This window comes from Lachnospira sp. CLA-JM-H23 (assembly GCF_040096425.1).
In the GTDB taxonomy this organism is placed as follows: domain Bacteria; phylum Bacillota; class Clostridia; order Lachnospirales; family Lachnospiraceae; genus Lachnospira; species Lachnospira rogosae.
Genome location: NZ_JBBMET010000005.1, coordinates 115,343 through 230,685 on the forward strand (window position 1 = coordinate 115,343; position 115,343 = coordinate 230,685).

General features: G+C 36.2%; 99 protein-coding genes, 3 tRNA genes and 1 other RNA gene (2 of these 103 running past the window's edge). 81 read left to right on the forward strand and 22 right to left on the reverse strand.

Translation table 11 applies throughout. The features are described from left to right. The 10 genes from gltB to WMO42_RS08000 form a co-directional block, all read left to right on the forward strand. Positions 1-2,917, forward strand: the 3' portion of a protein-coding gene (gltB, locus tag WMO42_RS07955; RefSeq protein WP_055174100.1) for a glutamate synthase large subunit. Its footprint begins 1,625 nt before the window's first position; only the last 2,917 of its 4,542 coding nucleotides appear in the window; its start codon lies beyond the left edge, outside the window; the stop codon is at positions 2,915-2,917. Positions 2,918-3,007: 90 nt separating this feature from the next. Beyond that, entirely contained in the window at positions 3,008-4,492 is a 1,485-nt protein-coding gene (locus tag WMO42_RS07960) for a glutamate synthase subunit beta (RefSeq protein WP_349191988.1), read from the forward strand. A 284-nt stretch (positions 4,493-4,776) separates the two neighbouring features. After that, positions 4,777-5,202: a hypothetical protein gene (locus WMO42_RS07965; protein WP_055306165.1), complete on the forward strand. Its 426-nt coding sequence runs from the start codon at positions 4,777-4,779 to the stop codon at positions 5,200-5,202. A 130-nt stretch (positions 5,203-5,332) separates the two neighbouring features. Then, positions 5,333-6,622, forward strand: a complete 1,290-nt coding sequence (tig, locus tag WMO42_RS07970; RefSeq protein WP_055306164.1) for a trigger factor — start codon at positions 5,333-5,335, stop codon at positions 6,620-6,622. 174 nt (positions 6,623-6,796) lie between these two features. Beyond that, complete coding sequence (gene clpP / locus WMO42_RS07975) at positions 6,797-7,378, forward strand: ATP-dependent Clp endopeptidase proteolytic subunit ClpP (RefSeq protein WP_022207568.1); 582 nt, start codon at positions 6,797-6,799, stop codon at positions 7,376-7,378. A 112-nt stretch (positions 7,379-7,490) separates the two neighbouring features. Then, the gene (clpX, locus tag WMO42_RS07980) at positions 7,491-8,762 is read left to right on the forward strand and encodes an ATP-dependent Clp protease ATP-binding subunit ClpX (RefSeq protein WP_055174102.1); all 1,272 of its coding nucleotides are present in this window, start codon (positions 7,491-7,493) and stop codon (positions 8,760-8,762) included. A 3-nt stretch (positions 8,763-8,765) separates the two neighbouring features. Next, complete coding sequence (gene lon / locus WMO42_RS07985) at positions 8,766-11,114, forward strand: endopeptidase La (RefSeq protein WP_318295577.1); 2,349 nt, start codon at positions 8,766-8,768, stop codon at positions 11,112-11,114. 21 nt (positions 11,115-11,135) lie between these two features. Continuing rightward, complete coding sequence (yihA, locus tag WMO42_RS07990; protein WP_022502629.1) at positions 11,136-11,723, forward strand: ribosome biogenesis GTP-binding protein YihA/YsxC; 588 nt, start codon at positions 11,136-11,138, stop codon at positions 11,721-11,723. Between the two features lie 205 nt (positions 11,724-11,928). After that, positions 11,929-12,165, forward strand: a complete 237-nt coding sequence (locus WMO42_RS07995; protein ID WP_022502630.1) for an HPr family phosphocarrier protein — start codon at positions 11,929-11,931, stop codon at positions 12,163-12,165. Between the two features lie 36 nt (positions 12,166-12,201). Next, positions 12,202-12,810, forward strand: a complete 609-nt coding sequence (locus tag WMO42_RS08000; protein ID WP_349172568.1) for a peptidylprolyl isomerase — start codon at positions 12,202-12,204, stop codon at positions 12,808-12,810. Positions 12,811-12,980: 170 nt separating this feature from the next. Here WMO42_RS08000 and WMO42_RS08005 read toward each other — a convergent pair. Beyond that, positions 12,981-13,063: transfer RNA gene (locus WMO42_RS08005), tRNA-Leu, on the reverse strand. A gap of 266 nt (positions 13,064-13,329) precedes the next feature. On the opposite strand from WMO42_RS08005, the gene WMO42_RS08010 reads away from it, so the two are divergent. The 8 genes from WMO42_RS08010 to WMO42_RS08045 all read left to right on the forward strand — a co-directional run bounded on the left by WMO42_RS08010 (position 13,330) and on the right by WMO42_RS08045 (position 22,292). Further along, a tRNA-Leu gene (locus tag WMO42_RS08010) sits at positions 13,330-13,414 on the forward strand. 222 nt (positions 13,415-13,636) lie between these two features. Further along, complete coding sequence (gene thiD, locus WMO42_RS08015; protein ID WP_055306161.1) at positions 13,637-14,437, forward strand: bifunctional hydroxymethylpyrimidine kinase/phosphomethylpyrimidine kinase; 801 nt, start codon at positions 13,637-13,639, stop codon at positions 14,435-14,437. Between the two features lie 24 nt (positions 14,438-14,461). Then, positions 14,462-15,427: an AEC family transporter gene (locus tag WMO42_RS08020; RefSeq protein WP_022502633.1), complete on the forward strand. Its 966-nt coding sequence runs from the start codon at positions 14,462-14,464 to the stop codon at positions 15,425-15,427. A 67-nt stretch (positions 15,428-15,494) separates the two neighbouring features. After that, entirely contained in the window at positions 15,495-15,641 is a 147-nt protein-coding gene (scfA, locus tag WMO42_RS08025) for a six-cysteine ranthipeptide SCIFF (protein WP_012739622.1), read from the forward strand. 172 nt (positions 15,642-15,813) lie between these two features. Continuing rightward, a complete protein-coding gene (scfB, locus tag WMO42_RS08030) occupies positions 15,814-17,172 on the forward strand; it encodes a thioether cross-link-forming SCIFF peptide maturase (RefSeq protein WP_055306159.1) in 1,359 nt (452 codons plus the stop codon). A gap of 31 nt (positions 17,173-17,203) precedes the next feature. Next, positions 17,204-19,444, forward strand: coding sequence for a protein translocase subunit SecD (gene secD / locus WMO42_RS08035; protein WP_349191993.1), 2,241 nt, complete (start codon positions 17,204-17,206; stop codon positions 19,442-19,444). Between the two features lie 119 nt (positions 19,445-19,563). Beyond that, entirely contained in the window at positions 19,564-21,270 is a 1,707-nt protein-coding gene (gene recJ / locus WMO42_RS08040; RefSeq protein WP_349192042.1) for a single-stranded-DNA-specific exonuclease RecJ, read from the forward strand. After that, entirely contained in the window at positions 21,267-22,292 is a 1,026-nt protein-coding gene (locus tag WMO42_RS08045) for an ABC transporter substrate-binding protein (RefSeq protein ID WP_242854089.1), read from the forward strand. The genes recJ and WMO42_RS08045 overlap by 4 nt, the downstream gene beginning before the upstream one ends. A 121-nt stretch (positions 22,293-22,413) precedes the next feature. On the opposite strand, the gene WMO42_RS08050 is transcribed toward WMO42_RS08045, so the two are convergent. From WMO42_RS08050 to abc-f, 4 genes are all read right to left on the reverse strand, one after another. Continuing rightward, the gene (locus tag WMO42_RS08050; RefSeq protein WP_172677767.1) at positions 22,414-23,703 is read right to left on the reverse strand and encodes a chloride channel protein; all 1,290 of its coding nucleotides are present in this window, start codon (positions 23,701-23,703) and stop codon (positions 22,414-22,416) included. A gap of 31 nt (positions 23,704-23,734) precedes the next feature. After that, positions 23,735-24,187: a CYTH domain-containing protein gene (locus WMO42_RS08055; protein ID WP_055174107.1), complete on the reverse strand. Its 453-nt coding sequence runs from the start codon at positions 24,185-24,187 to the stop codon at positions 23,735-23,737. 112 nt (positions 24,188-24,299) lie between these two features. Then, positions 24,300-24,581: an HU family DNA-binding protein gene (locus WMO42_RS08060; protein WP_022502640.1), complete on the reverse strand. Its 282-nt coding sequence runs from the start codon at positions 24,579-24,581 to the stop codon at positions 24,300-24,302. A gap of 137 nt (positions 24,582-24,718) precedes the next feature. Next, positions 24,719-26,623 (reverse strand): ribosomal protection-like ABC-F family protein, encoded by a 1,905-nt coding sequence (abc-f, locus tag WMO42_RS08065; protein WP_349191995.1) that lies wholly within the window; start codon positions 26,621-26,623, stop codon positions 24,719-24,721. A gap of 150 nt (positions 26,624-26,773) precedes the next feature. On the opposite strand from abc-f, the gene WMO42_RS08070 reads away from it, so the two are divergent. The 13 genes from WMO42_RS08070 (at position 26,774) to ilvC (ending at position 40,243) form a co-directional block, all read left to right on the forward strand. Further along, positions 26,774-28,411 (forward strand): DEAD/DEAH box helicase, encoded by a 1,638-nt coding sequence (locus WMO42_RS08070; RefSeq protein ID WP_022502642.1) that lies wholly within the window; start codon positions 26,774-26,776, stop codon positions 28,409-28,411. After that, positions 28,412-29,095 carry a methionine synthase gene (locus WMO42_RS08075; protein WP_116443757.1) on the forward strand — a complete coding sequence of 228 codons (684 nt, stop codon included), beginning with the start codon at positions 28,412-28,414 and terminating at the stop codon, positions 29,093-29,095. Continuing rightward, positions 29,088-31,544, forward strand: coding sequence for a homocysteine S-methyltransferase family protein (locus WMO42_RS08080; protein ID WP_349172576.1), 2,457 nt, complete (start codon positions 29,088-29,090; stop codon positions 31,542-31,544). Before WMO42_RS08075 ends, WMO42_RS08080 begins: the two co-directional genes overlap by 8 nt. 130 nt (positions 31,545-31,674) lie before the next feature. Next, positions 31,675-32,310, forward strand: coding sequence for a redox-sensing transcriptional repressor Rex (locus WMO42_RS08085; RefSeq protein WP_022502645.1), 636 nt, complete (start codon positions 31,675-31,677; stop codon positions 32,308-32,310). 26 nt (positions 32,311-32,336) lie between these two features. Further along, a complete protein-coding gene (locus tag WMO42_RS08090) occupies positions 32,337-32,960 on the forward strand; it encodes a hypothetical protein (RefSeq protein ID WP_022502646.1) in 624 nt (207 codons plus the stop codon). Beyond that, entirely contained in the window at positions 32,957-34,588 is a 1,632-nt protein-coding gene (locus WMO42_RS08095; protein WP_349191998.1) for an NAD(P)H-hydrate dehydratase, read from the forward strand. Before WMO42_RS08090 ends, WMO42_RS08095 begins: the two co-directional genes overlap by 4 nt. Continuing rightward, the gene (gene alr, locus WMO42_RS08100; RefSeq protein WP_022502648.1) at positions 34,588-35,772 is read left to right on the forward strand and encodes an alanine racemase; all 1,185 of its coding nucleotides are present in this window, start codon (positions 34,588-34,590) and stop codon (positions 35,770-35,772) included. The genes WMO42_RS08095 and alr overlap by 1 nt, the downstream gene beginning before the upstream one ends. Positions 35,773-35,906: 134 nt before the next feature. Continuing rightward, entirely contained in the window at positions 35,907-36,263 is a 357-nt protein-coding gene (locus WMO42_RS08105) for a type II toxin-antitoxin system PemK/MazF family toxin (RefSeq protein ID WP_022502649.1), read from the forward strand. 86 nt (positions 36,264-36,349) lie between these two features. After that, positions 36,350-37,237 (forward strand): hemolysin family protein, encoded by an 888-nt coding sequence (locus WMO42_RS08110; protein ID WP_022502650.1) that lies wholly within the window; start codon positions 36,350-36,352, stop codon positions 37,235-37,237. Next, complete coding sequence (locus WMO42_RS08115) at positions 37,224-37,985, forward strand: ABC transporter permease subunit (protein WP_022502651.1); 762 nt, start codon at positions 37,224-37,226, stop codon at positions 37,983-37,985. Before WMO42_RS08110 ends, WMO42_RS08115 begins: the two co-directional genes overlap by 14 nt. A gap of 21 nt (positions 37,986-38,006) precedes the next feature. Further along, positions 38,007-38,651, forward strand: coding sequence for an ATP-binding cassette domain-containing protein (locus WMO42_RS08120; protein WP_349192001.1), 645 nt, complete (start codon positions 38,007-38,009; stop codon positions 38,649-38,651). A 43-nt stretch (positions 38,652-38,694) separates the two neighbouring features. Then, positions 38,695-39,186 carry an acetolactate synthase small subunit gene (ilvN, locus tag WMO42_RS08125; RefSeq protein ID WP_022502653.1) on the forward strand — a complete coding sequence of 164 codons (492 nt, stop codon included), beginning with the start codon at positions 38,695-38,697 and terminating at the stop codon, positions 39,184-39,186. A 31-nt stretch (positions 39,187-39,217) separates the two neighbouring features. Next, positions 39,218-40,243: a ketol-acid reductoisomerase gene (gene ilvC, locus WMO42_RS08130; RefSeq protein ID WP_055174115.1), complete on the forward strand. Its 1,026-nt coding sequence runs from the start codon at positions 39,218-39,220 to the stop codon at positions 40,241-40,243. Positions 40,244-40,322: 79 nt separating this feature from the next. Here ilvC and WMO42_RS08135 read toward each other — a convergent pair whose 3' ends face one another. Next, entirely contained in the window at positions 40,323-41,819 is a 1,497-nt protein-coding gene (locus tag WMO42_RS08135; protein ID WP_349192003.1) for a PIG-L family deacetylase, read from the reverse strand. 179 nt (positions 41,820-41,998) lie between these two features. On the opposite strand from WMO42_RS08135, the gene WMO42_RS08140 reads away from it, so the two are divergent. From WMO42_RS08140 to leuD, 5 genes are all read left to right on the forward strand, one after another. Beyond that, positions 41,999-42,925, forward strand: coding sequence for a hypothetical protein (locus WMO42_RS08140; protein ID WP_349192005.1), 927 nt, complete (start codon positions 41,999-42,001; stop codon positions 42,923-42,925). A gap of 68 nt (positions 42,926-42,993) precedes the next feature. Next, entirely contained in the window at positions 42,994-43,776 is a 783-nt protein-coding gene (locus WMO42_RS08145) for an adaptor protein MecA (RefSeq protein ID WP_116443760.1), read from the forward strand. Positions 43,777-43,791: 15 nt separating this feature from the next. Further along, the gene (locus WMO42_RS08150; RefSeq protein WP_116443761.1) at positions 43,792-44,847 is read left to right on the forward strand and encodes a S66 peptidase family protein; all 1,056 of its coding nucleotides are present in this window, start codon (positions 43,792-43,794) and stop codon (positions 44,845-44,847) included. A 197-nt stretch (positions 44,848-45,044) separates the two neighbouring features. Next, positions 45,045-46,310 (forward strand): 3-isopropylmalate dehydratase large subunit, encoded by a 1,266-nt coding sequence (gene leuC / locus WMO42_RS08155; protein ID WP_022502659.1) that lies wholly within the window; start codon positions 45,045-45,047, stop codon positions 46,308-46,310. 91 nt (positions 46,311-46,401) lie between these two features. Further along, a complete protein-coding gene (leuD, locus tag WMO42_RS08160; RefSeq protein ID WP_022502660.1) occupies positions 46,402-46,887 on the forward strand; it encodes a 3-isopropylmalate dehydratase small subunit in 486 nt (161 codons plus the stop codon). A 973-nt stretch (positions 46,888-47,860) separates the two neighbouring features. On the opposite strand, the gene WMO42_RS08165 is transcribed toward leuD, so the two are convergent. Continuing rightward, positions 47,861-48,688 carry a hypothetical protein gene (locus tag WMO42_RS08165; RefSeq protein ID WP_349192008.1) on the reverse strand — a complete coding sequence of 276 codons (828 nt, stop codon included), beginning with the start codon at positions 48,686-48,688 and terminating at the stop codon, positions 47,861-47,863. 378 nt (positions 48,689-49,066) lie between these two features. Here WMO42_RS08165 and thrC point away from each other — a divergent pair, with 378 nt between their 5' ends. The 6 genes from thrC to WMO42_RS08195 all read left to right on the forward strand — a co-directional run bounded on the left by thrC (position 49,067) and on the right by WMO42_RS08195 (position 56,885). Next, positions 49,067-50,554, forward strand: a complete 1,488-nt coding sequence (gene thrC / locus WMO42_RS08170; protein WP_055174122.1) for a threonine synthase — start codon at positions 49,067-49,069, stop codon at positions 50,552-50,554. A gap of 405 nt (positions 50,555-50,959) precedes the next feature. Further along, on the forward strand, positions 50,960-52,060 hold the full coding sequence (gene hrcA / locus WMO42_RS08175; protein WP_022013297.1) for a heat-inducible transcriptional repressor HrcA: 1,101 nt from the start codon (positions 50,960-50,962) through the stop codon (positions 52,058-52,060). Positions 52,061-52,077: 17 nt separating this feature from the next. Then, positions 52,078-52,719 carry a nucleotide exchange factor GrpE gene (grpE, locus tag WMO42_RS08180; protein ID WP_022013298.1) on the forward strand — a complete coding sequence of 214 codons (642 nt, stop codon included), beginning with the start codon at positions 52,078-52,080 and terminating at the stop codon, positions 52,717-52,719. Between the two features lie 190 nt (positions 52,720-52,909). Then, positions 52,910-54,790: a molecular chaperone DnaK gene (gene dnaK, locus WMO42_RS08185; RefSeq protein WP_055174123.1), complete on the forward strand. Its 1,881-nt coding sequence runs from the start codon at positions 52,910-52,912 to the stop codon at positions 54,788-54,790. Between the two features lie 193 nt (positions 54,791-54,983). Beyond that, positions 54,984-56,114 (forward strand): molecular chaperone DnaJ, encoded by a 1,131-nt coding sequence (dnaJ, locus tag WMO42_RS08190; protein ID WP_022503199.1) that lies wholly within the window; start codon positions 54,984-54,986, stop codon positions 56,112-56,114. 129 nt (positions 56,115-56,243) lie between these two features. Next, a complete protein-coding gene (locus tag WMO42_RS08195; protein ID WP_022503200.1) occupies positions 56,244-56,885 on the forward strand; it encodes a bifunctional 4-hydroxy-2-oxoglutarate aldolase/2-dehydro-3-deoxy-phosphogluconate aldolase in 642 nt (213 codons plus the stop codon). Between the two features lie 134 nt (positions 56,886-57,019). On the opposite strand, the gene WMO42_RS08200 is transcribed toward WMO42_RS08195, so the two are convergent. Together WMO42_RS08200 and rfbD are read right to left on the reverse strand one after the other, a co-directional pair. After that, positions 57,020-58,312, reverse strand: coding sequence for a dicarboxylate/amino acid:cation symporter (locus WMO42_RS08200; RefSeq protein WP_022503201.1), 1,293 nt, complete (start codon positions 58,310-58,312; stop codon positions 57,020-57,022). Between the two features lie 3 nt (positions 58,313-58,315). Then, positions 58,316-59,155: a dTDP-4-dehydrorhamnose reductase gene (rfbD, locus tag WMO42_RS08205; protein ID WP_022503202.1), complete on the reverse strand. Its 840-nt coding sequence runs from the start codon at positions 59,153-59,155 to the stop codon at positions 58,316-58,318. A 308-nt stretch (positions 59,156-59,463) separates the two neighbouring features. On the opposite strand from rfbD, the gene WMO42_RS08210 reads away from it, so the two are divergent. The 18 genes from WMO42_RS08210 (at position 59,464) to WMO42_RS08295 (ending at position 86,326) form a co-directional block, all read left to right on the forward strand. Next, positions 59,464-62,439: an insulinase family protein gene (locus WMO42_RS08210; protein ID WP_082437064.1), complete on the forward strand. Its 2,976-nt coding sequence runs from the start codon at positions 59,464-59,466 to the stop codon at positions 62,437-62,439. A 43-nt stretch (positions 62,440-62,482) separates the two neighbouring features. Continuing rightward, complete coding sequence (era, locus tag WMO42_RS08215; RefSeq protein ID WP_055174326.1) at positions 62,483-63,445, forward strand: GTPase Era; 963 nt, start codon at positions 62,483-62,485, stop codon at positions 63,443-63,445. Positions 63,446-63,460: 15 nt separating this feature from the next. Continuing rightward, on the forward strand, positions 63,461-64,201 hold the full coding sequence (gene recO, locus WMO42_RS08220; RefSeq protein ID WP_022503205.1) for a DNA repair protein RecO: 741 nt from the start codon (positions 63,461-63,463) through the stop codon (positions 64,199-64,201). Positions 64,202-64,294: 93 nt separating this feature from the next. Beyond that, positions 64,295-65,122, forward strand: a complete 828-nt coding sequence (locus WMO42_RS08225; RefSeq protein WP_022503206.1) for a pyridoxamine kinase — start codon at positions 64,295-64,297, stop codon at positions 65,120-65,122. 112 nt (positions 65,123-65,234) lie between these two features. Beyond that, positions 65,235-65,840 carry a TatD family nuclease-associated radical SAM protein gene (locus WMO42_RS08230; protein ID WP_022503207.1) on the forward strand — a complete coding sequence of 202 codons (606 nt, stop codon included), beginning with the start codon at positions 65,235-65,237 and terminating at the stop codon, positions 65,838-65,840. A 150-nt stretch (positions 65,841-65,990) separates the two neighbouring features. After that, the gene (locus WMO42_RS08235; protein ID WP_022503208.1) at positions 65,991-67,379 is read left to right on the forward strand and encodes a glycine--tRNA ligase; all 1,389 of its coding nucleotides are present in this window, start codon (positions 65,991-65,993) and stop codon (positions 67,377-67,379) included. A gap of 15 nt (positions 67,380-67,394) precedes the next feature. Continuing rightward, positions 67,395-69,203 carry a hypothetical protein gene (locus WMO42_RS08240; protein ID WP_055174124.1) on the forward strand — a complete coding sequence of 603 codons (1,809 nt, stop codon included), beginning with the start codon at positions 67,395-67,397 and terminating at the stop codon, positions 69,201-69,203. Positions 69,204-69,313: 110 nt separating this feature from the next. Beyond that, entirely contained in the window at positions 69,314-70,552 is a 1,239-nt protein-coding gene (locus tag WMO42_RS08245; protein ID WP_242854090.1) for a D-alanyl-D-alanine carboxypeptidase family protein, read from the forward strand. Positions 70,553-70,629: 77 nt separating this feature from the next. After that, on the forward strand, positions 70,630-71,952 hold the full coding sequence (locus tag WMO42_RS08250; RefSeq protein ID WP_022503211.1) for a replication-associated recombination protein A: 1,323 nt from the start codon (positions 70,630-70,632) through the stop codon (positions 71,950-71,952). A gap of 5 nt (positions 71,953-71,957) precedes the next feature. Beyond that, positions 71,958-75,515, forward strand: a complete 3,558-nt coding sequence (locus WMO42_RS08255; RefSeq protein WP_349192012.1) for a DUF5717 family protein — start codon at positions 71,958-71,960, stop codon at positions 75,513-75,515. Between the two features lie 31 nt (positions 75,516-75,546). After that, on the forward strand, positions 75,547-76,611 hold the full coding sequence (locus WMO42_RS08260) for a DUF5716 family protein (RefSeq protein WP_090139913.1): 1,065 nt from the start codon (positions 75,547-75,549) through the stop codon (positions 76,609-76,611). After that, positions 76,608-77,429, forward strand: coding sequence for a hypothetical protein (locus tag WMO42_RS08265; RefSeq protein WP_022503214.1), 822 nt, complete (start codon positions 76,608-76,610; stop codon positions 77,427-77,429). The genes WMO42_RS08260 and WMO42_RS08265 overlap by 4 nt, the downstream gene beginning before the upstream one ends. Before the next feature lie 8 nt (positions 77,430-77,437). Beyond that, the gene (locus tag WMO42_RS08270; protein WP_349192014.1) at positions 77,438-78,925 is read left to right on the forward strand and encodes a hypothetical protein; all 1,488 of its coding nucleotides are present in this window, start codon (positions 77,438-77,440) and stop codon (positions 78,923-78,925) included. Between the two features lie 96 nt (positions 78,926-79,021). Beyond that, on the forward strand, positions 79,022-80,041 hold the full coding sequence (gene pheS, locus WMO42_RS08275) for a phenylalanine--tRNA ligase subunit alpha (protein WP_022503216.1): 1,020 nt from the start codon (positions 79,022-79,024) through the stop codon (positions 80,039-80,041). A gap of 23 nt (positions 80,042-80,064) precedes the next feature. Further along, positions 80,065-82,491, forward strand: coding sequence for a phenylalanine--tRNA ligase subunit beta (pheT, locus tag WMO42_RS08280; protein WP_022503217.1), 2,427 nt, complete (start codon positions 80,065-80,067; stop codon positions 82,489-82,491). A 157-nt stretch (positions 82,492-82,648) separates the two neighbouring features. After that, entirely contained in the window at positions 82,649-83,680 is a 1,032-nt protein-coding gene (gene queA, locus WMO42_RS08285) for a tRNA preQ1(34) S-adenosylmethionine ribosyltransferase-isomerase QueA (protein ID WP_055174128.1), read from the forward strand. 49 nt (positions 83,681-83,729) lie between these two features. Then, an RNA gene (gene rnpB / locus WMO42_RS08290) (RNase P RNA component class A) lies at positions 83,730-84,118 on the forward strand. A 165-nt stretch (positions 84,119-84,283) separates the two neighbouring features. Beyond that, positions 84,284-86,326, forward strand: a complete 2,043-nt coding sequence (locus WMO42_RS08295; RefSeq protein ID WP_349192017.1) for a DUF4012 domain-containing protein — start codon at positions 84,284-84,286, stop codon at positions 86,324-86,326. A gap of 121 nt (positions 86,327-86,447) precedes the next feature. Here the strand turns inward: WMO42_RS08295 and WMO42_RS08300 are convergent, their stop codons facing one another. After that, positions 86,448-86,783 (reverse strand): hypothetical protein, encoded by a 336-nt coding sequence (locus WMO42_RS08300; RefSeq protein ID WP_156333722.1) that lies wholly within the window; start codon positions 86,781-86,783, stop codon positions 86,448-86,450. Continuing rightward, positions 86,780-88,168, reverse strand: coding sequence for an alanine/glycine:cation symporter family protein (locus WMO42_RS08305; protein WP_055174131.1), 1,389 nt, complete (start codon positions 88,166-88,168; stop codon positions 86,780-86,782). Before WMO42_RS08305 ends, WMO42_RS08300 begins: the two co-directional genes overlap by 4 nt. A gap of 398 nt (positions 88,169-88,566) precedes the next feature. Here WMO42_RS08305 and WMO42_RS08310 point away from each other — a divergent pair, with 398 nt between their 5' ends. After that, on the forward strand, positions 88,567-88,683 hold the full coding sequence (locus WMO42_RS08310) for a transposase (protein ID WP_242854100.1): 117 nt from the start codon (positions 88,567-88,569) through the stop codon (positions 88,681-88,683). Positions 88,684-88,910: 227 nt separating this feature from the next. Here WMO42_RS08310 and WMO42_RS08315 read toward each other — a convergent pair whose 3' ends face one another. Further along, the gene (locus WMO42_RS08315; RefSeq protein ID WP_022503311.1) at positions 88,911-89,339 is read right to left on the reverse strand and encodes an aspartate carbamoyltransferase regulatory subunit; all 429 of its coding nucleotides are present in this window, start codon (positions 89,337-89,339) and stop codon (positions 88,911-88,913) included. 16 nt (positions 89,340-89,355) lie between these two features. Further along, complete coding sequence (gene pyrB, locus WMO42_RS08320) at positions 89,356-90,276, reverse strand: aspartate carbamoyltransferase (RefSeq protein WP_022503312.1); 921 nt, start codon at positions 90,274-90,276, stop codon at positions 89,356-89,358. A 162-nt stretch (positions 90,277-90,438) separates the two neighbouring features. On the opposite strand from pyrB, the gene trpS reads away from it, so the two are divergent. Continuing rightward, positions 90,439-91,524: a tryptophan--tRNA ligase gene (gene trpS, locus WMO42_RS08325; protein ID WP_055174133.1), complete on the forward strand. Its 1,086-nt coding sequence runs from the start codon at positions 90,439-90,441 to the stop codon at positions 91,522-91,524. A 107-nt stretch (positions 91,525-91,631) separates the two neighbouring features. On the opposite strand, the gene WMO42_RS08330 is transcribed toward trpS, so the two are convergent. Together WMO42_RS08330 and WMO42_RS08335 are read right to left on the reverse strand one after the other, a co-directional pair. Continuing rightward, positions 91,632-92,681, reverse strand: coding sequence for a lactonase family protein (locus tag WMO42_RS08330; protein WP_022503314.1), 1,050 nt, complete (start codon positions 92,679-92,681; stop codon positions 91,632-91,634). 78 nt (positions 92,682-92,759) lie between these two features. Next, positions 92,760-93,014, reverse strand: a complete 255-nt coding sequence (locus WMO42_RS08335) for a YlmC/YmxH family sporulation protein (RefSeq protein WP_022503315.1) — start codon at positions 93,012-93,014, stop codon at positions 92,760-92,762. Between the two features lie 180 nt (positions 93,015-93,194). Here WMO42_RS08335 and WMO42_RS08340 point away from each other — a divergent pair, with 180 nt between their 5' ends. From WMO42_RS08340 to aroQ, 7 genes are all read left to right on the forward strand, one after another. After that, positions 93,195-93,878 (forward strand): zinc metallopeptidase, encoded by a 684-nt coding sequence (locus WMO42_RS08340; RefSeq protein ID WP_349192021.1) that lies wholly within the window; start codon positions 93,195-93,197, stop codon positions 93,876-93,878. Positions 93,879-94,017: 139 nt separating this feature from the next. Beyond that, complete coding sequence (gene sigG, locus WMO42_RS08345; protein ID WP_022503317.1) at positions 94,018-94,794, forward strand: RNA polymerase sporulation sigma factor SigG; 777 nt, start codon at positions 94,018-94,020, stop codon at positions 94,792-94,794. Positions 94,795-95,121: 327 nt separating this feature from the next. Then, positions 95,122-95,571, forward strand: coding sequence for a transcriptional regulator NrdR (nrdR, locus tag WMO42_RS08350; RefSeq protein WP_116443773.1), 450 nt, complete (start codon positions 95,122-95,124; stop codon positions 95,569-95,571). Between the two features lie 67 nt (positions 95,572-95,638). Then, positions 95,639-96,160 carry a YqeG family HAD IIIA-type phosphatase gene (locus WMO42_RS08355; protein WP_055174135.1) on the forward strand — a complete coding sequence of 174 codons (522 nt, stop codon included), beginning with the start codon at positions 95,639-95,641 and terminating at the stop codon, positions 96,158-96,160. Between the two features lie 109 nt (positions 96,161-96,269). Continuing rightward, the gene (gene aroE / locus WMO42_RS08360) at positions 96,270-97,142 is read left to right on the forward strand and encodes a shikimate dehydrogenase (protein WP_349192025.1); all 873 of its coding nucleotides are present in this window, start codon (positions 96,270-96,272) and stop codon (positions 97,140-97,142) included. Next, complete coding sequence (locus WMO42_RS08365; protein WP_055306138.1) at positions 97,135-97,644, forward strand: shikimate kinase; 510 nt, start codon at positions 97,135-97,137, stop codon at positions 97,642-97,644. The genes aroE and WMO42_RS08365 overlap by 8 nt, the downstream gene beginning before the upstream one ends. A gap of 2 nt (positions 97,645-97,646) precedes the next feature. After that, positions 97,647-98,090, forward strand: coding sequence for a type II 3-dehydroquinate dehydratase (gene aroQ / locus WMO42_RS08370; RefSeq protein ID WP_022503322.1), 444 nt, complete (start codon positions 97,647-97,649; stop codon positions 98,088-98,090). A 176-nt stretch (positions 98,091-98,266) separates the two neighbouring features. On the opposite strand, the gene efp is transcribed toward aroQ, so the two are convergent. The 7 genes from efp to WMO42_RS08405 form a co-directional block, all read right to left on the reverse strand. After that, on the reverse strand, positions 98,267-98,824 hold the full coding sequence (efp, locus tag WMO42_RS08375) for an elongation factor P (protein WP_022204406.1): 558 nt from the start codon (positions 98,822-98,824) through the stop codon (positions 98,267-98,269). A gap of 90 nt (positions 98,825-98,914) precedes the next feature. Then, a complete protein-coding gene (locus tag WMO42_RS08380) occupies positions 98,915-99,226 on the reverse strand; it encodes a DUF1540 domain-containing protein (protein ID WP_022503323.1) in 312 nt (103 codons plus the stop codon). A gap of 134 nt (positions 99,227-99,360) precedes the next feature. After that, positions 99,361-100,074: a signal peptidase I gene (lepB, locus tag WMO42_RS08385; RefSeq protein WP_082421520.1), complete on the reverse strand. Its 714-nt coding sequence runs from the start codon at positions 100,072-100,074 to the stop codon at positions 99,361-99,363. A 75-nt stretch (positions 100,075-100,149) separates the two neighbouring features. Beyond that, positions 100,150-102,144 (reverse strand): molecular chaperone HtpG, encoded by a 1,995-nt coding sequence (htpG, locus tag WMO42_RS08390; protein WP_022503325.1) that lies wholly within the window; start codon positions 102,142-102,144, stop codon positions 100,150-100,152. A 205-nt stretch (positions 102,145-102,349) separates the two neighbouring features. Further along, positions 102,350-102,853, reverse strand: coding sequence for a DUF5721 family protein (locus WMO42_RS08395; protein WP_022503326.1), 504 nt, complete (start codon positions 102,851-102,853; stop codon positions 102,350-102,352). Positions 102,854-102,996: 143 nt separating this feature from the next. Further along, positions 102,997-103,815, reverse strand: coding sequence for an ABC transporter permease (locus tag WMO42_RS08400; protein WP_022503327.1), 819 nt, complete (start codon positions 103,813-103,815; stop codon positions 102,997-102,999). Then, complete coding sequence (locus tag WMO42_RS08405; RefSeq protein WP_022503328.1) at positions 103,812-104,600, reverse strand: ABC transporter ATP-binding protein; 789 nt, start codon at positions 104,598-104,600, stop codon at positions 103,812-103,814. The genes WMO42_RS08400 and WMO42_RS08405 overlap by 4 nt, the downstream gene beginning before the upstream one ends. Before the next feature lie 174 nt (positions 104,601-104,774). Here WMO42_RS08405 and WMO42_RS08410 point away from each other — a divergent pair. The 12 genes from WMO42_RS08410 to WMO42_RS08465 all read left to right on the forward strand — a co-directional run. Then, positions 104,775-104,847: transfer RNA gene (locus WMO42_RS08410), tRNA-Thr, on the forward strand. A 403-nt stretch (positions 104,848-105,250) separates the two neighbouring features. Continuing rightward, positions 105,251-105,994 (forward strand): Wzz/FepE/Etk N-terminal domain-containing protein, encoded by a 744-nt coding sequence (locus WMO42_RS08415; RefSeq protein WP_022503329.1) that lies wholly within the window; start codon positions 105,251-105,253, stop codon positions 105,992-105,994. Positions 105,995-106,025: 31 nt separating this feature from the next. Then, positions 106,026-106,955 carry a CpsD/CapB family tyrosine-protein kinase gene (locus WMO42_RS08420; RefSeq protein ID WP_022503330.1) on the forward strand — a complete coding sequence of 310 codons (930 nt, stop codon included), beginning with the start codon at positions 106,026-106,028 and terminating at the stop codon, positions 106,953-106,955. 58 nt (positions 106,956-107,013) lie between these two features. Then, positions 107,014-108,453, forward strand: a complete 1,440-nt coding sequence (locus tag WMO42_RS08425) for an exopolysaccharide biosynthesis polyprenyl glycosylphosphotransferase (RefSeq protein ID WP_022503331.1) — start codon at positions 107,014-107,016, stop codon at positions 108,451-108,453. A 43-nt stretch (positions 108,454-108,496) separates the two neighbouring features. Then, positions 108,497-109,312: a glycosyltransferase gene (locus WMO42_RS08430; protein WP_022503332.1), complete on the forward strand. Its 816-nt coding sequence runs from the start codon at positions 108,497-108,499 to the stop codon at positions 109,310-109,312. A 10-nt stretch (positions 109,313-109,322) separates the two neighbouring features. After that, positions 109,323-110,603, forward strand: a complete 1,281-nt coding sequence (locus WMO42_RS08435) for an O-antigen ligase family protein (RefSeq protein WP_055174138.1) — start codon at positions 109,323-109,325, stop codon at positions 110,601-110,603. 4 nt (positions 110,604-110,607) lie between these two features. Continuing rightward, a complete protein-coding gene (locus tag WMO42_RS08440) occupies positions 110,608-111,624 on the forward strand; it encodes a glycosyltransferase (protein ID WP_055174139.1) in 1,017 nt (338 codons plus the stop codon). Positions 111,625-111,636: 12 nt separating this feature from the next. Then, on the forward strand, positions 111,637-112,674 hold the full coding sequence (locus WMO42_RS08445; RefSeq protein WP_055174140.1) for a glycosyltransferase family 4 protein: 1,038 nt from the start codon (positions 111,637-111,639) through the stop codon (positions 112,672-112,674). A 9-nt stretch (positions 112,675-112,683) separates the two neighbouring features. Next, a complete protein-coding gene (locus WMO42_RS08450; RefSeq protein WP_055174141.1) occupies positions 112,684-113,697 on the forward strand; it encodes a glycosyltransferase in 1,014 nt (337 codons plus the stop codon). Positions 113,698-113,701: 4 nt separating this feature from the next. Then, the gene (locus WMO42_RS08455) at positions 113,702-114,532 is read left to right on the forward strand and encodes an NAD-dependent epimerase/dehydratase family protein (protein ID WP_055174142.1); all 831 of its coding nucleotides are present in this window, start codon (positions 113,702-113,704) and stop codon (positions 114,530-114,532) included. A gap of 1 nt (position 114,533) precedes the next feature. Then, positions 114,534-115,175 carry an acyltransferase gene (locus WMO42_RS08460; RefSeq protein ID WP_082421521.1) on the forward strand — a complete coding sequence of 214 codons (642 nt, stop codon included), beginning with the start codon at positions 114,534-114,536 and terminating at the stop codon, positions 115,173-115,175. A gap of 9 nt (positions 115,176-115,184) precedes the next feature. Then, positions 115,185-115,343, forward strand: partial view of a hypothetical protein gene (locus WMO42_RS08465; protein ID WP_055174143.1) — the beginning only. Its footprint extends 1,092 nt past the window's final position; only the first 159 of its 1,251 coding nucleotides appear in the window; its start codon is at positions 115,185-115,187; its stop codon lies off the right edge, out of view.

Genomic DNA, 115,343 nt, shown 5'->3' on the forward strand with positions numbered 1-115,343 from the left:
TGGAAATGTGCTTGAGGAAAAGCCAGAGAACTGTAAGAACTTAAAGATTAACAATCCTATTCTTACTAATACAGATCTTTTAAAGATTAAGAATATGAAAGTTGAAGGCTTTAAGGTAGAGACAATTCCTATTACATATTATAAGAATACATCAATTGAAAAGGCTATTGACCATATATTCGTAGAGGTTGACAGGGCACACAGAGAAGGTGCTAACATCATTATCCTTTCAGACAGGGGTGTTGATGAGAATCACGTTGCAATTCCATCACTTCTTGCAGTAGGTGCTGTACAGCATTACCTTGTACAGACTAAGAAGAGAACAAGTATGGCAGTTATACTTGAAAGTGGTGAGCCAAGAGATGTACATCATTTTGCAACACTTTTAGGATATGGTGCATCAGCTATCAACCCATATCTTGCACAGGAGAGCATACAGGAGCTTATCGATCTTAATATGCTTGACAAGGATTACTATGCAGCAGTTGATGACTACAACAATGCTATTATAAGTGGTATTGTTAAGATTGCAGCTAAAATGGGTATTTCAACAATCCAGTCATATCAGGGTGCTAAGATATTTGAGGCAATTGGTATTAACTCAGATGTAATTAATAAGTACTTCACTGGTACTGTATCAAGAATTGAAGGAATCGGACTTAAGGATATTCAGGAAGATGTGGAAACACTTCATTCTAAGGCATTTGATCCACTTGGACTTTCAACAGATACAACTCTTGACAGTGAGGGCGCTCATAAGATGAGAAGTGGAAAAGAAGAACATCTTTACAATCCACAGACAATACATCTTTTACAGCTTGCAGCACGTACAGGTGATTATAATACATTTAAGGAATATACAGCTCTTGTTAATAAAGAAGAGGGCGTTAAGAACTTAAGAGGACTTATGGATATCAAGTTCCCTAAGAAGGGAATAAATATAGATCAGGTAGAGAGTGTTGATTCTATCGTTAAGAGATTTAAGACCGGTGCCATGTCATACGGTTCCATCTCTAAGGAAGCACACGAGACTATGGCTATTGCTATGAATATGCTTCACGGCAAGTCTAACTCAGGTGAAGGTGGAGAAGATGAAGACAGACTTACAGTAGGTGCTGACGGACTTAACAGATGTTCAGCTATCAAGCAGGTAGCTTCAGGACGTTTTGGTGTTACAAGCAAGTATCTTGTAAGTGCTAAGGAAATCCAGATTAAGATGGCACAGGGTGCTAAGCCAGGTGAAGGTGGACATCTTCCAGGAAAGAAGGTATATCCTTGGATTGCAAAGACACGTCTTTCAACACCAGGTGTATCACTTATATCACCACCACCTCATCACGACATTTATTCTATCGAAGATTTAGCACAGCTTATATATGATTTAAAGAATGCCAACAAGAATGCAAGAATATCAGTTAAGCTTGTATCAGAAGCAGGTGTTGGTACTATAGCTTCTGGTGTTGCCAAGGCAGGTGCACAGGTTATCCTTATATCAGGTTATGATGGAGGTACTGGTGCAGCTCCAAGAAGTTCTATACATAATGCAGGACTTCCTTGGGAATTAGGACTTGCAGAAGCTCATCAGACACTTACAATGAACGGACTTCGTAATAAGGTTATAATCGAGACAGATGGTAAGCTTATGAGCGGACGTGATGTTGCAATAGCAGCTATGCTTGGTGCAGAAGAATTCGGTTTTGCAACAGCTCCACTTGTAACAATGGGCTGTGTAATGATGAGAGTATGTAACCTTGATACTTGTCCAGTTGGTATTGCTACACAGAATCCTGAGCTTAGAAAGAGATTTGCAGGCAAGCCTGAATATGTTGTCAACTTTATGAGATTTATCGCACAGGAGCTTCGTGAATATATGGCAAAGCTTGGTGTTAAGACTGTTGATGAACTTGTAGGAAGAACAGATTTCCTTGAAGCAAGAGAAGATGTAGAGGGAAGCGGAAGAGCTTCAAAGGTTGACCTTTCTAATATACTTAACAATCCTTATGTTAAGGAAGCTTCTTCAATTAAGTATGATAAGAAGAATGTATATGACTTTGAACTTGAGAAGACAGTAGATGAGAAGATTCTTATTAAGAAGCTTTCGGATGCTATGGATAAGAAGCAGAAGAGAAGTGTTGAGGTTGATGTAACTAATACAGATAGAGCATTAGGAACACTTCTTGGTGCAGAGATAACAAGAAGATTTGGTGAGAGCCTTGCAGAAGATACTTATACAGTTAAATGTACAGGTGCTGGCGGACAGAGCTTCGGTGCATTTATCCCTAAGGGACTTACACTTGAACTTGTCGGTGACAGCAACGATTACTTCGGAAAAGGTCTTTCAGGTGGTAAGCTTATTGTATATCCACCAACAGGTGTATCTTATAAGGAAGATGAGAATATCATCATCGGTAACGTAGCACTCTATGGAGCAACAAGTGGCAAGGCATTTATCAATGGTGTAGCAGGTGAGAGATTCTGTGTACGTAACTCTGGTGCAACAGCAGTTGTTGAAGGTACTGGCGACCATGGTTGTGAATATATGACAGGCGGAAGGGTTGTTGTACTTGGTAGAACTGGTAAGAACTTCGCAGCAGGTATGAGCGGCGGTGTTGCATATGTTCTTGATGATGACACAACACTTTATAAGAGAGTCAACAAGCAGCTTGTATCACTTGAACCTGTAACTAACAAGTATGATGTACTTGAACTTAAGCAGATGATTACAGAACACGTTGCTTATACTAATTCTAAGAAGGGTAAAGAAGTGTTAGACAACTTTGGCGAATATCTTCCTAAGTTTAAGAAGATTATGCCACATGATTATAAGAAGATGCTTAATATGATTGTTCAGATGGAAGAAAAAGGTCTTAGCAGTGAACAGGCTCAGATTGAAGCATTTTATGCAGCAACTAAGTAAGATAGAAATGTACAATAACAGATATGTATTAGCAGATTATAAGTCTGCTGGTACATATTTGTGAAAATGTGTATTTGAAAGGAGATAATCATGGGAAAACCAACTGGATTTTTAGAATATGAACGTGTGGAAGCTAAAGCAGTTTCACCAAAAGAAAGAATAAAGAATTTTAATGAATTTCATACACCACTTTCAGAAGCTGAGCAGAGATGCCAGAGTGCCCGCTGTATGGATTGTGGCGTGCCATTCTGCCAGTCAGGTATGAATATAAAAGGAATGACAAGTGGCTGTCCTCTTAACAACCTTATTCCTGAATGGAATGACCTTGTATACACGGGCAACTGGGAGCAGGCTTATAACAGATTACATAAGACAAGCAATTTTCCTGAATTTACAAGCCGTGTATGTCCTGCACTTTGCGAGAAGGCTTGTACCTGTGGACTTAATGATGATCCAGTATGTACTAAGGAAAATGAGATGGCTATAATTGAGCATGCATATGCCAATGGACTTGCTGGTCCTAAGCCACCTAAGGCAAGAACAGGAAAGAGAATTGCTGTAATAGGTTCAGGCCCTTCAGGACTTGCAGTAGCAGACCAGTTAAACCAGAGAGGTCATCTTGTGACAGTATATGAAAGAGCTGATAGGGTAGGCGGTCTTTTAAGATACGGAATACCTAATATGAAGCTTGAAAAGCATATAATTGACAGAAAGATAGATGTTATGAAGGAAGAAGGAATTGAATTCATAACAGAAGCTAATATTGGACAGAATATTAAAGCTAAGAAGATAATGGAAGATTATGATGCTGTTGTGCTTGCTGTAGGTGCTTCTAATCCTAGAGATATCAATGCACCTGGAAGAGATGCCAATGGAATACATTTTGCAGTAGATTTCCTCACAGCTACAACTAAGAGCCTTCTTGACTCAGATCTTACAGATGGCAAATATATCAATGCCAAAGACAAGAATGTTATTGTAATTGGTGGTGGTGATACAGGTAATGACTGTGTCGGAACTTGTATAAGACACGGCTGTAAGTCGGTAACACAGCTTGAAATGATGCCAAAAGCACCAGATGTAAGAAGAGATACTAATCCTTGGCCACAGTGGCCTTTAGTCTGCAAGACTGATTATGGTCAGGAAGAAGCTATAGCAGTATTTGGACACGACCCAAGAATATATACAACAACAGTTAAGGAATTTAAGAAGGATAAGAAGGGCAATCTTGAAAAGGTTGTAACTGTCCAGCTTGAATCTAGGGTTGATGAGAAGACAGGAAGAAGAATGATGGTTCCGGTTGAGGGAACAGAAAAAGAACTTCCTTGTGAGCTTGTTCTTATAGCTGCTGGTTTCCTTGGAACACAGAAGTATCTTACAGATGCATTTGGTGTTGAGGTTAATGAGAGAACTAACATAAAGACAGATGTAGACAAGTTCGCTACTAATGTAGTAGGAGTATTCGCTGCCGGCGACTGCCACACAGGCCAGTCACTTGTTGTAAAGGCTATCAGACAGGGCAGGGACTGCGCTAGGGAAGTTGATAAGTATCTTATGGGATATACTAATCTGTAATTCTTAGTCTGTAAGTAAAGATTACATTTTATAAAACTATTAAAATAAGTAAGAAGCCCGCAAAGACTAGCGTATGGTCTTTGTGGGCTTTTTGAAGTGAAGTTGTATTGCTATATGTGGGATTTTTTCGTATACTTAATATTGTTTAAATTAAAGCCTGTAATTCGATATATAATTAAATTTATATATTGCAGGGATGAGTGTTGTTCAGGTTATTGGACTAAACTGCGGGTTTGGATACCAGTAATGGAATATGAATAAATAAATAGAAAGGTCAGAGATATATGAAGAACAAAGTAAATGGAATATTCAGAAAAGTATGCAATATACTTGAATGGATAATATCGGCAATTCTTGTGGTTGTCGTTGCAGTTATGTGTGTGAGGTTTGTGTTTGATCTTGGTGGAATGTTTGATAGTGCACCAGTGGAATTCTTTGAAACTTTTGTTGCAGATATAATGACGCTGGCGGTTGGAGTTGAGCTTATTAAGATGTTATCACAGCATACGCCGGCAACAGTTGTTGAAGTGCTTATGTTTGCAATAGCAAGGGAGATGGTTACACATCATGATTCGGCACTTAACACAGCATTAGGTGTATTATCTATATGTGTGTTATTTGCTACAAGAAAGTTCTTCTTCTGCAAGAATGATTATGATGATAATAATGCAAAGGAAGAAGTTGATGCCAAGGACGAAATATTAAAATAAACATAAATAAATATAAATTATAAAAAATATATTGGCAAATTAATACCTGATGTGATACAATTCATTAGTATGTACATTGTACGAATAGAAAAGAGACTTCATATATATATTTAAGGAGGAATTATTAACAATGAGTTTTAAAGTTGAGAATATGGAAGAAAAGAATATGGTCAAGCTTGTAATCGAGGCTACAGCTGAAGAATTCGAAGCAGGTCTTAATACAGCTTTTAATAAGAATAAGAATAAGATTAGTGTTCCTGGTTTCAGAAAAGGCAAGGCTCCAAGAAAGATGGTAGAAAAGCTTTACGGAACAGAAATCTTCTACGAAGATGCAGCTAATGCAATTATTCCTGATGCTTATGCTAAGGCAGCAGATGAAAGCGAATTAGAGATAGTTTCACAGCCTAAGATTAATGTAGTTCAGATTGAAGCTGGAAAGCCTTTCATATTTGAAGCTGTTGTAGCTGTTAAGCCAGAAGTAGAACTTGGACAGTACAAGGGTGTAGAAGTAGAGAAGTGTGATACAGAAGTTACAGATGCTGATGTTGAAGAAGAATTAAAGAAGGTTCAGGATAAGAATTCAAGAGTTGTTACTGTTGAAGACAGAGCTGTTAAAAATGGCGATATGACAACAATTGACTTTGAAGGATTTGTTGATGGTGTAGCATTTGAAGGCGGTAAGGGTGAGAACTATCCACTTACAATCGGTTCACATTCATTCATTGATAATTTCGAAGAGCAGATTATAGGTATGAACATTGGTGATGAGAAAGAAATCAACGTAACATTCCCAGAAGAATACCACGCTGAAGAATTAAAGGGTAAGCCAGCTATGTTCAAGGTAAAGGTTAACGAGATTAAGGAAAAGGTTCTTCCAGAACTTGATGATGATTTCGCTCAGGACGTATCTGACTTTGATACACTTGCAGAATACAAGGATGATTTAAAGAAGACAATAGCAGAACGTAAGGCTAACGAAGCTAAGGCTAAGAAGGAAGACGAAGCAATCGCTAAGATTATCGAATCTTCTAAGATGGATATTCCAGAAGCTATGGTTAACACACAGGTTAACAGAATGTTAGAAGATTTCGCTCAGAGATTACAGATGCAGGGATTATCAGTAGAACAGTACTTCCAGTATACAGGTGTAACTGCTGAGAAGATTATCGAAGATATGAAGCCAGAAGCAGTTAAGAGAATTCAGTCAAGACTTGTTCTTGAAGCAGTTGTTAAGGCAGAAGGTCTTACAGCTTCAGAAGAAGAATTCCAGGATGAGCTTAACAAGATGGCTGAGCAGTACAAGATGGAAATCGAAAAAGTTAAAGAATTTATGGGTGAATACGAAGAAAAGCAGATTAAGGAAGATATCGCAATCCAGAAGGCTGTTGATGTTATCGTTAACTCAGTAGTAGAAAAGTAATTAATACTTAATATACGAAAGCAATATATACGGATTTAAGTGCAGGCTGCCTGTGTGCTACGGCATATAAGCAGCTATTGCCTGTCTGTATGCAGAATTTGTGTCAGTGCGCACTTGACACAGGTTTATATGCGCAATATGTTATATAATCTGTGCGCAGAAATGAGGATTAAGATGAGTTTTGTACCTTATGTCATTGAACAGAACAGCCGTGGAGAAAGATCTTATGATATTTATTCACGTTTGTTAAAAGACAGAATTATTTTTTTAGGTGAAGAGGTTACAGATGTGTCTGCAAATCTTGTGGTTGCGCAGATGTTATTCCTTGAAGCAGAAGATCCAAGCAAGGATATACATTTTTATATTAACAGCCCAGGTGGTTCTGTGTCTGCAGGTTTTGCAATATATGATACTATGCAGTACATTAAGTGCGATGTGTCTACAATCTGCATTGGTATGGCAGCTAGTATGGGAGCATTTCTTCTTTCAGGCGGAACTAAAGGCAAAAGACTTGCTCTTCCTAATGCTGAGATTATGATTCATCAGCCATCAGGTGGTGCAAGAGGACAGGAAACAGAGATCAGAATAGTTGCAGAGAACATTTTAAAGACAAGAAACAAATTGAATGAAATACTTGCAGCTAATACAGGTAAATCAGTAGAAGAAATCTCTCGAGATACAGAACGTGATAATTATATGACTGCACAGGAAGCTGTTGCATATGGTTTGATTGATAGTGTTGTTGAAAAGAGATAGTTGCTTAACGGGACTGTAGCTTTTCGCACAGTCCCGTTTTTTAAGACAATAATACAGTGGGTACATTTGTTAATCAGGTGTATAAAGCTGTTATAGTAATTGTGGAGGAAGTATGGCAGGCAGAAATGTAGATGAAAAGCTAAGATGCTCATTCTGTAATAAAACACAGGATCAGGTTAAGAAGCTTATAGCTGGCCCTAATGGGGCGTATATATGTGATGAGTGTGTAGGAATATGTGCTGACATTCTTGACGAAGAATTTGAAAATGAGGAAGATGTTCAGGAAGATGCTGAGGGTATGAATATCAACCTTTTAAAACCTAAAGAAATCAAAGAATTTCTTGATGATTATGTGATTGGACAGGATGAGGCCAAAAAGGTATTATCAGTTGCTGTATATAATCATTACAAGAGAATATTATCAGCCAAAGATGTCGATGTAGAGCTTCAGAAGAGTAATATTCTTATGTTAGGACCTACAGGTTCAGGTAAGACATTTCTTGCCCAGAATCTTGCAAGGCTTCTTAATGTACCATTTGCAATTGCAGATGCTACAACACTTACAGAAGCAGGTTATGTAGGTGAGGATGTAGAGAACATTTTATTAAAGCTTATTCAGGCGGCTGATTATGATGTTGAAAAGGCACAATATGGAATTATCTATATTGATGAGATAGATAAGATAACTAAGAAGTCGGAAAATGTATCTATAACAAGAGATGTATCCGGCGAGGGCGTACAGCAGGCACTTCTTAAGATATTAGAGGGAACTGTTGCTTCTGTTCCACCACAGGGAGGAAGAAAGCACCCACAGCAGGAGCTTATTCCGATTGACACAACTAACATTCTCTTTATATGTGGTGGTGCTTTTGACGGACTTGAGAAGATTATAGAAGCAAGAATGGATCAGAGTACAATCGGATTTAATTCACAGATTAAAGATAAGACAGCAACTGAAGATGTTGGAGAGATGTTCCATAAGGCACTTCCACAGGATCTTATTAAGTTCGGTCTTATTCCTGAATTTGTAGGAAGAGTACCTGTTGTTGTTGCACTAGATTCGTTAGATGAGGATTCGCTTGTAAGAATTCTTAGAGAACCTAAGAATGCTATACTTAAGCAGTATAAGGCATTATTAAGCCTTGATGAAGTGGATCTGGAATTCGATGATGATGCAGTTAAAGCTATTGCACATAAGAGCTTTGAAAGGAAGACTGGAGCAAGAGGATTACGTTCTATATTAGAAGCTGTTATGAACGAAGTTATGTATGAAGTGCCATCTGATGAAACGATAGCAAGATGTACAATAACTAAGGATGCAGTTATGGGGACAGGAAAGCCTGTTATAGAGTATAGAACTGATGAAGTTAAGAAAGCACAATAAATTATGAATATGATTACAATACCAGTAATTGCGTTAAGAAGTATGACCGTGTTACCCGACATGGTCATACATTTTGATATAAGCAGAAAAATATCAATTAAAGCAGTAGAAGCTGCTATGGAAAATGATGAGAAGGTACTGCTTTTAACACAGACTGATTCAACAGTTAAAAGTCCTACAGCTAAAGATTTATATATGACAGGAACTATAGCTTCTGTTAAGCGGGTTATAAGAATGCCTAATAAGTTAGTAAGAGTGCAGGTTGAGGGACTTAAGAAGGCTGTAGCCGCAGACATTAATACTGAGGGTGATTACATATATGCAGATGTACAGGAGTGCAGTACATTTATAGAAGAAACGGATAAAGTATCAGATAAAGCTATTGTCATTGGAATGAATGAATTATTAAGACAATATGCGGCTGCTAATCCAAGATGTAATAAGGAGATGCTTAATCACTGGCTGGCGATTGACAATGCCAGAGAACTTATGAGCAGTGTAATCTGTGATTTTCCTATGGAATATACTGACCGTCAGAAGTTCCTTGAGATGAATAATATACTTGATATGTATGAATATATTGCAGGGATACTTATAGAGCTGACGCAAGCGTATAGTATTAAAGAAGAAATATCTGGTAAAGTCAGGGCTAAAGTAGATGAGAACCAGAGAGAATATATATTAAAAGAACAGCTTGAAATTCTTAATAAGGAGCTTGGGCAGGATGAGTATTCTGAAACGAATGAATTAGAAGAAAAGATAGATAAGCTTAATGCTTCTGATGAAGTAAAGGATAAGCTTCATAAGGAGGTAAAAAGGCTTAAGAACTTATCTAAGGGTTCATCAGAGGTCAATGTTGAAAGAACATATATTGAGAATTGTCTTGAACTTCCTTGGAATAATATGTCAGAGGATAACAATGATATTATTAATGCAAGAAAAGTGCTTGATAATGACCATTATGGAATGAAAGATATTAAAGACAGAATAATAGAGGCACTTGCTGTAAGAAATATAACTTCTAATACAGATGCTCCGATATTATGTCTTGCAGGACCTCCGGGAACAGGAAAGACTTCAATAGCACGTTCGGTGGCGGCTGCCCTTAATAAAGAATATGTAAGGATATGTCTTGGCGGAGTAAAAGATGAAGCAGAGATAAGAGGACATAGAAAGACATATGTCGGTGCAATGCCGGGAAGAATAATAGAGGGTTTAAAGAAGGCAGGAACAGCCAATCCATTAATGCTTCTTGATGAGATTGATAAGGTGAGCAATGATTATAAATCAGATACAGCCTCGGCTCTTCTGGAAGTGTTAGACAGCGAGCAGAATTCACATTTTACGGATCATTATATAGAAATGCCTGTAGATTTATCTAAGGTATTATTTATAGCAACGGCTAATGATTTATCAACACTCAGCAGACCGCTGCTTGACAGAATGGAGATTATAGAAGTATCTGGCTATAGTGTTAATGAGAAGCTTCATATAGCAAAGGAACACCTTGTTGGCAAGCAGCTTCGTAAGAACGGGCTTGCCACATCACTTTTAAAGATATCAGACTCAGCATTAAAGCATATAATTCTTGGTTACACTAAAGAGTCAGGTGTGAGGGAGCTTGAAAGACAGATTGCCAAAATATGCAGAAAAGCAGTAACCAAGCTGTATGAGGCAGGAGTTTTTAATGCTGATGGCACAAGAAACAAAGAAGTCAAGGTGTGCATAAGAATAACGGACAAGAATTTGACTGATTATCTTGGCAATATTAAATATAAGACTGACAAAGCATACAAGAAGCCACAGGTAGGAATTGTAAGAGGACTTGCATGGACAAGCGTTGGTGGTGAAACTCTTGAAATAGAAGTTAATGCAATGCCGGGAAGTGATGATTTGAGGCTCACAGGCAATATGGGAGATGTTATGAAAGAGTCTGCTATGATTGCGTATTCTTATGTGAGAGCTATTACTGAGAGTGGAAAATATAAAGTTGATATGAAGTATTTTGATGAACATATGCTTCATCTTCATATACCAGAAGGAGCAGTTCCTAAAGATGGTCCATCAGCAGGAGTGACAATGACAACGGCTATGTTGTCGGCAGTTACAGGTATACCGGTAAGACCAGATGTCGCTATGACAGGCGAGGTGACTCTTAGAGGAAGGGTACTTGCAATAGGCGGGCTTAAGGAAAAGCTTCTTGCGGCCAAGCTTGCTGGTATGAAGAAAGTGCTTGTGCCAGAAGAAAATGTATCTGATGTAGAAGAGTTAGATGCAGAGATAACTGACGGCTTAGAACTTGTATATGTAAAGGATATGTCAGAGGTTCTTAATAATGCACTTGTATTATAGAGCATAGAAATGAGGATAAATATGGTAATTAAAAAGGTTAATCTTGATATAGTAATAGGTGTGACAAGTGCTATACCAGATACAGAGTTTCCAGAGGTAGCATTTGCGGGCAAATCAAATGTTGGTAAGTCATCTTTGATTAATGCTCTTATGAATAGAAAATCATATGCAAGAACATCGTCACAGCCTGGTAAGACACAGACTATTAATTTCTACAATATTAATGATGCGATGTATCTTGTTGACCTTCCGGGATATGGCTATGCCAATGCCAGTCCTGCGGTAAAGGCAAAATGGGGTAAGATGATAGAGAAATATTTAAGACAGTCTGCTAATCTAAAGCAGGTGTTCTTATTAGTTGACATAAGACACGACCCATCAGAGAATGATAAGATGATGTATAACTGGATTGTTGATAACGGCTTCAGACCGGTTATAATTGCAACAAAGCTTGATAAATTAAAGAGAAGCCAGATAGCAAAGCACGTTAAAGCTGTAAGAGCAGGTCTTGGTCTTAAAGAAGATGATATACTCATACCATTTTCTTCACAGACAAAGCAGGGGCTTGATGAACTGTGGAATACAATAGAGGGCTACATCGGGCAGTAATTATTAAAGATGCACATTATGCAGTAACAACTGGTATGGCATAAAAAGTAACAGCTGGAATATTATAAAAAGTCAGATAATCGCAGTGACAGATATATTAAACTGGTTGTAATTATTTATGAAAAGTAGTATAGTTGTTGGTGTTGTGGGTTGATTAATTACATTTGAAGAATTGTAGGATAATTTACAGGAGGATTATTAGTATATGTTGACAGTAACAATTTTACTTGATTCAGTTGAGAAAGTTCAAAGATTTGTGAGCAAAATAAGCAGATATTCGTGTGGATTCGATGTCGAATGTGGCAATAGCTGTGTTGATGGTAAGTCTCTTGTTGGATTATTCAGCCTTGATATAAGCAGACCACTCCAGCTGACAGTTAATGGCGGCGAGAGTGAGATTGAAGATGTGTTAAGAGATATTAACGAATTTATGCAGTATTAAGGAAGCAGAATTTCTTGGACTGGAATGGAGAAAGAATTGAAGAAGATACTAAGTATATTAATTGCAATGATGTTATCAGTGTCTTTAATGGCCTGTGGAAAAGCTGCTGACAGCCAGACACAGACTAAAGAAGAGGATAATCTTTTATCAGGAAAACATCACGTTACAATTACAGTGCAGGATTATGGTGATATTAATGTGGAATTAGATGCTGACGTGGCACCTATTACAGTGACTAATTTTATTAATCTTGCTAATGATGGATTTTATGATGGACTTACATTTCATAGAATAATCAAAGGTTTTATGATACAGGGTGGTGATCCACTTGGCAATGGAACAGGTGGCTCGGATAATAAGATAAAGGGCGAGTTCAGCAATAATGGAATTGAGAATAATCTCTCGCATACAAGAGGAGCAATCTCAATGGCACGTTCAAGTAATAATGACAGTGCAAGTTCACAGTTCTTTATAGTTCATAAAGACAGTACATACCTTGATGGTAATTATGCCTGTTTTGGTTATGTAACAGATGGTATGGATATTGTAGATAAGATATGTGCCAATGTTAAGGCAACAGATGACAATGGTACGGTTGCTAAGAATAACCAGCCGATTATAACTAAGATAGCAGTTATTGATTAGGAATAATATCGGATTATAGAAATAACAATGGATTGTAATAACCAGAGTTATAGATTTGGGTAACAATTGTAATAACCTGTGTTACAGGTCTTGATTACAATTGTAAATATGAAATGTAAAAAAGGTGTGATAGGAATTAATCTTATCACACCTTTAAAAATATTAATTAATGCGGAAAATGGGACTTGAACCCACACGTGGTAACCCACACAAGAATCTGAATCTTGCTCGTCTGCCATTCCGACATTTCCGCTAACTATATTATTGTATTCTAAGGCAGGGATTTTGTCAAGGCATAAAGAAGTACTAGTTAGCAGACACACTTAATTTAAAAAAGATTAAAAATCAATAGTAAGAATTTGAAGATAGATTTAATATTATTTTTAAAAAGTGACAGTTATACAACAAAATTAAAGACGAATTAAAAAATAATAGAAAAAATTGTAAAAAGCTGTTGACAAAGTGTTACGCAGATGATAATATAATCAAGTCGTTGGGAAACAGCGATTAACTAAATAAGCAGTCGTGGCGGAATTGGCATACGCGCTAGACTAAGGATCTAGTCCATATTGCTTGGGTGCGGGTTCAAGTCCCGCCGACTGCACTTTATTGAGGGAAGCTGGTCAGGCTTCCCTTTTTCTATATCAATATATAGATATAGAAAGTAAATATGTATGCAGATTGTGATTATGAAAATATCTGTTTATGCAAAGGCATCAGTGTCTTATATAAAAGGTTAAGTGTATTTATAGGAAAATAATAATATATTACACAGAATATTAATTGATAAAATATAAAAAATGATAAATAAGGAAATAAGGATATTATGAAAAAAGTATTGACAATAGCGGGAAGTGATTGTAGCGGAGGTGCTGGAATACAGGCGGATTTAAAGACATTTGCCGCACACGGTGTATATGGAATGAGTGTTATTACATCACTTACAGCACAGAATACAACGGGCGTATATGGAATAATGAATTGTAAGAAAGGCTTTACAGCAAGCCAGATAGATGCGGTATTTGAGGATATAAGACCAGATGCGGTAAAGATTGGAATGGTGTCTGAACCATACATAGTAGAGGAGATAGCAGAAGAATTAAGAAAATACAAAGCGGTTAATATTGTGTTAGATCCGGTTATGGTGTCAACAAGTGGTAAGAAGCTCATCACTAAAGAAGCAGAGGAAGTGCTTATTAAGAAGCTTATGCCGCTTGCAACAGTTATAACACCTAATATTCCAGAAGCTGAAAGTCTGTCAGGCATAACTATTAATGACAGATATGATATGGAAAAAGCGGCAGAAATCATCTATAAAAAGATAAATATTAATGATGAAGGACCGGCAGTTCTTGTAAAAGGCGGACATTCCATTAATTGTGCTAATGATTATCTGTATACAGAGATTGGAACAAGCTGGTTTGAGGCAGAAAGAGTAGATAATCCTAATACACACGGAACAGGCTGTACGCTGTCATCTGCTATTGCATGTAATATAGCAGAGGGGTATAGTGTTAAGGAGTCGGTTGCAAGGGCGAAGGAATACATAACAGGTGCTCTTAAGGCTGGACTTAACATAGGTAAGGGAAGTGGACCTCTTAATCATATGTATGTGCTTGATAAGTAAAATGGTGTGGATAGGAGATTGATAATGGATAGTTTTATATATAGTATTAATGCAACAGTTCCTATATTTCTTGTGATGATTATAGGGTGGTTTATTAAACAGATAGGCCTTATTGATGACCATTTTGCCAATGTTGCTAACAGATATGTGTTTAAGGTGGCATTGCCAGCATTACTGTTCAGGGATTTGTCAAAGTCTGATTTTAAAGGTAAATTTGACCCGCAGTTTGTATTGTATTGCAGTATAGTAACAATACTTATGTTCTCATTAGTGTGGATAGCAACTGAGATATTAATGAAAGACGATACACAAAAGGGAGCGTTTGTGCAGGGTTCGTGCAGAAGCAGTGCAGCAATTCTTGGAATGGCATTTGTGCAGAATATGTATTCAGATACAGGAATGGCACCGCTTATGATTGTTGCAGCAGTTCCGTTATTTAATATATTTGCAGTCGTTGTACTTACATTTAAGGCACATCCGGCAGACAGCAGTGAAGCTGTTAAGGCTGGAAGAGGTAATAATATAAAAAAAGCATTTGTTAATATATTAAAAAATCCAATTATTATAGGTATAGTTCTTGGTTTTATATCATCAATGCTTAATATGAAGTATCCTGCAATTATTAATAAGACTATAGAAAGCCTTGCACAGACAGCAACACCTATAGCTTTAATATGCATTGGTGCAGGTTTTGAGGGGAGAAAAGCATTAAAGAAGATAAAGCCTACTATTATAGCAACATTTATTAAACTTATAGGACTTGCGGCAGTGTTTATTCCGGTTGCAGTATTTCTTGGCTTTAGAAATCAGGAGCTTGTGGCGGCTCTTATAATGCTTGCATCTCCTACTACAGTTACAAGCTATGTTATGGCAAAGAGTATGGATAATGATGAGGTATTATCATCAAGCATAATTGTTTTGACGACAGTATTATCAAGCATAACATTAACAGGCTGGATATTTATTTTAAGAGCATTAGGCTTGATATAAAGTTGTTGAAAATGTAATAGCTATATGTTATACTTCTAATAGTTATGAACAAAAAGGAGGTATTGTTGTGAAGCATATTAAGACAATCAGCAATCGCGTATTAAAGGATACAATGAAGCACGGTGGATGTGGCGAATGCCAGACATCATGTCAGTCAGCTTGTAAGACATCTTGCACAGTTGGTAACCAGAGCTGTGAGAATAAGAATAACTAATAATTAGTTAATTGGTTAGTGAAGGGTAAGAGAGTGCTAAAGCATTTTAGACACTCTCTTATTTCTGTTAAGACAGTTCATAGTTAGTGTATGTCTGATAGCTACAGGTATATTAGTTAACTGTGATTAAGAATAAATGGCTGTATACAGCCAATAGAAATTGAGGATAATTATGATACATCAGTATAAGAATAATGGATATAACATCGTGTTAGACGTAAATAGTGGTTCTGTACACGTTGTTGATGATATAGTATATGATATAATCGCACTTTATGAGAATTCAAGTGTTGATGAGATAGCAGATAAGCTTAAAGATAAATATAAGGAAGAAGATATCAGGGAAGCCTGTCAGGAGATAGAAGAATTAAAAGAAGAAGGACAGCTTTTCACAGAAGATATATATGAGCCATATATAGATTCATTTAAGGACAGACCTACAGTTGTTAAAGCTCTATGCCTTCATATTGCACACGACTGTAACCTTGCCTGCAGATATTGTTTTGCAGAAGAAGGTGAGTATCACGGAAGAAGAGCTCTTATGAGCTTTGAAGTTGGTAAGAAGGCATTGGATTTCCTTGTTGCTAATTCAGGCTCAAGAAGAAATCTTGAGGTTGACTTCTTTGGTGGTGAGCCAACAATGAATTTTGAAGTTGTAAAGCAGCTTGTAGAATATGGAAGAAGCCTTGAAGAAGAGCACAATAAGAAATTCCGTTTTACACTTACAACTAATGGTATACTTCTTAATGATGAGATACTTGATTTTGCCAATAAAGAGATGAGCAATATCGTATTAAGCATAGATGGACGTAAAGAGATTAATGATCTTATGCGACCAACAAGAAATAACCACGGAAGTTCATATGACATTATAATGCCTAAGTTTAAAAAGGTTGCTGAAAGCCGTAACCAGATGAATTATTATGTCAGAGGTACATTTACACATAACAATCTTGATTTTTCAGAAGATGTTCTTCACTTAGCAGACGAAGGTTTTGAGCAGATTTCGGTAGAGCCGGTTGTTGCACAGCCTACAGACTCTTATGCGATAAGAGAAGAAGACCTTCCAATTATATTTGAGCAGTATGATAAGCTTGCCAAGGAAATTATTAAGAGAAAGAAAGCAGGCAATGGGTTTAATTTCTTCCACTTTATGATTGATCTTAACGGTGGTCCTTGCGTGGCTAAGAGATTATCAGGCTGTGGCTCAGGATGTGAGTACCTTGCTGTTACTCCTTGGGGTGATTTCTATCCATGTCATCAGTTCGTAGGTAATGAAGATTTCCTTATGGGTAATGTTGATGAAGGCATAACCCGTAATGATATAAGAGATGAATTCAAGAGTTGTAATGTATATTCAAAAGAAAAGTGTAAGAACTGTTTTGCCAAGTTCTACTGTAGTGGTGGGTGTGCCGCTAATTCTTACAACTTCCATGGTAACATCAATGATGCATATGATGTTGGCTGTGAGATGCAGAAGAAGAGAATTGAATGTGCAATTATGATAAGAGCTGCGATGGCAGAAGATTAAAAGGAATGTTGAAGGGAGTATTAATAGTAAAATGAAGTACAATTTAACTAAGAAGATAAGCTATAGCATTATTATTCTTGTATTGCTTGTAGGACTTTCGCTTACAGCTATATTCGGAATGAACGGCAAAGGCTATGGCAGTGCTAAGGACATCAACTTAGGTCTTGACCTTGCAGGTGGTGTCAGTATTACTTATGAGATTAAAGAAGATAACCCAAGTTCCCAGGATATAGAAGATACTATATATAAGCTTGAGAAACGTATCGAGGGAAGAAGTACAGAATCTCAGGTCTACAAAGAGGGCGAGAACAGAATTACAGTAGAAATTCCAGGTGTTACAGATGCTAATGAAATTCTTACAGAATTAGGAACACCAGGTTCACTTGAATTCCTTGATTACACAGGTTATACAGCGTGGTCACAGGGAGAGGATTACACACCACTTCTTACAGGTTCTGACGTAAAGACAGCACAGGCTTACACAGATACATCATCTAAAGACAGCACACCATATGGTGTATCGCTTACATTTACAGATGAAGGTGGAGATAAGTTCGCTGAGGCAACAGCTAACAATATAGGAAGCAGAATATACATAGTATATGATGGTTCGGTTGTAAGTTATCCAACAGTTAATCAGGCTATAACAGGTGGTAATGCTTCAATTACAGGTATGGAAACATTTGATGCGGCAGATAATCTTGCTACATACATAAGAATTGGATCTATTCCTCTTACACTTAATGAAGTAAGCTCTAATATCGTAGGTGCACAGTTAGGACACGATGCAATTCATACAAGTCTTATAGCAGCAGCTATTGGTTTTGCATTGTTATGTGTATTTATGATTGCTATATACAGAGTACCAGGTGTTGTTGCAACACTTTCGCTTATTATATACACAACATTAGTATTATTCCTTGTAAGTGTATATGATCTTACATTAACACTCCCGGGTATTGCCGGTATCATACTTGGTATTGGTATGGCGGTTGATGCCAATGTTATTATCTATACACGTATCAGGGAAGAGATAGCCGCAGGAAAGGGTGTTGAGAATTCTATTCTTGCAGGTTATAACAAAGCTACATCAGCTATCGTTGATGGTAACGTAACAACACTTATTGCAGCTATTGTACTTTATATATTCGGTACTGGTCCTGTTAAGGGATTTGCAACAACTCTTGCAGTAGGTAACATAGTTTCAATATTTACAGCACTTGTGATTACTAAAGTTATTATGAAGCTTCTTTATAACTTTGGTCTTACTAAGCCATCGATGTATGGAAAGACAACACATAGAAGAACTTATGATATTCTTTCAATTAAGAAATGGACTATTACGGTTTCAATTGTTCTTATTGTTATTGGTTTTATAACAATGGGAGTACAGAGTGCACTTGGTAACAGAGCACTTAATTTCAGCCTTGAATTTGTTGGCGGTTCAACAACAAGCTTTACATTTGACAAAGAATATTCACAGTCAGAGATAGAGAATGATATTATTCCTGTAATCAGGGATGCTGCAGGTATAACAGAAGTACAACAGCAGAAGGTTCAGAACTCAACTAAGGTTTCATTTAAGACAACAGACCTTTCACTTGAGCAAAGAGAAGCTGTTGAGGAAGCTGTAACAGCTAAGTTCCCTATTGAAGATGGTTCGATAGTTGAGACAGACACAATCAGCTCATCTGTCAGCAGTACTATGAAGAAGAATGCTATTCTTTCAGTAATTCTTGCTACAATAGCAATGCTTATATATATCTTTGCAAGATTCAGGGATATCAAATTCGCGCTTGCAGCTGTTATGGCTCTTTTACAGGATGTATTAGTAGTTATTACATTCTATGCAGTATTCAGAGTGCCAGTAGGTAATACATTTATTGCCTGTATGCTTACAATAGTAGGTTACTCAATTAATGGTACAATCATTATATTTGACCGTATCAGGGAAATGTTAAAGAGTGCTAACTCTAAGACTAATATTACAGAGCTTGTTAACTCAGCTATAACAAGTACATTAACAAGAAATATTAATACAACAATAACAACTCTTATTATGCTGGTTATGTTATACATACTCGGTGTAACATCAGTTAAGGAATTCTCACTTCCACTTATTGTTGGTATTATCGTAGGTTTCTACTCATCAGTATTCCTTACAAGTTCATTCTGGTATATGCTTGGTGGAAAGAACAGAGGAGTTATTGATGAAGCAGTTAATAAAAGAAAAAAAGCAGAAAGCATAGGTAAAGACGGAGCTCAGGTATAATAAATAATTAATATAATGGCTTTGTAAAGCAGTAAAATGGTGCATCATCAAACGATGCACCATTTTTAATACAAGCAATATTGCCATAAGAATGGAGAACAAACGTGAACAGCAAATGGATGGTATACGCCAAAAAAGCAGATTTTAAGCAGATAGCCTCTGAATACGGAATAGATCAGGTTCTTGCCCGTATAATAAGAAACAGGGATATATGCGGCAGTAAAGATATAGATATGTATCTTAATGGGAATCTTAACGATATACATAATCCTCATAGTATGAAAGATGCCGATAAATTTGTTGATATTATTACTAAGAAAATAGAGGAACATAAGCCTGTAAGAATAATCGGAGATTATGATATTGATGGAATATGTTCTATTTATATATTATTCTGCGGCTTAAAGGCGGCAGGAGCAGATGTGGATTATGTTGTACCGCATAGGATAAATGATGGTTATGGAATTAATGAGCATTTAATAGACAATGCAATCAATGAAGGGATTGATACAATTGTTACCTGTGATAATGGAATAGCTGCATATAATCAGATCAGGTATGCAAAGGATAATGGAATTACAATAATAGTGACCGACCACCACGATGTTCCATTTGAGATAAAGGACGATAAAAAGGTATACATTGTACCTCCGGCAGATGCAGTTATTAACCCTAAACAGGCAGATTGTGATTATCCATTTAAGCTGTTATGTGGAGCAGGCGTTGCATATAAGCTTATAAGCCTGTTATATGACAGATTAGGGCTTGATAAGAAAGAGCTTGAAGATTATATTGAATTTATGGCAATAGCCACTGTAGGTGATATAGTCGACCTTATTGACGAGAATAGAATAGTAGTTAAATATGGCCTTAAGCATATTGCACATACAAAAAATACAGGGCTTAGGGCACTTATAGAGGAGTGCCAGCTTGATATTAATAATATAAGCTCATATCATATAGGCTTTGTAATAGGACCATGTCTTAACGCCAGTGGACGTCTTGATACAGCAAGACAGGCAATTGAACTTATGCTTTGCAAGGATAATGAAAAGGCACATAATATGGCAAAAGAGCTTATAGCCCTTAATAATGAAAGAAAGTCAATGACAGAGCAGGAGACGCAGAAGGCAATAGAATTAGTAGAGAATACTGGTCTTCTTAAGGATAGAGTGCTTGTTATATATTTAAAGGACTGCCACGAGAGCATAGCTGGAATAATAGCAGGCAGAATTAAAGAAAGATATTACAGGCCTACATTTGTTATTACTAATGCTGAGGACGGGGCAAAAGGCTCAGGACGTTCAATCGAAGGCTATAATATGTACGAAGAGATTAATAAATGTAAAAATGTTCTCACTAAATATGGTGGACATCCTATGGCGGCTGGTTTATCATTAGCAATATCTGATATTGACATATTCAGAAAAATGCTGAATGATAATGCGATACTTACAGATGAGGATTTAATTCCTAAAATGTGGATTGATGTTCCAATGCCTGTATCGTATGCCAATATCCGGCTGGTTAACCAGTTAAAGCTGCTTGAACCATTCGGAAAGGGTAATGAAAAGCCGGTATTTGCAGATAGGAACTTATATGTAAAGACAGCTTCAGTTATTGGAAAGAATAAAAATGTTCTTAGATGCCAGTTAGAAACAGAGGACGGAACTTATGTACCTGCTGTACAGTTTGGAATTAATAATATAGATGATATTCCAAGGGCAGGAATGAGAATTTCTATAATATATTATCCGGATATCAATACATTTAACGGAATAATGTCATTACAGATAATTATAAAGGAATGGAAGGAAACAATATGAGAGAGAGAATGAGGAAACTGACAGCTGCTATTCTTATGCTTGTAATGGTCAGCGTAATGTTTACAGCCTGTGGCAGTAACAGCAGTGATAAGTCAGACAATGCAACACAGGAAAGTACAAGTGAGTATGTAAGCGAAGACATAAAAGTAGCTGCACTTAAAGGACCTACAGCTATAGGAATGGTTAAGCTTATGAGCGATAATGAGGATAATAAAACAGCCAATAATTACACATTTCAGATAGAGGCGGCGGCAGATGCATTTACAGCAGACCTTATAAAGGGCGATGTCCAGATTGCAGCTATGCCTTGTAATGCGGCGGCAACACTTTATAATAAGAGTAATGGCAAGGTATCTGTTGTAGGAATTAATACACTTGGCGTGTTATATATACTTGATAATAAGGGCGAGGTAACTAATGTAAGCGACCTTAAAGGACGTACAATATACACAACAGGTAAAGGAACTACACCTGAATATACATTAAGATACCTTTTAAATACCAACGGAATTGACCCTGATAAGGATGTACACATTGAATTTAAGTCAGAGGCTTCCGAGGTTGCGGCTATTATGGCATCAGCGAAGGAAGAAACTGTAGCTATGCTTCCACAGCCATTTGCTACAACAGTTCTTATGAATAATAAGGAAGCAAGAATAGCTCTTGATGTTACTAAGGAATGGGAAAATGTATCAAAGGACGGAAGTACAGTAGTAACAGGTGTAATAGTTGTCAATACAGAATATTACAATAACCATAAGGCTGCGGTTGACAAGTTCCTTGAGGAATATAAGCTTTCAGCAGATTATGTTAATGCAAATGTAGATGAGGTTTCAACACTTGTAGAAAAATATGGTATAACAAAAGCCGCAGTTGCAAAGCAGGCAATACCTAAATGCAACATAACAATAATAACAGGCAGTGATGCCAAAGACAAAATAAGCAAATATTTAAATGTTCTTTACGAAGCAAATCCAGCTTCAGTTGGTGGAAAGCTTCCAGAGGACAATTTCTACAAATAAAATATATAAGAATGATGCATAGTTAAAGCAGTAAAAGCGGTAAAAGCAGTAAAAAGGCAATTCATTAGCAGAAAAATCGGTAGATATGATAATTCTGTATGAATTGCCTTTTTTATTATAATTAATGTGAATGTCTGTTAATATATTCTGTCTTGTATTTAGAGTAAACAATCTTCTGGCTGTTATAAAGACTGTAGTAGCCAGAGAGCATATAACTTATTGCTACGCATATAATTACGAATTTCATTGAACCAGCACCAAACATTTCAATTGATAATATGAAAGAAGTGAGTGGGCAGTTAGTTACGCCACAGAATACGCTTACCATACCGCACGCGGCACATAAGCCGATTGGAAGTCCGAATACAGGAGCCAAAAAGCTTCCAAGAGTTGCACCGACAAAAAGTGTAGGGACAATCTCACCGCCTTTAAATCCACCACCTAATGTAATGGCTGTAAACAGCATTTTTAAAATAAAGACATACCACGAACAGCTTGTTATAAAGCTTGCCGCAATCATAGGAGCACCAGCACCAAGATAATCAGTAGTACCGGTTATATATCTTAAAATAATAACAAGCACACCAGCTATTATAATACGGATATATGGGTTGCTTAAGTATTCAGAATATATTTTGGCTGATGAATGAAGCATATAACAGAATACAATGCTTGCGAGGGCAAATATTACTGACATTATCATAAATCTTATTCCGGTAGATATGCTTAGTTCACATATTTCGCTTATTATAAACATAGTTGGTGTTATATTGAATAACCCAGCTACGCCGGAAGCAATAAGTGCGGATATAATACAGGGAACAAGTGCGGCGTAATACATAACCCCCACACTTATAACCTCCATAGAAAATATGGCTGCGGCTATAGGAGTTCCGAAAAGAGCAGAGAAACAGGCACTCATTCCGCACATAATCATAATTCTTGTATCTTTGTCGTCAAAATGTAATATTTTGGCGATAAAATTGCTTAAGGAGCCGCCAACCTGCAGGGCTGCACCTTCTCGTCCTGCTGAACCACCGCAAAGATGTGTAAGCAGTGTTGATATTATAATAAGAGGAGCAACACGGACAGGAACTTCTGCATTGGACTGGATTGCTGTTATTACAAGATTAGTTCCTGTATTCTTGTCTTCGTGCGTAAAATGGTACATAAGAACGATTATTATACCGGCAGCAGGAAGAAAGAATAAAGTGTAAGGGTGTTGGATCCGAAAGCTTGTTACATATTGTAAAGCTTTATAAAATAATGCTCCGATAAGTCCTATAAAGCTTCCTGTAAATAAAGAGCAGAGAAGCCATTTGATAAGTGTTAAGGCTGCCATTCTTGCTCTTTGAAGTGTTTCAAGAGTAATATCAGGACTTATATCTAATATATCAGAGAGTTTTTTCATCAGGTTATCCTCTTTTCTTAGAGTGTTCACGTTAGTCGAACTTCTTTTTACTCATATTGCTGTTGTGATATTCAGGGTTATTAGTTACATCTTCTGTAAAAAACTCTGGCATAATGTAATTGTCAGCTTCTTCTATAGTGTTAAATTCAACTTCTGCAATAACAGTGCCGTTGAATGCTCCTTCAAATATGTCAAGTTCAATAGTGTATCCGTTACCATCTGGAATTTCATAACGCTTTTTGGTTATTATATTACCGTCAGCTTTTTTAATCAAATGTTCATACGAGTCTTTGGTGAGTGGAAGATTGTATTCTTCACGTGCCATCATACCACTGCCTTTGTAAGTAAGATAATAATCATCATTATCACGTCTTACCCTGACTACAGGTTTAGTTGAAAGATAACCCTGTTCAATATATCTGCAATTATAATTGTCCAGATTATCTGGCAATTGTGCAACTAAGAATTTACGTTCTATTTCCATAGTGTGTCTCCGTTTTCTGAATTTCATTGATAATATTTATATGTATCTATAAATACATATAAAAAAGACTGTCACCTAAGTGACAGTCGCAATATCCACTATCGAATATTAATTATTTAGCTGAGTTAACAGTATCCTTTAAAGCCTTACCAGCCTTAAACTTAGGTGCCTTAGAAGCAGGAATTTCAATAGCCTTACCTGTCTGAGGATTCTGACCTGTTCTAGCAGCTCTTTCAGCAACTTCGAAAGTACCGAAACCAACTAACTGAATCTTGTCACCATTCTTTAACTGTTCAGCAACAGTTTCTGTGAAAGCCTTTAAAGCCTTCTCAGCATCCTTCTTTGAAAGTTCAGCCTTCTCTGCGATTGCAGCAACTAACTCTGTCTTATTCATAATAAACTACATCCTCCTTAAATGAAATAAGTAATAATAAGTATAGGTTATTTATACTCCATATAGGTAATTTTGTCAATAAAAAACGCTTAAGAATTGCCTTATTTCGGCATTTTTCGCTGTTTTTGGTATTGGAATTATAATGTTAATTCCCCCCATTTATCATATAGCTCATCAAGCTCTTTGCTAAGAGCTTCCTTCCTGGTGTGTATTTCCATAAGTTTGGCAGTATCACTGCTTATGGCAGGGTCGGCGTACATATTATCAAGTTCCTCAATCTCAGCCTCAATTAAAGCCATGCGTTCTTCAGTACGCTTGATTTCGTTTTTAATCTTCTTTTGCTGTGCCTGCTTTACCTTTTCTTCCTGCCAGTTAAGCTTTGAAATGGCTGAACTGCTGGATTTAGAAATGTTATTGGTTATTGGTTTTGCTCCTAGTATATCCTTTTTTTCAAGATAATAGTCATAATTACCAATATAATTAACAACTGTTTTATTGGCAAGCTCAATAATTCTTGTTGCAGTAGAATTAATAAAGTATCTGTCGTGTGATACGAACAGGACAGTACCTGTGTAACTATTAAGTGCATTTTCAAGAATTTCCTTTGAAGTGATATCAAGGTGGTTAGTAGGCTCATCTAATATAAGGAAGTTGGCATTAGAGAGCATAAGTTTGGCTAATGATACACGTCCGCGCTCGCCACCGCTTAAGTCTTTTATATACTTAAATACATCTTCATTGGTGAATAAAAATGCTGCAAGGGTATTTCTTATCTGTGTATTATTAAGGTCTGGGTAAGCATCCCTGATTTCATCAAAAATAGTCTTGTCAGGGTCAAGAACGTGGTGTTCCTGATCATAATAACCAATATTTACTTTAGCACCAAGATATATCGAGCCTGAATCGGCAGGTATAATTCCATTAATTAATTTTAATATTGTTGTCTTGCCTGTTCCGTTACTTCCGATAAGTGCTACGCGTTCACCACGTTTAATCTGGAAGCATATGTTATCAAAAAGAACAGTTCCGTCAAAACCTTTAGTAAGGTTGTCTACAGTAAGGACATCATTACCGCTTATTACATTAGGTTCAAGCTTAATATCCATTTTGTCGTTTAAAATTTCAGGCTTATCGACAAATTCCATCTTGTTAAGCATTTTTTCACGGCTTTCAGCTCTTTTAATAGATTTCTCACGGTTGAACTGCTTAAGCTTTGTTATAACCTCCTCCTGATGTTTGATTTCACGCTGCTGGTTAAGATATTCCTTTAGCTGCATATTGCGCAGGATAGCTTTCTTTGAAGCGTAATCAGTATAGTTGCCTGAGAATACAGTTGCATTGCCATTGTCTAACTCGATAATCTTGCTTACTATCTTGTCAAGGAAATATCTGTCGTGGGCAACTATAAGTACAGCACCACTGTAGTTAAGCAGATAGTTCTCCAGCCAGCTTATAGACTCCATATCAAGGTGGTTGGTAGGCTCGTCAAGAAGTATAATATCAGGCTTTGATAATAAAAGCCTGCCAAGTGCAACCCGTGTCTTTTGTCCGCCTGATAAAGTATTAACATTAAGTGTGAAATCTTCTTCTGCAAAGCCAAGGCCTTTAAGAACACCAGTTATCTCGCTTTTGTAAGCGTAACCGTTGTTTAATTCAAACTCGTGGTTAAGGTCTGAATATTTCTTCATAAGTGTTTCAAGAGCTGTATCATCTGCTGATTTCATCTGGTTCTCAATACTTCTTAGCTGTGCTTCCATATCAAGGATATATTGCTTCACAGATAAAAGCTCATCATAAATTGTGTTGTCTGAATTAAGATTTTGCTGCTGTGAAAGATAACCTAAAGTCTTGTCCTTAGCTAACGTTACAAGTCCTGTGTCAGCAGGTTCAATTCCGGTTATAATCTTTAAAAGAGTAGACTTTCCAGCACCGTTGATACCAACGATAGCTGCTTTTTCGTGGTCTTCAATATTAAAAGAACAGGATTTGATAATAACATCTGTTCCAAAAGATTTACTTATATTATTACAGGAAAGAATCATAATAACAGTGTTCCTTTCTTTAAATTAATTAGTTGAATTATACTTGCTTTAAGAATAAATTGCAATTTTTTTGACTTATTTCTTCCTATAATGTATTATTAAAAAGTTAGACTAAGATAAGTGTATTAAATTTAAGAAATGAGGAAATGAATGAAATTTGACGAGTTAAACATTGATGAAAGAATATTAAGAGCTATTGAGGATATGGGATTTGAGGAAACTTCACCTATACAGACACAGGCAATTCCAGCTGTATGTGAAGGTATTGATGTTGTCGGACAGGCACAGACAGGTACTGGTAAGACAGCAGCATACACAATTCCTATGCTTATGAAGATAGACCCACAGATAAAAAAGCCTCAGGCAATCGTACTCTGCCCTACAAGAGAGCTTGCTGTACAGGTGGCTGAGGAGATAAGAAAACTTGCCAAATATATGAGTGATATTAAAGTTCTTCCAGTATATGGAGGACAGGAGATAGTAAGACAGATAAAGTCATTAAAGACGGGCGTACAGATTATTGTTGGAACTCCTGGAAGAGTTATGGACCATATGAGAAGAAAGACTGTTAAGTTTGATAATATTAATATGGTTATTCTTGATGAAGCTGATGAAATGCTTGATATGGGATTCAGGGAAGATATGGAAACAATTCTTACAGAAACGCCAGAAGACAGACAGACAGTAATGTTCTCAGCTACTATGCCAAAGGCTATTATGGATATTGCAAGAAATTTCCAGAAAGATGCCAGGATTATAAAGGTAGTAAGAAAAGAACTTACAGTATCTAATATAGAACAGTTCTATTATGAGGTAAGACCTAAGAATAAGACAGAAGTATTGTGCAGGCTTATTGATATATACAATCCAAGACTTTCAGTAGTGTTCTGTAACACTAAAAGACAGGTTGATGAGCTTATATCAGAGCTTAAGGGCAGAGGTTATTTTGCTGACGGAATACATGGTGATATGAAACAGCAGCAGCGTGACAGAGTAATGGATGACTTTAGAAGCGGCAAGGTAGACATACTTATAGCAACTGATGTAGCAGCAAGAGGAATTGATGTTGATGATGTAGATATGGTATTTAACTATGACATTCCTCAGGATGAGGAATATTATGTTCATAGAATTGGAAGAACAGGGCGTGCAGGAAGATCTGGAATGGCACTTTCATTTATAAGTGGCAAGGAAGTGTATAAGTTAAAGGATATCGAGCGTTACTGTAAGACTAAGATACTTGCAAAGCCTGTTCCATCATTGGATGATGTTAAGAACACCAAGCTTGATAATATGTTTGATAAAATCAGACAGACAATCGAAGAGGGTGGACTTACAGATATGGTTAATCTTGTTGAAGAACACGTTAATCAGGAAGAATATACATCTATGGATATGGCAGCAGCACTTTTAAAAATGCTTATAGGTGATACCCTTGACAGAGAAGATGAAGTAGAAGAATTCCATTTTGATACAGATAAAGATGATTCAAGAATGGTAAGACTCTTTATTAATATTGGAAAAAAGGATAAAATAAAGCCAGCTAATATTCTTGGAGCTATTGCAGGTGAATCTGGTATGCCTGGCAAGCTTGTAGGCGCGATAGATATGATGGACAACTATACATTTGTTGATGTACCAGCTATACACGCAGAGAAAATTCTTAAGGCAATGAATGATAACGTGCAGATTAAGGGACGCCGTGTTAATGTTGAGAAGGCTAACCAGTCAAGAGGCAAGGGCAGAGGAAAAGGCAAGCATAAGGACAAAGCAAGAAAGAATAAATAAATGAAAAAACAGGTGACATTAAGCAGTATAAACAGGGCAGAAGTATTAAGATACTTAGGATACAAGGGAATAGGGGCAGATGAGACAATAAACAGCCTTATAGATGAATGTGAGGCAGAGGTCTTAAAAGCGGCAGTTCCAAGATATGTATACAGGGTAGTGGATGTGACACAGGTCGATGAGGGCGTAAGGCTTGAAGGGACTTCTGTTACATTAAAAGGAAACTCAATTAAAGAACATCTTAAAGGCTGTAATAAAGCGGCACTTATAGCAGTGACAATCTCTGATGGAATAGACAGGATGTTAAGGGTGATGCAGGCCTCAGACCTTGCCAAGGCTGTAATATCAGACAGTATGGCAAGTGCAGCAATTGAACAGGTATGTGATAAGGTTGAGGCTGTTATTAAAGAGGAACTTCCAGAGTATAACCAGACATTCAGGTTTGGAATAGGATATGGTGATCTGCCTTTGTCACAGCAGGGCGAATTCTTAAAAATACTAAATGCACCTAAGCTTATAGGGCTTAATATAGGAAAGACTGATATGATGACACCAACCAAGTCTGTAACAGCAGTTATTGGGCTTACAACCGGAGAGGTCAGTTCAAAGAAAAAAGGCTGTATGTCGTGTAACCTTAAAGGTACATGCAGATTCAGGGAAGCAGGAGGACATTGTAATGAATAAATTAAAAGAACTTTTACAAAAGGATTATGTGATTCTTGATGGTGGAATGGGTACTATGCTTCAGGCGGCAGGAATGAAGATGGGTGAAACACCAGAGATGCTTAATATTACAGAACCGGAACTTCTCATTTCCATACACGAGCAGTATCTAAAGGCAGGTGCAGACATAATATATGCCAATACATTTGGTGGCAACAGATATAAGCTTGAAGAATGTGGGCATTCAGTTGATGAACTTGTAACAGCGGGAATTAAAAATGCAAAGAAGGCGTGTGCCAATGTGAATCCACGAGCACTTGTAGCACTTGATGTAGGACCTATAGGACAGCTTCTAGAGCCAACAGGTACATTAAGCTTTGAGGAAGCTTATGAGATGTATGCTGAGATAGTCAAGGCTGGTGAAGCGGCAGGTGCAGATCTTGTTGTATTTGAGACAATGACAGATCTGTTAGATGTGAAAGCGGCAGTGCTTGCAGCAAAGGAGAATAGCCAGCTTCCAATAATGACGACTATGACATTTGAAGAAAATATGCGTACATTTACAGGATGTCAGATATCTTCATTTGCACTTACAATATCAGGACTTGGAGTTGATGCCTTAGGTGTCAACTGTTCACTTGGACCTAAGGAACTTGAGCCGGTTATTAAGGAACTTACAGGCTGGACTAATCTTCCGGTTATAGTAAAGCCTAATGCAGGACTTCCCGACCCTGTTACTAATGAATATAATGTGACAGCAGAGCAGTTTGCTGAATTTATGAAGGATTTAAGAAAGTATGGCATTAAAATATTCGGTGGTTGTTGTGGAACAACTCCTGAATTCATAAAGTGCTTATCAGATATGTTACATAAAGAAGGCAATTTAGCAAAAGAGCCAGTGAAAATACCATCGGCTGTATGCTCAGCTACAAGCACAGTTATAGTTGACCAGCCAAGAGTTGTAGGAGAGAGAATTAACCCAACAGGTAAAAAGGTATTTAAGCAGGCACTCTTAGATAATGATATGGATTATATACTTGGACAGGCATTAGAACAGACAGGTGCGGGTGCTGATATTCTTGATGTCAATGTAGGACTTCCGGGAATTGATGAAAGACAGATGATGGTTGATACTGTGAAAGCACTTCAGTCAGTTGTGGATGTGCCTCTCCAGCTTGACTCAACTATACCTGAGGTTCTTGATGCTGCATTAAGAGTATATAATGGTAAGCCGATTGTCAATTCAGTTAATGGAGAAGAAGACTCTCTTAATAACATTCTGCCAATAGTTAAAAAATATGGTGCGGCAGTAATTGGCCTTGCTCTTGATAAAGATGGTATTCCTAAGAAAGCAGAAGACAGAGTTGCCATAGCAAGAAAGATTATGGACAGGGCAATAGCTATAGGAATTCCTAAAGAGGATATATATATAGACTGTCTTACACTTACAGCCTCAGCCGAACAGGAGGGGGTAATGGAAACGCTTAATGCACTTTATGAGGTTAAGCATACTCTTGGCTTAAGGACGGTGCTTGGTGTATCGAATATATCTTTCGGACTTCCTAACAGAGTGCTTGTCAATCACATTTTCTTAACAATGGCTATGCAGAATGGTCTTGATCTTGCGATTATTAACCCTAACATATATGAGATGATGGGGGCAGTAAGGGCATATAAGCTTCTTGCCAATATAGATAAGAATTCTGTTGATTATATTAAGGCTTATGCTTCAATGCCTAATATAAGCAAGATTAATCCAATGAATACAGCGGCAAATGCAGTACAGGGTGGTCAGACAGCACAGGCAGGTGGAAGTGTTAATCTTAAGGATAAGAAGGGCAGTTATACCTGTGATGACTTATTCTATGCAGTAGAGAAAGGTCTAAAAAATGAAGGTGCAGCAATAACAGAAGAACTTCTTGCAGGTATGGATTCTATGGACATTGTTAATAATGCCTTGATTCCTGCACTTGATAAGATAGGTGAGGAGTTCGAGAAGGGAACATTATTCCTGCCACAGCTTATAATGGCGGCTGGCGTTGCACAGGGAGCGTTTGAGGTTATAAGAAAACATATGATTATGAGCAATAATGCACCTGTAAGCAAGGGAAAGATTGTTATTGCGACGGTTAAGGGAGATGTCCACGATATTGGAAAGAATATCGTAAAGGTACTTCTTGAGAATTATGGTTATGAGGTTATTGATCTTGGAAAGGATGTTGAATATCAGGTTGTTGTAGATGCGATTAAAGAAAATGGTGCGAAGCTTTGTGGTCTGTCAGCACTTATGACAACAACACTTGTTTCAATGAAAAAGACAATAGAACTTATACATAAGAACAATCTTGATTGTAAGGTTATGGTAGGAGGAGCAGTGCTTACTCCTGAATATGCTAAGGAAATACATGCGGATTTCTATTCAAAGGATGCAAAGGAGTCTGTGGATATTGCTAAGAGAGTGCTTGGATAGAGTACATTTCTTTACTTTTTAGCAAAATAGTTATATAATTAACATTAATTTTGAAGGCTGATGGGAAGCTGGTAATTACAGGTTTCCCATCTCCTTTTCGTAGCAGTATTGCACAGGAATGGAGAATGTTATGGAAGAGAATAAGAAGATTTCATCGGCTGTTATAAGAAGATTGCCAAGATATTACAGATATCTGGGCGAACTTATAGAAAGTGGTGTTCAGAGGATTTCATCTAAAGATTTAAGTGTGAGAATGAAAGTTACAGCATCACAGATAAGACAGGACCTCAATAATTTCGGAGGTTTTGGACAGCAGGGATATGGATATAATGTGAAGTATCTTTATGATGAGATAGGCAAGATACTTGGAATAGACAGGAAGCATAATATGATAATAATAGGTGCTGGTAACCTTGGACGTGCTATTGTTAATTATACAGACTTTGAGAAGCGTGGTTTTGTTATATGCGGCGTATTTGATAACAATCCAGAGCTTAAAGGTGAAAGCATTCACGGAATAGATATAATGATGATGGATCAACTTGCCGATTTTATACATAAGAACGATATAGAGATAGTTGCACTGACAATACCAAAGCAGGCGGCTAAGGAAATCGGAAAGCAGGTTGCAGATGCAGGAATTAAGGCTATATGGAATTTCGCACATACAGATCTTAATCTGCCAGATGACGTAATAGTTGAGAATGTACATTTATCAGAAAGCCTTATGAGACTTTCTTACACAATTGCCAATAAGCACTCATAAAGATATTAAATCCAAAGGGGGAATTGATGGTGTCTAAGATAACTTATGAATTGTTAAAGAATAGTGATGTATTTAAGAATATTCCGATTCTTACGCTTGATGAGCGATGGTATCACCTTATTAACGAGAAGAATAAGACAGATGAGATTGCGTATTGGGAGAAACAGGTTAATGAACTGCTTAAGAAGCAGGGAAGAATTAATAATGACATTAAAGACATCAAGAAGCTTAAAAAGCAGCTTATCAATGATGTTGTTGAGAATATGGAAGATGATGATTCAAGTAGGCAGAAGCAGAAGCGTATGAGCCAGAACCAAAGACTTATACAGGAGTCTAATGACAAGATAGCTTCGCTTGAAGATGAACTCTTAGAAGTACCAAGAGAATTGGCAAGGGCTAACGAGAAGCTTCTTACAGAGACACTTAAAGCCTGCTATGACAGAATGAATGCCAATACAGAGGATATAGAGGTACTTGATAAGTGGATTAATGCTACAAGAGTCAAGCTTAAGAAGAATATTCTTATAAAACAGGATAAAGAAACTGTTAATAATAATATGTATTCTCTTATACACGATATTATCGGACCTGAGAATTGTAGTGCAGTTGACAGAATTAATGAAGGCAATGTAGGAGATAAGCAGGAATGAGATATGTATTAGATGCGGCTTCTATGAAGAATGTGGATTCTTATTCAATTAATACTCTTGGTATACCATCAGTTGTGCTTATGGAAAGAGCCGCACTCTCAGTGACAGAAGCTATTGAAAGCAAGGTTAAAGGAAATATACATACAGACATTATATGCGTATGTGGACGTGGCAATAATGGGGCAGATGGACTTGCGGTGGCAAGACAGCTTTATCTTAAGGGCTACAATGTGGATGTGTATATAATTAACTCACACGCTTCTACCAAAGAATTCGATATACAATTGAACATAATAAAGAATCTGGGCATAGAATGTATTAATAGCCCGGATTTTTCTAAATATGGGGTTATTGTAGATGCCTTATTTGGCAATGGCTTATCAAGAGAACTGGCAGGAGAGGCCAGAATAGTAGTAGATACAATTAATAAATGCAGTACATCAGTGCATTCGCAGTATACACAGAATAGCGACAATAATGGAAACAGGCTTGTTGTGGCTGTTGACATACCATCAGGTATAAGTGCATCGACAGGTGTGGTTATGGGATCTGCGGTTAATGCTGATATAACAGTTACCTTCGGATTTGAAAAAATCGGACATATATTATATCCAGCAGCTTCATATTGTGGGAAGATTATAAGAAAAGATATAGGTTTTGCACAATATCCGGATATGACAAGGGATATTTTCACATATGATTATAGTGATATATCTGATATGCTTCCGCTAAGAAAGCCTGATGGCAATAAAGGAACATTTGGAAAGGCACTTGTAATAGCTGGTTCAAGGCTTTATGGAGGTGCAGCAGTATTAAGTTCAAGAGCGGCGGCACGTATAGGTGCAGGGCTTGTAAGAACCCTTACGCATATAAGCAACCGTACAGCAGTTATAACGGGCAATATGGAATGTATTGTTGATACATATGATACTGATGAGGAATGTGGAGATTTTGTTAAGAATACAGAGACATTAGTGGATAAATGTATCTGCTGGGCAGATGTTGTGTGCATAGGTCCGGGGCTGTCTATGGAAGAAAGTGCAGTAAAGCTTGTAAGAAGTGTGTCAGCAAAGAAGAATATTAAAAAGCTGTATGATGCAGATGCCCTTAATATAATCGCCCAATATAAAATTGAACTTGATGGCAGTAATGATGATGTAGACTATGAAGCTGGCGGCAATAGTGGTAATGCTTCATATAAAGATGATATGTCAGATAAGAATGTTGTCGTTACACCACACATAGGAGAAATGTCACGTCTTACAGGACTTGATATTGCGGTGATAAAGAATAATCCTATAGATACAGCAAGAACATATTCAAGAGAACATAATTGCGTATGTGTATTAAAAGATGCAAGAACTATTGTTTCTGATGGAGAAAGAGTGTATATTAATATGTCAGGCAATGATGGAATGGCAACAGGAGGTTCGGGAGATGTGCTTTCAGGCATAATAACAGGACTTATGGCACAGGGACTTACTACTTTTGAAGCTTCAGCACTTGGCGTATATATACACGGCTGTGCAGGAGATGAAGCTGCCTTAAGTAATGGTAAGTATTCTATGGTTGCGGGCGATATTATTGACAATATAAAAAATGTGCTTATAAAAGCAAGAGGTGAATAATGAGTAAGTATTACAGAGTATATGCAGATGTAGATCTGGATGCAATCAGGGCTAATTGTATTGAGCTTATGAGCAAGACAGAACCTTCAACAAAGGCACTTGCAGTTGTTAAAGCAGATGGCTATGGACACGGAGATGTGGCTGTATCCAAGGCAGTAAGAGATTTAGTATATGGATATGCAGTTGCTACGCTGGATGAAGCTGTTAATTTAAGAGAAAATGGAATTAATAAGCCAATACTTATATTAGGCTATGTTGAGCCTGAGGAATATGAGGCATTGGTTAAGAATGAAATAGATGCAACAGTATTTGACTATGAGACAGCCAAGGCACTTAATGATGTTGCCTTAAGGCTTGGAAAGGTAGCTTTCTGCCATATCAAGGTTGATACCGGAATGAGAAGAATAGGTCTTGAGCCAGATGAAAGTGGTGTTGAGATAGTTAAAAAGATAAAGAATTTAAAGGCACTCAATGCAAGAGGCCTGTTTACACATCTTGCAACTGCTGATGAGAAGGATAAGACCGCTGCATTAAGACAGATTGCAAAGTATGATGCTTTTGATGATGCGTTGAAGAAAGAAGGTATATCATTTGAGATAAAGCATGTATCCAACAGTGCAGCTATTATAGATATGCCACAGGCTAATCATGGAATGGTGCGACTTGGAATTGCTTTATATGGTATGTATCCATCAGATGAAGTGGATAAGTCAGCAGTAGCACTGAAACCAGCACTACAGCTCAAAAGCCATGTAGCTATGGTAAAGACAGTTCCAGCAGGAGAAAAGATAGGTTACGGCGGAACATTTGAAACTAAGAGAGAAACAGTGCTTGCAACTGTAACAGTGGGATATGGCGATGGATATCCAAGGTCATTATCATCAAAGGGATATGTGCTTATTAATGGTAAGAAAGCTCCTATAACAGGAAGGGTATGTATGGACCAGATGATGGTAGATGTTACAGATATAGGTCCTGTAAATCGTGGTGATGTTGTAACATTAGTAGGAAAAGACAAGGATGCAGAGATTACAGTTGAAGAGATTGCTGCTTTAGCAGGAACATTTAATTATGAATTTGTGTGTGACCTTGGCAAGAGAATTCCAAGAAATTATTATCTTAATGGACAATATATTGGAAGTCATGATTATTTTCATGAGAACTGGAAGTTAATAACAGATTAAGAAGTAGTGTAATATACAGCATTTTCATAAAATTATTAAATAACAAACCTGCAAAATAATTGAATACACGTCAGAAACCTTGGCAATACTTTGAGTATAAACAATTAAGTAAATGCTTTGGGAGTGTGATATAAGTGGTAATTAAACGTGGGGATATATTTTATGCAGATTTAAGACCTGTGGTAGGTTCTGAACAGGGAGGTATAAGACCTGTTCTTATAATTCAGAATGATACAGGCAACAGGCATAGTCCGACAGTTATATGTGCAGCTATAACATCCAAGATGAATAAAGCTAAGCTGCCAACGCACGTTGAGATTGATGCGTGTCATTACGATATCGTAAAAGATTCAGTTATATTGCTGGAACAGTTAAGAACAATAGACAAGAAAAGACTCAAAGATAAAGTATGTCATCTTGATAATGAGATAATTAATCAGGTTGACAAGGCATTGAGGGTTAGTCTTGAGATGAACCTGAAACAAGATTGACGATATAATAGAATATATGGTATTCTATAGGGAATAATTATATAATAATATAATTATCTAAATAACGAAAGGAAATGGATATAACTATGAATGATGGTCATCCCGCGGATGGGAACCAAGGATTGTTTTCTGGCTTATTTAAGAAGCTTACTAAAGGAAAACGCGACGAAGATGTAACAGAAGAGATTATGGATATGGTTAATGAAAGCCATGAACAGGGAGTTATAGCTGAGAATGAAGCTGAGATGATTGGCAATATATTTGAATTTGCCGAGAAGCAGGCATCAGATGTTATGACCCACAGGAAGAACATAGTAGCACTTGATGCCTCACTTACAGTTAAAGAGGCATTTGATATAGTGATGGAAGAAAGCTACTCAAGATATCCTGTATATGATGATGATATTGATAACATAATTGGCATATTACATATCAGAGATCTTCTGAAGGTATACGTTAAAGGCAGTGATAAGGATAAGAAGCTTTATCAGGTTAAAAATCAGGTTATGTTTGACCCATTCTGTATTCCAGAGACAAGAAGCATAAGTGTATTGTTTAAGGAAATGCAGTCAAAGAAGAATCATTTTGCTGTTGTTGTTGATGAGTATGGACAGACAACAGGAATTATTACAATGGAAGATATACTTGAAGAGATAGTAGGTAATATTTTTGATGAATATGACGAGGAAGAGGAGCAGATAAGACAGCTTTCTGATGGAAGTTACGAGATGGACGGCCAGACACCTCTTGAAGATATTGAAGAGAAGCTTGATATTAAGTTTGACTGTGAAGATATTGATACTATCAATGGATATCTTATATATAAGCTTGGTAAGATTCCTGATGAGAATGAAGAGTTTGAAACAGAGTGTGGGGGATATATATTCCGCATATTATCTGTTGGCAATAAGATGATTCAGAAGGTGCTTGTGAGTAAAGCTGATAAGAAGGATAAGGGTAATGAAGCCGGATAAGATTAATAAGCTTATAAAAAGGCTGGCGGCAGTATCTTTGTGGCTGATAATATGGCAGATTGCCAGTGTGATGACAGGACTTGAGCTTTTGCTTGCAAGTCCTGTTACTGTATTAAGGACACTGGCGGGTATGCTTGTTACAAGGCAGTTCTATGGGATACTGTATTTAAGTGTTATGCATATTATGTCGGGTATGCTTGCTGGCTGTCTGATTGGAATATGTGCAGGAATATTGTCTGCACGGTTTGATTTTTTAAAGGAGTGGCTCGGCATTGCCGTACAGTTAATGAAATCCCTTCCGGTTGCGGCATTTATAATACTTGTGCTTATGTGGTGGGGTTCTAAAAATGTTACATTTATTATCAGTGCAATGGTTGTAATACCAATGATTACGACAGGCGTAAAAGAAGGCATTGATAATACAGATAACAAGCAGATAGAACTTGCCAGAGTATATGATATGACTGCATTTAACACATTCAGATATGTATATCTTACAGGTGTATATCCGTATATTACAGCACAGTTAAAGGTGGCAGCCGGAATGTGCTTTAAAGCTGGAATATCGGCAGAGATAATAGGGCTTGTGACAGGGACAATCGGTACGCAGATGTACTATGCCAAAATGTATCTTTTATCTGCTGAGTTATTCTCGTGGAGCATAGTTGTAATTGTGGTGAGCCTTGTTATAGAAAAATGTATAATATGGCTTGCGAAGATGCTATATAAGTGCATACAGCATATATAAAATTATTAAATTGGTAAAAATATGAAAACATTAAAATTATCAGATATATCAAAGAAGTACAATGACATCACAGTCCTTGCTAATGCTAATGCAGAATTTACTTCATCTAAGATAATCTGTATCAGGGGACAATCAGGAGCTGGAAAGACTACACTCCTTAATATTATAATGGGAGTTGTTAAAGCGGATAAAGGCATAGTGGAATTCGTTAATGATAATGGACAAAGTGTTAAGCCAAGGTTTTCAGCAGTATTTCAGGATTGCAGGCTTATAGAACACCTGTCACCAGTGATTAATGTAAAAATGGTGCTAAAGAAGAATAAGAAGAATTCTGCCAAAGACGTGGCTTTTGCTGTGAAGGGCGAGCTTTTAAAGCTTCTTGACAAAGAGGCACTAGATAAGCCTTGTAGTGAATTAAGCGGTGGCATGAAGAGGCGTGTTGAGATTGTAAGGGCAGTGATGGCTGAATCGGATATAGTTATTATGGACGAGCCATTTGCAGGTCTTGATGAAGTTACCAAAGATAATGTTATTAATTATATAATGAATAATATCAATAATCGTATTGTGATAATATCCACACACGATGAGGAAGATGTAAAAAAATTAAGAGCTAATGTGCTTTTTGTTGACAATAAAGCTGGCAGTTGCTACAATAATGTGTGATTTTAGATGACTGTCATATATTGGCAGTATGGAGGAAAGAGATATGAGAAGAGCAGTATTTTCAATTCTAGTAGACAATTCATCAGGTGTTCTTAGCCGTGTAGCAGGCTTATTCAGTCGAAGAGGCTATAATATTGACAGTCTTACAGTTGGTGAGACACTTGACCCTAAGCTTTCAAGAATGACAATAACAGTAACAGGTGATGATGATATTCTTGAGCAGATTGAAAAGCAGCTTGCTAAGCTTATTGATGTAAAGGAAATCGTAGAACTTCCTCATGATGAATCTGTATGCAGGGAACTTGTTCTTATCAAGGTATTATGTACAAGAGAGGAAAGACAGCAGATAACAACTATGGCAGATATATACAGGGCTAATATAGTAGATGTTGCTAAGAATTCTCTTATTATTTCGCTTACAGGAAGCCAGAGCAAGATAGATTCATTTATCGCATTACTTGATGGTTTTAAAATTACAGAACTCGCAAGAACTGGAATAACTGGACTTGCTCGTGGTGCTGCAAATTTAAAATAAATTATTTATTACATTCGGAGGTATTTGTAAGATGGCAGAGGCTAAGATTTATTATCAGTCAGATTGTAATTTATCATTACTTGATGGAAAGACAATCGCAATCATCGGTTATGGCAGCCAGGGACATGCACATGCATTAAACTTAAAGGATTCAGGATGCCACGTAATTATCGGTCTTTATGAAGGATCAAAGTCATGGAAGAGAGCTGAAGAGCAGGGCTTTGAAGTATTCACAGCAGCAGAGGCAGCTAAGAAAGCTGATATTATTATGATTCTTATCAACGATGAGAAGCAGGCTAAATTATATAAGGAAGATATTGAACCAAACCTTGAACCAGGCAATATGCTTATGTTTGCTCACGGTTTCAATATTCACTTCGGTTTAATTAAGGCTCCTAAGGGCGTTGATGTTACTATGATCGCTCCTAAGGCACCTGGACATACAGTACGTTCTGAATATCAGGCTGGTAAGGGAACTCCTTGTCTTGTAGCTGTAGAACAGGATGAGACAGGTAAGGCTCTTGATATGGCACTTGCTTATGGTCTTGGTATTGGTGGAGCAAGAGCAGGTCTTCTTGAGACAACATTCAGAACAGAGACAGAAACAGACCTCTTTGGTGAGCAGGCAGTTCTTTGTGGTGGTGTATGTGCACTTATGCAGGCTGGTTTTGAAACACTTTGCGAAGCTGGTTATGATCCACGTAACGCATACTTTGAATGTATCCATGAGATGAAGCTTATCGTAGATCTTATCTACCAGTCAGGCTTTGCAGGTATGAGATATTCTATCTCTAACACAGCTGAATATGGTGATTACATAACAGGTCCTAAGATCATCACAGAGGATACAAAGAAGGCTATGAAGAAGATTCTTTCAGATATCCAGGATGGTACATTTGCTAAGGAATTCTTACTTGATATGAGTGAAGCTGGCGGACAGGTTCACTTCAAGGCTATGAGAAAGCTTGCATCAGAGCATCCATCAGAGCAGGTTGGTGCAGAGATAAGAAAGCTTTATAGCTGGAACAACGAATCAGACAAGCTTATCAACAACTAATAATTATAAGCAGAATATAACCCCTCCTTACTGTATTGCTAAGGAGGGGTATTTTTATGTAATAGGGAATTCTGATGGCTTACTGCTTATTCTCGAATTCGTCCTTGTTCTCATCATATTTTTTCTTATATAAATTCCTGGTTCTATATGCCTGGGCTATAATAACAACTCCGATTATAATAATAGCAATTATTGTAATTGCTGATTGTTTGATATCAGGCTTGGTGTTTGCGGCATTATCGGCAGTATCTTCTTGGTCAATGCCGAATTCAACATCTATAGGTTCGTCCGTCTTGGTAGCAGCCTGTTCTTTGTAAGGTGTAACATTTTCCATCATATTATTAGTTGTATCCAAGCCGACAAGAGTTCTGTAAAGTCCGAATGAACGTGTATCGAATTGTCCATTAAAGGTTATTGCATAACCGCTGTCAAGCATATTAAATGAATAAGATATCTGTGATACATGTTTTTTGAAAGCGTCCTGTAATACCTGTACAGAAGTGCGGCTGCCAAGCTTATCAAGCGGTGTATCTACATCAAGAGTTATTGTATTATCACCATAAAGATGATAATAGGCCTTTGGAACGTCCCATAAGCCATACTTGGAAGCAGAATCAGGATACATATCAGCGTTATTGGAAGCTTCTAATGCTTCCTGTATTGCGGCGGCATATATACGGTGTCCGCCGTGTCCATATTCACCATTGAAATCCTGTGATACACATACTAAAGGCTTGAACTTTCTTATACATTCTGTTGAATATGAGATAATATCATCATATACATACTGTGATTTGGCTTTTTCAAGGCTTAAGGAGTATAAGTCCTCAAATGTTCCTTTAACAGGATAATTCTTAATTCCACATTCCCACAGACCATCAAGTTCCTCGTGCTGTCTTACAGGTTCAGTGAGAAAGAAATCGCACATATAGGCAATCTGTACATTAAGATTTTGCTCACCGCCATAGTTAGTAAGAACTCCACCTAAGAATAATATCTCATCATCAGCGTGTGTTGAGAATACAAGAATATCTGTCATTCCATACAGAGGTGCTTCCCATCTTTGCACATTGTCAGGAAGATTTCCCCTGGAATATGCGTATATGTCTGATATCTGCATACCCTCTGGTACATTTATTGTAATATCACGGCTTCCGTCTTTGATATCCATATAGTCGTGAAGAAATCCATTTTCTCCACACTTAACAGTCTGGCTGTTATAAGTAATCGTATAATTAGTGACTTCACTGCTCCATATGATGTAAAGCCCATAAATGTTCTCATCTGCTTTGACATTTACTGTGGCATTAGGGACGAGATTAATAGTTGTGTCATATGAGCCGTCTGTTAAATTCTTAGTGTAATCAGATACACTGCCATTATTATTAACGGATACGGTTATGCCTATATTATGTGCTGTATCATTGTCAGTTGTGGCAGAATTTCCAGATGTGATGTCCGGTGCATTTGCAATATTAGCAGTACTGCTGTCTGCCGCATAGGAAATGGTGTGTGAAGACAACACTATTCCGATGGCGGAAAATGCAATGACAGCAGATTTAAGTAGCAGTTTCATTATTAATCTCCAATCTGTATATATTTAATGTTTATATTGTTTTTACCATATGGTAAAATAACATATTATGCACATACTTTCAAGAAAAGATGCAAAATGGCACGTTTAAATAGATACATTTAATTAGAATAGATATTTTTAATAGATAAATGGATATAAGGAAAGAAGATATTAGTAAAATGAGGCTGAGAGTTGGAATATGTAATAACGAAATAATAAATGCCCAGACAGAGCTTGTCATAAGCCATATTAAAAAGGTACACAAGGATGTGAGCTTTACTAAGTTTGATATAGGCGGTGGCAGGCATTTTAATACATCAGGAATAGCAGGGGTGCCTGAAAATGTATTATGTAATATGAATGATGTTGTGCCGTGGTCAGTAGCTGTATCTGATGCAATATCAGCAGGTTATATAGATGTGGGAGTTACAGGTCTTAATGAACTTTTTGCTAATGATATGTCTGAAATATTAAAACAAGGTGTCACACTTAGTGCAATAACAAAAAGGCGGGACACAAGGGCTGTGCTTATAACTAAGAAGAAACGAAGAAGTGCTGATACAGATAATAAAGTAAAGCTTTATACGGACAATTACGATAAGCTTAAAAGGTGCAGATACATTTATGATAATACCAGTTGCCAGCTTTTAGATACAATAGAGGACTGCATTGATATGCTTATGGAAAATGAGTGTGATGGGGTATTTGCAGGAAGCGATAATATAAGAATGTTAAGGCTCAACCACATAAGAGGCTGTGATTATAATTATGTGGAGAATAATATATATATACCGGATACAGGGGAGGCAGTGTCTGCAATACTTACTGCTGATGATGAGGAAATATGCAGTATTATAGGTAAGGCAAGCGATGAGCAGACTATAAAGATAATAGATATTGAAAGTGCATTAATAGGGCGGATTAAGTCTTACGGAATGGTAGATGATGCAAAGGTGATTGTATCATTTAATGGTAAAAATGCTGTTATTGCAGCCAATATATACAGGGGTGATAAGAGCTTCCGATGTGAGGTGAAAGGCGAAGATGTATATATTGAGAGAATGATGGATAAACTTGTAAGACAGATTTTGCATAAATTAGCGTGATTAATATTGACAGATATGTTATTATTAAAATGTTGAATTATATATAGACTAGATGGGAATGGTAATTTATGGAATTTAAGAAGATAAATGAAGACAAGTTTCAATGCCTGTTATACGAAGAGGATCTTGAATATAATAATATAACACTTGATGATTTCTTTAGAAATGACACAGAAAAGATACATAATCTGTTGGAAGTTATTATGGACGAAGCACATAAGAATATAGGAGTTGAACTTGGTGGCGGCGTTATGTCATTACAGCTTGCACCACAGCCAGACCATTCAATCCTTCTTACTGTATCATCAGGAAAGGAAGATTTTGGTAATATGTTAAAGCAGGCAGGCGAGAGAGCTGCAAAAGCTTTAGGTGACAGGTCAAAGAGTGAGAGTAATGTTATAAAGAATGGCGGTGAGGATCTTAAAGCTCCGGAGTTCGCTGCATTTGATAAGTTGAAGGATATATTTGACCAGATGAAAGACATACCTGAGGCAGAGAAATTTATAAAAGAAGCTAAGAAAGCGAAAGATAATAAGCCAAAGGTCAGTGATGTTGTGACTGTAGGCTATGGCGTATATATTCTTGACAGCTTTGAGGACTTTGAAGATATGTGTATGGTATGCCCTAAGGTATGGGGAGTTGCCAATGGAATATATAAGAAGGACAACCGGTATTATCTTGTGCTTGAGAAGGGAAGATGTGCCAGGGAACGCTATAACTCAATATGTAATGTTATAAGCGAGTATGCACGCCTTGACTCAGAGAAAGAGCAGAGAGTTATATGGGTTAAGGAGAATTGTGAGGCGGTTATAAAAGCCAACGCGATTAATAAAGTTAAGAAGTATTTATAATTAAGGGAGAAGAATATGAGGTATCCGCATTTTCTTGCCTGTAATGGAAATATAGGCTTCGTTGCACCATCATTTGGCTGTGCAACGGAGCCTTATATTACAGGTTTTAAAAAGGCACAGGAGAGATTTAAAAATCTAGGTTATGGAATAGTTAATGGTCCTAATGTATATGAGGCAAATGGAATAGGAATAAGCAATACGCCAGAGCTTTGTGGACAGGAGCTTACTGATATGTACACATCTGACAAGTCTGATGCATTAATATCATGCGGCGGAGGTGAGCTTATGTGTGAAATTCTTGGTTATGTTGACTGGGATAAGATTGTTAAAGCAGAACCTAAGTGGTTTATGGGATATTCAGACAATACGAATTTTACATTTCTGCTTAATACAATAGCTGATACTGCAAGCGTATATGGACCTTGTGCGGCGGCATTTGGTGTAGACAAGCTTCATAATTCCCAGCTTGATGCAATCGGCGTGCTGACGGGAGAAAAGCTTAATATAAGTGGTTATGATATGTGGGAAAAGGAGTCTTTAAAGACAGAGGACAATCCCACGCCAGCGTATAACCTTACTGAGAAAAAGGTGCTTACAGCTTATATAGGAGATAAGAAGCTTGATAATAGTTCAGAAAGCTTTAATAATATAAAGGCATCAGGCAGGCTTATAGGCGGATGTATGGACTGCCTTGTCAACCTTTTAGGAACTAAATACGACAAAGTTAAGGAATTTAATAGTAAATACAGCGATGATGGCATTATATGGTTTCTTGAAAGCTGCGACCTTAATGTATTTTCAATAAGAAGGGCTATGTGGCAGATGGACAATGCTGGCTGGTTTGAGAATGTTAAGGCATTTGTAATTGGAAGGCCACTTGTATATGGACAGGAAATGATGGGACTTGACCAGTACAGTGCTATTATTAAAACAGCAGGAAGATACAATGTTCCGGTAATTATGGATGCAGATCTGGGGCATCTTCCACCAGCAATGCCTGTAATAAGCGGTGCATATGCAGAAGTTTCTGTTAAAGATGATAATATACATTTTTCATATGAGTTAAAGTAATATATAAAATGTATATATTATGATGAAAAGTGTAAAATGTACCAGATATGATGAAATATGTAAAAATTTTATGCTTATAAAACATAAAAACGTATAGAATTCAGATATCTTGCAAATGTATGGAATATACTGTAAAATAAATAAGATTAAGCGTTAAATATATAAGTATATACTTCGCGGATAAAGGAGGATTTATAATGGGAATGACAATGACACAGAAGATTCTTGCGGCTCACGCAGGTCTTTCTGAAGTTAAAGCAGGACAATTAATTGAGGCGGACTTAGACCTCGTACTTGGTAATGATATTACATCTCCAGTTGCCATTCATGAAATGGATAAGATGACTGTTAAGACAGTATTTGATAAGGATAAGATTGCACTTGTTCCAGATCATTTTGTGCCTAATAAGGATATTAAGTCAGCAGAGCACTGCAAATGTGTAAGAGAATTCGCAGCAAAGCATGATATTACTAACTACTTTGAAGTAGGACAGATGGGTATTGAGCACGCTCTTTTACCAGAGCAGGGACTTACAGTAGCTGGCGATGTTATTATCGGTGCTGATTCACATACATGTACATATGGTGCACTTGGTGCATTCTCAACTGGTGTAGGTTCAACAGATATGGCAGCAGGTATGGCAACAGGTAAGGCCTGGTTTAAAGTACCATCAGCTATTAAGTTCAATCTTACAGGAAAGCTTAACCCTTGGGTAAGCGGTAAAGATGTGATTCTTCATATTATCGGAATGATAGGTGTTGACGGAGCTCTTTATAAGTCTATGGAATTTGCTGGTCCGGGAGTATCTACACTTACTATGGATGATAGATTTACTATTGCCAATATGGCTATAGAGGCAGGTGGAAAGAACGGAATATTCCCTGTTGATGATCTTGCAAGAGAGTATATGAAGGAACATTCTAAGAGACCATTTGTTGAATATACAGCAGATGACGATGCAGAATACGATCAGGTGATTGATATTGACCTTAGCACAATTAAGTCAACAGTAGCATTCCCACATCTTCCAGAGAATACACACACAGTTGATTCTATAGATGATATCAAGATTGATCAGGTAGTTATCGGTTCATGTACTAATGGACGTATTGATGATTTAAGATGTGCCGCTAAGATATTAGAAGGCAGAAAGGTAGCAAAGGGCTTAAGAGTAATCGTTATCCCAGCTACACAGAAAATATATATGCAGGCTATAGAAGAAGGTCTTGTACAGACATTTATTAAAGCAGGAGCAGTTGTCAGCACACCAACCTGCGGACCATGTCTTGGTGGATATATGGGTATCCTTGCAGAAGGCGAGAGATGTGTATCAACAACTAACAGAAACTTTGTTGGACGTATGGGACACGTTGATTCAGAAATATATCTTGCAAGCCCTGCTGTTGCAGCAGCAAGTGCAGTTACAGGCAAGATAAGCCAGCCATCTGACCTTGGTTTATAATATATTGTAATCAGCACACTGAATATATTTAGAAGATACATAATTATTATGAATTATAAATGTGTACGAATACACAGGAAATGAGGAGTATATGAAAGCAGAAGGAAGAGTTTTTAAATTCGGCGATAATGTAGATACAGACGTTATTATTCCTGCAAGATATCTTAATTCTTCAGACCCAGCAGAGCTTGCTACTCACTGTATGGAAGATATCGATAAGGATTTTGTGAAAAATGTTAATAAAGGCGACATAATTGTTGCTAATAAGAACTTTGGATGTGGTTCATCAAGAGAGCACGCACCTATAGCTATTAAGGCAGCAGGTGTAAGCTGTGTTATTGCAGAGACATTTGCGAGAATATTCTACAGAAATTCAATTAACATCGGACTTCCTATTATAGAGTGTCCAGAAGCAGCTAAGGCTATCAATGCAGGCGATGATGTAGCTATCGACTTTGACAGCGGCGTTATCACAGATAAGACAACAGGACAGACATTCCAGGGACAGGCATTCCCAGAATTTATGCAGAAAATCATAAAGGCTGAGGGACTTGTGAATTATATCAATAATAAATAAAAAATGCATTACACACCGGTGCTGCTTAATGGACAATAATTCTAATTCTATTGAGCTTTGTGGCAGACGGACGAAATACAACAAAATAGCGGCTATATATCAACATCAGGCACGCTCCCGCTACTCTCAAACGCAGCGGATACTAAGGTGCTAAAGGACAGCACCTAAGTACCGGCGTTTTCAAAGTACCTGATTAACGATATATAGCCGCTATTTCGTTGTATTTCTGTGTGCTGGCAGAAGATAGATGTAGATTGTTTAGTAAAAGTGTTTTGCAAGCTCTGTAAGCATATCTGGCTGGCAGAAGATAGATGTAGATTGTTTAGTGGTAAGAGCAATCTGTATGTCCTATGATATGTATTTGCCCATAAGATAGATGCATATAGTTTAGTGACAAGAGCCCGTTGCACATTGTATGTTGGGCGGGTATAGGTGTAGTCGTGGGAATATAGATTATAGAATATATTCTGTATGGATTGAGTTCTGACATTCTAGGCTGAAGGGGATAGTTAATTGCTGGCGATTGTAGTTCACAGTAGGTAGATTGCACAGATTAGCTGGTTATAATATAGTATTGCAATATAGAATATAGGAATAAAAATAACAGATATAACACAATTACACCAGTTGAAATAATTACAATGTAATTTTGTTATATCTGCTATATCTGTTATCTATTAAGAAGCCAAGTGAATAAGACAAATACCCTTTAAATGAATAGACACCCAGCGGGCGGAATAGCCAATATATCAAAAGTCAGGTGCTTTGAAAACGCCGGTACTTAGGCGGTGTCCTTTACCGCCTTAGTATCCGCTGCGTTTGAGAGTAGCGGGAGCGTGCCTGATGTTGATATATTGGCTATTCCGCCCGCGTCCGTTGTCAATTAAAAGCTATCCGTTGTCAATTAAAAGCTATCCGTTGTCAATTAAAAGCTATCTGTTGTCAATTGAATTTATAACCAACCAATTGTCAATTATTTCACTTTCTCCGCCAGCCACTTAACATACTCAATCACCCTCTTAGAAATCTTCACACTATTATAAGCAGCCGCATAAGTAATATGCGATATATCCTCAATATAATTCCTTGTATAATTTACCGGAAATACAGGCTCTAACATATCAGCTACCTTATTATAAGCAATAGCTGCCTCATATTCCGTCCCATAAGTCCCTATTATAAAATCACCATTAATGTGAATTCTGCTCTGGAACATTATACGTCCGTTTTTTACAATCTGGCTCACGCCATTATATTTATTGACTACACACACATTTTCATATCTGAAATCGTGTTCGTCATTATTCCTGAAAATGTAATCTTTTCCTTTAACGGAATGACTGCGTATTCCAAATCTTGATAAAATGCTTGTCTGCATACCATAATCATTTACAAAATAATAACCGCCGCGGCACATAATTGTGTGGTGTGAATAATAGAAAAGGTCATCAATGGAAAATATAAGAGTATTCCCGGGTTCAAGAAAATACAAAAATGCCTTGTTGCACAGGTATATGGGTGTCTTAATATATATGCCATTGTCGCGGAAATTAATAAGACTTATGAACTTAGAATAAGGAAAATCAATATGACATTCGGCGTATGATGAAGTATGAAGGTCAATATTAACATAATATATATCAGGCTTAAAAAGTATATCGCAAGCAGTACAGTAAACCTGTGAGGCTGTATTTTCATCATCATAACTTCCGATACTTATATGTTTATTCTTATATGTTATTGAAACCCTGTAATATACAGAGCCGTCTTTTTTATTGGTCTTGTAAACACCTTTAGCCAAGTTGTGGTTCTCCTTTAACGTATCTTGATTATTATGCTATCATATATTAGTGATATGTTAATTTGATTTTATAATAAATACATTGCTATCTTAATAATATTGTATATATTACTGTCAGCCGGAAATTGTCTAATATTTATCAATCCTATAAATTATATGATAAAATTAGTAATAATTCAATATACCTATTGTTTTTCGTATCATTCCTGTTGTATAATGGTTTCTGTTTAAAGCATTTTTAACAGGAATCCGGTTAGTGATGATAAAGCTGTTCCATTTACCAGATGTTGTTCTGGCAGGTACATATGTATGTGGGAGACGGTTATGCATCAGATTGACTGTGATTCACCCCAATAAAATAAGAAGGTGGAATAAGAGATGAGTTTATTTTACAGAAGTACAAGGGATGATAGTGTAAGAGTAACAGCCTCACAGGCTATATTAAAGGGACTTGCTCCAGATGGTGGATTATTCGTACCAGAATCTATTCCTTCATTAGATAAGAGCTTAGAAGAACTTTCAAAGATGTCTTATAAGGAAGTTGCTTATGAAGTTATGAAGCTTATGCTTGATGACTTTACAGAAGAAGAGTTAAAGAACTGTATTGACAAAGCTTATGATTCTAAGTTTGATACTGAAGAGATTGCACCATTAGTTAAGGCAGAGGGTGCATATTTCTTAGAATTATTCCATGGTGCAACTATTGCATTTAAGGATATGGCTTTATCTATATTACCACACTTACTTACAACATCAGCTAAGAAGAATGATGTTAAAAATGAAATAGTAATACTTACAGCAACATCAGGAGATACAGGTAAAGCAGCTCTTGCAGGTTTTGCAGATGTTCCAGGAACAAGAATTGTTGTATTCTATCCTAAGAACGGTGTAAGCCCTATTCAGGAAAAGCAGATGGTTACACAGAAGGGTGCTAATACTCACGTAATTGGAATTAAGGGTAACTTTGATGATGCACAGACAGGTGTTAAGAATATATTTGGTGATAAGGAACTTGAAAAGGTTATGAACAATGCCGGCTTCCAGTTCTCATCAGCTAACTCAATCAATATAGGACGTCTTGTTCCACAGATTGTATACTATGTATATGCATATGCAAGACTTCTTGCTAACGGAGAAATCAAGGCAGGTGAAAAGATTAATGCAGTAGTTCCTACAGGTAACTTTGGTAATATCCTTGCTGCATTTTATGCTAAGAATATGGGACTTCCTATTAATAAGCTTATATGTGCTTCTAATGAGAATAAGGTGTTATACGATTTCTTTACAACGGGTGAGTATGACAGAAACAGAGATTTCGTTCTTACAACATCACCATCTATGGATATTCTTATCTCAAGCAACCTTGAAAGACTTATCTATAGAATAGCAGGCAACAGTGCTGAGAAGAACAGCGAGCTTATGGCTTCACTTAAAGAAACAGGTAAGTATGAGATTACTGCTGATATGAAAGCACAGCTTTCAGATTTCTATGGCAACTATGCTACAGAGGCGGAAGATGCTGCTACTATAAAGGATTTATATGAAACTTGTGGATATGTTATAGATACACATACAGCAGTAGCTGCTACAGTTTATAACAAGTACAAGGCAGACACTAAGGACGAAACTAAGACAGTTATAGCTTCAACAGCAAGCCCATACAAGTTTACAAGAAGCGTAATGGAAGCAATCGACCCTAAGTATGCTTCAATGGGTGACTTTGAACTTGTAGATAAGTTAAGCGAACTTGCTAAAGTAAAAGTTCCTAACGCTATCGAAGAAATCAGAACAGCTCCAGTCCTCCACAACACAGTATGTGAAGTAAGCGAGATGACCAATGAAGTAAAGAAATTCTTAGGAATATAATCTAATCCTAAGTAATTTCTATTAAGAATAATTTTAACCTCAATAAAACTGCTGTGTAAATCAGGCAAAGCCCCAGATTTACACAGCAGTTTTTTATGTAATAGGAAATTCTGATAGAATTATCGCACACGGATGTGCGATGGAGCGAATACGCAACAGGACGTTGCGTCTGAGCGTTTGCGTCCCTCATAACCACAACAAAAGGAAAGTCTTAGAAATACCCAATCAGCTTTCTGGTGCCCGAAGCCCCACCCCCTTCTCCAAACACTTAATAAAGTTTATAATTTATTTATACAAAAAATTAAATTAATTGTTGACATCACCCTTGCAAAGTGATACCTTAATTATGTTGATATTAGCACTCCTAATTATTGAGTGCTAACAACAAAGAAAAGGAGGTATGTCATGGGGCTTGATGAACAGCTTGATGAGCGTAAAGTAAAGATACTTAAAGCAATCATTAAGAACTACTTAGAAACAGGCGAGCCAGTTGGTTCAAGAACGATATCTAAGTTCACAGACATGAAGCTTAGTTCCGCGACAATAAGGAATGAGATGGCAGACCTGGAAGAGCTTGGGTATATAGTTCAGCCACATACATCAGCAGGAAGAATTCCTACAGATAAAGGCTACAGATTATATGTAGACGATATGATGTCTGAGAAAGAACAGAACATAACCAACAGAGAGAACGAGGTTGCTGTTAAAGAACAGGAATTAAGTTCAATGAAGGATATGTTAGGTGAGAAGGTTGAAAAGGTAGAAGAGCTTCTTCAGAATGTTGCCAAGGTTCTTGCCAAAGATACTAATTATGCAACTATGGTAACGACACCTAAGGTAACAGGCAATAAGCTTAAGTTCGTTCAGTTATCACAGCTTGAAGCCAATAAGATATTAGCCGTAATAGTTATGGAAGGCAATCTTATAAGGAATAAGGTGATAACAGTAAGCGAGGATTTGTCACAGGAGAATTTGTTAAAGCTTAACATTCTTATTAATACAACACTTACAGGGCTTACTCTTGAACAGATGAATTTGAGCATTGTTTCAAAGATGGAAAATCAGGCAGGAGAACATATTAATCTTGTCAAAGAAGTTCTTGATGCGATTGTTGATACAATAAGCAGCGCAGATGATTTAAAGATATATACAAGCGGTGCAACCAACATATTCAAGTATCCAGAACTTAGTGATTCAACCAAAGCCAGTGAGCTTATATATGCCTTGGAGGAAAAGCAGAGCCTGTCAGATCTTGTTGTTGATGATGACAATAGTGTTGATGAACAGGATAGTAGTTCCAACAATGGTATTCAGGTATATATAGGAAATGAAACACCGATTGAATCTATGAAAGACTGTAGCGTTGTAACAGCAACATATGAATTACAGGATGGAATGAAGGGTACAATTGGTATTATTGGTCCAAAGCGTATGGATTATGAAAAGGTTGTGGAAACCTTGAAGAATATGAGGACGCAGTTGGATGATGTATTCAAGAAATCATAGAAAGGTGAGGAGATAAGGTGTCTAAGAAAGATAATAACATTAATAATGTTGATGAAGCAGATGTTAATATTAATGATACAGATGTTACATCAGATACAGATAAAGACGCTGATACTGTAGAAGCTCAGGGCTCGTCTGACGCAGATGTGAAGGCAGAGAAATCTGACAACGCAAGTGATGCGCAAGGAGCGGAGGAAACAGTTGATATAAATAATAAAAAGGACCAGAAGGACGCTGTGATTGAGGATTTACAAGATCGTTTGAAGCGTCAGATGGCTGAGTTTGACAACTACAGAAAGCGTACTGACAAAGAAAAGTCAGCAATGTTCGAGATGGGAGCTTCGGATGTAGTAAAGAAACTTCTTCCGATAGTAGATAATTTTGAACGCGGCTTTAAGTCAGTGACAGAGGAAGAGTTACAAACACCATTTGCCAAAGGTATGGATATGGTTTACAAGCAGACAATTAAGATGCTTGAAGACTTACAGGTTAAGCCAATCGAGGCAGTTGGTTCAGAGTTTAATCCTGAATTTCATAATGCAGTTATGCACGTGGAAGATGACTCTCAGGGCGAGAATATTATCGTTGAAGAGTTCGAGAAGGGTTACACATATAGAGATGTGGTTATCCGCCACAGTATGGTAAAGGTTGCTAACTAATACATCAGAATATTTAGTTGATGTATAATGGTATGAGCTTTTACCAGAAGTAAAGTATGTGGGTAGTTGTGATATAGAAAGAATTCGTTTACAGGCTTAGGGCTTATCAGAACAATACACACACTTGTAACAAATAGAATTGATATTATTAAACAGTATGTCTATATAAGACATAGAAAGGAAGATAATTATGAGCAAGATTATTGGTATAGATTTAGGTACAACTAATTCATGCGTAGCTGTTATGGAAGGTGGTAAGCCAGTTGTTATTACTAACACAGAAGGTATCAGAACTACTCCATCAATAGTTGCATTTACAAAGAACGGAGAAAGATTAGTAGGTGATCCTGCTAAGCGTCAGGCAGTTACTAATGCTGATAAGACAATTTCTTCAATCAAGAGACATATGGGTACAGATTACAAGGTTGATATTGATGGTAAGAAGTACACACCACAGGAAATATCAGCTATGATTCTTCAGAAGTTAAAGGCTGATGCTGAGAGCTATCTTGGTGAGACAGTTTCAGAAGCTGTTATCACAGTTCCAGCTTACTTCAATGATGCACAGAGACAGGCAACTAAGGATGCTGGTAAGATTGCAGGTCTTGATGTTAAGAGAATTATCAACGAGCCTACAGCTGCTGCTTTAGCTTATGGTCTTGATAATGAACACGAGCAGAAGATTATGGTATATGACCTTGGTGGTGGTACATTCGATGTATCTATCATTGAAATCGGTGATGGTGTAATCGAAGTTCTTGCTACTGCTGGTAACAACAGACTTGGTGGTGATGATTTTGATAATGCTATTACACAGTATATGTTAGATGACTTCAAGGCTAAGGAAGGCGTAGATCTTTCTACAGATACAATGGCACTTCAGAGATTAAAGGTTGCTGCTGAGCAGGCTAAGAAGGAATTATCAAGTGCTATGCAGACTAACATCAACCTTCCATACATCACAGCAACAGCAGAAGGTCCAAAGCATTTTGATATGACACTTACAAGAGCTAAGTTCGATGAACTTACACACGACTTAGTAGAAAAGACAGCTGAGCCAGTTAAGAACGCACTTTCAGATGCAGGTCTTACAGCTTCAGAACTTTCAAAGGTATTATTAGTTGGTGGTTCTACAAGAATTCCAGCTGTACAGGATAAAGTAAAGCAGTTAACAGGTCACGAACCTAACAAGTCACTTAACCCAGATGAATGTGTTGCTATCGGTGCTTCTATTCAGGGTGGTAAGCTTGCTGGTGATGCCGGTGCTGGTGATATCCTTCTTCTTGATGTAACACCACTTTCACTTTCAATTGAGACAATGGGTGGTATTGCTACAAGACTTATCGAGAGAAATACAACTATTCCTACAAAGAAGAGCCAGATATTCTCCACAGCTGCTGATAACCAGACAGCCGTTGATATCAACGTAGTACAGGGTGAAAGACAGTTTGCCAAGGATAACAAGTCACTTGGACAGTTCAGACTTGATGGTATACCTCCAGCAAGAAGAGGCGTTCCACAGATTGAAGTTACATTTGATATCGATGCTAATGGTATCGTTAATGTATCTGCTAAGGATCTTGGAACAGGCAAGGAGCAGCATATTACAATAACAGCTGGTTCTAATATGTCTGATGAAGATATCGATAAGGCTGTTAAGGAAGCTGCTGAGTTCGAAGCTCAGGATAAGAAGCGTAAGGAAGCTATCGAAGTTCGTAACGAAGCTGACTCTATGGTATTCCAGACACAGAAGGCTCTTGATGAAGCTGGCGACAAGCTTGATGCTAACGACAAGGCAAATGTTGAGGCAGACCTTAACGCACTTAAGTCACTTGTTGAATCAACAGATGCTGAGAATATGACAGATGCTCAGGTTGATGAGATTAAGGCAGCTAAAGAAAAGCTTATGACATCAGCACAGAACCTCTTTGCTAAGATGTATGAAGCAACTCAGGGTGCAGGCACAGCCGGTGCTGGTCCTGATATGGGAGCTGGCGCAGGTGCTGATAATGCACAGGGAAGCGCACCTTATGGTGATGATGTTGTAGATGGTGACTACAAGGAAGTATAATTAAGTAATATATATGATGTGGTCTATGATTATTGAAGGTTATAATATCAGAGTTAATGTAATTAACAATGATTAATTATGGAGTTATATAAAGACTTCTTAAGACTTGACAATTATAGATGAAATCAGAAAGGAAGTCAGGACTCGTATCAGGGTACCTGACTCCTTTCGGGTATAGAAAGGCGGAACCTATATGGCAGAAAAGAGAGATTATTATGAGGTCCTTGGTGTGCCTAAGGACGCAGATGATGCAGCAATTAAAAGAGCATATAGACAGTTAGCTAAGAAGTATCACCCTGATATGAATCCGGGAGATAAAGAGGCTGAGGCTAAGTTTAAGGAAGCATCAGAAGCATATGCAGTTCTTAGTGATGCAGATAAGAGAAGACAGTATGACCAGTTCGGACACGCAGCATTTGAAGGCGGTGCAGGTGGAGCTGGCGGTGGCGGCTTTGATTTTGACTTCGGTGATATGGGCGATATATTTGGTGATATATTCGGTGGTATGTTCGGAGGCGGTTCAAGCAGCAGACGTAACAGCAACGGACCAAGACGTGGTGCAGATATAAGAGTTAATGTAAGAATTACATTTGCTGAGTCAGTTACAGGAACTAAGAAGAAGATAGATGTAACACTTAAGGATGAATGTTCTAAGTGTCACGGAACAGGTGCAAAGCCGGGAACAAGTCCTGAAACTTGTAAGAAATGTGGCGGACGTGGACAGGTAACAGTAACACAGCAGTCATTCCTTGGAATGATGAGAAGCGTACAGCCTTGCCCAGATTGTCACGGAACAGGTAAGATTGTTAAAGAAAAGTGTCCAGACTGCTATGGAACAGGTTATATAAGCAGCAAGAAGACAATTGAAGTTAATATACCTGCTGGTATTGATAATGGACAGTGTGTCCGTATTCAGGGCAAGGGCGAGCCAGGTACTAATGGTGGTCCAAGAGGAGATTTATTAGTAGCTGTAATGATATCAGCAGATCCAGCATTTGAGAGAGATGGATATAACATTTTCTCAGATGTTGTAATAAGCTATCCTACAGCAGTTCTTGGCGGAGAAGTCAAGGTAAAGACTGTTGATGGTGAAGTTATATATGAAGTTAAGCCGGGAACAGCTTCTGGCACAAGAGTAAGGCTCAGAGGTAAAGGTATGCCAACATTAAGAAATCCTCAGACAAGAGGAGATCATTATATTACACTTATTGTTGATATTCCTACAAAGCTTAATAATGAACAGAAAGAAGCACTTATGGAATATGATAAGACACTTACAGGAGAGGAACACAAACATCCAAAGAAGAAGGGCTTCTTTAAATAAATGCATAAAGTTCTTATAAAAATACAAACGAAATATATCATTTCATTGTTGTTTTTAAAGAATTATGATATAATCAAAGACACTGAGAAGTATCAGTCGAATAATTAAAAGAAAGGGGCTATTATTATAATGAGTAATATAGCAGATAAGTTTGAAGAACTTGGAGTAATTCCAGTAGTAGTATTGAATGATACAAAGGACGCACTTCCATTAGCTAAGGCATTAGTAGAAGGTGGTCTTCCATGTGCAGAAGTTACATTCCGTACAGAAGCAGCAGAGGAATCTATCCGTCTTATGCACGAAGCATATCCAGATATGGTACTTGCAGCAGGTACAGTACTTACAACAGAGCAGGTTGACAGAGCTGTAGCAGCTGGTGCTTCAGTTATCGTAAGCCCAGGTTTTGATCCAGAAATCGTTGATTACTGTATCTCTAAGAATATTCCTGTAATGCCAGGTATCGTAACACCATCTGAACTTGCTCAGGCAGTTAAGAGAGGTCTTACAAGAGTTAAATTCTTCCCAGCTACAGCAGCAGGCGGAATTAAGATGATTAAGGCTATGTGTGCAGCTTACACAACAGTAAGAATTATGCCTACAGGTGGTATCAATACATCTAACCTTGAAGAATTCTTATCTTGCGATAAGATCTTCTGCTGTGGTGGTTCTTGGATGGTTAAGGGTGACTTAATCAAGGCTGGAGAATTCGATAAGATTAAGGATATGACAGCTGAGGCAGTTGCTTTAGTTAAGGAAATCCGTTCTAAGTAATTAGTTCAGGCTACATAATTCAGATTATCGCTAAGATGACAATTGAATAATATTATTTAAAAGGGCTTCATATATCTGTGTGACAGGTATATGAAGCCCTTTTGCTCATAATATTAATAAATATTTATTGATAATTAGTTATCTACAGTAACATCAGAATTAAAGGTTTCTTTATTGACAAGGCCTTCCTGATTAGCAACGATAGTTGTACATACAGCATCACCAGTGATATTAACGGCTGTTCTTAACATATCAAGAATTCGGTCAATACCCATAATAAGGGCAATACCTTCTGTTGGAACACCTACGCTCTGGAATACCATTGCAAGTGTTATAAGACCTACAGATGGCACACCACTTGTTCCGATTGAAGCAAGTGTAGCTGTTATAATTACTGTAACAAGGTCAGATGGAGAAAGTGTAATTCCAAATATCTGTGCTACGAATATTACGGCAACACCCTGCATAATTGATGTACCGTCCATATTAACGGTAGCACCAAGTGGTATTGTGAAAGATGATATTTTCTTGCTTACACCAAGCTTTTTATCAAGTGTGTTGATTGAAAGCGGAATTGTTGCATTTGATGTAGCTGTTGTAAATGCGAAGTTCATAACTGGGAAGAACTTCTTTAGAAACTTAAATGGATTAAGTCTTGTAAAGAGAAATAAAAGTAACTGGTATACTACGAAGCACTGGATAGCAAGTGCGAGTATTACGCAGCCCATATATTTAAGCATTGGAACAAATGCGTCAAAACCAATATTAGCAAATGTTCTTGCGATAAGGCAGAATACACCGATAGGAGCTGCCTTCATAACTGCCATAGTCATTTCCATCATAAGGTCATTGAACTGACTGAAAAAGTTAGCTACAGTTGATGCCTTATTACCCATTTTCGCTAAAAGAATACCTACGAATAATGCAAATACGATAATTGGGAGCATATCAGCAGTTGCAAGTGATTCAACAGGATTCTTAGGTATTATGTTAAGAAGTGTTTGTGTAAGCGGTTGTTTCTCAGTGATAGTTACACTGCTTGTAGATACATTTTCAATTGTAACGCCAATACCGGGATTGATGAGCATAGCAACTGATAATGCAACTGATACAGCAACAGCAGTAGTAAGAAGATAGAAAAGAATAGTTTTAATACCTACTTTACCAAGTGTCTTAGTATCACCGATAGCCATACTTCCGCATATAAGTGAGCAGAATACAAGTGGAACTACAAGCATCTGCATAAGGCGGATAAAACCTTGTCCAATTACATAGAGGACACCCTCAACGATAACTGAATCACGGATATAGCCTGCTGGCATAAAATAGTGGATTAAAACACCACTTATTGCACCGGCTATAAGTGCTATGAATATCTTAGTAGAAAGCCCCATAGGCTTTTTTGTGTTTTTTAAAGATTTTTCCATTCTTTAGCAGCCTCCTGATAAATTAATATATTCTTTAAGCGCATCTTTCCAGTTCTTAGGCTGTTCAATGTGTTCAAGTCTTAACATCATATTATCAAGAACTGAATATACTGGTTTATTATTGTTGGCAGGAACAAGTTTTAACTTGTCTGTTGCATTGGCATATTCAAGAATAGTCCTGGCATATTCAAGACGGCTGCAAGAGCCCTGACATACAGCATGGTATATTCCAAGACACTCATTTTTAATGAAATATTCAATAATTCTGGCTAGCTCAGAAGCGCTTGTAGGACACGCATATTCATATTCAGATACAGTGAGTTCATTTACAGAAGGATCTTTAACTGCTGAAAGTACAGTGTTAAGGAAATCCTGTCCTATTCCATATACCCAGCTGCTTCTTAGTATCACATAACGCGAACAGAAAGACTGTATATAAGCTTCGCCGGCAAGCTTACTTTTACCATATATATTTCTAGGATTAGGTGTATCAAATTCATTATAAGAATGATCCTCTGTACCAGAGAATATATCATCTGTAGATATGTGAATTAGCTTTGCACCGATAGACTGTGCCATAACAGCAAGGTTTCGTGTTCCTACAGCATTTACTGCAAATGCTTTGTCAGGATTAGTTTCGCAGCCTGCAACATCACTGTAACCAACGCAGTTGATAATGATATCAGGACGATTAACTCTTGCATAATTGTTGACAGCTTCAAGGTCTGTAACATCGACTTCGTCAACATCAGTAGGGAATATTTCATACTCACGGCAGTCTAAGAGAGCAGAAAGTGCAGTACCAACGTGGCCTTTGGCACCGGTAATCCATATTTTTTCCATATAACCTCCATTCCAGCACTAACGCTTTCGCATAGTGCATTAAATATAATTTGTAATTTAGCTGCATATAATATATGTTAAAGAATAAGTGGGACAGCTTATATTATAATATGTTTATATGCAAACAATTAATTATACAATAAACTTGGTATTTGGCAAGTATTTTAAAAATGAAAATTATGCCATAAGATTTTATCAAGTTATAAATAATTGCTGGTTATAAAAATTATATAAATAGATTACAATATTGGCAAGGTATGGTACAATATATAAGAATATTGATTTTATTGATTAGATGAGGTTATCAGATGAGTTTTGACGTTAAAAAGAAGATAGAAGAATTGAATAAATCAGACATAATAAGTGGCAGTAATGCAAGATATGATATTGTCCTTGAAGAAGAATTAAAAGATCTTAATTCAGCAGGTATTATATTAAGACATAAGAAATCAGGAGCGAGGGTTGTCGTTATATCTAATGATGATAATAATAAGGTATTTTCAATAGGTTTTAAGACACCACCTTTTAACGATACAGGAATGCAGCATATAATTGAACATTCAACATTGTGTGGTTCAAGAAAATATCCTGTTAAAGATCCATTTGTTGAATTGTGCAAGGGTTCACTTAATACATTTCTTAATGCTATGACTTATCCAGACAAGACAGTATATCCAGTGGCAAGCTGTAATGATACTGACTTTAAGAATATTATGGATGTATATATGGATGCAGTGTTCTATCCTGCAATGTATGAAAAGCCAGAGATATTTATGCAGGAAGGCTGGCATTATGAACTTGATAATGCAGATGATGATATCAAGTATAATGGCGTTGTATTTAATGAGATGAAGGGGGCATTTTCATCACCAGATGACGTGCTTTCAAGATATACATTTGTATCATTATTCCCAGATACTGTATACAAGAATGAATCGGGCGGTGACCCTGAGGTTATACCTACACTTAAGTATGAAGATTTCCTTAAGTACCACGAGGAATATTATCACCCATCTAACAGCTATATATATATCTATGGCGATATGGACGTTAATGAAAGACTTGAATATCTTGACAGGGAATATCTATCAGACTTTGATGTATCAGATGTTGATATTCATGCCAATATAGAAAGACAGGCAGCATTTGACAAGCCTGTATATGAAACAAAGCCTTATGCCATAACAGAAGATGAGTCATTAGAGGATAATACTTATCTTTCATATAATGCAGTTATTGGAACTTCTGTTGATGCCAAGCTTTATCTTGCATTCCAGATACTTGATTATGCACTTGTTATGACACCGGGAGCACCTGTTAAGCAGGCACTTTTAGATGCAGGTATAAGCACTGATGTATATTCAAGTTATGAGACATCACTTTACCAGCCTGTATATTCAATAGTTGCCAAGAATTCTAATTCTAAGGAGCAGGACAGATTTGTATCAGTTATCAATGACACATTAGAAAAGCTTGTTAAGGACGGAATTAATGAAAGAACAATAGAAGCTGGAATTAATTATTACGAATTCAAATACAGAGAAGCAGATTATGGTCCATATCCAAAGGGACTTATGTATTATCTTACTATGATGGATAGCTGGTTATATGATGAAACAAAGCCATTTATTCATATTGAGGCGGGAGATACATTTGATGAGTTAAAGAAGAATGCCAGAAATGGATATTTTGAGAAGCTTATAAAAGAATATCTTCTTGATAATAACCACAAGTCAATTATAAGCCTTGTGCCTGAATATGGACTTGAGAAGGAAAAGGAACAGAAGGAAGCGGACAAGCTTGCAGAGTATAAGAGCACATTGACTAATGACGAATTAGAAGAGCTTGTTAAAAAGACAAAGGAGTTAAAGGAATATCAGGATACTCCATCAAGTCAGGAAGATCTTGAAAAGATACCAATGCTTGAGCTGTCAGACATTAAAAGAGAGCCTGCTAAGGATTATAATGATGTTAAGAGTGTTGATGGAATTAAGATAGTACACCATAATATATTTACTAATAAGATTGCATATATTAATATGTCATTTGACACTAAGTGTGTTCCAGATGAACTTATACCATATATGGGCTTGTTAGGCTCAACATTAAGTCTTATGGATACTAAGAATTATACTTATCCAGAGCTTACTAACGAGATTAATATTAACTGCGGTGGTCTTGCAACAGGAACAGCTCTATATAGCGATAAGGTTGATTTTAGTAAGAATACAATTGTATATGAGGTTAAGAGTAAGGCATTATATGAGAAAGTTCCATTTGTTCTTGGTATGATGGAAGAGATTATGTATAATACCAGATTTGATGACTATAAGAGATTAAAGGAGATAATTGCAAGAATTAAATCAAGACTAGAAGCTTCTCTTATGGGGCAGGGTCATTCAATTGCTATGTTAGAGTGCTGTGCACAGTTCTCAGAGTCGGCTTATTACTCAGATATATTAAGGGGTTACAAATATTATGAGTTCATTAAGAAGCTTGATGAAGAATTTGAGCAGAATAAGACACAGATAGTGGATAAGCTTAATAAGCTTGTTGGATATATATTCAATAAGGATAATGTTATAGTAAGCCTTACAGCAGACGATGAGGGTTATGACTGCTTTGTCAAGGCATTGTCAGCCAAGAGCTGTAATATCAAAGATGAACATTATAATACAGCAGTAAGAAGCTTTATACCGGTTAATGTAAAGACTGGATACACATCAGCATCACAGGTACAGTATGTTGCAAGATGTGGTAATTTCGTAAAAGACGGATATAAGTATACAGGAGCACTTAAAGTGTTAAAGGTTATATTCTCTTATGATTATCTCTGGATTAATGTAAGGGTTAAAGGTGGAGCTTACGGCTGCATGAGTGGTTCATCAAGAAATGGTGATTTCTATATGGTATCTTACAGGGATCCTAATCTTGAAAAGACTAACGATATATACGAGGGTGCGGCTGATTATATAAGGAATTTTAATGTCAGCAGAAGAGATATGGTTAAGTTCATAATAGGAACCATTGGAGAGATAGATGCACCTCTTACACCATCAGCTATTGGCAGCAGGTCATTTACACATTATATGTGCAATTGCACAGAAGATATGTTAAGAAAAGACAGGGAAGAAGTTCTTGATGCGACAGTTGAGAGTATAAGAGAACTTGCTCCACTTATAGAATCAGCAGTTGGGCAGAATTATTTATGCGTAGTAGGTAACCAGAAGCAGATTAATGAGGCAGCAGATTTATTTGATGAAATAAAGCCTCTTATCGGATAAATGATATTGGATATATAAGGAGAATACGATGAATTTAGATGAAATGCTTAAAGCCAGTGGAATAAGCGGCGGTGCTGCTTCTGGCAACGACAATGTGAAATCGGGATTTGTAACATTTATTGGAAGACCTAATGTTGGCAAGTCTACACTTATGAATAATATTATAGGGCAGAAGATTGCGATAACATCTAATAAGCCACAGACAACAAGAAACAGGATACAGACAGTGTATACAGATGAGAGAGGACAGATTGTATTTGTTGATACGCCGGGTATCCATAAGGCTAAGAATAAGCTTGGTGAATATATGGTAGGAGCTGCTGAGAAGACTATTAATGAAGTTGATGTTGTGTGCTTTATAGTAGAACCAACAACGTATATCGGAGCAGGTGAGCAGCATATTATAGAGAAGTTAAAAAAGGTAAATGCACCTAAGATATTAGTAATCAACAAGGTTGATACAGTAAAGAAAGAGGAGATACTTCCTGTAATCGACTGCTACAATAAAGAGCTTGAATTTGATGAGATAATTCCAGTATCAGCAAGAAATGGCAGTAATGTTGATGACCTTGTAACAACAATATTCAAATATCTTACTTACGGACCTATGTTCTATGATGAAGATACTGTTACAGACCAGCCATTAAGACAGATTGTTGCAGAGCTTATAAGAGAGAAAGCACTTCATGCCCTCAATGAAGAAATTCCACACGGAATAGCTGTTGTTATAGATACATTTAAAGACAGAAAGTCATCTAAAGGCAAGATTACAGATATAGATGCAACAATAATATGTGAAAGAGATTCACATAAGGGTATTATCATCGGCAAGGGTGGTGAAATGCTTAAAAAGATAGGAACTAATGCCAGGTATGAGATAGAAAAGCAACTTGGCAACAAGGTTAATCTTAAACTCTGGGTGAAGGTTAAGAAGGAATGGAGAGACAGCGACATTCTTATAAAGAATTTTGGCTATGATAAGAAAGATAACAAGACACAGAATTAATCCGGAGGTGGCAGGGTGGCTGATGTAGTTTCTGTCACAGGATTTATATTGTCGAGTATGCCTGTTGGAGATTATGACAGACGTGTTGTCATACTCAGCAGGGAGCTTGGTAAGATAGCGGCATTTGCCAAAGGAGCAAGACGTCCTAACAGCCACCTGATAGGAGTTACAAGACCATTTATATTTGGAACATTCGAGGTGTACAGGGGCAGGGACTCTTACACAATACAGAAAGCCAATGTTACGAATTATTTTGAAGAGCTTGTAAGCGATCTTGATGGTGTGCTGTACGGATATTATTTTGCGGAGCTGGCAGAATATTATGGCAGGGAAAATCTTGATGCCGCAGATATGATTAATCTTTTATATGTTGCATTTAAGGCACTGGTTAATAAATCATTACCCAATGAACTTGTAAGATATATATATGAGATACGGCTGATAGCCGTTAATGGAGAGTGTCCGGATTTCTTTAGCTGTGCAGGCTGCGGAAGTGAGAAGGAGTTACAGTTATATTCATATAAGGAAAATGGAATGTACTGCGTGGAGTGTGCTGCCTCGTCGGGTGACGGAATAGTGCTTCAATCTTCAACCTTGTATACATTACAGTATATTATTACAGCACCACTTACAAAGCTGTTTAACTTCGTTGTAAAAGCTGATGTGCTAAATGAACTTAAAAAGGTGGTGAATAGAATAGAATTTATCACATTTGATAAACATTTCAAATCCAAAGAAATGCTTGATATTGGTTAAGAGTATATAGGTTTTAAGAAGATATTAATTTTAATATTATATTGGTTAAGATATTACTGATTAAAGTTAAATATATGATAGGAAGGAAGATTTATGAGTCATAATAACCAGAAAAAGATAGCAGCTATTAATGATTACTCAGGTTTTGGAAGATGTTCTATAGCTGTAGAGCTTCCGATTATATCAGCTCTTAAAGTGCAGTGTTGCCCACTGCCAACATCAATATTGTCTAATCATACAGGTTTTGAAAGCTTTTATTTTGAAGACTTTACAGAAAGTATGCCGGCTTATATAAAGGAGTGGGAGAAGCTTAATCTTAAATTCGATGGAATATGTACAGGTTTTCTAGGTTCTCATAAACAGATTGAGATAGTCAGATATTTCTTTGACATATTTAAGACACCTGATAATATAGTTGTTGTTGACCCTGTTATGGGTGATTACGGTAATTTGTATGCTACATATACTAAAGAAACCTGCGAAGAGATGAAAAAGCTTGTAAGTTATGCCAATATTCTTACACCTAATCTTACAGAAGCCTGTATATTAACAGGCAGGGAATATAATGCAGAGTACGGTAATGAAGAGCTTGAGATAATCGCTAAGCAGTTATCAGATATGGGACCTTCAAAGATAGTTATAACAGGAATTGTCAGAGGTACATATATTGCTAACTATTGTTATGAGGACGGCTGTGGCGGATATGAGATTAAGACAACTAAGGTTGGAACACAGAGGTCTGGAACCGGTGATATATTTACGGCGATAATTGCAGCAGATGCAGTTAATAAAGTTAATTTCCACGAATCAGTAAGAAAGGCTTCACAGTTCATAAAGAAATGCATAATGAAATCAATAGAATTAGAGATACCAGTTACTGACGGAGTGTGCTTTGAGGAGCTGCTTACAACATTAAGATGATTAATGGATAAGATATTAAAATATTTTGATATTTAAGACGTCTGATAATAATGAGAGATAATTAGAAGAATGTTAATGTTAGATGATTTAATAAAAGAAAGAGAGAACAATTATGGAGATATTATATAAAGTACATAATAATCTTTATGTTAATATGACTAATAAATGTCCATTTGCCTGTACATTTTGTCTTAGACAGACTATGGATAGAATTGGCGAGTCGGACAGATTATGGCTTGAAAGAGAACCTCTTGTAAGTGAAGTTATAGATGAATTCGCCAAATGGAATCTTGATGATTTTGGTGAAGTAGTATTCTGTGGTTTTGGTGAGCCTACAGAAAGCTGGGATAAGGTAAGAGAGGTAGCAGCATTTATTAAAAAGACTTACAATAATAAGCCAATCAGAATCAATACTAATGGAGCAGGCAACCTTATCAATGAAAGAGATATAACAAAAGAAATGGCCGGTCTTATAGATACTGTATCAATAAGTCTTAACAATCCTGATAAGGATGAGTATAACAAGCTTGTAAGAAGTAAATTCGGTGATAAGACATTTGATGAGATGATAGATTTTGCGAAGAAATGCGTAGCAAATGGGCTTAATGTTGTTATGACAACGGTTGACACAACTATATCACACGAGGAAGAAGCACAGTGCCGGATAATATGCGATAAGATAGGTGCTTCTTATAGAATACGTCCATGGGAGTCATAATTACACGATATTCACAGTTGAAATTATACAAGGAATGTTATAGAATTAAAAAGATTATTGTGAAGATGCGAAATATTATGGTGTATATGTGTTAAGTACATTATCACCTTATCAATAGATGGCATCTGTATCTTTAGGAGGATTATTGATATGGAAAAGACAATGGAAAAGATAGTAGCTTTAGCAAAGGCAAGAGGATTCGTGTATCCGGGTTCAGAAATCTATGGTGGACTTGCTAATACATGGGATTACGGTAACCTTGGTGTTGAGCTTAAGAATAACGTTAAGAAGGCCTGGTGGCAGAAGTTCGTACAGGAAAGCCCATACAATGTAGGTGTTGACTGTGCAATACTTATGAATCCACAGACTTGGGTTGCTTCAGGACATCTTGGCGGTTTCTCTGATCCTCTTATGGATTGTAAAGACTGCCACGAAAGATTCAGAGCTGATAAGCTTATTGAAGACTGGGCAGATGAGAATAACTATGAGATAGAAGGTTCAGTTGATGCATGGTCACAGGAACAGATGAAGAACTTTATTGATGAGAAGAATATATGCTGCCCAACTTGTGGCAAGCACAACTTTACAGATATAAGACAGTTCAACCTTATGTTCAAGACATTTCAGGGTGTAACTGAAGATGCTAAGAATACAGTATATTTAAGACCAGAAACAGCTCAGGGTATATTTGTTAACTTTAAGAATGTACAGAGAACATCAAGAAAGAAAGTGCCATTTGGTATTGGACAGATCGGTAAGTCATTCCGTAACGAGATTACACCTGGTAACTTTACATTCAGAACAAGAGAATTCGAGCAGATGGAATTAGAGTTCTTCTGCAAGCCTGGAACAGACCTTGAATGGTTCAATTACTGGAGACAGTACTGCATAGACTGGCTTAAGGCACTTGGAATTAAAGATGATGAGATGAGAGCAAGAGATCATTCACCAGAAGAACTCTGCTTCTATTCTAAGGGAACAACAGATATTGAGTTCTTATTCCCATTTGGCTGGGGTGAATTATGGGGTATTGCTGACAGAACAGATTATGACCTTACACAGCACCAGACAGTATCTGGCGAGGATATGTCATACTTTGATGACGAAGCTAAGGAAAAGTATATTCCATATGTTATTGAACCATCACTTGGTGCGGACAGAGTGACACTTGCATTCCTCTGTGCAGCTTATGATGAGGAAGAACTTGAAGGAGGAGATGTAAGAACAGTTCTTCATTTCCATCCAGCATTAGCACCAGTCAAGGTTGGTATCCTTCCACTTTCTAAGAAGCTTAATGAAGGTGCAGAGAAGGTATATGCAGAACTTTCTAAGTATTACAACTGTGAATTTGATGACAGGGGTAATATCGGTAAGAGATACAGAAGACAGGATGAGATTGGTACTCCATTCTGCATAACATATGACTTTGAATCAGAAGAAGATAATGCTGTAACAGTAAGAGATAGAGATACTATGCAGCAGGAAAGAGTTAAGATTTCTGATCTTAAGGCATATTTTGAAGACAAGTTTACATTTTAATATAGGTATTAATTTATGAAATGTGTTAAATGTGGAACAGAATATGAGGGCAATGAGTGTCCCAGATGTAATGGACCTGTAATTAAGATTAACAGCAGTGACTATATGGCTAGACGTAAAGCATATGAAGAAAGTCTTGCAAGAAAAGAGACACAGAAGGTCTTAGACAGTGCAGAAGAAGCTGGCAATGTTTTGTCTGGTGAATCAGAACAATCTGATAAAGATGGCAAGACAATACAGCAGGGAAAGCGTGCAAAGAAGCGTTCGAATAAGGTAAAGAATTATGATGAAGGTGTCTTTGATATAACTAAAGTTGATTTTAATGATGTGGCTGATAAGTTAAAGGCTGGCAGTGAAAAGCTTGCCAGTAAAGCTAAAGGAAAAGCCCAGCAGGAAAAGGCTAAGACCAGAAAAAATAATAATGCTAAGACGGATAATAATGTTAAGGCAGATAATAATATTAAGATAGATAGCAGGATAAGACCACAGACAAAACATTCATATAAGAAAGCAGGAGTAGCTGTCGCCATTGTTATAGTGGCGATAGCTGCTATTTCATTAATTATGGCTGTTTTGTTAAGGAAGAATTCACATATATATATGAGTGATGGAAGCCGCATATATGATGTATCTTCACTTGAAAGCCAGTATATATGTGATGTTAAGGATGCATTATTTGGTCTTGATGAGGTTACATTTTATACACCGGAATGGCCGGAAAATATATCTAAGGACAGTGTGGTTTCAAGTGCGGCAAGTCCGGACGGCAAGTATTATGCGGCAGATGTGTATAATGATGAAGATGAATTATATTCATTATATGTATGGTCACAGGATGGAAGTGTGGAAGTTGTAAATAATATATATGCACACGAGATATATTATATTTCAGATAAAGGCACAATTATTTACAAAGAAACAGAAACTATCAATGACACAGGAAAGACAGGTGGACTTAAGCTGTCTATGGCAGAGATTACCAATGATAAAAGTTCAGGAAGTCTTATAGGAAAGACTGATACAATAGAAGCCAGTCTTACGCAGGCATATGTATACAGTGACAGCGATACAATTATAATACTTGACGGCGATAACAGGCTATATCAGTACAATTATAGCAATAAGAAGCAGACATATGTGGCAGATAATGTGGATAATATATATCCATTAAGTGATACAGATGGTGTGTACACTAAAGGTGCAGGACATCTGAATACATCTGACAAGGCTGATGAATATATATATAATTCACAGGACAATAATTATATTGTTAGTGTTAAGAATGGCTTGGCACAGCAGCTTGATGGCATTGATGGTGCTAATATGACATATATTATTGACAGTAAGAATGATTACATATACTGGGTAGGCAATAAAAAAGTGTCATATGCAAAGTATAAAGACGGAATGGTGTCAGATAAGAAAGAACTTGACAGCATAGGAAATATGCAGAGTATAGTATTCTTAAAAGCCTCGGGTGAACTTGTCTACATTAATTCAGAGGCAAAGCTTATCAATGCAGTGAAGGGTGATAAGACTGTTATTGCAGAGAATGTGAAGGACGGAAGCTTATCGCTTATTAATAATACAAAAGAGTCTATTACTTATATAGATAATGACGGACAGTATTATTTAAAGACACCATCAGCTAAGAAAGTGCTTATGGGAAATGTTACAGATACAGTTAATACATCTGATACAAGTCTTTACAGAAAGAGATTGTATTATTATGGTTCTGATAAGACATTATATTCTTGCGATTTAAAGGGTGGTTCAAAGAGCCAGATAGGAACAGTGGACAGGCTGTGGATTGGAACACATTAAAACAATTGTATATTAATGGAACAGATATTACAGCATTATTCTAAGACTTTAAGGTATAATAGGGTATATAAGGACATATATAATAACAAATGTTATAAGAGGTTATTATTATGTCCGGATATATGAAAGTGTTAGCAGAATATTCAGATAAAGCAGGACATAAGGACAGAACAGGACATATAAAAAGAATTACAGGTATAATAACAGCCATAATTATGTTAATTACTACGGCTGTTATTGTACCTGTTTTTTGCTGTGCAGAGGAAGTATCAGGACCAGACATAGATACACCTTCTGCGATACTTATGGAGGCGGCGACAGGACAGGTAATATATGAAAAGGATGCCGATACAGTTCTTGCACCTGCAAGCATAACAAAGATAATGACGCTTATACTTATATTTGAGGCAATAGAGGACGGAAGCATTAATATGGAAGACCCGGTAACTGTGTCGGAATATGCGGCTTCAATGGGCGGAAGCCAGGTGTTCCTTGAGCCGGGAGAGATACAGAGTGTCAGGACTATGATTAAGTGTATAGCGGTGGCAAGTGCTAATGATGCCTGTGTTGCAATGGCAGAACACATAAGCGGGGCAGAGAATGTATTTGTTGATAAAATGAATGAGAAAGCCCGTGAACTAGGAATGAGCAACACACATTTTATTAACTGCTGTGGACTTGATGTAGACGGACATACATCAAGTGCGAGAGATGTAGCGGTTATGAGCCGGGAGCTTATTAATAACCACCCACAGATAAAAGAATTCAGCAGTATATGGATGGAAAGCATAACACACATTACAAGAAAAGGCGAGAAGGATTTCGTGCTTACCAATACTAATAAGCTTATGAAACAGTATGCCTATGCCACAGGCTTAAAGACAGGTTCAACGAGCAAGGCAGGCTGCTGCCTTTCAGGAACAGCCAATAAAGACGGAATAGATCTTATAGCAGTTGTTATGGCGGCACCGACAAGCAAGATACGATTCAGTGATGCGATAACGCTTCTTAATTATGGTTTTAGTGTGTGCAGTATATATAAAGATGAAGAACCGCTTGATACAGAGAGTATTAAAATCTCATCTGGCAGGCAGGATAAGATTAGGATAACAAAGGAAAAAGACTATTCATATATGTTCATTAATAAATATAACAATGATGATATAAGACGGGAGTGCATAATTAATGATAATATTAAAGCTCCATTAAAAGAGGGTGATGAGGTAGGCACTATTAAATATTATTACAATGAGGCTTATATTGGAAGTGTTAAGATAATAAGCTGCGAAAATGTTGATACAGCAGGCTTTATGGACACGGTTAAGAAAATATTTAAAAGCTTACTTTAATTAAAGTAGTGCCATTTGCCGTATAATATGCTATATTATTAAATAATATTCATTAAGGGAATCACAAGGACACAATTATGGATTTATTTGATTATATGCGAAAGACTAATCAGGAGAATGATTCTCCTCTTGCAATGAGATTAAGACCAAGAACTTTGGAAGAAGTTGTAGGACAACAGCATATTGTTGGTAAGGATAAGCTTTTATACAGGGCTATAAAGGCGGATAAATTAAGCTCTATTATATTTTATGGACCTCCTGGAACTGGAAAGACTACATTAGCCAAGGTTATTGCCAATACGACAAGTGCGGATTTCTGTCAGATTAATGCTACAGTAGCAGGCAAGAAAGAGATGGAAGATGTTGTAGAGAGGGCGAAAAATAATCTTGGAATGTATGGTAAGAAGACAATACTTTTTGTAGATGAGATACATAGGTTTAATAAGGGGCAGCAGGATTATCTTCTGCCATTCGTGGAAGACGGAACTATTGTGCTTGTTGGTGCAACAACAGAAAATCCATATTTTGAGGTTAATGGAGCCTTGATTTCAAGGTCTATAATATTTGAGTTAAAGCCATTGTCAAAGGAAGATATCAAAGAGATACTAAAGAGAGCTGTATACGATAAAGAAAGAGGTATGGGAAGCTACAAGGCTGACATAGATGATGAGGCTTTGGAGTTTCTTGCTGATATAGCAAATGGCGATGCAAGAAGTGCACTTAATGCGATAGAACTTGGAATACTTACAACTGACAGGTCAGATGACGGACTTATACATATAGATTTAAAGACAGCAGAACAGTGTATACAAAAAAGGGCTGTCCGATATGATAAGACGGGTGATAATCATTATGATACCATATCAGCATTTATTAAAAGTATGAGGGGGTCTGACCCTGATGCAGTAAGTTATTATCTGGCAAAGATGTTATATGCAGGTGAAGATATAAAGTTTATTGCAAGAAGAATAATGATATGTGCAAGTGAAGATGTAGGCAATGCAGACCCTTACGCATTAGTTGTTGCTACGAATGCAGCACTTGCAGTTGAGAGGATAGGTATGCCGGAGGCAAGGATAATTCTTTCACAGGCGGCGTTATATGTTGCCTGTGCACCTAAGAGCAACTCTTGTTATATGGCAGTTGACAAGGCTATGGAACTTGTTAAGACAACCAAGACAGCACCTGTGCCGGCACATTTGCAGGATGCACATTATAAGAGTGCTTCAAAGTTAGGACACGGCATAGGTTATAAATATGCACACGATTATCCTAACCACTATGTGAAGCAACAGTATTTACCTGATGGACTTGAGGACGTAAAGTTCTATGAACCAACAGATAATGGCTATGAGAAGCAGATAAAGACACATTTAAAAAAGATTAATTCGGAGACGTAGAACTGATGAGAGAGTATATTAACAGACTTTCAAGAGGAAAGTTCAGATATGACATTCCAGATATAATACAACCTGATGATGTTATTATAGAAGATGTTATCTGTGACACAATACATAATGCAGAATTTCATATACAGGCGCAAGATGTAATTAAGGGGGTAGTATACTCTGATAATGCCAAGGTGACAGTGCTTACACCGTCATTTGCGGGAAAAGACAGTGATATTAAATACGTTATAGATGCAAGGGGACTTTCAGAGGGGGACAGCATAGAAGGAGAGTTCACGCTTGTTACTAATGCTGGAGAGAAAGAGGTATTATACAGCTTTACAGCAGTTAAAGAAACAGTAGATACAAGCCTTGGAAAAGCGGATAACCTGTTCCATTTTACTAATCTTGTGCAGGTTAATAAAGAAGAAGCAGTAAGCTTATACAGATCCGATAAATTCAAAAAAATATTCTTACAGGGTGATGATGTATTAAATAATCTTTACGATGTCCTGTATGACAGAGAAAATGTATATGAGTCAATGGAGGAGTTCTTAATAGCAATTAAGAAAAAGTCTGCTCTTACTTTCAGTGTTGATAATAATATAAGAGATTATAATATAGATGGTGCTAACGAAAAGGACAGCATAATTATAGAAAAGAACGGCTGGGGCTATATAAAGCTTGACGTACAGTGTGAAGCACCATTTATTAAGATGAAAAGAGGAATAATAACTTCTGATGATTTCATAGGTGATGTATATGAGCTGGATTATATAATAGATGATAAGCTTCTTCATGCAGGCAATAACTATGCGTATATTATAATAAGCTCTTACAGTCATCAGGAAGTAATAGAGATTACAATAAATGGAAAAGAGATTGTTAATGACAGCGGCTTTGATGAACACAGAGAGATAAGAACTGCAAAGAGCAGGCTTACAGCAGAATATCTCCAGTTCAGAATGAAACGCATAACCAAGCAGGAATGGGTTATTAACACTAATAAAATTCTTGACAGAGTTCGTGGATTGAAGAAATCGGACATAATATTTGACGTATTGCAGGCGGGTGTTAATTTTATATCAGGTGATGATTACAATGGAAGCAGAATTCTTGAGAACATTAAGGACAGGGTATTAAGCGATGTTGATAATCATATTGAGTTATACAGTCTTTACCTTTATGTAAGCACGCTTGAAAGAAAAGATGCAGGATATACATCAGATGTAGCCCAGATAGTTACAGAGTGTTATGAACACGGATATGACAGCTGGGTGCTTTTGTGGATATTATTCTATATAGACGGACAGTCTGAGAATAACAAGAGCATTAAGCTTATAAGAATAAAGGATTGCTTTAATGATGGCTGTATAAGCCCGGTTATGTATTTAGAGGCACTTAATATATATAATGCACAGCCAGAGCTGTTAAGGCTGTTTAACAGATTTGAGATTCAGGTGATAGCATTTGGTATAAAGTACAATATGATTACAGAAAAGCTTGCAAAGCAGGCAGCGGCTGTAATTGCCAATGAAAGAATTACTAATAAAGATAATATAGAGATATTAAAAAAACTTTATACAATATATGAAGAAGATGACATATTAGAAGTATTAATATCACATATGGTAAGGGAAGGAATAGCTGGTGAGGAAGCATTTCCATTTTATGAGAAAGCGGTTCTTAGAGGCATAAGAATAACAAGATTATATGAGTTCTATATGGCAAGCATAAAGAAAGATATAAAGGTGAGAATTCCAAGAATTGTCCTTTTGTATTTTACATATGATTCAGGTATTAATTATGAATGGAAGTCCTTCTTATATGCCAATGTTGTCTATAATAAAGCATTCTATAAGGATATATATGATTCGTACGAGCAGATGATAGAACTGTATGTTTATGAGCAGTTAAAGGCCGGCTGTATCAATAATGACCTTATGTATCTTTACAGACAATTTTTAAAGCCACAGCTTATCAATAATGAAACAGCAGAATATGCGGTTAAGTTAAGATTTATGTATCGTGTAACTGCTGATTGCAGTAAAGTAAAAGCTGTTATAGTAAAATGCGGCTATATGAAAGAGCCTGCAATATATGAGATGACAGGCAATGATATATATATTCCGCTTTATATCTCTAACTGTTCTATGGCATTTATCTGTACGGACGGAGTTATAAGAAGAAACACTGTCAATTATGAGATAGAAAAGATATTAGAAGAACCACTGGATATAACATTGTTAGATGAATATGACATTGAAGAGCCATATATAGCTTTATTCAGAGCAGATTATTGCAGAAAGAAGCATATATATAATGCGGATACACCATCTATATATAAGAAAGCGGCGATGGTTAAAGGAGTTACATACGAATACCGACAACTTATTAATTCGTGGCTTATTGAATATTATAAAGAATATTATGAAGGTGAAACCTTTAATGATGAGTACAGTGACCTTATTAAAGATGGTCTTGATATCAATACGGCACAGGGGCTTATTGAAATACTTTTGGAGTACGGAATGTATTATGAGGCAAGGGAACTTATGGAACGCTACGGCTATACAATAGTTCCAGCAGGCAAGATGTTTAAGTTCATAGTACACGAGCTTACTGCTTCGGTTAATAAGGAAAGCTATAAAGATATATTGTGTGAATATGTGTTCAGGAATCATCTGTATAATGAGCTGGTACTTGAATATATGGTTGATAATTATAATGGTTCAGACAAGGATATGTACAGGTTGTGGAAGAGTGCATCTGATTTTGGCGTAAATATTAAAAATCTTTCTGAGAGGGTTATCTCACAGTATATGTTTACTCAGGATAAAGATTATTATGATAAGCTTACACAGGTATTTACAGATTATTATAATAAAGGTGCATCACAGCTGATAGCCAAAGCATATATAGCTTATAATTCATTTTTATATTTTATTAAAGGAAAAAATGTAAGTGACATAACATTTACGGTTGTAAAAGAATGTTACAAAGATAAGATTGGTATTCCTGTAATATGCCTTGCTGCGTGGCTTAAAAAAGTATCAGAGAATATAAAAGAATTGAATAAACCAGATATTAAAGACACAGCACAGAAGATTCTTGATGAATTATGTGCAAAAGAGATAATCTATGATTATTATAAACGTTTTAATGGTGTTCTTAATATACCGTATAATGCATGTGGTGTTACAGTGATTGAGTATTATGGCAATCCTGATAATAAAGTTGTCATTAATTATAAAGTTAATGATGCTAAAGAATATGCAAGTGCAGTTATGAAATGTGATAACTGCGGAGTATTTACATACAGACTTTCATTGTTCTATAACGACAAGGTTATATATAATTATACAATTGGAACAGACACTAATACGAAGGAATATAACATATTGTACGATAACCTTAATGATGGAGATAATAAGGGCAGATTTGATGCAATTAATGAATGTCTTGCAAGCGAGGAGCTAAGGGATATGGTTACATTAAAGAAGCTTATGGAAAGCTATGCAGTAGAAGATTATGTGACAAAGCAGTTGTTTGTACCAGAGAATATGAGGCAGTAAGACTAAATTCCTGCTAAGAATGGAGATAGTTATGAACGATACAGATTTGATAATAGGAGTGGAGCTGCTTGAGGATAATATACAGATGTGTGTGTATGACAGTGAGTTAAAAGCACCAGTGGCAGCAGATACCGAAAAAGACAAAACATTATCAGAGAATATAAAAGCTGTTATTAATAAGAAAAATGCCAGCAGTGTAGCTTCTATATGTGTTGTTGTTCCTGATTTTACCAAAGATACACTGGAGATTGTAAAGGAGGAGCTGTACAATGCAGGTGTTGCAAATGAGCAGTACCAGATAATAAGCAGAATAGAAAGCTTTGCATATTATGCGTACAGCCAGAAGAAGGAACTTTATCAGAATGGTACAGTGCTTATGGATTACAATGCTTCGGGAATTGATGTATACAGATTGTACTGCAATAAGATTGGTGATATGCAGTACATATTACAGGAGCATACATTAAGCCAGCCTGAAGGAAGTACAATAGAAAAGGCTTCACATTCCGTTACCTTGTATATGACAGAATATTTTAAGAAGCACAGGGCTTCAAGTGTATATCTTACAGGTATGGGATTTGATGTGGACAGGCTTCCAGATGAATTCACCAAAGTATTAGTTGCAGGAAGAAAAGCATTTGTTGGGCAGAATTTATATGTAAGAGGTGCGTGCTTTGCAGCGTTGGAGTATATATCTCCACAGGTATTTGGTAATGTGTGCCTTCTTACAGATGGCAGGATAAAAGCTGATATTGAAACGGATATATCAGAACACGGACGTCCTATGAAGTTTAGAATTGTCAAAATGGGAACTAACTGGTATATGGCAGAAAGAACAATTGATTTTATTATTGAAGATGTGTCGGTTATAAATTTCCAGATTATATGGCCGGACGGAAAATATATAGAAAAGCAGGTTGATATAAGCTCTATTCCTTACAGGGAAGGAAAGACAACAAGAATATCAATGAATGTAAAGGCATCTTCACAGGATAAATGTATTGTTACAGTAAAAGACCTTGGTTTTGGTGAGATATATCAGGCATCGGATAGTGTTATAGTTGAAGAACTGGATTTAAGTGAGGCAGATGTATGAGTGCAATGATTTTGTGCAGGGGGAAGGTTGCAGACAATCCTTTATATATAATGCAGTCAGGTATCAGATTGTATACAGAAGAAGAACTGTGTTATTATATTTACAATAATATATATATACTTACTAATGATTTTATCAATGATGAGCTTATAACATTTCTTAGGGATGAAGTGGGAAATACAGCACTTGCCCAGAGATTAACCATAATGAAAAGTAATAATGAGCTGTTGGCAAGTATGCTTGTCACAATACTTAAATCAGTTGATTATTATTCTTTGGAACAGATTGAAAAGATAAGCGAAATACTGAATACGCTTGATAATCAGAATGCTTATGAAAGACTTGGATTAAGAGGGGACAGTTTTCTTTCTAATGAGTGCTTCTATAAGGCGGTTGACTGTTATAAGCAGATTATAGATGAATACAGCAATGCTGCCCCGGCAGCGTTCTTAGCAGGTGTGTACCATAATATGGGTGTTGCACTTGCAAGAATGTTCTTATATAATGAGGCTTCATACAGCTTTATGAAAGCATATGAGATAGGACAGCATAAGAATTCATACAAGTGTTACCTTGCGGCAAAGTGGTTTATGGATAAAGACGGAAGTGTTATTAATGAAGATGTGCCAGAGGAGGAGTATATCATAAGAAGAAAGATAGAACAGCTTATGGATAATGCTGCGTATCAGGACGAGATTAGAAAGCTTAATGACACAGAGAAGTATAAAAATGCAGGAGATGTGGCAGGGTATCATAAAGTATTAGATGATATTCTTACCAATTGGAAACAGGATTATTATAAATATACTGCGAGGTGATAAGACAAGTGGGATTATTCAAATTCTTAAAAAATAATTATGACAGTGATGAGGATTTAAAAGACCTTGAGGAGCTTGTGTATGAAGATGAGAATGGATTTAGAAATAAACGTTCTATTAATGATATGATACACAGCTATCAGGTGGGTTCGTATACTGGCAGTAATCATAATGATGATCTGGAAGAAGAATTATATAAGACGGCTGGCAGTGATGCATCTGCTGATGAATTCAGAGGGCTGACAGAAAAGACTAAGAAACAGCAGGCAGATGTGTTAAAGGAAGAAGAAAAATATGACCACATGCTTAACAGTATACAGGCACAGACGCTTATAAGAACAGTTGATAAGGTTAATCTTGGCGGAGCGGTCAATAATACGCAGGATAATCTTGAAGAGGTTGACACGGCAGGATTTACAGGCTCAGAGGTTGGGAGCTTTGTTAAAAGCCAGTGTGATATTATGGAGGAAGCTTCAAGATATATAGAAAATGCCAAGGTAGAATATGACAGTGTAACTGATTATTATGAGGATATACAAAGAATCGAGAATGCACCGGAAGATATAAAGCTTAAGCTTATGTATGCGGCAGACCGTGTTGATAATCTGTCGGTTGACAGGCGTATTTTTAAATCACCGGAGAACAAGCTTTCCAACAAAGTGTACCGTATGATGGAATCTTATGAGGAAGATTTTCCAGAGGCACTTGTAAAGCTGAGGCACGATGAAGAAGATTACAATACAGTATTAAAGAATGTAAGAATGATTAAGGGTGAGAGGTCAATGTATCGTATAGAGGCAAATGACCTTGTGAAAAAACAGCTTAGAATTAAGAAGTATTCAGTACTTATGCTGGCACTTCTTGTAGGGGTGTTTGTTATATTTCTTCTTATATCAGCGGCTTCACCAGATGATGAACACATTGGAATGTTCATAACAGTTGTAATACTTGCACTTACGCTTTCGCTTGGTCTGTTTGCTTATCTTAAATCAACAGAACGAAAAGTGTATGTGACAGAGGTAAAGCTTAATAAAGCAACAGCACTTCTTAATAAGTACAAGATAAAGTATGTAAATGCTGTAAATGTGCTTGAATATGAATATAGCAAATATGCGGTAAAGAGTGCATTTGAGCTTGAGCAGAAGTTTCAGGCATATGTTGAGATGAAAGATGAACAACGTAAAATACTTGAGATAACAAGTAATCTTAATGAGGCAGAAGCGGAGCTTACAGATATATTAAGACAGCTTGGTGTAATTGATACACATATATGGATAGGACAAGTTAAGGCGATACTTAATCCTAAAGAGATGGTAGAGGTAAGACATAATCTTTCCATAAGACGCCAGAAGTTAAGAGAACAGATAGAATATAATGAATCAAGAATAGAAGATGCAAGAAATAATATTAAAAATGTGACTAAAAAGAATAAGGTGCATGCCAAGGAAGCTATGCAGGTTCTTGAGATTTATGAGAAAAGACATAAGAATAATTAAAATAATACTTGCGAAATATGAGCATTGTGTTACAATTGAGAGTGGTTTTTTGCGAAATGATTAACAATGTGTAAATAGCGCAAGAAGGAGGATAAGATGAAAGAAAGACTTGATGCAATCAAAGAAAATGCGTTGTCACAGATAAAGGCAACAGATTCTCTTGATAAGTTAAATGATATCAGAGTTGCTTTTCTTGGTAAAAAAGGCGAGCTTACTGAAGTTTTAAAGGGTATGAAGGAGGTAGCTCCTGAGGACAGACCTAAGGTTGGACAGATTGTCAACGAAACAAGACAGGCAATTGAAGAAGTATTAGAGGCTGCCAAGAAAGAGCTTGCTGCCAAGAAGAGAGAGCTTCAGATGAAGGCAGAGGTAATTGATGTAACACTTCCAGCCAAGAAAGCTGAACTTGGACATAAACATCCTAATATGCTTGCGCGTGAAGAAATAGAAAAGATATTTATAGGAATGGGATACGAAGTTGTAGAAGGTCCAGAGGTAGAATATGATTATTACAACTTTGAGGCACTTAATATTCCAGCTAACCATCCAGCAAAAGATGAACAGGATACATTCTATATCAATGATAAAGTTGTTCTTAGAACACAGACATCACCTGTTCAGGCAAGAGTTATGGAAAAAGGCAGACTTCCAATAAGAATGATTTCACCTGGACGTGTATACAGAGCAGATGAAGTTGATGCAACCCATTCACCTTGCTTCCATCAGGTTGAAGGTCTTGTAATTGATGAGAACATAACATTTGCTGACCTTAAGGGAACACTTGCAGAATTCGCTAAGGAGTTATTCGGTGAAGATACTAAGGTTAAGTTCAGACCACATCATTTCCCATTCACAGAGCCTAGTGCCGAGATGGATGTAAGCTGCTTTAAATGTGGCGGCAAGGGATGCCGTTTTTGTAAGGGTGAGGGCTGGATTGAAATACTTGGCTGCGGAATGGTTCACCCACATGTATTTGAAATGTGCGGAATTGATAAAGATAAATATACAGGTTTTGCGTTTGGCGTAGGTCTTGAAAGAGTTGCCCTTCTTAAATACGAAATCGATGATATGAGATTGTTATACGAGAATGATACAAGATTCTTAAAGCAGTTCTAATTAATAATAAGTGGAGGATAAGTATGGATACATCTATTAAATGGATAAAGGACCTTGTTCCAGGTTTAGAGTGTACAAATCAGGAATTCAGAGATGCTATGACTCTTTCAGGTACTAAGGTAGAATGTTTCAATGAGCTTGATAAAAATCTGGATAAAATTGTTGTAGGACAGATTGTTTCAGTAGAAAGACATCCAGATGCAGACAAGCTTGTAGTATGTCAGGTGAATGTAGGAAATGAAACTGTTCAGATAGTTACAGGTGCTCCTAATATTGAACCAGGAACAAGTGGACAGAAAGTTCCAGTTGTTCTTGACGGCGGACGTGTGGCTGGCGGACACGATGGAAGTCCACTTCCAGAAGATGGAATTAAGATTAAAAAAGGCAAGTTAAGAGGCGTTGAGTCTTATGGAATGATGTGTTCAATTGAAGAACTTGGTTCATCAAGAGAATTCTATCCAGATGCAGCAGAAAATGGTATTTATATATTTGGTGATGATGCCAAAGTAGGAGAGAGTGCTGTAGAATATCTTGGACTTGATGATACAGTATTTGAATATGAGATTACTAACAACCGTGTAGACTGCTATAGTATCCTTGGTATCGCAAGAGAGGCAGCAGCTACATTCAGAAAGCCATTCAATCCTCCAGTTGTTAATGCTACAGGCAATAGCGAAGATGTTAATGACTATATTAAGATTGAAGTAGCAGCTAAGCAGCTTTGCAAGAGATATACAGCAAGAGTTGTTAAGAATATAAAGCTTGCTCCATCACCAAAGTGGATGCAGCACAGACTTATGACAGCAGGCATCAGACCTATTAATAACATAGTAGATATTACTAACTATGTTATGACAGAATATGGTCAGCCAATGCACGCTTATGATTATGATACAATCGCTGATAAGAAGATTATTGTAAGAACTGCTGCTGAGAATGAGAAGTTCGTTACACTTGATGGACAGGAAAGAACACTTGATTCAGAAGCACTTCTTATATGTGATGGAGAAAAGGCTATTGGTCTTGCTGGTATTATGGGTGGTGAGAACTCAATGATAACAGATGATGTTAAGACAATGCTTTTTGAAGCTGCAACATTTGATGGAACTAATATAAGAAAGTCAACTAAGAAGATTGGTTTAAGAACAGATGCTTCTGGTAAGTTTGAGAAGGGCTTAGATCCAGAGCTTGCACTTGAAGCTATGAACAGGGCCTGTGACCTTATAGAACAGTTAGGTGCAGGTGAAGTAGTTGGCGGTGTTGTTGATATATATGATGAGCCGGTATCTAAGAAGAGAATATCATTTGAACCAGATAAGTATAATGCACTTCTTGGAACAAATGTATCAAAGGAAGATATGCTTTCATATTTCAAGAGACTTGAAGTAGAATATGATGAAGCTTCTAATGAGCTTATTATTCCTACATTTAGACAGGATCTTAACAGAGATGCAGATATTGCAGAGGAAGTAGCAAGATTCTTCGGATATGATAATATTCCTACAACACTTCCAAAGGGTTCTACAACAATGGGTAAGATACCATTTGAGAGAAGTATTGAAGATGTAGCAGGTGAAGTTGCACAGTTCTGTGGATTCTCACAGGCTATGACATATTCATTTGAAAGCCCTAAGGTATTTGATAAGCTTAAGCTTGCGGCCGACTCAGAATACAGAAAGACAGTGGTTATCTCTAATCCATTAGGAGAAGATTTCTCAATAATGAGAACACTTCCTGTTAATGGTATGCTTACATCATTATCAACTAACTATAACAGACGTAATAAGAATGTTAAGTTATATGAGCTTGCAAAGGTATATCTTGCAGCAGATGATGTTAACGAGCTTCCAGATGAGAGAGTTATGTTCACGCTTGGAGCATTTGGAGATGTTGATTTCTTCCAGATGAAGGGTGTAGTTGAAGAATTCCTTGAAAGAATTGGAATGAGAGTTAAGCCGGAATACAATCCAGAGGCAGGAATTACATTCCTTCACCCAGGACGTCAGGCAGAGATTATCTATGATGGAACAAAGATTGGCTATATGGGTGAATTACATCCAGATGTAGCAGATACTTATTCATTAGGCGACAGAACATATATTGTTGTTATTGACCTTTCAATTGTAACTAAGATGGCAAGCTTTGACAGAAAGTTTGAGGGTATTGCCAAGTTCCCAGCAGTTACAAGGGATATAAGTATGGTTATGCCTAAGTCAGTTCTTGTAGGAAAGATTGAGAAGATAATCGAGAAACGCGGCGGAAGCATACTTGAGAGTTACAAGTTATTTGATATATATGAAGGTGCCCAGATTAAAGAGGGCTACAAGTCAGTAGCATATTCAATATCTTTTAGAGCTAAGGACAGAACACTTGAGGATAAGGATATCACACCAGTAATGGAGAAGATATATAAAGACTTAAGTGATAATGGAATCGAACTTCGTATGTAGTGAGCGAAAGAAAAAGCAAGCGACTGCGTAGCAGGCATTTGCTTTTTCTGAGCCACTAACGAACGAATAGTTATGCGAAGCAGAACGATGGAGCACATAAGTGCGAATTCGTGAGTATAGTGTGCAATAGAGTGCACAATCTGAATAGAGGATTATTATGGATTTACATGATTTTTATTATGATCTGCCAGAGGAACTTATAGCACAAGACCCTCTGTCAGACCGTTCAAGCTCCAGATTGATGGTTCTTGATAAGAACACAGGAGCTATAGAACACAAGATATTTAGGGATATAACAGAATATCTTAAGCCGGGTGACTGCCTTGTAATTAATGATACTAAGGTTATACCTGCAAGACTTATCGGTGAGAAAGAAGGAACAGGTGCTGCCATTGAAGTGCTTTTGTTAAAAAGACTCGAAGACAGACAGGATACGTGGGAAGTCCTTGTTAAGCCAGGAAAGAAATGCAAGGTTGGTGCAAGGATAGTATTTGGTGGCGGAAAGCTTACAGGTGAGATTATTGATATAGTTGAGGAAGGTAACAGACTTATACAGTTTAGTTATGATGGCATATTTGAGGAAATTCTTGATGAACTAGGACAGATGCCGCTTCCACCATATATCACACATAAGCTTGAAGATAAGAACCGCTATCAGACAGTATATGCCAAGCACGAGGGTTCAGCAGCAGCACCTACGGCAGGACTACATTTTACAAAAGAACTGCTTAAACAGATAGAAGATATGGGAGTGAAGATTGCAAGAGTTACTCTTCACGTAGGTCTTGGAACATTCAGACCAGTTAAGGTTGAGAATATACTTGATCATCATATGCACTCAGAATTCTATCAGGTTGATAAAGAAGCAGCAGATATAATTAATAATACCAAGGCTAATGGTGGAAGAGTTATTGCTGTAGGAACTACAAGCACAAGAACTCTTGAATCAGTAGCTGATGAAAATGGACATATACCAGTTAAGAGTGGCTGGACAGAAATATTTATATATCCAGGTTATAAGTTTAAGGCAATAGATTGTCTTATAACTAATTTTCATCTCCCAGAATCAACTCTTGTAATGCTTGTGTCAGCACTTGCAGGAAGAGAAAATGTTCTTAATGCTTATGAAGTTGCAGTAAAAGAACGTTACAGATTCTTTAGTTTTGGGGATGCTATGTTCATTAAGTAGGCGTTAGATGTTTACAAAGTTACAATTAACTTAATAATATTAATAAATGTGAGTAGTACAGATGATCGCGGCTGCAAGTGTCGAAAGACCGCAGGTGAGGAAAGTCCGGGCTTCGCAGGGCAGGATGCCGGATAACGTCCGGTGGAGGTGACTCCAAGGCTAGTGCAACAGAAATATACCGCCAGTGCTTAACACTTAGTGTTGAGCTTATTGGTAAGGGTGGAAAGGCAGTGTAAGAGACTACCGTGGTATTGGTAACAATACTGGCTATGTAAACCCCATTCGAAGCAAGACCAAATATAAAGCGATACGGCTGCCCGTCGTGCTTTTAGGTAGGTTGCTTGAGCCTGCTGGTAACAGCAGGTCTAGATAGATGATCATCAGTAGTCAGGTCAAAGCCTGGCTGGACATAACCCGGCTTATAGTACTGCTCATATTTTTTTATTTAATAGGAAATTCCAATATAATTTCCTATTAAATAAAAGGCACTATGTGCCAGTTATGCGCACTCGCGTGAAGCTGTAGTTTGTCGCAAGCGACAGCACTCGTCGCGAGAACGTGCTCAGCACATTCTTTTTTATAATAGGAAATGGATGGATAGTAATGAACAATAATGATTATAAAGATAACAATGAGAACTTAAACAGTGAGAACACTGTGGATAATAAAAGCAGCCAGAACAGTGGTCATAGAAGAAGCAATGTCCAGCATACTGGCAGTAATACAGCTAACAATAACAGCCGTCACAATGTAAGAGAGGGCAGTAACAATAATTCAGAACATCACAGCAGCAATAGTAGTGAAGGACACCACAGCCACCATAGCAGTGGGGAACATCACAGCCACCATAGCAGTGGGGAACATCACAGCCACAGTGGTAAGAAGAGATTAACAAAACAGCAGAAAAAGAAACGTACTATAACAATTGTTTCAATAGTAGCTGCGGTTGTTGTTATTATAGGAATTATGGGTGTTAAAGGCTTATCTGATGCCAAGGGAATGTTAAAGAATGCTAATGAATTAAAGACAGAGATGAATGATATGCTTGGAGCTGTAAAAGCCCAGGATGCTGAGGCAGCTAATACAGCAGTATTAAAGCTTGACAATACAACTTATAAGATAAGCAAGACATTATCAAGCCCATTGTGGAAGATGGCAAGCCACATTCCGGTTGCAGGAAAGTATGTTAAGTCAGTAGATACACTTATAGGACTTGTTGAAGATGCATCAGATGATATTATAAAGCCGGCAGTAGCAACAATATCAGAATACCCTATGTCAGGTCTTAAAGTAGGTGATGGTTTTAGTGTAACAACAATTAATGCCTATCTTGATCTTTTAGAGCAGATACAGCCAGTGGTTAATAATATGACTGCTAAGATGAACAAGGTTGAACTTCCGGGAAGTATGGGAACAATGATATCTTCTTATAGTGATAAGATAACATCACTTATGAGTATGTACACAGATTATGAAGATTACATTCCATTAATGAAAGCATTTATCGGCGATGGAAGTGATAAGGTATATCTTCTTGCTGCACAGAATACAGCAGAGATAAGAGCTGCAGGTGGTTTCCCAGGTTCAATCGGAACAATAAGGGTTGAAGATGGTGTAATGTCAATTGGAGATTTTAATCCTGTTAATGATGTATTGGCAACATACCCACCAGATGAAGCTAATGTTACAAGAAAAGAATTAAAGATATTTAATGATACGTTAATCTATTCAAGAGATGCAAGTTTTAACCCTGATTTTGAAAGAGCTGCTCAGATATGGGCTTTGGCTTATGAAGCTAAGCACGGTGAGAGCGTTGATGGTGTGCTCTCACTTACACCGACTATTATACAGAAGGTTCTTAGAATATCAGGACCAATTACACTTCCTGATGGAACAGAGCTTAATGGTGATAATGCCGTATCAGTATTACAGTATGAGCTTTATTATAAGTATCTTAGTGACAGAAATACGGGTATGGATGATAGAGAGGCTAATGATTATGTTGACGGTCTTTTTGCAGAGACAGCCAAGCAGGCAATGGCAGTATTGGTATCAGGCTTTGATTTTAAGAGAATTAATGAATATGTAGATATGTTTAATGAGGGTGTTGAGGAGAACACAATTATGCTCTGGTTTGTAGATGAGCAGGAAGAGCAGTATGCTAAGGATGCAGGCTGTTCAGGAAATCTTAATGATGACCCGGCTAATCCAGAAGCAGGAGTATTCTTCAGCTTATATGAGCCTTGTAAGTTAGGCTGGTTCTTAAATATTGATACAGAGATGAGTGAGCCTGTTATTAATGCAGATGGAACAAGAAGCTATGATATTACTGTGACATTAACTAATACAATTAAAAGAAGCAATATAACAAGAGCAGGTGGCTATATTCTTGGTGGATTCGATGGTGGAATAAGAGGATTTGTTCATTTATTCGCACCAGCAGGTGGTACTATAGCTAACTTTGAGACTAATAATGGCCTTAAGATAACAACTGATGAGTATGATAATCTTGAGGTTGGTTATAATGTTGATCTCGTAGTAGAAGCAGGTTCACCACAGGTAATAAAGTATACAGTAACAACAGCAGAAGGCGTTGATACACCACTTAAGATTCGCACAACACCTACATTACAGGCATATAGATAAAACAAGTCAGTATTGAATATTTTAGAAAGTGTTATGAAGGCAGGTTGTAGTGTATACAGCCTGTTGATTATATGGTATATATGAAATAAAAGGGGATGTGAAAAAACTCGATTGAGTTTTTTCACATCCCCAAAAAATGTTCGAAAATTACCCATGGTATATCAGAAGTTTCATCGTCAGCACTTGAAAAATACAATTTCTTTCCATAAGAAAATCTGTAGATGAGATATGTTGACGATTTCGCAACCTGTTTGTAACGTCCGGAAACTTTTTGATACAATACCGTATTAAGTGTATTGTCATTATGCTTTTCCATATAGGTTCTGCCATTTGATTTGAACGTTCGCGATGATGCCTGCACCGTTGTCGTCCTGACATTGGTTATCGCAAAACATCCCAGAACCATAAACAATAACAACAGACATAGTTTCAAATGCTTTCTCTTTGTGTTTTTCATTTTCTTTTTTCTTTTTCGTATTCTTTCAGTTCTTTCAGAGCCTTCTCACCCTGTGGGTAAAGAATGATGATATTAAAGATCGTCATCAGTCCGATTCCAACATCACCAAGATCCCACACAAATGTATATGCTGCAAGGCCGCCGATGAACAGCATCACAAGCGCCAGTACTTTGTATGCAGTCTGTGAAGCCCAGTTATCTCCGAAAAGATATGCAACATTGCATCTCGCATAAAAAAGGATGCCCAGAAACGTTGAAAAACTGAATAAAAACAGCGTCGCCGCAATAAAGATCACACCAAAACGGCCAAGATGATGTTCCATTGCTGTCTGCAGAAGATCCATTCCGGAAAGTCCTGTAACTTTTTCTTCCGGCGCAAGCAGCATGATAAATGCTGTACAGCTGCAGATCACGATCGTATCCACAAATACCCCGAGCGCCTGTACCAATCCGGCTTTGACCGGCTGGTCACATTCTGCCGCTGCTGCCGCACACGGAGCAGATCCGGAACCTGCTTCATTCGAAAACAGTCCACGTTTGATTCCATTCATTAGGACTGCGCCAAAACCGCCGGCTGCTGCCTGTCGGAATCCAAATGCTTCCTCAAAAATTCTTGCAAAAACACCCGGTAAACTTCCAAGATTCATCACAATGATCAGAATCGTGATTGCAAAATAGCATACCGCCATGACCGGCACTACCATATCCAGGATCTTAACTGTCGCATCTTTACGAAGCACTATCACAGCAGCCACAGCAACAAGTACTACCGTCATATAGATCGGCGGAATGGAAAATGCATTTTTAAATGAAGAAACAACAGAATTGCTGATCACTTGACTGATACCGCACCAGCAGATCAGACCGGAGATTGCAAACAACACAGAAATCACCACTTTGTTTCTCTTTTTCTTTTGTTTTTCTTCTACATATGCATGAATATAATACGCCGGACCGCCGCGGTAACCTCCGTACAGCGGATCTTTTTCTTTATAAAGCTGTGCCAGTGTCGCTTCAATAAAAGCTGTTGATGAACCGATAATTGCCGTCACCCACATCCAGAAAACCGCACCGGCGCCGCCTGCCGAAATTGCCGCAACAACACCGACCAGATTTCCCATACCGACACGGGTTGCAGTCGAAACGATCAGTGTCTGAAATGAAGACAGACTGTTTTTTTCTTGTTTCTTCTCAACCAGTGCCTGCACCATATCCGGGAACAGGCGAATCGGCAGAAAACGCGTCCGAACCGTAAAATAAATTCCTGTAGGAATCAGTAATATAATCAGAAGCGAAATCCCCAGAGTGCTGCCGCCCGGCAGTGGAATCTGCACCAGATCTCCCCACAGAAAACTATATACTTTCTCAATCAGAGTAACTATCATACTTTAAACCCTCTTCCATACTCACAACATCCGGGATACATGCTGCTCACGTCATCTACAACAGCCTGATTCCCGGACAGATACCATAATAGTATAGCCCATATTAACCCTTAAACGCAAGTACTTTTAAGGTTTAAAGTCAAAAACTTTAAATAATTAAAGCTTTCAACTATGTTTGAAGCCTACAGCATCGTTTAACATGGAATTTCATCAAGTATTGTTTGCATTATCTAAATACCATTGGTTCACTGGTAACTAAGTATGTACCGGATTATCTGAATGAAATCGTTGAGCAGCTAGTACTTTTATGGGAACTGGATACAAGTACATTTGTTTACGGAAGTGGAAAGCGAAAATCCAAAGAACAGCGTCATTATGAACACTTGACTTTCGGAATTATGAAAAACGACCGTTGGTACAAGAAAATTGTCCGAAGAGGTATTCATTCAGTCAAACTGGAAGTTTTATTTGTGGCGATAGGCCACAATCTATATAAATATCAGAAAAAAAGATGAGAAACAGAACTGCCGCATAGATTCAAAAAAAGAATTTCTATGGGGTAGGGGAAGTGCGCTTTCTTTGCGCATGATTTCAGTCATTTATACACAACAGGTACAAAAAGGGAGATGCGAAAAAACTCAATCGAGTTTTTTCACATCCCCTTTTTACTATATAATCAGGAGATTACATTAGAACTTCAAGCTTATATAATAAAGCTGTACGAATGTTGTATTGGGGGATATTATTTACCAGTATATTTCTCTTCACAGTATTTACATCTGTATACCTGCTTAACAGGGTCAGAAAGAACAAATACATGGTCAAGACCCTGTTCAATAGAAGTAATACATCTAGGATTCTTACATTTGATAACATTAGTAATCTGCTTTGGTAATGAAAGTGATTTCTTATCTACTATCTGTCCGTCTTTAATAATATTAACAGTGATATTATGATCGATAAATCCTAATACATCTAAATCAACAAGGTCAAGTCCGCCCTCAATCTTGATAATATCCTTTCTTCCCATTTTACTGCTTCTTGCATTCTTGATAATAGCAACCTGACAGTCGAGTTCGCCAAGACCAAGGTTATTATATATCATCATTGATTTGCCGGCTTCAATATGGTCTAGTACAAAGCCTTCATTAAGTTGTCCTACATTTAACATAATTACCCTCCTATATTTACTTGTTATTAAGACCAAGAAGTGTCATAATAAGAGCCATTCTTACATATACACCGAATTGTACCTGTTTAAAGTAAGCAGCTCTTGGGTCATCATCTATATCTACTGATATTTCATTAACACGAGGAAGTGGGTGAAGAACATACATATCCTCTTTTGCAAGAGCCATTTTTGACTTATCAAGTATATAGAAATCTTTCATTCTGAGGTATTCATCTTCTGAGAAGAATCTTTCACGCTGTACTCTTGTCATATATAATATGTTAAGCTCAGGCATAGCATCTTCTAGGTTTTCCATTTCAATGAATTCAGCCTGGTTGGCTTTTAATACATCATCTCTTATATAATCAGGTATTCTTAATTCCTTAGGAGATATAAGCACGAATTTGACATTTTTATATCTTACGAGTGAATTGATAAGTGAATGAACAGTTCTTCCGAACTTAAGGTCACCACAAAGGCCTATTGTAAAGTTGTCAAGAGAACCGCGGAGTTCCCTTATAGTCATAAGATCTGTAAGTGTCTGTGTTGGGTGCTGGTGTCCGCCATCACCTGCATTGATTACAGGTATAGAAGACTTGCTTGCTGCAACCATAGGAGCACCTTCTTTTGGGTGGCGCATAGCACATATGTCTGCATAGCAGGAAATTACCCGTATAGTATCAGCCACGCTTTCGCCCTTTGATGCTGAACTTGAGTTAGCAGAAGAAAAACCTAATACAGACCCTCCAAGATTGAGCATTGCTGCTTCAAAACTAAGACGGGTTCTTGTACTAGGTTCATAAAATAAAGTTGCTAACTTTTTACCATCACATACATGGCTGTATTTTTTAGGATCTTTAGAAATGTCTCTTGCAAGATTAAGTAAATCTTCAAGTTCTGTGACACTTAAGTCTAGTGGACTAAGTAAATGTTTCATTAATTGTTCCTCCACAAGTATATATTATTGTGCTCTTGGCACTCTGTTATATATATTACTATTAATTAGATTAATTCTCAATTGTTATTTTAAAAAAAATGTGATAAAATTATGAATATTTGTGATATGCATAGATGCGTTGCATAAGAATGGAGGAGCAATATGTCTAAGATAATATTAACAGGTGACCGTCCAACAGGAAAGCTTCATGTTGGTCATTATGTTGGTTCATTAAAGAGAAGAGTAGAATTACAGAATTCAGGTGAATACGATAAGATATTTATTATGATAGCAGATGCTCAGGCACTTACAGATAATGCTGATAATCCTGAGAAGGTACGCCAGAACATAATAGAGGTTGCACTTGATTATCTTTCAGTCGGTTTAGACCCAGCCAAGTCTGATATATTTATTCAGTCACAGATTTCACAGCTTACAGAGCTTACATTTTATTATATGAATCTTGTTACAGTTTCAAGACTTCAGAGAAACCCAACAGTTAAGTCAGAGATCCAGATGCGTAACTTTGAAGCGAGCATACCGGTTGGATTTTTCTGCTATCCAATAAGCCAGGCCGCTGATATAACAGCATTTAAGGCTACAACAGTTCCGGCAGGTGAGGATCAGGAGCCGATGATTGAACAGACAAGAGAGATTGTAAGAAAGTTCAATTCAGTATATGGAGATACATTGGTAGAACCACAGATACTTCTTCCGGATAATAAAGTATGTTTAAGACTTCCAGGTACAGATGGCAAAGCTAAGATGAGTAAGTCGCTTGGTAACTGCATATATCTTTCTGATACAGAAGAAGATGTTAAGAAAAAGGTTATGAGTATGTATACAGATCCAGATCATATTAAGGTATCGGATCCTGGTAAGATAGAAGGTAATACTGTATTTACATATCTTGATGCATTCAGTAAGGAAGAAGACTTTGGATTATTCTTACCAGAGTATAATAACCTTGATGAATTAAAAGACCACTATAAGAGAGGTGGACTTGGTGATGTTAAGGTTAAGAAGTTCCTTTTAAATGTTCTTAACAAGGAATTAGAGCCAATCAGAAATAGAAGACACGAATATGAGAAGGATATTCCTTATGTATACGAGATACTTAAACAGGGAACTAAGAATGCTTATGAGGTAGCAGAACAGACATTAAGCGAAGTTAAGGCTGCTATGAAGATTAATTACTTTGATGATGTTCAGCTTATAAATGCACAGTCAGAAAAGTACAGCGGATAATAAAAAGGCACTGTGCCATATATGTATTCAGGATGAGAATGCATATAGCACAGTGCCTTTTGCTTTGATAAAGGCTTGGTCTGGATTTATGGCCAAGCCTTCATTAATTAATCTAACTTTTTAATAACCATATTGTTAGGACGTGATATTTTAAGTTCTTTGCCATTCATAACAATAAGTCCTTTGGTATAGTCTACAGTAAATATTGTTATTGAGTTGCCTTCATTATTCATGGATAAAAGGTGCTTGTCATCAGGAAAAAGGCATATGTACTTAGGATAATCACCACTTACAGGAAGTGAGTTAAGTGTAATTATCTTTCCTGTAGTCTTGTCCACAGAATATATTGTAGCAGTGTTATCACCGGCATTAGAGCAGATTAAGTTATTGCCTGAATTAGTAAGGCATATGTCTGAAGCTGCACTGTTAGACTTATGGTCGCGTCTTACAGTGAATATATTCTGAATCATCTCAAATCTGTTCTTATCAGAAGAAGCATCATAAGAATATACGTTAATATAATTCTTTAATTCACATACAACATAAGCGAATCGTCCATCTTCTGAGAATATCATCTTTCTTGGAGCAGATTCAAGCTGTGAACGTATAATATCAAAAAGCTTGAGCTTTCCAGTTGTATGGTTGAATTCATAAAGCTTAATCTGGTCAATTCCAAGATCACATACACATAAAAGTTCTTCATCAGGTGTAAAGCAGGTATGACTTATATGGGGTCTGAAATTACGTTCAGCAACGCTTCCAAGACCCTTATGAAATACCTCATCAGCTATATCGCCTAAAGAACCATCAGCATTAATATGCATTACAGTAATCTTGCCATCGTGATAGCCGGAAATAACAAGAAAACGGTTATCCTTAGTTACAGAAATATGACAGCCTCTCATTCCGTTGATAGAAGCAACATTCATAAGTTCAAGAGAACCATCTTCAGTAATAGCAAATGAAGAAATACCCTGATCACATATTGCGTATAAATACTTCTTATTAGAAGATAATGTTATATATGAGGGATTATCAATTGTAACCTCACATCTTTCAGTTATTCGTCCCTTTTCAACGTCCATATCATATATATGAATACCTTTGCTGCTTTCGTGGGTATAAGTACCTGCATAAGCCACATATCTATCGTTCATAAGTAACCTCCAATCAAAATATAACGTATAGTCAAGATAAGTTAAATAACCGTGTACTCACTAAATTATATGTATATATTAGCATTTTTCTTTATGTTTATCAAGGCAGACATTGACAAGGATAATGTCACGCCCAATAGATTTGATACATCTGAAAGGTATGACATACACAAATTCACGTCCAAAGAAGCCGCAAAGCCGTCCAGGACCAGGAATTATTATAGAATTGATACAGCCATTTTTAGGGTCAAAGTCAATATCAATAACACAGCCTATAATACAGCAGTCCTCTTCGTTGATAACCTGCTTGTTTTTTAGTTCAAATATCTTCATACAACACCTCATTTTATATAATTATACTTAATATAAAATATGTATTTTTAAAGGGGAAAGTGCATATAACAGGTATAATAATGAAATATTAATGAACAAATGTGTTATGGGTTTGACACACAGATTGGCATAGGCTATCATATTAAATAATAAAATTGATAATTCGATGGAGGAAAATATATGTATTATTTCTATGATGCAACATATATACTCGTTATTATAGGTGTAATAATAAGTCTTATAGCATCTATGAATGTTAAATCGACATTTAACAGATATGATAAGTATAACAGCCGTTCAGGGCTTACAGGTGCTATGGCAGCACAGGAAATATTAAGAGCGGCAGGAATTACTAATGTAAGAATTGAGAGAGTAAGCGGTAATCTTACAGACCATTATTCACCAAAGGAAGGAGTTCTTAGATTATCAGATTCTGTATACAATTCAACATCAGTAGCAGCTATAGGCGTGGCCGCCCATGAGTGTGGACATGCTATGCAGTATGACGAAGAATATTTTCCAATTAAGATAAGAGCAGCTGTAATACCGATAGCTAATATTGGTTCAGCTCTTTCATGGCCAATAATTCTTTTAGGTTTATTCCTTGGAGCTACAGGACTTATGCAGCTTGGAGTAGTGCTTTTCTCACTTGTTGTAGTATTCCAGCTTCTTACTCTCCCGGTTGAATTTGATGCTTCCGCAAGAGCATTAAGAACCTTAAGAGAACGTAATATGCTTGAGTCAAGTGAACTTACCGGTGCAAGAAAGGTGCTTACAGCAGCAGCATTAACATATGTAGCGGCACTTCTTACATCTATTCTTCAGCTTTTAAGACTTGTTCTTCTTACAAGAAGAGATGATTAATATTAAATATGTATATAATTGCCAGTTCACAACAGTATAAAAGTACATTTATGTGGTAATGCTTGTAATATAAGCGAACTTAAATGTATGCCTTTCCACTAAAGATAAATGTTCGCAATGTCTTTAGGAGGAAAGGTTAATGGCTGGTGTAAAAGTTACGATATGTGGTGTTAATACGCAGGAGCTGCCTCTGCTTAGTGCGAAGGAGAAGAAAGAGCTTTTATTAAAGATAAAGGCTGGTGACCAGACAGCAAGAGAGAGATTTATTAAAGGTAATCTCCGTCTGGTATTAAGCATTGTTGGCAGATTTTCCAACAGTAATGAAAATGTGGATGATTTATTCCAGATTGGCTGTATAGGTCTTATAAAATCAATAGACAATTTTGATGTATCGCAGGGCGTGCAGTTCTCAACCTATGCAGTTCCAATGATTACTGGGGAGATTAAGAGGTATCTTCGTGATAACAGTGCAATAAGAGTAAGCCGTTCATTAAAGGATATGGCTTATAAGGCACTTTATACAAAAGAACAGCTATTAAAGAGCAGGCAGAAGGAACCGACAATATCGGAGATTGCAAGTGAGATAGGAGCATCTAAGGAGGATATTGTTATAGCACTTGAGGCTGTATCCCCAACTGTTTCACTGTATGAACCGGTATTTAATGAAGGCGGGGATACATTATATGTCATAGACCAGATTAAAGATAAAGCAGATGGGGAAGAGAACTGGGTTACACATCTGGCATTGGACTCTGCCTTTGCAAAGTTAAGCGGGCGTGAACAGCAGATAATAAGAAAGCGTTTTTATGAATATAAGACACAGATGGAGATAGCCGAAGAGATTGGAATATCACAGGCACAGGTAAGCAGGCTTGAAAAATGTGCTCTTAAGAATATGAAGAAGCATATGTCTTAACAGCATAGCAAGTATTAATAAAATAATAAATAAATAAAGGGCTGTCGCACAAAGTAGAATTTATAATAGGAAGATAATAACAGGTTGATAATGTCTTTATATTATAGATTATATTTGGTGCGGCAGCCCTGATATTTTATGTTATGTGTATTGTATATGGTATTATTATTGTATGTCTTTACAGTCAGAAAGGCTTTTGACTGTAATATAGATTGATTATTAATTAGTGCTATAGTGTGTTTATGGAATATTTTATAGATATTTTGACATAACAGCACCAGTGGGCTATAATTCTAGTAGTTTATTGTATTTAGGGGAGGTTTGTGAATGAAGTGCCCATATTGCGGAAAAGAGAATACAAGAGTAATAGATTCAAGACCTACAGATGACAGCTCTATAAGAAGACGCCGTCAGTGTGATGAATGTGGAAAGCGTTTTACCACATACGAGAAAGTAGAGACGCTTCCTCTTATAGTTGTGAAGAAAGATAATAACAGAGAACCTTATGACAGGGAAAAGATAGTGGCTGGAATAGTGAGGTCGTGCCATAAGCGTCCGATATCAATGACACAGATTAATGATATGGTAGATGACATTGAGGGACAGATATTTAATATGGGGGAGAAAGAGATACCTACAACAACGATAGGTTCTATTGTTATGGATAAGTTAAAGGATTTAGATGAAGTTGCATATGTAAGATTTGCTTCTGTATACAGGGAGTTTAAGGATGTTAATACATTTATGGACGAAATCAAGAAAATACTTAAAAAGTAGTAGATACTTAAAAGTAACAAATGCTTAAGAACAGCAGAAAGGCTGATAAGAAAGGTAGTAATTACAGATGTTTAAAAGGTTTTATCCGGATATGTATATAGACTCTGCATACGATATAGATTATAAGGGACTTTATGATAAAGGTTACAGGGGAATTATATTTGATGTTGACAACACGCTTGTTGAACACGGAGCACCGGTTACTGAGCGTGCAAAGAAGCTGTTCGGTGATTTAAAGGCTATGGGATATAATACCTGCATAATATCCAATAATAAAGAATACAGGGTTAAGCCGCTTGCAGATGAGGTTGGTTCATTATATGTAAGCAAGGCAGGAAAGCCATCTCCTAAGAATTATGTTAAAGCTATGGAGTATATGAATACTGATAAGTCTGACACATATTTTGTGGGGGATCAGTTGTTCACAGATGTGTGGGGTGCTAACAGGGCAGGAATTAAGTCTGTTCTTGTAAAGCCGATAGACAAGCACGAGGAGATACAGATAATTCTAAAAAGAAGGCTTGAATGGATAGTTCTGCATTTTTATAAGAAGCATATTAAAAAAGAAGGTGGAAAAGCAGGTTTCTAATACATATAGGTTTAATATAATTTCAAGATATATATTTATTGTGATTTCATAATATATGAATTTATCTGTACTTTAGATATAAGCTCATAAGAAAGGAAGTAAGATTTTAATGATAGATATTAATGGTACAACAAGAGTGTGCGGTCTTATAGGTAATCCGGTGGGACATTCAATTTCCCCGGTGATACATAACAGCCTTGCACGGCTTATGGATATGAATATGGTGTATACAACCTTCAAGGTTGAAAAGGGTGATGTTGTCACAGCAGTAAATGGAGCTTATGCACTTAACATATTAGGACTTAATGTAACAGTTCCACACAAGCAGGCTGTTATGGAGTCACTTGTGGATATTGATCCGCTTGCTAAAGCTATAGGAGCTGTTAATACGCTTGTAAGAACAGATAAGGGCTATAAAGGCTATAATACAGATATATTGGGACTTGAAAGAGAACTTATAGACGAGGGAGTTGTGCTTTTAGGCAGCCGTTGTGTAATTCTTGGTGCAGGCGGAGCGGCAAGAGCAATAGCATTTTTATGTGCAAAGAGCGGTGCTAAAGAAATATATATGCTTAACAGGACTAAGGAAAAGGCTTACGATATAGCCAAAGCAGTTAATGACTATTTCGGTAAAGAATGTATAAAGCCTATGCTTATAAGTGAGTATGATAAGCTGGAAGCTGATGATTACGTTGTGATACAGACCACAAGCGTTGGACTTTATCCTAATGTGGATGATGTTGTAATTGATGATGAAGCATTTTATAAGAAGGTAAAAGTCGGAGTTGATATTATATATAATCCTAGTGAAACACGTTTTATGAAAATGTGTAAAAATGCCGGAAAGCCAGCCTGCAACGGTTTAAAAATGCTTTTATACCAAGGAGTTGCGGCGTATGAGTTATGGAATGATGTAAGTGTCACAAAAGAACAGGCGGATAAAGTGTATAATAAGATGAAAGAGGAACTTGGAATTGAATAATATTGTACTTATTGGATTTATGGGAAGTGGAAAGACGACATTTGGCCGCTGGGTTTCAAGACGACATAATAGAAAGTTCTATGATACAGATGAGTATATCGAGAAAAAGCAGAATACAACAATAAGCGAAATCTTTGCAACGAAGGGAGAGGAAGCTTTCAGGGATATGGAGACAGAGACGGTAAAAGAGTTATCAGATACTCTTGATAACTGCGTCATATCTGTTGGTGGCGGACTTGTGTTAAGAGAGGTCAATAGGGAGCTTTTAAGAAAGCTTGGAACAGTAGTATATCTTAAAGCTTCTGAGGAGGAACTTTGCAAAAGGTTGAGCAAGGACACCAAACGTCCATTATTACAGGGCGGTGGGCTTCACGAGAAGATACATAACCTTATGGAGCAGAGAGAAGATATATATCTGGATGCGGCTGATATGATAGTTGATACGCAGAAGATGTCATTTGAACAGATGTATACAGCAATCATTAAGAATATGGAGGATTAGCAATGAAGATACTTGTTATTAACGGACCTAATATTAATTTCCTTGGAATAAGAGAAAAAGGAATATATGGTAATGATAATTATGACACGCTTGTTGATATGATTAACAAGAAAGCAGAGGAACTTAATGTTAAAGTTGAGGTATTCCAGAGCAACCATGAGGGTGCAATTATAGATAAGCTTCAGGAAGCTTATTACAATGATGTTGATGGTATTGTAATTAATCCGGGGGCATTTACACATTACAGCTATGCAGTAAGAGATGCACTTGCTTCGATAGCTGCAATACCGAAGATAGAAGTACATATATCCAATGTTCATACAAGAGAAGAATTCAGACATACATCTGTTACAGTTCCAGTATGTCAGGGACAGGTTGTAGGACTTGGACTTAGAGGTTATCTGTATGCGATGGAAGCATTAACAGATATGACGAAGAGTAATTAATAGAGGATAATCATTATAAAGAAGAACCTATAGCACGATTTGGCTATAGGCTCTTCTTTATAATGGGCAGAATAAAAAAGCCTGTACACCGATGAAAGTGTACAGGCTCTTTTTAAGAACTTATTATGTTAAAATATAATAAATATCTTATAAATCTTAACCTTTAATCTGATTAATTAAACACGTGAAATATATTCACCTGTTCTTGTATCAATCTTAATTGTATCACCCTGGTTAACAAATAATGGAACTAAAATCTTAGCACCTGTTTCAAGGATAGCTGGCTTTGTAGCACCTGTAGCTGTATCACCCTTAACACCTGGTTCAGATTCTGTAATCTGAAGTTCAACAGTGATAGGTGGCTCAATAGAGAATACGTTACCGTTGTGTGAACAGAGCTTAACCATCTCGTTCTCTTTAACGAACTTAAGTGAATCACCAACATTCTCAGCAGATAATGCAATCTGTTCAAATGTCTCTGTATCCATAAAGTTGTAAAGATCACCATCTGAGTAAAGATACTGATATTCTCTTTTCTCAATATGAGCGAGGTCAAACTTTTCTGTAGGTCTGAAAGACTTTTCAACAACACCACCACTCACGATATTCTTTAACTTTGTTCTAACGAAAGCAGCACCCTTACCAGGCTTTACATGCTGGAATTCAATAATCTGCCAAATGTTATTATCCATCTGAATTGTTAAACCATTCTTAAAATCTCCTGCGCTTACCATTCTTTGGTATACCTCCTAATTATCATAACTATTATAATTTTATAATAAAATGAATAATTTGGCAACCTCTTTTTTGTTTATGTTAATTTATTATTTGGATTTAAAGGTTGAACAGACAGTATCGTCAGCATTTACGGCTGTTATGCCTGATATATCAACGTGGTCAGCCTGACAAGCTTCGTTATTGTTATACACGCAGTTATGTGCGGCACACTTTATCTGAAGATTAAGCTTAGGCGAAGCAGTATTATTCTTAGCAGAGCCATCTTTGTAAGAATAGCTTCCACAGCAAGTTTCACTGCACTCACAGGCATTACTTCCCTTTACATCAATACCATTAAGGCAGCAGCAGTTATCATCATTGTGTACACAGCTACAAGCGTTACAGCTTAAATTAGTCATAATAAATTACCTCCTGTTAATCTTTAACTTAAGTGTCTGGTAAATGCTTTAATAAATAGAACATTTGCAATACACAGTAGTAGTATTAACAGGAGGTGATTTATTATACGTTACATTATAAATTGTATGAAATTTTAACTGATTCTGCTAAAGGAAATGCGTCCCTTTTCACCGCTGTAATAACGGATAAGCACCTTGGCAATTATCTTTTCTTTCTTAACATATGTGTTAGTCCAGTATCTTGAGTCTTTGGAGTTATTACGATTATCACCAAGCATAAAATAACAGCCGTCAGGAACAATATAAGTGTGTGTTTCGCCGTCATCATATATATATTCTTTGATATATGGCTCATCAAGCTCATCACCATTGATGTATACATGCCCTTCCTTAATCTGGACTATTTCATTAGGAAGACCAATAACACGCTTAACATAATTCTCTGACTCATTATCAGGATATTTAAAGATTATAACGTCACCGCGCTTTGGTTCGCTGAACTTGTAAGCAAGCCTGAAACCGAAAAGGCGGTCGCCTTCCCATATTGTATCTCTCATAGAACCAGATGGAACTTCGGCATTAATGATTATGAAATTGGTGCAGAGCAGGGCAATGATAGCTGCAAATATTACAATTTTAATGAAACTGAAGGCTTCTGATACTATAAATTTAACAACAGAATACTCCTGCTTCTTATTATTATCTGTATGTCTGCTGATATTATCAGAACGGCTGTAAGAATAATCATCATCGTTATCATCGTCATCTTCAATATCATCATAATCATCATCAAAATCGATATAATCTAAATCATCTTCATCAGGTGTATTGTTGTTATTAGTAGTCATACGTTAGTCCCCAATCTAATTGATATACGGGGCGAATGAATTCACCCCGTATATCCTATCATATGTTAAATTGTATTATTTTGCAAGTAATTCCATAATCTTATTACTTCTTGCAATGAATTCAGTCATCTGGTTTCCTGTAAGTGGAGCGTGGCTTATAAGTGCAAGGTCGTAAAGCTGTTTACAGATAATATCAGTATTCTCACCATCTTTATTGTTAAGAACATACTGAACAAGACTGTTGTTAGCATTAAGAATTAAAGTCTGTCCTGTAGAACCAAACATAGCCGGATCCATTCCTGACATACCGTACATCTTCATCATATCCTGCATACGTCTATCCTGCTCGGAAAGAGTAATCATAGAAGATACAGAAGCATCCTTTAACTTTTCAACCTTGATATTAAGATTATCATTGTTAAGTGCTTTCTTAAATGTAGCTGTAAGGCTTTCAGTTGCATCCTTTAATTCATCTTCGCTTGTTTCTTCCTTGAATATATCAGAAAGGTCAGTATCAATTCTTGCAAATTTAAGACCCTCGTTCTTGCCTTCAAGATGAGTGATGAATGGCTGGTCAATATTGTGAGTAAGAATGATAGCATCCATATTCTCTTTCTTAAACATATTGATATACTGGCTCTGTTCCTTCTCATCAGTTACATAGAAGACTGTATTCTCGTGCTTTTCCTTGTTAGCTTCAAGGTAATCCTTAAGTGTTAAATACTTGCCTTCAAGGTTCTTGAATATAATGTAATCATTTATCTTCTCAGCGAACTTTTCATCTTTTAAGCAGCCAAATTTGATGAATGGGTTGATGTCATCCCAATATTTCTCATAGTTCTCACGGTTAGTCTTGCACATACCAGAAAGCTTGTCAGCAACCTTTTTAGTAATGTAATCAGAAATCTTCTTAACAAAGCCATCATTCTGGAGTGCAGAACGTGATACGTTAAGAGGAAGATCTGGACAATCAATAACACCCTTTAAGAGAAGAAGGAATTCAGGAATAACTTCCTTGATGTTATCTGCAACGAATACCTGATTATTGTAAAGCTTAATTGTTCCTTCAATTGACTCGTATTCTGTATTAATCTTAGGGAAGTAAAGTATACCCTTTAAGTTAAAAGGATAGTCCATATTAAGGTGAATCCAGAATAAAGGCTCTTTATAATCGTTAAATACCTTGCGGTAGAATTCCTTATATTCATCCTCAGTACATTCGTTAGGGTGTTTAGTCCAGAGAGGGTGGATATCATTGATAGCAACAGGTCTTTTAACAATCTTAGCCATCTTCTTTGCTGGAACTTTTTCGACTGTCTCTTTAGTGCCGTCCTCTTTTTCAACTTCTTCTGTAACAGCTTCCTTGATAAATGTATCAAGAACAGTATCCTTATCTGTTACTTCTTCCTCTGGAATCTCTTCTGTCTGTTCGCCGGCATCTTCATTAGTAAGGAAGATTGGTACTGGCATAAATGAGCAGTACTTTTCAACTACTTCACGAGCCTTGTATTCATTGGCGAATTCGTAGCTGTCTTCATTTAAGTAAAGAGTTATAGTAGTACCAGGAGTTGCAGCTGTTCCATCAGACATATCATACTCTGTACCGCCGTCACATTCCCAGTGAACAGCCTTAGCACCTTCCTTAAAAGAAAGAGTATCAATAGTAACCTTATCAGCTACCATAAATGCTGAGTAGAAACCAAGTCCGAAGTGACCGATAATCTGGTCATCATTAGCCTTGTCCTTATATTTTTCAAGAAATGCTTCTGCACCAGAGAAAGCAATCTGGTTAATATATTCTTCAACTTCACCATCAGTCATACCAATACCATTATCAATAATCTTGATAGTCTTATTATTAGCACTTACTTTAACATCAATCTTATATTCAATATCATCAGGTGCTTCGTATTCACCAATCATATCAAGCTTCTTAAGCTTGGTTATGGCATCACAGCCGTTAGATATAAGCTCTCTGTAGAAAATATCATGGTCAGAGTACATCCATTTTTTAATTATTGGAAAAATATTGTCACTGTTAATAGATAAACTTCCGTGTGTATTAGACATAATTATTATCTCCTATCTTTTAATATTCATTAGATGTAAAGAATAAATATATGTATCTTTATATCCTTAATTAAGTCTAAGTTTAATATTGTTAAAAGTGGAAGTCAAGCAAAAATTAGCACTCAAATCTAATGAGTGCTAACAAAGATAGAGATAATACAGTAAAATCAAGGCTTTAGAAAAATATTAAATATTAATAAACTCACTATAATTCTTCAAAATCAAGACCGGCATTAGCAAGAAATGTCTTGATATACTGGTCGAAGGCTGTATCAAGCTGCTTATCTAATGTAAATACATTAAGAGAAGTTCCTGTAATAATATCTACATGACCTTCCTGATACTTCATATTAATAAAGAGACCATTAACATTCTCAGGCATAACAGCGATGTTATTCTTTGCGATAATATCTGTGACAAGTTCATAAGAGGCAAGCATAACAAGCTTCATAGCAGCAGGAACTTTATTACCCTTAATAAGACTAAAACAGAATGGCTTAATATTACCCCATTCTGAATAAGACTTTTCGTTATTATTAAGATTATCCCATTCTTCATCAGAATAATATTCCTTGTTAATCTGTCCATTAATAGTGTATGAACACGCAGTCTTTATTGTGGCTTCTGACAGAAGCATTCTATCGAAGGTATCCTTGATAAGCAGCTGGGACATAAATACTTTAGTGTCCTTAATGCGGAGTGAAATCATTAAATCCTCATTTCTGCGCCAGCGTGGCGCGTGATAATCTATAGTAATGCCATTAATTATAAGCTATATGAGTATACAATAAACTGTATGCGATATAAAGCATAATTTGTATATTTGCAGTATATTATGAAAAGATAAAAATGTCAATCACGAAACATTTTCTCAATGACATCAACAAGTTTGAATAGAACAGTTGAGATAATGCAGAGTATAACAATGCTCATAGATACATAAGTCATCTTGAATACCTGCGAACCATATATAATAAGGTAGCCAAGTCCCTTATCAGCGGCTAAGAATTCGCCAATTATTACACCAACAAGGCAAAGACCGATGTTGACCTTCATATTGCTTATTATTATCTGCTTAGAACCGGGAAGTATGAGTTTCTTAAGAATATCTTTCTTAGTTCCGCCAAGTGTTTTAATAAGAATGATTTTCTCCTTGTCAATTTCTAAAAATCCGGTATATATGTTAATTATCATACCAAATATAGCTACAGATATAGCAGTTATGATAATAGCTTTCATATTATTGCCAAGCCAGACGATTATCATAGGGGCAAGTGCTGATTTGGGCAGGCTGTTAAGCACAATAAGGAAAGGCTCAAGGCAGTCTGATAAGCCTTTCCACAGCCAGAGAAGAATTGCTGCTCCCATTCCGACAATTATAATAAGGAAGAAAGATAAAAATGTTTCAAAAAGTGTCGTCCATATATGAATGAATATGCTGTTATCTTTAGCCATAGCAATAAAAGTTGTGCATATTCTTGATGGTGAGCTGAATATAAATGGATTAAGAATACCAGTACGGGTTGATATTTCCCAGGCGGCAATAAATGCCATTAAAATCAAAAATCTTAATACAGTAATGGAAATTTTATATAATCTTATGTGGTTAAGATATTGTGTACGGGAGTTAGAGATGTTTTTTTTATTGATTGCTTTGATAGATTTATTCATTGTATATCCTCCCATATTTCATTAAAATATCCTGCAAATTCAGGAGCCTGTCTTGAAGTAAATGGTGTCCGGTCAGGAATGGAAAGGTTAATATTAACAATTTTTTTAATATGTGCAGGCCTGTGTGAAAGAATAACAACACTATCGCCCATAGAGATAGCCTCCGATATATCGTGAGTAACAAGAATGGCTGTTTTTTTCTGCTCTTTAATGATTTTGCCGATATCATCAGACACTTCAAGCCTCGTCTGGTAATCAAGAGCGGAAAATGGTTCATCAAGCAGAAGAATATCCGGGTTAAGTGCAAGGGTTCTTATTAATGCCGCACGCTGACGCATGCCTCCGGATAATTCAGAAGGATGGACATTGCAAAACTGGTATAGGCCATACTCTTTTAGCATATTGTTAACATTTTCTAAATGTTCCTTATCTTTAAGATGATTAATTTCAAGACCGAGTGTCACATTTTTATAAATAGTGCGCCATTCAAATAAAGTATCCTTCTGTGGCATAAATCCAATTCTTGGAGATATAGCATTATCGTGTAGAATATCCTCGTTAAAAACAACCTCACCCTTCTGTGGCGAAAGAAGCCCGCATATGATGGAAAGCAAGGTCGATTTGCCACAGCCGGAAGGCCCGACTATAGATGTAAAAGACTGCGGCATAATATCAAGATAGATATTATCAAGTGCAGGAATTTCGCTTTTCGGCGTATTATATGCAAAGGAAATACCTTTAAGCGATAACAGAGGAGGGGATGAATTGGTGGGGAGAGCTTTCATAAATAACCTCTTGGTATAAGTATTGTTATTATAATTTATGCGGCGGGGGTGGAAATGTGAAAAGGTGTATGGTATTAACAAGAACCAGAAGTCGCAGTGATTTATTCTGATAAGGAAAATTGGATAATTCCTCCTTTACAATTCCACCAAATAAGAGTACAATAATTCAAGTACGCTACTATGGCTCAGTCGGTAGAGCAACTGATTCGTAATCAGTAGGTCGCCGGTTCGATTCCGGCTAGTAGCTTGTAACAGTGAAACTTGCGAGAATGTCAGACAGGATATTCTCGCATTTTTTTAGGTGTGATTTGCAGTGTATGCTGATAATAATATAGAATGTTCTTTTTTAAAAACATTTTCCCGCAAATCACATAAAAAACAAGTCAATCATCTCGAAACCAGCTAAAATCAAGGGGGTGGGTAAGACATTTAATCAAAAAAAGAGATGGAAGTAGGCCTTGTTGACATTATTAGACAAGGTTCGTATAATTGTACAGAACTAATATTGTTAATAAATTATGAAATGTTTTAAATAATTATGATTTAGACAGTTACATCATAATTTATATATTTTAAGTACATTTGAAGAAACAATATTAATATAATAAACGCCTGGGTAAATATTCAAGGCGCAAAGGATAGGAGATAATATGGAAACAAATATCAGACAAGATAACAACGAAGAAGTAGAAATTGATATTATGCAGATCATAAGGATGCTGTTATCAAAGATATGGATAGTAATTGTAGCAGGTGTTGTGACAGCAATAATTGCATTTGGAATAACAGAGATAGCAATTACACCTCAGTATCAGTCATCCATCAAATTATATATAATCAACAGACAGAATGGCACTACTACAACACTTAGTGATATTCAGTCATCAACACAGCTTGTTAAAGATTATAAAGTTCTTGTGACAAGCCTTCCAGTAGTAGAACAGGTAGTTAAAGACCTTGATCTTGATATAACACCAGATGCACTCGTTGGCAAGATTTCTTGTGAAATCGAGACAGATTCACGAGTTCTTCAGGTAACAGTTACAGATACAGACCCTAAGAGAGCTAAAGAAATAGTAGATGCAATCGCAGATGTATCTGCTAAGCAGATAACATCAGTAATGCAGATTGAAGGCGTTAATGTAATTGAATATGGACGTGTTGCAAATGCACCATCAAGTCCTAATGTTAAGAAGAATACAATGCTTGGTGCAATAGCAGGTATTGTAATAGCAATAGCAGTGCTTGTAGTCAACTTCATTCTTGATGATAGAATTAAGACATCAGATGATGTTGAAAAATATCTTGGCATAACTAATCTTTCACTTATTCCATTAACTGAAGAAGAATATAATGGACAGCCAAGCAGTAAGAAAAAGAAAACAAGAAAATAGGTAAACAAGAGAGTGTGAAAGGATTAAAAATATGCAGACAATTAATATAGAAACTAACCAGCAGGATGATTATCAGGTAAGAGAAAGCTATAGAAATTTAAGAACTAACATATTCTTAAGTGGTAGGGATACAAAGGTAGTAATGTTTACAAGCTGTGGACCTAATGAAGGTAAATCAACAGTAACAATGAACCTTGCTTCATCAATAGCAGATGGCGGAAAGAGAGTGTTATTCATTGACTGTGATTTAAGAAAGTCAGTTCTTGTAGGACGTTACAGAGTTAAGAAGGGTGTTAAGGGATTGACACATTTTCTTTCAGGACAGAACACATTAGAAGAAGTAATATATCAGACAAATGTGCCGGATATGGACGTTATTCTTGCTGGCCCAGTGCCACCTAACCCATCAGAGCTTCTTGACAGCCCATTATTCAAAGAGACTGTAAGACAGATGAGAGAAAAGTATGATTATGTAATCATCGATACACCACCTCTTGGAAGTGTTATCGATGCAGCTATTGTTGCACAGGTATGTGATGGTGCGGTTCTTGTAATCGCAGCTAACCAGGTAAGCTATAAGTTCGCACAGAATGTAATGGGACAGCTTAAAAAGACAAAAATTAAGATAATCGGAAGCGTTCTTAATAAGGTTGATTTATCAGAAAATGGTTACTATGGAAGATACTATGGCAAGTATTATGGTAAATACTACGGCAGCTATTATGGACATTATAACAGCGAGGAGTCACCAGATAAATCATTCGAGAAAGCAAGAAAAGCTTCATCAGCAAGAAAGAATACTAACAATGCTTCTAAGCCAGTCAAAAGACAGGCAGGAAGTGTTGGCGAGGTAGCCGCAAGAAAGAAAGCTAATGTGGCAGGAAACAATACTGGTGTAAGAAAGAAGCCATCAGCAGATGAGTTTGATGGAGATTTTCTTATGGATTATGATGAGAAATAAATACTGATAATAGAATTATAGAATGGTTTATACACGGGATGATGTGAGGAGAGAATAAATGATACACAAAAAACAAAAGCAAAAAACGGCTTTATTTTTAGTTCAGGTAATTGTAATTATTATAAATACGTTATTGTTTGCGGCAATATGGTATGGATATTATAAATCAAGAATGTGGGGAAATACATTTTATGGAAAAGGTGATGCACTGGTAGTAGCCCTTTACTTCATAATATATACCATTATGGCTCAGCTATATAAAGGATTGGCATTAAGAATTAGCAGAATATCAGAACTCATTTATTCCCAGTGTGTATCTATTCTTATAAGCAATTGCATTATATACATAGTAATAATGTTGCTTACAAGACACGTGGAAAATATATTGCCGTTATTATTAGAAATGGTAATAAGCTGTGTGTTAAGTACAATATGGTCAATTGTTGCAAATAAATTGACAAATATTATATATAAGCCATCTAAGGTGCTTCTTGCATACGATAATCAATATGCTTATAAAAATGGCAGAAGCATAATAGACAGGTTAAGCTGGAGATTTATACTGGCAGGTGAAATTAAACTGACTGATATAGAAAGTTGGCATAAAGGAGCACAGGTTGAATTGCAGAAGTTTGTTAATAAGCTGCAGGAAACAGGTGCAGATTCGGTTATGCTGTGTGGACTTGCATCAACACAGCGTAACGATATTATTAAATATTGCGTTGAACATGATATTAAGACATATGTAAGACCTAATATAGGTGATTTTATGATAAGTAATGCCCAGGTTATTCAGATGGCTAATCTTCCGGTTATGATATGTGAAAGAGCAACACCTGGATTAGGATATTTATTTATAAAAAGATTAATGGATATAGTGATATCACTTGTAGGTTTAATTATAACAAGTCCTATATTATTAATTACAGCAGTTTTAATAAAGGCATATGATGGAGGTCCTGTATTCTATAAACAGGTAAGACTTACTAAGGATGGCAAGAAATTCAGCATACTGAAATTCAGGAGTATGAAGGTTGATGCTGAAAAAGATGGTGTTGCGAGATTGTCTTCTCAGGGCGATAGCAGAATAACACCAATAGGCAAAGTGATAAGAGCCTGTAGAATTGATGAATTACCTCAGATGATTAATATATTACAGGGTGATTTATCGTGTGTTGGACCTAGACCGGAACGTCCTGAAATATCAGAACAGTACATAAAGGAAATGCCAGAATTCTCGTTAAGATTACAGGTAAAAGCTGGACTTACAGGTTATGCTCAGGTATATGGTAAGTACAATACAGAGCCATATGATAAATTACAGATGGATTTAATGTACATATCAAAACTCAGCATAATAACAGATATAAAAATAATTATGGCTACAATAAAGATTTTATTTATGCCGGAGAGTACAGAGGGAATTGAGGCAGGCAAGACAACTGCAATGAATAAAGAAGCAATGCAGGAAGCTGCGGCAGCAAAGGAAGAAGATTAGTTAGAATGAAAATTATATAGGAAAGTCTATAAGGAGTATATTAATGGAGTATTCTGTATTAATGTCAGTCTATAAAAAAGAAAAAGCAGAATTTTTAAAAGAGGCTATAGAGAGTATACAAAAACAATCAAAAAAAACAGATGATTTTGTGTTGGTATGTGATGGTGAGTTAAATGAATCTCTTGATAAGGTTATTTTAGATAAAAAAGAAGAAATGGGTGATGTTCTTAATGTTATTAGACTAAAGGAAAATGTTGGATTAGGAAAAGCACTTAACGTAGGACTTGAGTATTGTAAAAATGAATATATAGCAAGGATGGATAGTGATGATATATCAGTTCCTGATAGGTGTGAAAAGCAGCTGGAAATATTTAAGAAATTACAAGAAATAAGTATATGTTCAGGCACAGTGCAAGAATTTTCAGATGATATTAATAATATAGAATGTTTAAGAATTTTGCCCCAAAATAATAATGAAATAATAAAATTTTCAAAAAAGAGAAATCCATTTAATCATCCTTGCGTTATGTATAAAAAGTCGAGTGTTAAGGCTGTGGGTTCGTATCAGGATTTTTATTTATTAGAAGACTATCATTTATGGATACGTATGTTAATGAATGGTTATAAAGGATATAATTTAGAAGATATTTTATTAAATATGCGAGCAGGTAATAATATGTATAAAAGAAGAGCGGGATTTAAATATGTATTATCACAAATACGGTTGTTTAAATATATGAAAGAAAATAAGTATATATCGAACGTTCAATATATAGAGAACTGTATAATTAGAACTTTATCTACTATTGTTCCAACATGGTTTAGAAAGATATGTTATAAAAAATTTTTAAGAAGTTAGAAGTGGTAAAATGAAAGAAGAAAACATTACTTATAAAAAGAAAAAAGTATCAATATATGATATGCTTCAGATAATATTATATCTTATACTTCCGTTTTTGTTTATTATAAACGAATATCTATTTATATTTGCAATAGTATTAAAGAGTATATTTCAGATAATTCATTATAAGGACAGAGGAAGTTTATTTATACTATTGATGTTAGATAGTTTTTTATATTCAAGTGTAACAATAATGTCGTTAAAGTTATATGATTGGATTATAGTTGCTTATTTTATATATATATTACTTAAGAGAAAAGGAAAACTTATATTTAATAAAAGAGTGTTTTTTTTCTTGATGGTTGATTTTTTGGTTCTTATTTTTCATACAATTGGGTCATCACAGTTATTGGAATTTATAAGATATATTATATCGTTGATTTTAATTTTAGATATAATTAATTCGGAACAAAATTTTGAAATTATTGACAATGACATTGCTAGAATATCTTATGCTAATATATATAATGCAGTATTAGTTTATTTGTTAATAAGAATGAATTATTTTAAAAACATATCAGATGTTTTGTTATCAACGAGTGTGTATATATATAAAGATGAAATAAGATTAAATGGGTTTTTTACAGATCCTAATAAATATATGATTTTTAGTTTGTGCTTAATATTTATAGCTGAAATGTATGTTCAAAGAAAAAATATTGCGAACAAAATTATAATTATGGCTATGATCGGGGCAGTAATATCAATGTCAAGAACTTCATTGATATGTATTGCTGTATATATTTTTATGAAGTTATTAGTTAAAATTAAGCAGAAATCATATGTATTATATTATGTAAGCATTACAGTTTTATCAATTTTGCTTATTATGTCAGTTGTAAATCCAGATATATTAAATGGAATTATAGAAAATATATTTACTTTGTCAGCTAAATTATTGGGTAGAGAGCATACATTAAAAGTTAATGCGAGCTTTGAAGATGATAATAGAATGAGAATATGGATGATGGCTTTTAATTATATAAAGCAAAAACCAATAATTGGTTATGGCTGGATTGCAAATGAACAGTTATTACCTTATCCAACACACAATACACTTATTTCGTTATTATTAGATGGAGGATTAATTGTATTAATGTCATATATTTATACATTCCTGCCACTTTTTAAGAATAAAAGACAAGATATAGTAATTCCGTATATTATTGTTCCGTTATTATTATTGGATTTGGGAAATTATAGGTTGTGGTATTTACTTTTAGGTTTAGTAATAAAAAAGGATAAATAAAAATATGAGAAAATTAGTTATTGTTACGAAAAAATTTGGGGGGGATTTCACGGGAGCAACCCTGGCAACACAGTATTTTATAAGTAAATGGAAGGATGAATTTGATGATATATCGGTTTTTACACTTGAATTAGGGGTGTATGAGAGAAATTCTGGATTAGTTGTTAATTTAAAAAAGAATGTAAATGAAATATATAAAGCTTTATTGGAATATAAAAAACAAAATAGTGATTATATAATATTGGGATATTCAGATGATCATATAGGATATGTATTGGAAAGGGCGAAAATAAATTATGTACATACATATCATGGCAATTGGCCTGATGCTAGATGGATCAATGCTGAGTTTTTTTTGAAAAGTTTTTATTTTATTCCTATGTATAAGAAAACAATAACGAATGCCAGCTATGTAATTAATGTTTCGGAATATATGAATAATTATACAAGGAAGTTTAACGAAAAATCAAAAGTTATTCGTAATGGAATAGATGAAAAATCAAGTGATGGCTATAAAATTAATGAAAAATCATTTATTATGGTTGGTAATATAGATGCAAGAAAATATAGAAAAGCTATACAATTGTCAGAAGAAATTTATAAAATGGATTCTAGTATAAACATCGATATATATGGTGAAATTATCCAAACATCAATTGCTAATAAGCTAAAAAAACAAAAAAATATTGTACTTAAAGGTAAAAGTAATCAAATATATTATAATCATTATATGGGATTAATAAATACTTCTACTATAGAAAATTTATCTATATCAGTGTGTGAAGCATTAAAATCAAATTTACCTGTATTTTGTTTTGAGGTTGGAGGACTTCCAGAAGTTGTTCAAAATGATAATACGGGATATTGTTGTTCATCCAAAGATTTTAAGATATTAGCAAAAAAACTAGTTCAGTATGCCAATGGAAAATATAAATTAGATATGAAAACAGATTTTATTAAGGAATTTAATTGGAATTATGCCTCAGAAGAATACATTAAAGTATTTAACAAATTGTCATAGGAAAGGTGTTTTATGAAAATAGGAATATTAGGACCAGTAACTACAAGTAAATATTTTGGTGGTGTGGCAATATTTGATGAAGAAATAGCTAATGGTTTTGAACAGAATAATTGTCAGGTAGTATTATTAACAGACCAGAAAGAAGAAAAAATAAATAAAGATAAATTTAATATAAAAAAAATTAATTATATTAATGCAACTCAAATATTTAAAAATGAAAAATTTGATTTGATTATAGCATCATTAGGATATGCAAAATATTTGTTGTTTGATAAAAGTAATTCATATAAGATATATTTTTTGCATGGATTTTTTAATTCTAATTATTATGGAAAATTAAAATCTGAATTGGCGGTGATTTATCAGAAAATATTAATAAAAAAATGTGATAAGATACTAGCTAATAGTAATTTTACAAAAATGATTAACAGTAATTTTTTTGGGATAAACGCAGATGCTGTAATTAGATTAGGCGTTTCAAGTTCATTTTATAATAATATTATTAAAAGAAATGTAAAAAAAGAACCGAATACAATTTTATATGCAGGGAGATTAGTATCGGTAAAAGGTGTAGAGAAATTAATCAAATCATTAATTATATTACAGAAAAATAATATTGAATACAAATTATTAATAGCTGGAAGTGGTCCGGATGAATTGGAATTAAAGAAAATAGTAGATGAATATCATTTGAATGTGGTATTTCTTGGAAGAATTACACAAGAAAATTTAGCACATTATTATTCATTAAGTGAGATTTTTGTATCTCTTAATCCAAGTGAACCATTTGGAATTGTTTTTCCAGAAGCATTATTGTCGCAATGTAAAATAGTGTGTCCATATACAGGTGGACAGGTTGAATATTTAAGTGATTATAGTAAATCGGTTGCATTTGTTGATGAAACAGATGAAAATAGTATTTCAAACGGAATAAAAAATATGTTAATGAATGGTGAGCAACCTATTCTAAATGATGAACAAATGAAATCATTTACTTATAAAGAGATAACTAGGAAGATTATTAATTGTTATAAATTAAGAAAGAAATAAAAGATTGATATGAAGAAAATTTTGTTAATAGCACCTGATTTTAATAATTATACAGAGATTTTTTCAAATAGCATAGATAAATGTGGTTATAATGCAATTTCATTGAGCTTTAGCGCATATGATTGGAGAACAGCTGTATGTAAATTATTTCATTGTAGTGATAAAAAAATTATAGATAAAAAAAAGACAATATTCAATAAAAGAATATTGGAACTTTATAAAGAGATAAATCCTGAGTTTGTAATTGTTATAAGAGGGGATTTTATGGAGAGGGAAACGTTGAGTAGTATAACCTGTCCAAAAGCTATATGGTTATATGATTCGGTTTCAAGATATCCAGATATGATGGAAAACTGGGAATTATATGATTTACATTATGTATTTGAAGAATCTGATGTTTTAAAATTGAAGGAAAAAAACAAAGAAAGTGTTTTTTTACCATTGGGATATGATGAACAAAAATATTATCCAATAAATACAAATACAAAGGACGTAGACATAAGTTTTGTTGGTGCGATGTATGGAAATAGGAAAAAAATATTAGAAAAAGTTGCATATGATTTTAAAAATAAAAATTGTATGTTTTATGGAATATATGAGTTTAAAAGAAATATTGTTAGATACATTAAATTTATTATGTCTGATAAAAAGAATAGTTTTGTAAATAAAAAAATATCGCATGAAAAAGCTAACGAATTATATTCGAGAACAAAAATAAATATTAATATTTTGCATGAACAATCTCAAAGCGGTTGGAATGCTAGATTAAATGAAATCTTGGGTGCGGGAGCATTTCAGTTAGTTAGTTATAATGAATTAATAGCAAAAAAATATGAGGGAATGTTAGATACATTTCGTGATTATGATGAGCTAAAAAATAAAATAGAATATTATATTGATAATGAGGAAATACGTATTCAATATGCACAAAAAGGTTACGAATGGGCGAAAAACAATGAAACATATTTAAACAGATTTAAGATTATACTTAATGAATTAGAAATTTGTAAAAGGAGTAAATAGTATTATGAAAATATTGATTACAGGTGCAAATGGATATTTGGGGAGTGGAATAGTAAAAAAGCTTTTAGATAATGGTTGTGATGTTATTGCAGCTGATTTTGATTTGTCTAATGTTGATAATAGAGCACAAAAGATGAAATGTAATTTATTTGAAATTAAGAATCCATATCAGTATTTTGACGAGCCTGATTGCTTATTGCATTTAGCATGGAGAGATGGATTTGTACATTTTTCAGAACATCATATCAAGGATTTTCCGTTACATTTTGAGTTTATAAGAAAAATGGCAGAAGCGGGGATTAAAAAAATCAGCGTAATGGGGACAATGCATGAGATAGGTTTTATAGAGGGAAGTATAGATGAAACAACACCTTGCAATCCTCAAAGTTATTACGGTATCGCAAAGAATGCACTAAGAGAAGCAACACAGTTATTGGCACAACAAAATAATAATGTGTTTCAGTGGCTTAGAGGATTTTATATTGTGGGCAATTCGGTATATGGAGCTTCTATATTTTCCAAAATATCGCAGGCAGTTGAAAAAGGTCAAAAAGAATTTCCTTTTACAATGGGGTTAAATCAATATGATTTTTTAGATTATGAAGAATTTTGTGACCAAGTAGCAGCAACAGTACAACAAGATGAAGTTAATGGGATAATAAATATTTGCTCAGGAAGACCAGAAAAACTTGCTGATAGAGTTGAAAGATACATAAGAGATAACAAATTTGACATAAAACTTAAATATGGAGTATATCCAGATAGAATATATGATTCTAAGGCAGTATGGGGAAATAATGATAAAATACAACAGATATTAAAAAAGGCAGAATAGTATGAATAATATTAGATCAAAAATAAGTACATTTATAAATTATGATAATAAATTTTATTTATTGAAATGTAAAATAACTGCATTTATTCAAAAAAGAATTTATAGTTTTACTTATGCTAATTTCGGTTCTAATTCGATAATAATGAAACCAATCAGGGTGATTGGAAAAAAATATATTAGTATTGGAAATAATGTAAGTATTTTAAATGGGGCAAGAATGGAAGTTATTACAAAATGGAACGATATGGAATATAATGCAGGAATTAATATTGAGGATAATGTTTCTATAGGGCAAAATTTTCACATCACATCTTGTGATAATTTAAAGATTGGCAAAAATACAACCATATTAGGTAATGTATTTATTACTAATATTGATCATGAATATCAGGATATTAATAATCATATTTTAAATCAAAATATTAAATATAGCAAGACAGAAATAGGAGAAGAATGTTTTATCGGTTATGGAGCTGCAATACAGGCAGGAACAATTTTAGGAAGACATTGTATAGTGGGGACTAATGCAGTTGTTAGAGGAATATATGATGATTATTCAGTGATAGTAGGAGTGCCAGCAAGAGTAGTTAAAAAGTATAATAAAAATAATAATAAATGGGATAGAGTAATCAAACAGGAGTAAAATTGTAGTATGAAAGAACATAGTATCCAAAGTGATTTGAATAAAATTGACTTTATAAAATGTGAAAATATTAAGATGGGTGATGTATTACATTATTGTATTAATGAAGAACATACAAAAGAAAGATATAAAATAATAAGAATATTAAAAAATATTTTTTTAAAAGAC

Excerpts from the sequence above, each read along its gene's own strand:
- lepB (WP_082421520.1), bottom strand. The coding sequence starts at position 100,074 with ATGACTACTAATAACAACAATACACCTGATGAAGATGATTTAGATTAT.
- WMO42_RS08235 (WP_022503208.1), top strand. The coding sequence starts at position 65,991 with ATGGAAAAGACAATGGAAAAGATAGTAGCTTTAGCAAAGGCAAGAGGA.
- WMO42_RS08395 (WP_022503326.1), bottom strand. The coding sequence starts at position 102,853 with ATGATTTCACTCCGCATTAAGGACACTAAAGTATTTATGTCCCAGCTG.
- ilvN (WP_022502653.1), top strand. The coding sequence starts at position 38,695 with ATGAGAAGAGCAGTATTTTCAATTCTAGTAGACAATTCATCAGGTGTT.
- thiD (WP_055306161.1), top strand. The coding sequence starts at position 13,637 with ATGAAAAAAGTATTGACAATAGCGGGAAGTGATTGTAGCGGAGGTGCT.
- thrC (WP_055174122.1), top strand. The coding sequence starts at position 49,067 with ATGAGTTTATTTTACAGAAGTACAAGGGATGATAGTGTAAGAGTAACA.
- WMO42_RS08260 (WP_090139913.1), top strand. The coding sequence starts at position 75,547 with ATGAACGATACAGATTTGATAATAGGAGTGGAGCTGCTTGAGGATAAT.
- WMO42_RS08095 (WP_349191998.1), top strand. The coding sequence starts at position 32,957 with ATGAGATATGTATTAGATGCGGCTTCTATGAAGAATGTGGATTCTTAT.
- WMO42_RS08310 (WP_242854100.1), top strand. The coding sequence starts at position 88,567 with ATGAAAAACGACCGTTGGTACAAGAAAATTGTCCGAAGAGGTATTCAT.
- WMO42_RS08440 (WP_055174139.1), top strand. The coding sequence starts at position 110,608 with ATGAGAAAATTAGTTATTGTTACGAAAAAATTTGGGGGGGATTTCACG.
- WMO42_RS08335 (WP_022503315.1), bottom strand. The coding sequence starts at position 93,014 with ATGAAGATATTTGAACTAAAAAACAAGCAGGTTATCAACGAAGAGGAC.
- recJ (WP_349192042.1), top strand. The coding sequence starts at position 19,564 with ATGGTATACGCCAAAAAAGCAGATTTTAAGCAGATAGCCTCTGAATAC.
- WMO42_RS08085 (WP_022502645.1), top strand. The coding sequence starts at position 31,675 with ATGGAAGAGAATAAGAAGATTTCATCGGCTGTTATAAGAAGATTGCCA.
- abc-f (WP_349191995.1), bottom strand. The coding sequence starts at position 26,623 with ATGATTCTTTCCTGTAATAATATAAGTAAATCTTTTGGAACAGATGTT.
- WMO42_RS08355 (WP_055174135.1), top strand. The coding sequence starts at position 95,639 with ATGTTTAAAAGGTTTTATCCGGATATGTATATAGACTCTGCATACGAT.
- WMO42_RS08090 (WP_022502646.1), top strand. The coding sequence starts at position 32,337 with ATGGTGTCTAAGATAACTTATGAATTGTTAAAGAATAGTGATGTATTT.
- efp (WP_022204406.1), bottom strand. The coding sequence starts at position 98,824 with ATGGTAAGCGCAGGAGATTTTAAGAATGGTTTAACAATTCAGATGGAT.
- WMO42_RS08230 (WP_022503207.1), top strand. The coding sequence starts at position 65,235 with ATGGAGATATTATATAAAGTACATAATAATCTTTATGTTAATATGACT.
- era (WP_055174326.1), top strand. The coding sequence starts at position 62,483 with ATGCTTAAAGCCAGTGGAATAAGCGGCGGTGCTGCTTCTGGCAACGAC.
- sigG (WP_022503317.1), top strand. The coding sequence starts at position 94,018 with ATGGCTGGTGTAAAAGTTACGATATGTGGTGTTAATACGCAGGAGCTG.
- WMO42_RS08455 (WP_055174142.1), top strand. The coding sequence starts at position 113,702 with ATGAAAATATTGATTACAGGTGCAAATGGATATTTGGGGAGTGGAATA.
- trpS (WP_055174133.1), top strand. The coding sequence starts at position 90,439 with ATGTCTAAGATAATATTAACAGGTGACCGTCCAACAGGAAAGCTTCAT.
- WMO42_RS08445 (WP_055174140.1), top strand. The coding sequence starts at position 111,637 with ATGAAAATAGGAATATTAGGACCAGTAACTACAAGTAAATATTTTGGT.
- pyrB (WP_022503312.1), bottom strand. The coding sequence starts at position 90,276 with ATGAAACATTTACTTAGTCCACTAGACTTAAGTGTCACAGAACTTGAA.
- WMO42_RS08435 (WP_055174138.1), top strand. The coding sequence starts at position 109,323 with ATGAAAGAAGAAAACATTACTTATAAAAAGAAAAAAGTATCAATATAT.
- WMO42_RS08425 (WP_022503331.1), top strand. The coding sequence starts at position 107,014 with ATGATACACAAAAAACAAAAGCAAAAAACGGCTTTATTTTTAGTTCAG.
- WMO42_RS08080 (WP_349172576.1), top strand. The coding sequence starts at position 29,088 with ATGAATAAATTAAAAGAACTTTTACAAAAGGATTATGTGATTCTTGAT.
- leuD (WP_022502660.1), top strand. The coding sequence starts at position 46,402 with ATGAAAGCAGAAGGAAGAGTTTTTAAATTCGGCGATAATGTAGATACA.
- WMO42_RS07960 (WP_349191988.1), top strand. The coding sequence starts at position 3,008 with ATGGGAAAACCAACTGGATTTTTAGAATATGAACGTGTGGAAGCTAAA.
- tig (WP_055306164.1), top strand. The coding sequence starts at position 5,333 with ATGAGTTTTAAAGTTGAGAATATGGAAGAAAAGAATATGGTCAAGCTT.
- WMO42_RS08145 (WP_116443760.1), top strand. The coding sequence starts at position 42,994 with ATGGAATTTAAGAAGATAAATGAAGACAAGTTTCAATGCCTGTTATAC.
- WMO42_RS08250 (WP_022503211.1), top strand. The coding sequence starts at position 70,630 with ATGGATTTATTTGATTATATGCGAAAGACTAATCAGGAGAATGATTCT.
- htpG (WP_022503325.1), bottom strand. The coding sequence starts at position 102,144 with ATGTCTAATACACACGGAAGTTTATCTATTAACAGTGACAATATTTTT.
- WMO42_RS08200 (WP_022503201.1), bottom strand. The coding sequence starts at position 58,312 with ATGGAAAAATCTTTAAAAAACACAAAAAAGCCTATGGGGCTTTCTACT.
- rfbD (WP_022503202.1), bottom strand. The coding sequence starts at position 59,155 with ATGGAAAAAATATGGATTACCGGTGCCAAAGGCCACGTTGGTACTGCA.
- alr (WP_022502648.1), top strand. The coding sequence starts at position 34,588 with ATGAGTAAGTATTACAGAGTATATGCAGATGTAGATCTGGATGCAATC.
- WMO42_RS08400 (WP_022503327.1), bottom strand. The coding sequence starts at position 103,815 with ATGAATAAATCTATCAAAGCAATCAATAAAAAAAACATCTCTAACTCC.
- pheT (WP_022503217.1), top strand. The coding sequence starts at position 80,065 with ATGGATACATCTATTAAATGGATAAAGGACCTTGTTCCAGGTTTAGAG.
- clpP (WP_022207568.1), top strand. The coding sequence starts at position 6,797 with ATGAGTTTTGTACCTTATGTCATTGAACAGAACAGCCGTGGAGAAAGA.
- clpX (WP_055174102.1), top strand. The coding sequence starts at position 7,491 with ATGGCAGGCAGAAATGTAGATGAAAAGCTAAGATGCTCATTCTGTAAT.
- WMO42_RS08265 (WP_022503214.1), top strand. The coding sequence starts at position 76,608 with ATGAGTGCAATGATTTTGTGCAGGGGGAAGGTTGCAGACAATCCTTTA.
- WMO42_RS08245 (WP_242854090.1), top strand. The coding sequence starts at position 69,314 with ATGTCCGGATATATGAAAGTGTTAGCAGAATATTCAGATAAAGCAGGA.
- lon (WP_318295577.1), top strand. The coding sequence starts at position 8,766 with ATGAATATGATTACAATACCAGTAATTGCGTTAAGAAGTATGACCGTG.
- WMO42_RS08055 (WP_055174107.1), bottom strand. The coding sequence starts at position 24,187 with ATGGAAATAGAACGTAAATTCTTAGTTGCACAATTGCCAGATAATCTG.
- WMO42_RS08315 (WP_022503311.1), bottom strand. The coding sequence starts at position 89,339 with ATGTTAAATGTAGGACAACTTAATGAAGGCTTTGTACTAGACCATATT.
- dnaJ (WP_022503199.1), top strand. The coding sequence starts at position 54,984 with ATGGCAGAAAAGAGAGATTATTATGAGGTCCTTGGTGTGCCTAAGGAC.
- WMO42_RS08060 (WP_022502640.1), bottom strand. The coding sequence starts at position 24,581 with ATGAATAAGACAGAGTTAGTTGCTGCAATCGCAGAGAAGGCTGAACTT.
- WMO42_RS08120 (WP_349192001.1), top strand. The coding sequence starts at position 38,007 with ATGAAAACATTAAAATTATCAGATATATCAAAGAAGTACAATGACATC.
- WMO42_RS08450 (WP_055174141.1), top strand. The coding sequence starts at position 112,684 with ATGAAGAAAATTTTGTTAATAGCACCTGATTTTAATAATTATACAGAG.
- aroE (WP_349192025.1), top strand. The coding sequence starts at position 96,270 with ATGATAGATATTAATGGTACAACAAGAGTGTGCGGTCTTATAGGTAAT.
- WMO42_RS08020 (WP_022502633.1), top strand. The coding sequence starts at position 14,462 with ATGGATAGTTTTATATATAGTATTAATGCAACAGTTCCTATATTTCTT.
- WMO42_RS08295 (WP_349192017.1), top strand. The coding sequence starts at position 84,284 with ATGAACAATAATGATTATAAAGATAACAATGAGAACTTAAACAGTGAG.
- WMO42_RS08460 (WP_082421521.1), top strand. The coding sequence starts at position 114,534 with ATGAATAATATTAGATCAAAAATAAGTACATTTATAAATTATGATAAT.
- WMO42_RS07995 (WP_022502630.1), top strand. The coding sequence starts at position 11,929 with ATGTTGACAGTAACAATTTTACTTGATTCAGTTGAGAAAGTTCAAAGA.
- WMO42_RS08420 (WP_022503330.1), top strand. The coding sequence starts at position 106,026 with ATGCAGACAATTAATATAGAAACTAACCAGCAGGATGATTATCAGGTA.
- WMO42_RS08075 (WP_116443757.1), top strand. The coding sequence starts at position 28,412 with ATGAAAAAACAGGTGACATTAAGCAGTATAAACAGGGCAGAAGTATTA.
- scfB (WP_055306159.1), top strand. The coding sequence starts at position 15,814 with ATGATACATCAGTATAAGAATAATGGATATAACATCGTGTTAGACGTA.
- WMO42_RS08070 (WP_022502642.1), top strand. The coding sequence starts at position 26,774 with ATGAAATTTGACGAGTTAAACATTGATGAAAGAATATTAAGAGCTATT.
- WMO42_RS08330 (WP_022503314.1), bottom strand. The coding sequence starts at position 92,681 with ATGAACGATAGATATGTGGCTTATGCAGGTACTTATACCCACGAAAGC.
- WMO42_RS08140 (WP_349192005.1), top strand. The coding sequence starts at position 41,999 with ATGAGGCTGAGAGTTGGAATATGTAATAACGAAATAATAAATGCCCAG.
- WMO42_RS08405 (WP_022503328.1), bottom strand. The coding sequence starts at position 104,600 with ATGAAAGCTCTCCCCACCAATTCATCCCCTCCTCTGTTATCGCTTAAA.
- WMO42_RS08115 (WP_022502651.1), top strand. The coding sequence starts at position 37,224 with ATGAAGCCGGATAAGATTAATAAGCTTATAAAAAGGCTGGCGGCAGTA.
- WMO42_RS08150 (WP_116443761.1), top strand. The coding sequence starts at position 43,792 with ATGAGGTATCCGCATTTTCTTGCCTGTAATGGAAATATAGGCTTCGTT.
- ilvC (WP_055174115.1), top strand. The coding sequence starts at position 39,218 with ATGGCAGAGGCTAAGATTTATTATCAGTCAGATTGTAATTTATCATTA.
- WMO42_RS08225 (WP_022503206.1), top strand. The coding sequence starts at position 64,295 with ATGAGTCATAATAACCAGAAAAAGATAGCAGCTATTAATGATTACTCA.
- dnaK (WP_055174123.1), top strand. The coding sequence starts at position 52,910 with ATGAGCAAGATTATTGGTATAGATTTAGGTACAACTAATTCATGCGTA.
- WMO42_RS08255 (WP_349192012.1), top strand. The coding sequence starts at position 71,958 with ATGAGAGAGTATATTAACAGACTTTCAAGAGGAAAGTTCAGATATGAC.
- WMO42_RS08210 (WP_082437064.1), top strand. The coding sequence starts at position 59,464 with ATGAGTTTTGACGTTAAAAAGAAGATAGAAGAATTGAATAAATCAGAC.
- WMO42_RS08135 (WP_349192003.1), bottom strand. The coding sequence starts at position 41,819 with ATGAAACTGCTACTTAAATCTGCTGTCATTGCATTTTCCGCCATCGGA.
- WMO42_RS08110 (WP_022502650.1), top strand. The coding sequence starts at position 36,350 with ATGAATGATGGTCATCCCGCGGATGGGAACCAAGGATTGTTTTCTGGC.
- WMO42_RS08195 (WP_022503200.1), top strand. The coding sequence starts at position 56,244 with ATGAGTAATATAGCAGATAAGTTTGAAGAACTTGGAGTAATTCCAGTA.
- hrcA (WP_022013297.1), top strand. The coding sequence starts at position 50,960 with ATGGGGCTTGATGAACAGCTTGATGAGCGTAAAGTAAAGATACTTAAA.
- WMO42_RS08340 (WP_349192021.1), top strand. The coding sequence starts at position 93,195 with ATGTATTATTTCTATGATGCAACATATATACTCGTTATTATAGGTGTA.
- WMO42_RS08240 (WP_055174124.1), top strand. The coding sequence starts at position 67,395 with ATGAAATGTGTTAAATGTGGAACAGAATATGAGGGCAATGAGTGTCCC.
- yihA (WP_022502629.1), top strand. The coding sequence starts at position 11,136 with ATGGTAATTAAAAAGGTTAATCTTGATATAGTAATAGGTGTGACAAGT.
- WMO42_RS08380 (WP_022503323.1), bottom strand. The coding sequence starts at position 99,226 with ATGACTAATTTAAGCTGTAACGCTTGTAGCTGTGTACACAATGATGAT.
- WMO42_RS07965 (WP_055306165.1), top strand. The coding sequence starts at position 4,777 with ATGAAGAACAAAGTAAATGGAATATTCAGAAAAGTATGCAATATACTT.
- WMO42_RS08430 (WP_022503332.1), top strand. The coding sequence starts at position 108,497 with ATGGAGTATTCTGTATTAATGTCAGTCTATAAAAAAGAAAAAGCAGAA.
- leuC (WP_022502659.1), top strand. The coding sequence starts at position 45,045 with ATGGGAATGACAATGACACAGAAGATTCTTGCGGCTCACGCAGGTCTT.
- aroQ (WP_022503322.1), top strand. The coding sequence starts at position 97,647 with ATGAAGATACTTGTTATTAACGGACCTAATATTAATTTCCTTGGAATA.
- queA (WP_055174128.1), top strand. The coding sequence starts at position 82,649 with ATGGATTTACATGATTTTTATTATGATCTGCCAGAGGAACTTATAGCA.
- secD (WP_349191993.1), top strand. The coding sequence starts at position 17,204 with ATGAAGTACAATTTAACTAAGAAGATAAGCTATAGCATTATTATTCTT.
- pheS (WP_022503216.1), top strand. The coding sequence starts at position 79,022 with ATGAAAGAAAGACTTGATGCAATCAAAGAAAATGCGTTGTCACAGATA.
- WMO42_RS08305 (WP_055174131.1), bottom strand. The coding sequence starts at position 88,168 with ATGATAGTTACTCTGATTGAGAAAGTATATAGTTTTCTGTGGGGAGAT.
- WMO42_RS08415 (WP_022503329.1), top strand. The coding sequence starts at position 105,251 with ATGGAAACAAATATCAGACAAGATAACAACGAAGAAGTAGAAATTGAT.
- WMO42_RS08050 (WP_172677767.1), bottom strand. The coding sequence starts at position 23,703 with ATGAAAAAACTCTCTGATATATTAGATATAAGTCCTGATATTACTCTT.
- WMO42_RS08045 (WP_242854089.1), top strand. The coding sequence starts at position 21,267 with ATGAGAGAGAGAATGAGGAAACTGACAGCTGCTATTCTTATGCTTGTA.
- nrdR (WP_116443773.1), top strand. The coding sequence starts at position 95,122 with ATGAAGTGCCCATATTGCGGAAAAGAGAATACAAGAGTAATAGATTCA.
- WMO42_RS08300 (WP_156333722.1), bottom strand. The coding sequence starts at position 86,783 with ATGAAAAACACAAAGAGAAAGCATTTGAAACTATGTCTGTTGTTATTG.